Genomic DNA, 115,343 nt, shown 5'->3' with positions numbered 1-115,343 from the left:
CGTTATCTATTAGGCTTTGAAAATCTTGACGACCGCCAAACTCAATATACCAAGGACTTTTGCCTTGTTTTCTTAAAATACTAGACGTATCGAGAGGAGCGTCTTTCGTCGTCTCACCATGATTATGACCAGCATGGGCATCAATTGTAGATAATGACTGACCTGCAAATTTATCAGCATTCTGTATTTTTGCGCCAAAATAATCTGGCGTGAGTCGTTCAATGAAAAACAAACCGACCTGTGTACGATCGGTTTGCGGCAAATAGCCTTCTAGCCCAACAGCAGAAAACCGGCTGTTTGTGTAATCTAGACCGACCACACCTTTCATAAAACCTAGATTACCTGTTTTATACGTGCTATGTGTGGCTTGAGCTTGAGCACTAATGGCTTTGTTTTCAAAAGTTGTGCCCACCGCACCTTCATCTATTTCATCGTGACGATAATCGGTATAGCTGAGTTTCGTATTGATGCTATCGACGCCTATCATGGGTAATTTTCGCTCTGCATGGAGCTGATAGACGTTTGACGTCATATCGACATAGGGCGCTTCACCATGATCGTGGTCATGTTCATGATCCGCCTCACAGCTCAGTTGGTTAGTCAGTACGCTATCAGGTGAGCATTCATTATGCACATGAAAGGGCAAGCCATATTCTGAGGATAGGCGCTGATATGATGCACCGATATAGCCCATATCAGTCACATAAGACAAGCCAATGCTACCATTGTCTTGCGTGTACCAACTGTTGGCAATCTCATCGGTATCCAAATGTGGTACTTGGATATTGCCTTTATCCGTCTTTTGGTAATACCCACTCCATAGCCAATTTTCACCGATACTACCATTGAGTTCTGCATAACCTAAATAACCGTCTGTGGCTTGTTGACCAATCAATGCCAATTTTCCGTTGATGTTGTTTTTAGGCTTTTCTTTAGGAATAGTGTCATTAACAATATTGACCACACCACCGATAGCACCGCCACCATACATCAACGCTGACGTGCCTTTGATTACTTCAACTTGTTTGGCACCTAGTACAGGTACCGCCACTTGATGGTCTGGTGAGATTTGTGACGCATCTTGTACGCTCAAACCATTTTGCATGACTTGGACACGCGGTGCGCTTTGCCCTCGAATAATGGGTCGGCTCGCACCTTGCCCAAAACTATCAGTAGACACGCCCACTTCATTTGCTAGTGCATCACCAAGCGTACTGCTTGTCTGAGTAGTGAGCGCATCGCCAGTAACAATACTGGTTGCGGTTGCCATTTCATTCGCTTGTGGCAATAAAGGGTTAGACGTTACCACTATGGTGTCTAGAGTTACCGAAGGGTGGGTCATATCAGGAGAGTTTAGGTTAAAAGATGAGGGTGTCATAGGTTTGATGTCTACTATCGTATCCTGTGCATTGACCGACAAACTTGCCATACCTAAAGCTGTCGTTACTGAGAATACAGTCGTTACCCGGCGAATACTAAAATTAACTGAAGATACAGAAGTATAATCAGGTTCTCTTAATCTGTTGATATGAAAAATTGGAGACATGAGATTACCAAAATAAGAAGTTATATAGGGATAAATAACGATAAGAGTAAATATTTTAGTTATGTTATAATATAACATAAAGATATACAAACTTTATATTTCAGTAAGGTGTGCATATTAGCTACGCTTACACAAGGTAACTTCAATATTTGACTTTCTTTGTGAGTGATAAATGTCACAGTCGTTCAATGAATGTGTTGGTACTGAGATAATGATGAGTATGTCGAAAGTTAGAAAAATGAATGTGTTAAGGACTATGGTTCATGAGAATATCAATCATAAAAAGCCTTATAGATCTCTGGTCAATGAATTGACACGTCTGAAATATAGAGCACTTTGTAAGCCAGTCTCTGAAGAAATAAGAACGGTAGGTAATAAATCAATAATAGATCGTCTGGACTAATGACAGTGTGCAGGAATTCAGCACCAGAGGTTAGGATTTCACATGGTTGAAGATGTTATATTTTGGAAGTTTAAAACCAACTTTGAGTGATAACTTGAATAAAAAATAGCTAGTTTAGCTTTAACGGCAGTTGCGAAGAACAAACATCGTATGAAGGGGCAGGCTTTAGAGTAGGTTTGTCTTTATTTACGAATGCTATTCTATACGTTTGGCGCAATTGAATAGCTGGCTGTAGGCTATTAATATCAGTAATCTAGATTTTTTGGATAATCGCAGTGTATTTGTTAAGCAGTTCAATATTATTTGAGTGACCTAATCACCTAATAGAATCAGCTCTATTGCTTATTAATGCAAGGTGTTACCTTTAATAGCGCCAGTGCTGCTAGATTCATTAGACGTCGAAACCTCGGACACTCCAAGTGGCTAGGCGCTGTGTAAGTTGCCGCATGTTTCATCCCATCACGGATAGCGACTAATTTTTGAATCATTTCATCCAGTTCAGAGGCTTTGTTCAGCAACAAATATCGATCAACATCTAGAGTTTTTTCAGACCCTAATATCCCAGCAATCTCATCCAATGAAAATCCTGCAACACGTCCTAAGGCAATCAAGGACATAAGCTCTAATATATCTTTGCTGAAAACTCGGCGGATACCTTGCCGACCAACAGAGCGAATTAGGCATTTTTTCTCATAAAATCGTAACGTTGAAGTAGGAAGACCAGACTGTTTAGTAACCTGCGAAATATCTATAATGCCCTCTGGACTTAAAATTGTATGCAATCATCACATTGATATTGAAACCAGTAAGAGAGTCATCATGGATAACGTCGTTTTTATAATATTAATCGGTATTGGCGCTACCGCTGTAATGGACTTATGATCATTACTCAGGAAGTATTTATTTAATATTCCACCGAGCAACTGGGGAATAGTGGGGCGTTGGATTGCTTACATGGGTCAAGGGCGGTTCCGTCATGACGCTACTGCAAAATATAATACTATTCATGGTGATCTTTTTATTGGGTGGAAAGCCCATATTTTACGGACAAAAAAAGCCCCAATCGTGAGATTGGGGCTTTCTAAATATTTGGTAGGCATAAGCAGACTCGAACTGCTGACCTCTACCATGTCAAGGTAGCGCTCTAACCAACTGAGCTATACGCCTATTTAGGTTGAGTATTCTATCAAGTTTTTGAGACTTTGCAAGCTTTATTTCTAATAAATTTTTTTATTAGCATAATAATGATTATCACACTTTATATTAAGTGACTTTTAATATTTTTTTATGTAGTTATATTAAATAGTGATTGAAATTGGTTTATTTTTTATTGTCAGTAGAACTACAAATCCTAATAGCTAGGCAGTATATAACTGGTATCATTCTCAAAATAAAGTGAGGATAGTGATAATGACTTCACAGTATGCATATTTCACAAAAGTTATATCAAAATAGAATGTTGAGGAGAGTGTTATGGGTCTATTGGTTGATGGTCAATGGCAAGACAAATGGTATGACACAGAGGCGAGCGGTGGACGTTTTGAGCGAGAAGATGCCGGTTTTAGAAATTGGGTCACGGTCGATGGCAGCGCAGGCTCATCAGGTGTTGGCGGTTTTAAAGCCGAAGCTGATCGCTATCATTTATATATCTCGCTTGCATGTCCTTGGGCACATCGTACCATTATTTACCGTCAGCTAAAGCGTTTGCAAGACCTGATTTCGCTGTCAGTGGTGCATCCATTTATGGGCGATAAGGGCTGGACGTTTGCAGAGGGCGAGGGCGTGATTGCTGATCCTATTGTAAATGCTAATTACTTATATGAGATTTATACGGCGGCAAAGCCTGACTATACAGGACGGGTGACGGTGCCCGTATTATGGGACAAAAAAACCAATACCATCGTCAGTAATGAGTCCTCTGAGATCATTCGTATGTTTAACTCAGCTTTTGATGAGGTTGGGGCACTAGCAGGTAATTTTTTACCAACCGAGTTATTAGCAGAAATTAATGCAGTTAATGAGCTCGTTTATTCTACGGTCAATAATGGCGTTTATAAAGCAGGATTTTCGACCACACAAGAGGCTTATGAAGAAGCGGTGACGGAGCTATTCGATGTATTAGAGACGCTAGAGGCACGTTTGACAGACCAGCGTTATTTGCTAGGTAATACGATTACTGAGGCGGATTGGCGCTTGTTTACTACGCTGGTGCGTTTTGATGCGGTATATGTCGGACACTTTAAATGTAATATTCGCCGTATTGTTGATTATCCCAATCTTTGGGGTTATTTGCGTGATTTATATCAAGTGCGAGGTATTGCAGAGACGGTAAGCATCGAGCATATTAAGCAGCATTATTATACTAGCCATGCCAATATCAATCCCACGCGTATCATTCCTATTGGTCCAGTGCTTGATTTTAATGAGCCACACGAGCGTACACGTTTATAAGTTCTATTGAGGTATTAAAATAAGACCAATAAAAAATCGCGCCAGCTGATTGATCACAGTTGGCGCGATGAATTGACGGTATAAATAAAAAGCTGCTTAATTTATATTACGCATTATTCAATTGACGAGCGGCTTCTAGCGCAAAATACGTCAAAATTCCATCAGCACCTGCACGGCGGAAACCAATCAACGATTCTAAAATAACCGCATCGGTTAGCCAGCCGTTCTGAATCGCAGCCATATGCATCGCATATTCGCCAGACACTTGATAAGCAAAGGTCGGTACGCCAAAGGTGTTTTTAACTTCACGAATCAGATCTAAATACGGCTGACCCGGCTTAATCATCACCATGTCTGCACCCTCGGCTATGTCCATCGCCACTTCGTGCAACGCTTCAGCACGATTACCGAAATCCATCTGGTACTGTTTCTTGTGTCCACCTTTTAGGTTGCCAGCACTGCCGACTGCATCACGGAACGGGCCATAGTATGCAGAAGCATATTTGGCAGAGTAAGCCATAATAGCGGTATTCACAAAGCCTTCGGCTTCAAAGGCGTCACGCATGGCCTTGATACGGCCATCCATCATATCACTAGGCGAGATGATATCAGCACCAGCGCGAGCGTGTACCAATGCTTGCTTGACCAATACTTCGACCGTTTCATCATTAATCACATAGCCTGAATCATCCAGCAGTCCATCTTGACCGTGCGAAGTATAAGGATCTAACGCCACATCGGTCATTACTACCATTTCAGGCACAGCATCTTTGATCGCTTTTACGGTACGAGCAGTAAGGGCATTTTCATCATAAGCTGATTTACCGTCGGGTGTTTTTAAGGAATTATCAATAACAGGGAAGATGTCGATGGTAGTGACGCCCTCGCTTAATAATTCTTTGGCATAGTTGATCAGTAGGTCAATCGATAAGCGCTCGACGCCTGGCATACTAGCGATTGCTTCGCGCTTATTTTTGCCTTCTAAGACGAAGACAGGGGCGATAAAGTGCTTAGGATGCAGCTCAACTTCACGAATCATCGCGCGTACGTTATCGTTGTAGCGTAGTCGACGTAGACGAGTTTCAGGGAATTGACGGTTAAAGGTATAAGTCATGATTTGTCCTCATTAGATTTTAGTCATTGTTATTTATCAGCTTGATTAAATAAGCTGTTTTGAAGCATATGTTTTTTTATATCACGGACATTAATAAGTGGATAAAAGTATGTGTAAGCTAATTTCCCTACTATAACTAAAAGCGCCTTAAAAAAGCAAAAAGCCCTACCAAGTCGGTAGGGCTTTTTGTACTTATCGACTATCAATGTGAAGGAAATCACCTCACACTATTTATCAGTATTTAAGGCTCAACGATCTGCGTGACCGGTACTTGCTCAACACTGGTTTCGTTATACGTCGTCTGTTTGGTAACGACTCCTACGGCAGCATCTTTTTTGCCATCATTATTGACGTCAACGACAGCGGTCGGCTCAAAGGTAGCCGTTTCCGATGGTTGCGCTTGTTTAATGGCGTTTGCTTCTTGTGCAGAAGCAACCCGCGCTGAGCTAGCCGCATCGATAGCATTCGCCGCTTTTGCTTTATTACTATTGGCCGGTAGATTCACTAGTTGCACTAAGTTTTTATGCGGTACAGGAATCTCCGTTGGTACATCCAAATTAGCACCGCCACCCAGCACTTGGTATAGCTCGACTTGGCTCACAATTTTTTGTAGCTCTAAATCCAAAATACCTTGCTGCGTTGAGAACAATGAACGCTGTGCATCTAACACATCTAGATAGTTGGCAATACCTGCTTTAAAGCGTGCATCTGCTATCTGGAATGTTTGTTCAAAGTTATCTTGTAGACGGTATTGTGCTTCGAGCTGCTCACCCAGCGTGGCTCGTGTCGCGAGTACGTCTGACACTTCACGGAATGCGGTTTGGATCGATTTCTCGTAGCCTGTGAGCGTTTGTTCACGCTCAATTTTAGCCACATCGTAATTGGCGTCTAAGCGACCAGCGTCAAAGATAGGCACGCTAATGCTTGGGCCAAACGACCAACCGACAGCGCCGCTTTTGAATAAGTCATCTAAACTGCCGCTACTAACCCCAATGCTACTTGCTAAGCTGATAGACGGGAAATAAGACGCTCGTGCCACTTCGATATTGGCTCCAGCGGCTTTTAGGTTGTATTCTGCTTGCAGTACATCTGGGCGATAACGTAGCAACTCACTTGGTAAGCCTGCACTAAATATCTGCTGGCTAGTGATGTTGCTGACTGCTGGTGTTGGAATTAGATTGGTTGGAATCGGTCCACCCACCAAGAACTGTAAGGCGTTACGTGATTTTAAAATGCTGCTTTGTGCCCGTAGGACAGCAAGTTTGGCATTTTCTAATGACGCACTGGCTTGCAAAGATGGCAGCTTCGGATCAATGCCTGCTTCAAAGCGTTTATCAGCGATAAACAGGGACTTTTCACGACTCTCAACCGTCGCTTCTGCCAGCTTTAACTGCGCTAAGCTATAGCTCAAGTTGGCATAGCTCTGAGCGATATTACTAATCAAGCTGATTTGGGTCGAATCTTTGGCCGCTGTAGTGGCTAAGAAATTCTGTAGCGCTTGATCTTTTAAGCTAGCAATTTTGCCCCAAAAGTCCAACTCGTAATTAGCCAACCCTAGGTTGACGTTATAACTACTATTGGGGTTTTTGTCGGTTCTATTTTGTGCTTGACGCGTGTATCCACCATTACCATTAATCGCTGGTAGATCATTAAGATCGGTAATTTGATACTGTGCGCGTGCTTTCTCGATTGCTAAACGAGCACTTTCAAAATCTTTGTTGTTCTCTAACCCTAAAGCAATCAAGCCCTTTAAACGCTCATCGCTATAAAAATTCTGCCAGCGTTGACCCGCAATACTTGCTTGATCAGCGCTACTAACCGTTTCTTTATCGAATGCCCCATAGGTTTGTTCGATAGGGATATTTGGCTCAGCAAGCACAGGGCGCATATCTGCTTTTGGAATCGTGTTACAAGCAGCCATGCTCATCGCTAAAACGGTCAAGCCGATTAGGCGACCAGCATTTCTGCGCATATGTGAGCCCGCTGGTTGCGCAGTGATAGCAATGTTTGCTACCGCTGCTGAGTTGGTGTTATATGTTTTCTGAACACTCATTGTGTATTGTCTCCAAAGCTTGCAGGCTGATAATTCTCAGAAGGCGTTGGGTTTTTCGGGTCAGGCGTACTATTATCATCATCTTTATCGTTTGGTTTATTATTCTCGTATTTGTACGGGAACATACTACGTACCCAAATATAAAACATGGGAATAAAGAAGATACCTAACAATGTCGCGGTCACGACGCCACCTAGTACACTGGTACCGATGGCATTTTGACTGCCTGAACCAGGACCTGTGGCGATAAATAATGGCACAACACCCAGTCCAAAGGCAAGCGAGGTCATGATAATCGGGCGCAAACGTTGACGCGCGGCTGTCATGACGGCTTCTCTCAGACTATAGCCTTCCTCTTGGTGCTCTTTTGCAAACTCAATGATCAAGATAGCATTTTTAGCGGATAGACCAACGACTGTGAGTAGACCTACCTGCAAATAAATATCGTTATTAAAGCCACGTAGCCAAGTAAAGATGACTGCACCTAATACCCCAAGTGGAATGACCAATAGCACAGAGAAGGGGATAGACCAGCTTTCATACAAGGCTGCTAGACATAAGAATACCACCAAGATTGAAAGCGCGTATAGCATCGGCGCTTGAGCACCTGACTTTTGCTCTTCAAGTGACATACCCGTCCACTCATAGCCCACACCTTCGGGCAGATTCTCCATCATTGCTTCCATTGAACTCATCGCTTCACCCGTACTTAGACCGGGTGCAGCACTACCTTGAATATTCATCGATGGTAAGCTGTTATAACGGGTCAGACGCGGTGAGCCAGATTGCCATTCGCTGCTAGAAAACGCATCAAATGAAATCATTTCACCTACATCGTTGCGTACATACCATTTAGCAATATCTTCAGGGTTAGTGCGGCTGCTTGGTTCACCTTGAACAAAGACGCGTTTAATACGCCCGCGATCGACGAAGTCATTAATATAACTTGAGCCCCAAGCGGTAGAAATAACGCTATTAATACTAGCAAGTGATAAGCCATAAGCAGCGGCCTGCTCTTGATTAATATTCACTTTTAACTGCGGTGCATCTTCTTGACCATTTGGACGAACGCCTGCGACTTTGTCGTTTTGCGCAGCCATGCCAAGCAGCATATTACGTGCTTCGAGTAGACCCTCATGTCCAAGGTTACCGGTGTCTTGAATCATTAAGTCAAAACCACTGGCGTTACCAAGTTCGGTAATGGCTGGCGGTACAATCGCAAATACTTGTGCTTCATTTAGTTGGGTAAAGAAGTAACCTATGGCGCGATCAGCGACAGCCTGTGCAGTGTTTTCTTCACCGGGACGATCAGCCCAATCCGATAAACGTACAAAGGCCAGTCCCATATTCTGCCCTTGTCCTGCAAAACTGAAACCTGCGATCGTAAAGACTGAAGCGATATTATCGCCTTCTTGGGTACTGTAATAATCACTGACTTTATCGAGCACTTCTTGCGTTTCATCAAGCGTCGCACCAGCAGGTAACTGAACCAAGGTAAACATAATACCTTGATCTTCTTCTGGTAAGAACGAGCCGGGAATACGTAAGAATACCACTGCCATAATACCGATAATGGCAGCATAAAGAATTAAGTATAGCCACTTCAAGCGGAAACTTTTGCCAACTAAATTCTCGTAACTACGACTGACTTTATAAAACGAGCGGTTAAACCAACCAAAGAAGCCTTTTTGCTCTTCTGTATTGCCTTTATCATGGCTCTTGCTACGCTTGAGTAAGGTCACACAAAGGGCAGGGGTAAAGATAAGCGCTACTAAGGCTGATAGCACCATACTGGTAATCAAGGTGATAGAGAACTGACGATAAATCACACCTGTTGAGCCACCGAAGAATGCCATCGGTACGAATACGGCAGATAGAATCAGCGCAATACCAATAACGATTTTACTAATCTCGCCCATCGATTGTACGGTAGCATCCTTAATAGAGATATCAGGATCTTCTTCCAAGATACGCTCGACGTTTTCGACGACGACGATCGCATCATCGACCAACAGACCGATGGATAGTACCATGGCAAACATGGTCAAGACGTTAATACTAAAACCAGCGATGTAAAGTACAGCGAAGGTGCCAAGTAGTACGACAGGTACGGCAAGAGTAGGAATGATGGTCGCACGCCAGTTCTGTAAGAAAACGAACATGACGATAAATACGAGAACAATTGCCTCAAGCAGTGTCATAACCACTTGTTCGATAGACAAGCGCACAAATGGTGTGGTGTCATAAGGGATAACGGATGTTAGACCTGCTGGGAAGTTTGCTTCCAGCTCAGCCATACGAGCCCCAACAGCTTCACGAGTTTCCAGTGCGTTTGCACCACCCGCCAATGAAATACCAAGACCAGCTGCTTCTTTACCATTGTATAGCGACACTACGCCGTAGTCTGCACTACCAATCTCAACCTCTGCCACATCACCTAAACGCACTTTTGCGCCAGCAGTATCGGTTTTTAATAGAATGTTTTTAAATTCATCAGGCGTTTGTAGGTAGCTTTGAACCGTGACAGTCGCATTGATAACCTGTTGACTGGTATCAGCAGGTGCTTGACCTAGCTGACCGGCAGATACTTGGGCATTTTGTGCACGTACTGCCTCAACCACATCAGCTGGCACCATGTTATAGCTACGTAAGCGCGCCGGATCTAACCAAATGCGCATGGCATAAGCAGAACCAAAAACTTGTACTTCACCAACACCTTCCACACGGCTTAACTGGTCAACAACGTTTGAGTTGACATAATCGGCGATATCCGCACGATCCATACTGCCATCTTCAGAAATAAAACCTTGCACCATCAAAAAGCTGCTAGAGGATTTATTAACGTTGACGCCTTGACGCTGTACCGACTCAGGTAGTGAGCTCATGGCGGCTTGGAGTTTGTTCTGTACCTGTACCTGTGCAGTATCAGAATCTGTACCATTTTCGAAAGTGAGCGTAATGGATGCAGCACCATTCGAGGAGCTCGATGACGACATATACATCAGACCATCAAGACCCTTCATGCGTTGCTCAATAATCTGAACGACTGAATCTTCAACCGTCTGAGCATTAGCACCAGGATAGCTTGCGCTGACTGAAATCGTCGGTGGTGCAATACGTGGATACTGCTCAATCGGTAAGTTAATGACCGATATCACCCCGATGAGCATGACTAAAATAGCCATAACCCATGCAAAAATAGGGCGATTAATAAAAAAACGTGACATAGTATATTCCTAGTCTTCCTATCTTTGAATGGAATTAGTTAGCGGTAGACTCTGCTGGTTTCTGAGCAGTGGCATCTTTGCTAGCTGGCTTATCCATCGCTTTAGCAGCTTGCGGCGGCGTCTGGGCATTAGGGGCACCTTCTTTAGCTGGTGCTGGGTTTGGATTCTCTAATGGCTTAACGACTACCTCTTGTTCAGGCTTAACTTTTGAGCCGCCGATAACAACTATCTTGTCCCCTGCTTGTAAGCCGTCAGTGACAACCCACTGGCCTTTATAAGTGCCATTAATAGTGACAGGACGTACTTGGATTTTATTATTTTCATCAACGATGTAAACTTGCGTCTCACTTTTTGGTGTACGCATTACGGCGCTTTGCGGTACCAATGCAGCATTGGTAATCACGCTCTGTGTCAAACGCGCCGTCACATACATACCAGGCAGCAAGATATTATTGCTGTTGGGGAAAATAGCACGCAAGGTCACAGCGCCTGTTGATTCATCAACCTTTGCTTCAGATAAAGCAAGCTTGCCGCGTGCTGGGTAGACTGAGCCATCTTCTAATACCAACTCAACCGAGTTCATTCCTGCTTGTGCTTTGCCTTCAGCGATTTGCTGACGCAGTTTTAATAGCTCAGAGGATGATTGACTGATATCAACATAGATAGGATCTAAGCGTGAGATAGTCACCAGCGGATCAGCTTGACCTGCGCTGACCAAAGTACCAGCGGTGACACTAGAGCGGTCAGTACGACCTGACAGCGGGGCACGTACGATGGTACGGTTAAGATCTAGGTTACTAGCATCTAAACCCGCTTGAGCAGTCTGAATGCCTGCTTTTGCACTTTCGATGCCTGCTTGTGTCTGTCCAACAGCGGCGGCCGCACTTTGTACCGCTGCTTGTGCAGTACGTACTTGTGTTTGTGCTTGCTCATACTGCTGCTTTGAGATGGCGTCGATGCTGACCAAGCCTTGTAAGCGCTGTAAATCATTTTGCGCTTGTGCCAATGATGCCTGACGGCTGGCTAGCTCGGCTTTTGCATTGGCATTATTTGCTTGTGCTGTCTGGTAATTTGCTTGTGCTTGTTGCACAGCTGCCTGACCACTGGTGACAGAAGAAGCGTAGTTATCAGTATTGATACGATAAAGTGGCTGGCCTTTTTTGACGTTGCCGCCTTCACGGAACAATACTTCGTCAATAACGCCATTAACTTGTGGGCGGACGTCGGCAGTCTGATAAGCCGTGGTACGTCCAGAAAAAGTCTGTACTTGGGGTACAGTATCGAGCGTGACAGTCTGGACGTTAACAACCGCAGGCGGCATCTGCTGCTGTGCGGCATCTGCGCCAGCGGCGTCCTCGTTTTTGTCACAGCCAATCAGTACAGCTCCAGATAGTACAGATGCTATTACAAGCGCAAGAGTAGAGTGCTTCATCAATGTCCTCGGCAATAGGTATAAAATAAGTAATGACAGTATAAAAAGTTTATCAATAAATCTAAGCGTATTGAATATAAAAATGAGTGTTGATTCTAATGATCTTTACTTTCTCGGCTAAATTTGTTCTTAATAATATGAATTTAGCCAAACATCACTATTAGAACCTCTAATAGCGATATAAGTATCAAGTATCGGTGTAAGAATCTTAAGCATCAAAGCTGTAGCCAAACCACAACCTTGATTAGTAAAGTTAACGAGTAATTATAAACTATCGGGATAACCCCACAGTCAAGTAGTTGAGCGCAGGATTTATGGTTAGAAATCGTAATATCAGCTTTTGTGAATGCATTAAATGCTGTCATGGCAAGCGCCATCTTCATTAACAGCTAATATACAGTCATACAATGGTCAGTGAGAAATAATTGTAAACTTTTGTGAAAATAGCATAACCATATAGATTGTAAGGTCTTTAATGAGTGATAAATAAGGTTTGCCAACAAAACAAAAACTTTAGCAACTATTAACTGTGACCATTAACACAATTACTCATTAATGGTCTTTACCAACAGCTAATGGCTGCTAGCCGCAAGTATTGACAGCTGTTATGACGATACTGACTACAGCAAGCGTGCGCTAGCCAATTCAGTCAATTGATATAAGCCTGTGCGATAACGATTGTCAGGTAGCGTACTCAATGCTTGTTGCGCCAGCTTGGTTTCTTCCCAAGCTCGCTGCTTACAGTAATCTAATGATCCTGAGCGGCGCACTAACTCAATAAGCTGCTCAGCGTTCGGTGTCTTTCCAGTTTGTACAGCGACACGCAACTGCTCATAGCCTTCGATGTCGCTGTCTTTGAGCAGCTCAAGCGCTTTGATGGTTGGCAGGGTTGGCTTGCCTTCAGCGAGGTCGTCTCCTAGGTTTTTGCCCATTACCTCACTATCACCACTATAGTCGAGTACATCATCGATAATTTGAAAAGCATTGCCAAAGTGCTGACCAAAATCGCCTAAAGCCTGCATATGCTCTATTCTGTCTTGTAGAATTGCAGCGCCTTGAGTCGCCATCATAAACAGACGCGAGGTTTTACCATCAATAATGCGCAAGTAATCCTCTTCTGTCGCAGCAGGGTTATGCTGATGCTGGAGCTGTAATACTTCGCCTTCAGCGATATCGCAGGTGCCATCTGAGAATACTTGCAACAGTGGTAAGCTTTGGAAGCCAACTAATAAATTAAAGGCGCGAGCTATCAGATAGTCACCGACCAGTACCGCGGTGGCATTATCCCATGTGGCATTAGCAGTCGGCTTACCACGGCGCTGTCCTGACTCATCAATCACATCATCATGAACCAAGGTCGCTGTATGCAACATTTCAGTAATAGCGGCTAGATGCATGGCTTTTTCTGAGGGCTTGTCCTCAAACATGCGTGCACATAACAAGGTAATCAGCGGGCGCATACGTTTGCCACCAGCATTGATTACATGCTGCGAGACGCTCATTACCAGCTGAACTTTGGAATTAAGACTACCAAATACTTGCTTGTCCATAATCTCAAAATCATCCGCCACGATACTTTGAATATCCGCATAATTAGGCGTTGATTGAGTCATTGAATCTGTTTTATGTGAAGGGATGCTGGTCATAATAAATAGTCATATTAATAAGAATAAAGAGAATTTTTTATAGCCTTAGTTTTATAGATAGGTAAGGCATTATTTTCTATAATAGCATAGCTATGCCTTTAGATTGTGGGTTAAAAAGTGCCTAAAACATCGTGCCTATCTTTTAAATAAGATTTACTATATATAGAAATTGACATGAAAGCTGTAAAAATTGGCTGAAATTTCACTAGAATTAATGGTCATTTATCGGCGATATTTAAGGTCATCTAAGAGATGTATAAAAGGCTGTAAGTCGCTGATTATATAAGTTATAATAGCCGCTATTATTATATAGTGTTTTTTTGTTGGGGTAGCATCTTAGATGCGCTCCTAATCAGCAGTAGATATAATAAAAAGTGAGGTGGTTATTCGTGTAACTGCCTTACAAAAACCAGTCAAACAAGTGAGATAGACGGCTTGCTTTTATGAGCAAAAAGCCGTAAAATCTTGCCTTTAATTTTTCCCTGTCGTGTTCGTCGTAAAAGCGTTGGTATAACATCAGCCACGGCACACGGGTTAAACGGAGTCATACAATGTACGCAGTAATCAAAACTGGTGGTAAACAGCACCGTGTAGTTGTCGATGAGTTGCTTAAAGTTGAACTACTAAAAGCAGAAACTGGCGCAACAATTAAATTCGAAGATGTATTGATGATTGTTGACGGCGAAACTGTCAAAATCGGTCAGCCTATCGTTGAAGGTGCTAGCGTTGAAGTTGAAGTGGTTGAACATGGTCGCGGCGAAAAAATCCGTATCGTTAAGCACAACCGTCGTAAGCATTATCACAAAGAGCAAGGTCACCGCCAATGGTATACCTTGTTAAAAATCAAAGCTATTAATGCCTAATTATCCACTTAGCAATTACTGCTAAATAGTGCACTAAATGCTTAAGAGTTATCGCATCAGCGATAAGTCAAATTAACAAGGAGATTTTCCCATGGCACATAAGAAAGCTGCCGGTTCAAGCCGTAATGGTCGTGATTCAAACCCAAAAATGCTAGGCGTTAAAATCTTTGGTGGCCAAGCTATCACAGCTGGTAACATCATCGTTCGTCAACGTGGTACAGAATTCCACGCAGGCGAAGGCGTTGGCATGGGTCGTGATCATACTTTATTTGCACTGAATGACGGTGTGGTAAAGTTTGCGACCAAAGGTAAGTTCAACCGTCGTTATGTAATGGTTGAAAGCGCATAATTGCCCATCTAGGTTGTTTTAGTCAAAGACTAAAATAATCCGATGACTAAAAAGCCTCTATTACCGTTTGGTAGTAGGGGCTTTTTTTTAGCCATTTTTAGCCCGTTTAGATATGATCAATTGAATTGAGGACATGCCCTAGTAAATAACGTTAGGAAATAATGAATAGTCAAAAAACTCACCATCCATGCGGTTTATTATTGTGTAGCCACTTATGATCACAAAAGTGCTCAAGAGAGTAGTTACAAGCGTGTATGGCAGCGGTAGTAAAGATTGCAAATCATGACTAGGCGTGTAATAAAAAAACTGGCACACTGTTGTCATTGTTTATGAGCCGCCGTTTTATGGTGGCTAGATAAACATTTATGGAAAACAAAAATTTTAATAAGATGTCTTATTTTAAAGCGACAATTTTTAAGCGATTATGCATTTTTAGAGAGGATTTATGATGACTTTATTAACCAACAAAACAACTTTAAAACAAAAAATGATGAACGGTGCTTTAGCTGGTGTATTAATGACATCGCTTGGTGTTGCAGCCCCGATGATGGTATTGACACAATCAGCTACTGCTGCACCAGCTGATAATTTGACCGCTGCCAAACGTTTAAACAAGCTGCTGACAAATACCAAAAGCATGACGGCTAACTTTAGCCAAACGACCAAAGGTGCCAACAGTGGTACTTTTACGGGTACGATGAGTGTACAACGCCCCAATAATTTCCGCTGGGAAACCAAGTCGCCATCACAGCAACTGATCGTCGCTAATGGTAACTCCATGTGGGTTTATGACAAGGATTTAGAGCAAGCGACCAAGCAAAACGTTGACAGCCAAGTTGGTAATACGCCAGCACTGCTGTTATCAGGCGACCCAAGCCAAATTGACAAGAATTTCAAAATTACCCAGCCATATGACAATAAAAATTACTACGTGCTTTATCCAAAATCAGACAGTGCTAGCTTTAAGAGCTTGTCAATGAGTTTTAGCGGTGGTAAGCCAGTAATGATGGTGCTAAATGATAGCCTTGGTCAAACCACTTCCATCAAATTTAGTGGTATCAAACTGAACCCAAGCATTAGTAGCAGTCAGTTTAAGTTTACGCCACCAAAAGGCGTTGATGTTATTAATCAATAACAGGCCGTTATCAAGAGCCAATTATTAATGGCTAATCAAAGACTTTATTGATTAAATAAAAAAGACAGATCCTATGCGGTCTGTCTTTTTTTTGAATGAAGATTCTCTGGAAAATACTGCTAAATCTCTTCTATACTATGTTTTAAATGCTTAACGCTCTAAAGGCTTAAGACATCGCTTTGATGGCGCTCATATCTGGCATCGGTGGTAACTTGCTCAACTCACTCAGTCCAAAGGCATCTAAAAATTGTGGCGTGGTATGTAGCAATGCTGGGCGACCCAAGGTTTCTTTGTAACCTTTCTCTTCAATCCAGCCTTTATCAAAAAGCTGGCGCAATATATTGCTGGATAGCGTCACACCGCGCACGTGCTCTATGTCGCTACGAGTCACTGGCTGCTTGTAAGCAATCACACTAAGCGTCTCAAGTAAGGCTTGGCTCAGGCGTTCTTGGCGCTGCGGGAAGACGCGTTGAATTAAAGCACTATAGTTATTCGCGATTTGCAGTCGATAACCGCTAGCAGTTTCGTGCAAGCTTAGCACGCCCATATCTAAGCGTTGTCTTAGTAGCGCCAAAGCCTGTGTTAGCTCTTTAGCCGTTAAGGACAGGTGTTTTCTTAAGACAGTGGCGGTGAGGGGCGCTTCTGACGCATGTAATAGCACTTCGATATGCTTGCTTAAGTCTTCTAGATGCTGTCGCTGCTCTTCGGTCAATGACAGTAAAGCGGTCGATAATGAGGATGGTTTGTCATGATCTTGCTTGGTATTGTCAGTATCTGTCATTAGAAAGCGACTCTTTTTAAATGATAATGTGTATCGATATTTATAGGAATAGATAGGTGAATAATAACTATGCCAACCACTGTAACGTTAAGGGTTTAATATGACGGTCTTCAGCATCATTATTGTCAGTAGTAGGATGACTTTCTAAATCAGTATTTATAATACCAACCAACTGTCGTTTTATCAGCTCTAGTATGGCGACGAAGCTGACAACCACACCTATTTTACCTTGTGTTTTATCTAGTAGCTCATAAAAAGAGCGCTCGCCATCCGTACTGAGCTGTCGGCTAATACTGGCAATACGATCAGCAAGGGGAACAGCATCGACTTTGATGGTATGCATTTGATAATCGGGCTGCAGTTGCATTTTAAATAGGCTGTCAATCAAAAGGTTTGGCGAATAGCTAGGTAGTTCCGCATTCATGGCGTCTTGACCGGGCATACTGACCATGGCTAAAAACACATCACGCTCAAGACGTACCAGATTATCTAAGCGTTGACTGGCTACTTTGATTTGCGCATATTCTTCAAGGCGCTCAATCAGTTCTGCTTTTGGATCACGCTCATCGCTCGGAGTTTCAGGCTTGGGCAGCAATAGCTCGGTTTTAATGGCAATCAACGTGGACGCCATCAACAGATAATCGCCTGCCAATTCAAAATGCTCGGTATCTAATTCGCTGATGTAAGCCAAATACTGCTCCGTTATGGGTAGTATAGGCATTTGGGTCAGATCAACGTTATTTTTTTTGACCAGATATAGCAAGAAATCTAATGGTCCGGCAAACTGCTCAAGCCAAATGGCAAAGGCTTGCGGCGGCACATAGAGATCTTCTGGTAGATGTTGTACGGATGTCTGGTAAATGCGTAAAGACATATCATTAATAACTGAGCCGTCGTGTGCGCGCTTAGTATCTAAAGAATCAGAGGCTTGAGGCACAGTTAGAAGAAGAGCGGCTTTTGGTAAAGCCGCTTGTTCATTTTTTAGCTCAGTCTGCACGCTTAGCATCCATCTTGGTTAACATAATCAAATGATTATTTAAGTTTGGCAAGTGGACGGATACCAATGGCACGACGAGTCTTGTCTAGTTGCTTACGGCTATGACGACGGGCTTTTTCTGCCCCCATTTGTAAGATTTCTTCTAGCTCTTTTGGGTTAGCCATAAGATGCTCATAACGCGCGCGGAAGGGTGCTATTTCCGTATTTATTTTCTCAAACAGGGCTTGCTTGGCATCGCCCCAGCCAATACCAGCAGCAAACTGCGCGCGCATATCAGCAATTTCTGTAGGAGTAGCAAAGGCTTTGTAAATCTCAAAAATAGCCGAATCGTCAGGATCTTTTGGCTCAGCAGGTAATTGTGAGTTGGTCACAATTTTCATGATGGCTTTATGCATCTGCTTTTCGGCGCTAACTTGTGGATTAGAATCACCAAATAGCGGAATGGTATTGCCATAGCTCTTACTCATCTTGCGACCATCCAAACCCGTTAGTAATGGGGTATCGTCATCTACAACGGCAGATGGTAAGGTAAAGAGCGTTTTATAGCGATGATTAAAGGTACCAGCAATATCACGTGCCATTTCAACATGCTGAATTTGGTCGCGACCGACAGGTACATGTGTGGCATTAAACATCAAGATATCTGCTGCCATGAGTACAGGGTAGCCAAACAATCCCATATTAATACCTTGATCAGGATCGACGTCTTCTTTTTTCATATTAATATCAACAGCTGCTTTATAAGCATGAGCACGATTCATTAAACCTTTGGCACATGAGCAGTTCAAAATCCAAGCAAGCTCTGGTATTTCCGGCACATCTGATTGACGGTAAAAAGTGACGCGCTCAGGATCAAGTCCACAGGCAAGCCAAGTCGCTGCAATGGCTTTGGTCGATTCGTGAATAATAGCAGGATCATAACAACCGATAATGCCATGGTAATCTGCTAAAAAAAAGAATGCTTCGTCATCACTGTTTTGGATAGACTGAATGGCTGGACGAATCGCGCCAACGTAATTTCCTAAATGCAAGGTACCCGTCGGTTTGATGCCCGTCAAAATGCGCTTGGCTTGCGTTGAGTGATCAGGAGCTTGGTTGTCAGAACTTTGGTTATCAGAAGTATGAGTGTTATTCATGGTAAATCCATTATTTGGTTCATCAAGGTTTTATTTATAAAAGTTTTGTTTTTCAATTTATTATAAATTCATTGTTATTTATATGTAGGTAATATAAGAAATATAAGCTGCAAAGTATAGCAAATTTTCTGACGATTTTTCGTAGCAATACACGCTTACTTATAGATATCAGTACGACCATCAGGACCGTTTTTGAAGCGACGATGGAACCACATCCACTGAGTGGGATCAATACGAATCAATCCCTCTAGCAACTCATTGACTCGCGTCGCATCAGCCAATTCATCGTTACTTGGATAGTTTTGAATTTCTGGGGTAATCGTTAGATGATAGTGCGGGCGTTTGCCTCTGGGTAAACTGTCTGGTGTCTGCCGGTAAGTATGCAGCGCCATTAATGCGGGTGGATGTGCCTTGTCGCCTAACTTTGCCATGCGCCGTGATGCTGTAATAGTCGCTGCTTGCACACCAAAGAATGGTGCCATAACGCCTTGTTTTAGTCCATAATCTTGGTCAGGTGAGTACCAAATCACATGACCAGCTTTAATTGACTCAACAAAACTGCGCATGTCACGACTGGCTATTTGCTTGCTCAGAATACTGGCACGACCATTGTAAACAAACCAATCAAGTAGCGCGTTATTCTGCGGTCGATACATCCCATCCATCGGAAAAAATTGCGTACAGAGCATGCCGCCCAGATCAAGCATCGTATAATGAGCGCCCAGTAAAATGACAGGACGACCCTCATTCTGTGCATTGACAACGTGCTGTAATCCCGAAATTGAAACGGTACGAGTAAAAACATTTGGACGATACCAAGCACATAAAGTTTCAAACACACCAATGCCCTGATTGACAAAAACTTGTTTTGCCATCAATTCGCGCTCGACGTCTGGTTTTTCTGGAAAAGCCAGTTTCAAGTTGATAAGCGTATCACGCCGACGTGAGCCTGCTATTTTATAGATAAATATGCCCAGCTGACGTCCCAGCCAAAACTGCCAACGTAGCGGCAAATATATGATGGGTAAGATTATTGCTGCCAATAGCCAAATGCCCCAATATTTAGGCAACAAAAACTGCCATTGAAAAGGCTTTTTTTCTATGGGTGCTGTGCGCTTATGATTTTGGGTAATCGTTGGCATGCCGGCAGGTATCGTTGGGGACTTAGCAGGCTGCTGCGTACTTGACGGTAGTAGGCTGCTTTTGGTAGGTGGTTTGCTGGGGTCGTATTGTTCAGGCGCTTTCATAAAATTGTTACTAATAATGAAAAGTTATCATCATGATGGGGTAGTCAGCATTGCTTTGCAAGGTGAGTGACGCACAAAATCACGAGCAAATGCAAAAGTCATCAGCCATAAAAAAACCTTATAAGCTGCGGACAGCTTATAAGGTTTTGCAAATCTACTCTTTTCTTTAATATTGTGACTGTCGCTCTGAGATAAAGACAACAGCCGCAAAAAGATAAGAGATAGCTTTGATTAACGTTTCGAGAATTGTGGACGTTTACGTGCTTTACGTAGACCCAATTTCTTACGTTCAACTTGACGTGAGTCACGAGTAACAAAGCCAGCTGCTTTTAGTGCAGGTTTGTTGGCTTCGTTTAGCTCAATCAATGCACGCGTGATGCCGTGACGGATTGCGCCAGCTTGACCACTAATACCGCCACCTTTTACAGTAATGTAAAGGTCATAAGCAGTAGGTGAGTCAAGTAATTCTAGAGGCTGACGAACAACCATACGTGAAGTTTCACGGCTAAAATACTCATCAAGTGGCTTACCGTTAACAACGATGCTACCAGTACCTTTAGCTAAAAAGACACGAGCAGTAGACGTCTTGCGGCGACCAGTTCCGTAATTGCGTTCCATAAGTATATCCTTAGATGTCTAGTTCTTTAGGTTGCTGTGCAGTATGTGGATGTTCAGTACCCGCATATAGCTTCAGCTTCTTGATCATCGCATAGCCAAGAGGGCCCTTTGGAAGCATACCCTTAACTGCTTTGTGTAGAACATCTTCAGGCTTATGTGCAAGCAACTTACTGAAGTTGGTTTCCTTGATACCACCTGGGTAGCCACTGTGACGATAGTATTTTTTATCTTGCGCTTTTTTACCCGTTACCGTGATTTTATCAGCATTGATGACAACAATGAAGTCACCAGTGTCAACGTGCGGCGTAAAAGAAGGCTTATGCTTGCCACGTAAGCGACTAGCGATTTGAGTGGCTAAGCGACCAAGGGTTTTGCCGTCAGCATCTACGACATACCAGTCATGGGTCACTTCAGCTGGTTTTGCACTAAGTGTTTTCATGATAAAACCTTAAAATTAGAATTCGTTGAGAGTTTAGCTGGGAACGGGGCTCTCAAAAAACAGACTGCACATTATAAGCAGTAGTGCCTACGCTTGCAAGCTGCATTGGGGTTTATTTTCGCCTTATATACATTAAACTGCAGCGTTGGCCAGTTTTTAGCGGTTCTAAACATTGGTAAAATTTGTTAACGGCTTTCATTAACCCGACAATTATGACGATGATAAACGATAAAGTCCAGCAACAACTTGTCCAACCTTGGTCTGTTTCACACATTCAAAGCGGATTATTTGCTGAATAGTACCTGATTGGATATCTGGATTTTTATTAAGCGTCTCTTCCAGTTGCTTCAGTTGGCTCTCTAAATCTTTATCCGCTTCTAGATAAATCAGGGTTTCACTATCAATTAACGACTGGGTAATCAGTGCTATTAAAATAGGTTGCCACAGATCTTGAGCATACGGTGGATCGATGAATACAATATTGAAAGGGCGCGGAACAATCTGTTCTTGCATCAATACTCTTTCTGCGGTGCCTTGGATAATTTGATGGGTATCAGCGCTCAGATGCAACTGTTCAGCACTTTGACGCAGCATATTATTTTGCGCAGGATTTATTTCGATAAAGGTGGCGTGCGCGGCACCACGAGACAGTGCTTCAAAACCTAAGACACCGCTACCAGCACAGCTATCAAGCACATAAGCGCCATGAATATCAGGAAGTAGCCAGCTAAACAGCGTCTCTCGCAAGCGATCTGGGGTAGGACGTAGACCCTCTGCGTCGATAAAACGTACAACACGGCGTTTAAACTGACCACCAATGATCCGCACGTCGCCCGCAGCTATATTTTTGCTCTTATGATTGTTCCTATGCTCGCGGCTTCTTATAGATTTTTTCATAATATTTATATTTACCGTATCTCGTTTAGCGTACTTTTACTCAGAGGTCGTGGTGGCTGTGGCTGCTTCCACCTCTGCCTTTTCTTCTAGCGCTTTTTCTTCTTTTTCACGCTGGGCATCACGCATCAATTTTTCAAAAGCTTTTTGGCGCTTGATGACTTTTAATTGGTCAGCCGTTGGTGGCAAGATAGGGTCGTTTTTGCGCTGTAATATCCAGTAGTCAAATAGTGCGCGACCGATAGGTGCTGCAACCACACTACCACCGCCACCGTTTTCAACCAGTACTGCAAGCGCAATCTCAGGATTTTCTACGGGTGCAAAACCATTGAACCACGCGTGATCCCAGTGACGTTTGTCTATGGCAGATTTATCATAGCGTTTGCCTTGCGCAATGGACTTGACTTGCGCAGTACCCGTTTTGCCCGCAATACGATAGCGAGGCGTATAAATCCCACGTCCGGTACCTGCCTTGACGGTTTCTTCCATCGCATCGTGCATACGTAGCCAGTCAGACGGTTTGCCGTTATATTCGATTTTACCATCGGGTTTGGTGATTACGTTAACTTGTGCTGCACCATCGCTACTTTTTAGTAGATGCGGAGTAATGTGATAGCCTTTGTTCGCTGTCATGGCGGTTGCATTGGCAATCTGTAATGGTGTGGCTAAGAAATAACCCTGCCCGATACTGACTGAGATGGTTTCACCCGGTAACCAGCCTTTATCATAGGTGTCTTTTTTCCATTTTGGTGACGGCATAATTCCTGATTTTTCATTGGGCAAATCAATACCTGTTGGTTCACCAAATCCAAAACGTGCCATCCAATCATGTAGGCGCTGAATACCCATCTCATAAGCCAATTTATAATAATAGGTATCCACTGACATCACGATAGATTTTTTGAGATCTACCGTACCGTGACCACCGCGCTTCCAATCACGGAATCGATGTGAGTCTCCTGGTAAGCTAAAGTAACCGGGATCATAGATAGTGGTTTCCCAATTGCGCAGCCCATAATGAATGCCGCCTAAGCCTTCAAAAGGTTTAATCGTAGAGCCGGGTGGGTATGTCCCTTGTAGCGCACGATTATAGAGCGGCTGATCCAGATCTTCACGCAGATTGCCATAATCCTTAAAGGAGATGCCTGAGATAAAAGGGTTGGGGTCATAGCTTGGATTACTGACAAACGCCAATACATCGCCATTTTTTGGATCGATTGCCACGATAGCGCCGCGACGACCGTCTAGCTGCTGCTGGGCGACTTGTTGTAAGCCATAATCTAAGCTCAGCGTAATGTCATTACCAGCTACGGGTGGTTTAGTGTCTAATTGACGCAAAATATTGCCAAGAGCATCGGTTTCTACCGACTGATAACCCGGTTGCCCTAGCAATATATCCTCGTAATAATCTTCGATACCGATTTTACCGATAAGGTCAGTGCCAGCGTAGCGATCTTTGTCAATGCGTTTGGTTTCTTTATCATTGATACGCCCAACATAGCCGATGACGTGTGCAAATAGCTCGTCATAAGGGTATGAACGTGTCAGCTTGCTTTGAATGGTCACACCGCGAAAAAAGGGTTTGCGCTCACTAAACTGCGCCAATTGGGCATCGGTTAAGTCAATTTTGATGGTCACAGGATCGTTTTTGCTTTTACTCAGTCGCGCTAAAATATCGGTAATATTCTCATCTGTTAGCTCAAAAATAGGCGCAAGCAAATTTAGCGTACGCTCTGGATTTTCGACTTCATCAGGGCTTAACATGGCCGTAAATACGGGCTGGTTGTCTGCCAGTATGATCCCATTGCGATCATAAATATAGCCGCGGCTGGGCGGTGCAGAGATCAGCTTAATACGGTTATTGTCTGCTTGCGTCGTATACTTATCGTGCGCATAGACTTGCAGGTAACCATAACGCACGATCAAGCCGCTCAATCCAATGAATATCAGAATTCCAAGGATAATAATACGACTGGTGAAAACACGATTGACCTGTTCAGTATTGGGAGTTAGCGGTTTATTCATAGAAAGTAAGAGCCCAAACGGTCAGTGAGTCAATAAAAGAGAGTAAAAGGGCAGGGTCGTTCACCAAAGTGCGGCGAGCATAAAGGATAATAATAAGAATTTCAATTACATGGACTGATATGAGTTGAAATAATAATCCCTCAATCTATATACAGCGATGTGCGGTCATACAATCACAAATTATAACAGAACAAATGAGCCGCCGCAGTACACCGCCATTTATTTTGTGGTCGTTATTATCTAAAGCGCCTGTAGATGATATTCATATTGTTACTATCGAAAGTAATAGTAAAACGTGTCATCCCTAGTCACAACTTACCTAGGCTCGACGTGTGCTAATGAATGGCAAGTATGCTAAAATCAGGCGATTTATTTGATAATAATTATCATGGGCAGAGCGGCTTTTTGTTAAGCGTTCTAATTTGCTAATCCTTTTTAATTAGCGACGACAATTAACCTGTCAGGGGCAAGATAAGTCATGGATGCAACTTCATTGTGGCAGACAATAGCTGAACACCCAGAGTTTTTTGCCATGCTGACTATTCCGCCTGTGACAGCATTTGTCACATGGATACACGTGTGGATGGCGCTTAAAATGCTGTTCTATCCGATTAAGTTTCGGGGTATTCGTATTCCAAACTTCCCGTTTTTTGGGTTGCCGGGTATTGGCTGGCAAGGTATCGTCCCACGAAAGGCTGGCAAGATATCAGGCGTTATCGTGGATCAAACGCTGTCAAAGCTGGGCTCGCTTGATGAGTTTTTTCAGGCGATGGAACCTGAGCAGATGGCGGTATTTATCACGGATACCGTGGACAAAAACCTTGAAGCATTGATTGATGAAATCATGTTGGATCATTCGCCAGCGCTGTGGGGTAATCTGCCTTATGCGTTGAAGCGCCGTGTCTACGCTCAAGCGCATCAAGAGCTGCCCAATATCATGCAGTCTTTGGTGACTGACTTGACCCATAACGTCGAAGACTTGGTTGATATGCGCAAAATGATTGTTAACACGATGGAAAGTGATCGTCGTTTAATGGTCAATATGTTTTTGAAGGTTGGTCAAAAAGAGATCGATTTTATTTGGCATATCAGTGCTTTGATTGGTTTGGTCTTCGGTATTATCCAAATGTTTATATTTTTGGTGGTGCCGCAGCATTGGACAGTGCCGTTTTTTGCCGCGATTTGGGGCTTTCTTACCAATTGGATTGCTATTTGGATGGTGTTTAATCCTGTAGAGCCGCGATTTATTCCTTATGTGAAATTTTTTGCCGTCCAGAGTCGCTTTCCCTTTATTAGACTGCAATTACCACATATCGCCCAGTATCGTTTGCAAGGCGGTTTTATGAAACGCCAAGAGGAAGTTTCTGAGGTTTTTGCTGAGATTGTCGTAAAAGATTTGGTGACGCTTGAGAACATCATGAATGAGATGATGTATGGCGACCGTGCTGCGCAAACGCGTGAGTTGATGAAGTCGCATTTATATAAAGTGCTAGAGTCGCCAGTGATTAGTACGACACTGCGTCTAGGCTTGGGTCGCCGCGAATATGGACAGCTAAAAAACACCATCATTGATAAGTCGATTGTTGCGACAATGGTGCCATTGCGAGATCCTGAGCTCAATGAAAGCCGTGCCAGTAAAATATTTGGGCTGTTTCGTGACCGTATTCGCGCGCTGACGCCAGATGAGTTTCAGAACTTATTACGTCCCGCTTTTCGTGAAGATGAGATGACGTTAATCGTGTTGGGTGGTTTGACAGGGTTTTTAGCAGGCTGGTTGCATCTGGTCTTAGTGTTTTTTCCTGCGATTCAGTAATGACGCATTTTTTATGTCTTTATACACATCGCATACAGAGTGGATACAGAAACGTGACAAGTTGACGCTAATGTACCTTGCTGTAAGCGCCCTCAGCTGCAATGGCTAATGGCGCTTTTATAATAAATAATACTAATAAAGACCAGCAGTATAAATACTCGTAGTAACGATTACTGGATACTTTCGAATATCCTAAAAAACCAATCCCTAAAATAAACAATGACCGTATTAAGGTAAACAAGGTTAGACCGTATGTTAATCACAGAATTGGGTTATTTTGCCTTGCTAGCCGCCTTTATATTGGCGATTTTGCAGGTGGTATTACCAACCGTCGGTATCATGCGTGACCACGTTGCGTGGCAGCGTTTGGCACCAAGTCTGGCGTGGGCACAATTTGCTGCCATGATCACATCATTTGCCGCGCTGATGGCAGGCTTTTATTACAATGACTTCAGCCTCGTCTATGTCACTCAGCATTCTAATACGCTGTTGCCTTGGTATTATAAGCTGTCGGCAACTTGGGGTGGTCACGAGGGTTCATTGCTGCTTTGGATGACCATCATGGCTACTTGGTGTGCACTGGTCTCTTACTTTAGCCGTGGCTTGCCACTGTCTATGCGTGCGCGAGTGTTGGTAATTTTGGCTGGCGTGCAGATGATGATGCTAGCGATGCTGATTTTTACCTCGTCGCCATTTGATCGTACATTGCCAAACTTGCCTGTTGATGGTGCGGATCTAAATCCTGTGCTACAAGATTTCGGTTTGATTATTCACCCACCGATGCTGTATATGGGCTATGTGGGTTTGGTCGTGCCGTTTGCCTTTTGTATGGCGGCATTGTGGGAAGGTCGTTTAGATGCAGTGTGGACACGCTGGTCGCGTCCGTGGGCATTGGCGGCTTGGGGTTTTTTGACCGTTGGTATCGCGCTTGGCTCATGGTGGGCCTATTATGAGCTTGGCTGGGGTGGTTGGTGGTTCTGGGATCCAGTAGAGAACGCTTCATTGATGCCATGGCTGGCTGGTACAGCGCTGCTACATTCGCTTGCCGTCACAGAAAAACGTGGTGTCTTTAAAGCATGGACGATTATGCTGGCGATTTTTGCTTTCGCACTCAGTCTATTGGGCACCTTTCTCGTGCGTTCTGGCGTTATTACCTCGGTGCATTCGTTTGCCGCTGACCCAACGCGTGGTCTGGTCATTCTAGTTATTCTCGGTGTGATCATCGGCGGTGGCTTGTTGATGTTTGCGGTACGTGGTTGGCGTTTAACGGTCGAAAGTCAATATCAACTGATCTCACGCGAGTCATTTTTAGTCATTAACAACGTTATTATTTTGATTTCGACTTTGGTCGTACTACTCGGCACGCTCTATCCTATTATTGCTGACTCCTTTAATTTAGGTCAGGTGTCTGTCGGCCCTCCTTACTTTAATGCGCTATTTGTACCGCTAACGTGGCTGATATTAGTGGCAATGGGTATGGGCTCGAACATTCGCTGGAAAAAAGACAGCCGTCCGCTATTGGGCGCTGGTATGGTCATTGCCGCCAGTAGTTTAGTGCTTGCGGCAGTTATCACGTATTTTGTGAGCCCGTCTGCGATGCTTAATATTGGCGTTACCTTGGCGGTCAGTTTTTGGGTACTGCTATGGATGGTGGTTGATTTCAAAGACAAAACCAAAAACGCACCCAATTTTGTTAAAGGGTTACGCCAGTTACGTCTGAGCTATTGGGGTCAACAGACCGCTCATATCGGCGTCATTATTGCCGTCATCGGCGTCGCATTTACCAGTACGTTAAGTATTGAACGTGATGTCGCGCTTGGACCAAACGATAGTGTTCATGTCCAAGGCTATGACTTTACCGTTAAAGGCTTTCGTGAAGTCAAAGGCAGTAATTTTGATGCCACCCAAGCTGAGGTTGAAATCAGCAAAGATGGCCGTGCTGTGACCACTCTGTATCCTGAAAAACGTAATTACATCATTAGTATGATGCCAGTCACAGAAGCCGCGATTGATGCTAGCCTCATGCGTGATGTTTATGTGGCACTGGGCGAACCTATCGCCGAAGATAGCAACGAATGGGCAGTACGTATTTATGTGAAACCGCTTATCCGCTGGATATGGCTAGGCGCTCTGATTATGGCTTTTGGTGCAGTACTGAGTATTCTTGATCATCGCTATCGTATTAAGAAAACCAAGACACCTGCACAAATTGCGGCGAATAAAGCAGGCTTTACCACCGTCGCCGATTTGGATGCGTCAGCATTAAAGACAGGGGATAATTAATATGAGCACATCAAACCAATCCCCTGAGAAAAATGCAAAGCAAGATAAGGTAGGTGGCACGAAAACCATGAATAAAAAGCAACTTAAGCTATGGTTTTTGATTCCACTGATCGTTTTCATTGGCTTAATCATCATGCTATATCTGCGTTTGGGTAAGCCGACGGATATCGTTACCAATACGGCACTTGAGCGCCCAGTGCCCGCTTTTGAGCTGCCGTTATTATCAGATACCAGTCGTATCATGACCAATGAGAATCTGCCTGATAAGCCCTTTTTGATGAACATTTGGGGCTCTTGGTGCCCAACTTGTATTATTGAGCATCCTTTTCTTATGCAACTAGAGGAGCGCGGTGTCAATCTGGTCGGGGTCAACTATAAAGATGATATTGGTGATGCTCTAGGCTACTTAAACCGAGGTGGCGATCCGTTCTCAATGTCCATTCAGGATTTATCTGGTCAGTTTGCTTTGGACTTAGGTTTGACGGGTGCGCCTGAGACTTTCGTAGTCGATGGTAATGGTATTATTCGTCAGCACATCATTGGTGAGATCAATGAAAGCAACTGGCAAAGTCGTATTACGCCTTGCTTGATGGTGCTCAATGAAGCCAATAATAATGACGTCAGTCCAGATCCGACTCAGGTTGCGGAGGCGTGTAAATGATAGCCAAAAAAATAACAGCCGTTACGTTAAAAGTCTCGAGCTTATTAATAGCTTGTCTAATAAGTATGGCAAGCTATGCTGCTATTGAGGTCTATGACTTTGATTCTGTGCAGCAAGAAGCCCAATATCGTGGTCTCATCGAAGAGCTGCGTTGCCCAAAATGTCAAAACCAAAATCTTGCAGGATCGGATGCGCCCATTGCTCAAGATCTAAAGCAAAAAACCTATGATTTGATAAAAGATGGTCGTAGTGATGGCGAGATTCGTGCTTATATGCAGGAACGTTATGGCGATTTCATCACTTATAAGCCGCCTGTCCGTCCATCAACGTGGATTTTGTGGTTTTTTCCGCCACTATTACTCATCAGTTTACTCATAGGCTGGTTCTGGCAAAGCAAACGACGTCAGCTTGTCGCTAGTGGTGAAAGCGGGGTAACGGTCAATAGTACGGCTGCTGCTCTATCTGCGGCCGAAAAAGCCGAGATTGATCGTCTGTTATCACGTGCTTCGAGCGATGAAAAAAACGACCATGATATTACAAGCCTCAAGGACAAAAAATGACCATATTCTCTACTGTGGGCTTATTTATTGCTCTAAGCTTACTCATCGCCCTAATACTCGCTGTTATTACTATCATGCCTTGGCTGCGAGCATCACGCTCGCCAGAAAAGCCTATGGACAATCAGCTTTTGGATATCAACGTTGCTGTGTTCCGTGAGCGTCTAGCAGAACTAAAAACAGATAAAGACAATGGCACTATCGATGACAGCCATTACCAGAACCAAAAACTGGAGCTTGAACGCCAGTTATTGGATGCTCAGCGTGAAGTCACACCGATGGTCGCGCCTGGCATCAAAAGCCGATTGATTATTACTGTCTGGGTGCCTGTCTTGGCAGCGATGGCGTATTTGATGGTCGGCGATCGTACGCCTGTGTTCGAGCTTTGGGCAGCTGAAGACAAAGTGGGTCAAGTGGCTGATGACTTATTAACGGGTAAGATTGATCAGCCGCCTGCTTGGGCGATTGAAGATGGTCAACAGCTGATTAGTGCCATGCAAACCAATGTCTATCGTCATGCTGATGATCCAGATCGCTGGATGCGTTTATCAGAATTATTCTTATCATTAGAAGCCACTGACTCCGCAATTGAAGCCTTGTCGCGTGCTTATCGTTTGTCACCAGACAATGAAGAGATTGCAACCACCTATGCACAGATTAGCTTCTTTGCCAATAAAGGCCAATTAGACGCTAATAGTCGCCGAGTGCTACAAGACGTGTTGGCTAAAAATCCAGAGCATGAGGGCGCGCAAATGCTCATGGCAATGGGTGAGGCACGGAGTAGTAATTTCGATCAAGCACAAGGCTGGATTAAGCGTCTACGTGAAAGTATTGCGGCTAAACCTGGTGATCATACCAAAGCATTGGCGAGTCTAGATGAGCTAAGTGCTAATGTCACCGCTCAGCAACAGCAAGCCTCTGAAGGTGTTGAAGTGACTGTTACGATTAATGCTAGCCTGCTGCCGTTAGTTAAAGCCGACGATGTGTTGTTTGTCGCCATACGTGATGTCAATGGTGGACCACCATTTGCTGCCAAACGTTTGCCTATCAGTGTTATCAAGCAAGGTGAAGCCAGCATTAGCCTAAGCGATTTGGATGCCATGATGCCTGAACGTACTTTGAAATCGGCGAGAGCGGATAAAGTTCAGTTGGCTGTCATCGCTCGTATCAGCCATAGTGGTACTGCCAGTGCAGAGTCAGGGGATTTGTCAGGTAATCCTGTGGTGATTGGTGCGGAACAAAATCAGGTCAATGTTGAAATCAATCAACAAATTCCATAGTATTTATATCTGTTGTTGTCAGCACCTCTGACGTAAGCGCTGTTGTCCGATACAGCAGCGCGCAACAGCATTATATGAACAGATAAGTCATGACAACTTATCACTGCAAATAATGAAAATACTTGAGCTTTGCCAAGCCACAAGGTAAGGTAGCTTGGCAAACAACCAATCCCTGAGTTTTATTAGTCCCAAAATCCTATCTATTAAGGAGAATCGTGTAATGATGCGTATTATTTTGCTAGGTCCACCAGGCGCCGGTAAAGGTACCCAAGCCCAGTTTATTTCTAAAGAATATGATATCCCGCAGATCTCAACTGGCGATATGCTGCGTGCAGCAATCAAAGAAGGCAGCGAGCTTGGCAAAAAAGCCAAAGACATCATGAATGCTGGTGGTTTGGTTTCTGATGACCTCATTATTAACCTAGTGAAAGAACGTATCGCTAAGCCTGATTGTGCCAATGGTTGTATTTTGGATGGTTTTCCGCGTACGATTCCACAGGCTCAAGCACTTGCAGATGCTGACGTTGCTATCGATCATGTAATCGAAATCAGCGTGCCGGATGACGAGATTGTCAAGCGCTTATCTGGTCGTCGCCAACATCCTGGTTCAGGTCGCGTTTATCACGTTGATCACAATCCACCCAAGGTTGAGGGTATCGACGATGTGACAGGTGAAGCGCTAATCCAGCGTGAAGATGATAAAGAATCTACCATTCGTGATCGTCTAGCGACTTATCATGAGCAAACATCAGCGCTTGTTGGTTTTTATCAAGATAAGGCCAAAGAAGGTGCCGATGCCCCTAATTATGATAAGTTTGATGGCACGCAAGGCATCGATGATGTTAAACAACAAATCTTGTCAGCGTTAAAAGGCTAATCATCGATTTTAAATAATTGATGACGTGATTGAAGACCCTGTTTATTAGCAGGGTTTTTTTATGTCTGACGGTTTTAACTATCTGTCTTACAATATTACTAAGCAGAACTCTCATTGCTCAACGATTTTTTTGAGTAAGCGCTTAAATAGCATTCACAAAAAAACCGTTCACTCGTAATGAGTAAGCGGCTTTTTTATCAAACTATACTGCGAATAAAGCTAGCACATTTTTGCTTAAAACTTATGCATTACCTTCAGCATCAACTTGTGCTTGTTGCTGGCTTTGTGCGTAAGCTTGATCAAAGTTCACAGGGGCTAGCAATAACTGCGGGAAGCTACCACGCGTTACGATGTCGCTGATGACTTCACGAGCATACGGGAACAAAACGTTCGGGCAGTATGCACCTAAGATTTGACCGATTTGGTCTTCTGGGATGTCTTTCAATAAGAAAATACCTGCTTGATGCACTTCAGCGATAAATGCCGCTTCTTCCGCATTTTTTGCTGTAACGCTCACCGTTAAGATGACTTGATAATGATCGTCATCCAGTTTTTCAGCGTTGCTAGACAAATTGATATCAAGCTCTGGGTTCCACTCTTTGGTGAACACACTAGCGCCTGGGACTTCAAGTGACATGTCTTTTACGTAGATACGCTCTAGTGCTAATTGTGGTTGTGCTTGTTCTTCAGCCATGATAAATCCTCTAAAAGTTAATCAAATAGTTGGACAAACTGTCATTTTAATAAAAGTTCATTGTAATATAAATCGAGACAAAATCTGGATGTTTTTATTACTCTCTTTTATCTTTGCCGCTGTCTATCATTGCACAGGCAAAGACAGACAGCAACGAAAAGTAGCAGATTAACCTGCTAATAGCTCGTCAAGTTTGCCTTGTTGGTTCATTTGATTGAGCTCATCAAAACCACCGACAAAGGTCTCGCCGACGAAAATTTGTGGCACAGTGCGATAGTTATTGGTTTTTTTCATTAATTCTTGACGCTCTTCGCGGCTCATATCGTGCATGCCAATTTCTTCGTAGTCAACGCCTTTAGTTTTTAAGAGTTGTTTGGCGTTTGAGCAATATGGGCAGATAGGCGTCGTATAAACTTTAACAGCGACAGTCATGGTAAATCCTTATTTATAAGTTTAGAAGGTAATCGTTTTATTATAAAAAGTATTATAAATAATTATTTGATAAAAATTCTTATAATCCGTTACCAGCAAGTAAATTGAAGATAGATTCAGTAATGCTCGTTATTAAAGTGGGGATGAGCAGAGCAAATTCAAGATGTTTGAGTATAAAAGCGCTGACAGTAGCACAAATGCCACAAACAAAAAAACACCTATCGATAAGGTGTCTTTTTTATTTGTGAATATTCAACGCCCCTCAATCATATGTCAATTGATACGGGCTAAATATTTTTAAACAGCAGTATAGCGGACTACTTATGTAGACTTGGTTTGGCTTTGCCTTTATTTTTAGGCTTTGCATCTTTTAACCCAACCAATGGCATGCCCGCTGCTTGCCAGCCGCCGATACCACCTTCTAAGCGATAGACACTGTCCTTGCCGATCATCTGAATCGCCGCGCCTGCTTGCACACCCATATCACAAATGATAATCACTGGCTGCTCAATTGCACGGATTTCTTCTAAGCGGTCTTTAAGCTCGGTGAACGGTATGTTACGGCTGCCTTGGATGTAACCAGTCTCAAACTTCTTTTTGGCACGAATATCGATTAGCTGCGCGTTTTGCGAGTTAACCATCATACCTAAGGTATTGGGCGATATTTTTCTGCCACTACGTTTGTTTTCAATCGTAAAAAATAGCACGGCAAGTACGGCTAATATACCAAATAAAAACGGGTGGTTGCCCACAAATTCCAGCGCACGATCCAAACCATACCTCCAAAAAAATAAGTGTTCGGTTAAGCTGAGAAGACAGCCTAACGATACTGAACAAGGCGCTATTATACCGATTAGACCATCCATAGTAAACGGGCGATGGTCAACCAAGCGATTAACGACCCATAAGGCAGCGATTACGATTAATAAGGCGGATACTAATACTGCCAATATTAATACTGCCCGTATTAATAGGGCTTAGTATCTGCCTCTTCTCTTAGGGTAACGAGGTTTTCCACACGGCGCTGCAATACCACGCCGTCAGCAACCGCTTGCCATAGTGCGCAGCCTTTGCTGTTGTGAGTATGACGACAATCACGGAACTGACAGTTGCCAGATAACGGTGCAAGCTCTACAAATCCTGAAATGATATCATCGGGTGTGAGATGCCAAATGCCGTACTCGCGGATACCTGGGGTATCGACGATACCGCCTTGGGTCAAGTCAGCTGGATTAAATGGTAATAAGCGACTGGTGGTGGTGGTGTGTTGACCAAGTTTTGAGTTATCAGAGATGATATTGACGCTTTGTGCCGATTCAGGTAGTAGTGCATTGATTAAACTGCTTTTACCGACACCAGATTGCCCCGCAAAAATAACCAGTTTTTTATCGATATAACGTTTTAATTCATTCAGCCCTTCTTGCTCATCGCTATCCGCGACGTTTTCAGGGCAGTCGACTGAGGTGAGAACGCTCTCATAACCGAGAGAAGCATATTGTGCCAGTAATTCTTTGGTATCGACGCCGTTTTCTTCTGCCAATAAATCGGCTTTATTAAGCACCAACAGCGGCTTTACGCCAGCATGATGACAGACGACCAAATAACGATCGATGAGGGTTGGCGCGGCAGCAGGTAGCGGCGCGAAGACAATGGCTAAAATATCGACATTGGCGGCGACAGGTTTAAGTTTATGATAACGATCAGGACGCGAGACCAGAGAGGTACGCGGCTTGACCGATTCAATACGTCCAAAGCCAGTATTAGGGTCAGCACTCCAGCGTACTTGGTCACCAGCGGCTAGCATCGGTAAATTGGTACGCACATGACAACGCCAAATATCGCCTAATGCCAGCTCTTGCCAAAACGGTTCAGGATCATCGGGTGCAATCTCCGGCTGCACAGGTATCACCGCAGGCAAGCTGGTCACTTGTACTTCCAACTGCTTGCCATAATGCGCCATGACCACGCCATCCATCAAACTGTCATCGATGCTGTCTTGACTTGCCAGCTGTTGTTTGTCGATGCGACGAATCTGTTGCTTAGTCAGTTTGCGTTGCCGAATTAATGCCATGGGTTTTGAACCTATTAAAAAAATATTGCTAAGTGTAGCGTGAAAGTTTGATAACATACAGCCTAAAGCGCCTGCTGCAGACAGAGATTTTGTAACGTTTTAAGGGTTATAAATCAGTAGATGCAACGTTTTGCTACTTAGCGATGAACATTGACAGGCGATTTATTTAATTAATATTGCTCCAAAGTTGTTCTAAACTTTATTGACCATAGGATATTTTATGAGTACCGGTGACCACCCCAACAAGATTAAAATCAGAAACCAAGGCAAAAAAGGGCTGGTATGGATTGACCTAGAAATGACCGGACTGGATACCTTGAATGACGAGATTATCGAGATTGCTACCGTTGTCACTGATGAAGATTTGAATGTCCTTGCCGAAGGGCCAGTGTTCGCTATAAAAGTATCGGATCAAACGTTGAATAAAATGGATGATTGGAATACCAAGCAGCATGGTCAGTCAGGATTGGTCGACCGTGTCCGCCGTAGTACCGTGACATTGGCAGAGGCCGAAGCTGAGACGATTAAGTTTCTCAATAAATGGGTCGATAGTGGTAAGTCGCCAATGTGCGGCAATTCCATCTGTCAAGATCGCCGCTTTATGGCGCGTCAAATGCCGGAATTAGAAAAATTCTTCCATTATCGCAATCTGGATGTCTCGTCAATTAAAGAGCTTTGCTTCCGCTGGCGTCCTGATATTCTCAGAAACTTTGAAAAAGGTGGCAGTCACCTAGCGTTAGATGACATCCGTGATTCTATTCGTGAATTAAAGCATTATCGTCAGCATTTCTTTAAATTAATACCGTAAAGTAAGAGTTGAGCGATCAATAGTTTGACACTTAGATGCGCGTCAATCATGCAGTGTCATTTATATAAAAAAGGTCTGTTGATAATTCAACAGACCTTTTTTATTGTTCAGAGGCGCTCAAAAAAAATGACATTAAATGAGCGATTTAAATTCAATCAATCTAAATTCAGCAGCATTACTATTAAAACTGTCATTTGAGTGCTCGTCGCCTGTGACTGCGCCAATCACCGCACTTACTTTTGGCTGGCGAATATCTTTATCTAATAATCTCCAGTCGCCGAGCACGTAGCGTTTTTTATCATGAGTCGCGTGATGAATAGCTGGACGATGGGTATGACCATGTAGTATAGCATCACTACCAGCCACTGCTTGTATCACAGCATCTTCATTGACATCCATGATATACGCCGCTTTATTGGCATTATTCTGCTGGCTTTTTTGGCGCATTTTATCGGCAATGGTTAAGCGTTTTTCTAACGATTGATTGAGCAAATACCACTGAGTCAAACGATTACGCATGATTTTGCGAAAAAACTGGTACTTTTTATCATCAGTACACAAGGCATCACCGTGCTCTAAGCGATAGCTTTGCTGACCGACAGTTAAAGTATACGGCTCATAAATAAGCTCGCCACCAAATAGATTGCAGAATGGCTGACCTAACAAAAAATCACGATTACCATGCATGACCAAAATCTCGCAACCAGCTACCCGTAGTTTTTTTAATTTAACGATAAGCGGAGTGAGCCAATGACTTTGTCGTTCTTCTTCGGATAAAGACAAATAAAAATCATCACCGAGCCAAACTTCAAACCAATCACCTAAAATAAACAAGCGTTTGAGCGCAGGCAGAGCCAGGCAATCATCAAGCAGCGCCAAAAAAGCCTGCACTAAGGCAGGCTCTTCAGGCGATAAATGCAAATCGCTAATCAATACTTGCCGCACTTCATGAGGGCTGGTGGTAATTAGGTGGTCAAAACTTTGCATTTATCCTTATCCTCGTAATTTTAAACAGTAACGATTCGTAAGCTTTTACTGACTCATCGCTACTGAGTAATAACTATTGAAGAATGATTACTGAGAGACAGTTATTTAGTAATAATAGTCGCTGATTTGATAACTACTGGCTCTTTTGGCACATCAGCATGCATGCCGAAACGACCAGTAGGTACGCCGCGCATTTTTTCAATCACGTCCATACCGCTTGTTACTTTACCAAATACGGTGTAGCCCCAACCTTGCATGTTTCTGCCAGAATGGTTTAGGAAATCGTTGTCTTTTACGTTAACGAAAAACTGGCTGGTTGCTGAATGCGGATCTTGCGTACGTGCCATTGCAATCGTACCAGCGTCGTTTTTTAGACCGTTGTCTGCTTCGTTTTCAACTGGAGCATTGGTCGCTTTTTCATTCATTTCAGCGTCCATTCCACCGCCTTGAATCATAAAGCCGTCAATGATGCGATGGAAAATCGTACCGTCATAATGACCAGATTTTACATAGTTTAAAAAGTTTTCAACGGTTTTTGGTGCTTTTTCTTCATTGAGTTCGATAACGATCGCACCCATATTGGTGTCTAGTTCTACTACTGGTGGCATGTCTACCATGTGATATTCCTCTTTGATTGCAGCGCCTAAAATGACGCTGTTAAGTGGTGGCTAAAAAGTTGGTGGTTAAAAAGTTAGGGCTAGTCTAACGGCTTTTTTATCTCGTGTCATGTATCAGGCTGTTAATGCGTTCGCAAAAGCTGATAGAATAACGCAACTTTAGCTTTTTATTATCATTTTTAATAACTTGTTTTTAATGATTTGGTTTGAATTTTCCATGCTGCGTGATGGCACGTAGCATGAACTGACAATTTGCGTTAGGAGCAATGCCCGATGAGTGAGCACTCAAGCAACAATGCACAAAAAGACGAACAAAAAAACGATTTTATTCGCAATATCATTCGTGACGATGTCAAGGCGCAAAAATACCCACAAATCGTGACGCGTTTTCCGCCAGAGCCAAACGGCTACTTGCACTTGGGGCACGTAAAATCTATCTGCCTAAACTTTGGCGTGGCCGAAGAGTTTGGTGGTGTTTGTAACCTACGTTTTGATGACACCAATCCAACCGCAGAAAAGCAAGACTTCATCGACAACATCGAGAACGATGTGAAATGGCTTGGATTTGAGTGGGCAGGAGAGGCGCATCATGCGTCAGGTTACTTTGACCAGTTGTATGCATGGGCTGTGCAGTTGATTGAGCAGGGCGATGCCTATGTAGACTTACAGTCGCCTGAACAAATTAAAGAAAACCGTGGCTCATTCAATGAGGCAGGCACAGCATCACCACATCGTTCTGCCAGTGTTGAAGAAAACTTGACCCTCTTTAATGACATGAAAGAAGGCAAGTTTGCGGAAGGAAAAGCGGTGTTGCGCGCCAAGATTGATATGGCAAGCCCAAACATGAATATGCGTGACCCTGTCATTTACCGCGTCATGCATCAAGCGCATCATCAAACAGGCGATAAATGGTGCATCTATCCGATGTACGATTTTGCCCATCCGCTCTCTGATGCACTCGAAGGCATTACCCATTCATTGTGTACGCTGGAGTTTGAAGATCATCGTCCATTTTATGATTGGGTCATTGACAAAATTGGCTTTGATGTACCACCGCACCAGTATGAATTTAGCCGCTTAAATGTCGATCATACCTTGACCAGCAAGCGTAAGCTTAAACAGTTGGTTGACGAAAATATCGTTAGTGGTTGGGATGATCCGCGTATGCCGACGATCGCTGGCATGCGTCGCCGTGGTTATACACCAGAGGGATTACGTGATTTTTGTGAGCGTGTTGGTGTAACCAAAGTAGACAGCGTCGTTGACTTTCGCTTATTAGAATTTAGCATTCGTCAATCATTAGAGACGACCACAGGTCGTGGTATGGCGGTACTTAAGCCATTAAAAGTGACCATTACCAACTTTGCTGAAGCGGTCAGCAGTTGGGAGTCGCAAAAGGCTGATAGCGTTAATGCGCGTTGGGACGATGATGCACAGACTTTATGGCTCACGCAGCCAAATCATCCTAATGTCGATATGGGCGAGCGTGAAATTCCTTTCACTGAGACCATCTATATCGATCAAGGCGATTACGAGATTGAGCCGCCAGCAGGGTATAAGCGTCTATCGCCAGAAAAGCCAGAAATCCGCTTGCGTAATACCTATGTATTGGCAGTGACTGAGCACATTACGGATGAAGCGGGCAATGTGGTCGAACTAAAAGCGACGATTGATCCGGCGACTTTGGGTCAAAATCCTGAAGGTCGTAAGGTTAAAGGCGTGATTCATTGGGTATCAGCTAGCCAAGGCATCCCAGCAACGGTGCGCATGTATGAGCAGTTATTTAGTGTCGAAGACCCAAGTGGCGTCGCTGACGTCCATCAAGCATTAAATCCTAACTCGTTGACTGAACTCAATGCCGTGGTTGAACCGTCATTGGTGAATGCGGACGCTGGCACACGCTTCCAGTTCGAGCGTGAAGGTTACTTTATCTCTGATAGCGAAGACCATAGCACTGACAAACCAGTCTTTAACCAAATCGTCAGCTTGCGTGACAGCTATAAGCCAGCTTAATTTATCACTATTAACGGCATTAGTGCTTATTTGAAAAACTACTGAACAATAGTGGTTTGCAAGCTTGCCCATTTCTAGTACGCTAGGGATGGGCTTTTTTGTGCATGATTATAAAGTGATTGATCGTAAGATTTGAGGAAATAATAATGGCAAAATTTTTAAACAGCAGTGGCACGACTTACCATTTAGAAGAATTGATTAAAAATGCGTCTGATAGGTTGATTATCATCAGTCCCTATTTAAAGCTGAATGAGCGTATTAAAGAGTTGCTAGAAGATCGTAATCGTCTCAAAATTGATATTAGAATCGTTTATGGCAAGAATGATTTGCACCCAGAAGAAATAAACTGGCTCAAAAATCTGACTTTTATTCGTACCAGTTTTTGTAAAAATTTGCATGCTAAGTGTTATCTGAATGAAAACGAATGCATTATTACCAGTTTGAACCTTTATGAATTTAGCCAAGTCAATAATAATGAAATGGGCGTGCTGATTTATCGTAATGAAGATGCCAAACTATATGCCGATACTTATGAGGAGGCACAGCGCATTATTCGTATCAGCGATGAAGTGCGCATGTCGCTTGAAAAAGTGACTGAATCTGATGGTAGGACTGATAATACTGCTACTGCCAGTCATACAATGCCCAGCAATAATGCTAATACAACGGTCGCACCTACTACTACAGAAGCGGCAACGCCTAATTACTCTAAATTAACGACTGCGAAGCTTGCCAAAGAGCTGGGTTTTAAGACCCAAGAGTTAAATGATAAGTTGCTTGCAGCGGGATATTTACAAGAGCAAGAAGGACAGCTTACATTAACAGATGCTGGGCGTGCAGCAGGTGGTACCAGTAAAAAAGGTAAATTCGGTGATTTTTGTTTGTGGGATTCTGGAATGGTGGTTTGATTCATTCGCTAAGTGTATGCTAAGTTACCTAGTAATAAACAGAATAACCGTATTACAATCCTTCACAAGACAGTCATAACCAGTTTGCTAAGATAAAATAGGATTTTTACTGACGTGCTTTGAGTTATTGTGTAATATCTGACAGGGCACGTTGATAATAAAAAGTACGTTGATAATAATAGAGCACGCGAATATCTTTGGATATTAGTGCTCATCACTAACATAGCTAAGGAATTAAGCATGGCACATTTACGTTTAGGCGATACCGCACCGAATTTTGACGCTGCAACCACAGAGGGTAATATCAATTTCCACGAGTGGGCAGGCGATAATTGGGTCGTTTTTTTCTCTCATCCAGCTGATTTCACGCCAGTATGTACTACTGAGCTTGGTCGTGCTGCGGCACTGAATGGTGAATTTCAAAAGCGTGGTGTTAAGCCAATCTGCATCTCTGTTGATGGTATCGATGACCATCATGCGTGGGCAAAAGACATTGGTGAGACTCAAGGTACTGAGCTAAATTTTCCAATCATTGCTGATCCGAATAAAGAAGTCGCTGAGCTATATGACATGATGCATCCAAATGCAGATAGCACGCATACGGTACGCAGTGTCTTCATTATTGATCCAAATAAAAAAATCCGCTTAACGCTGACTTATCCTGCGAGCTGTGGTCGTAATTTTGATGAGATTATCCGTGTCATTGATGCTCTGCAACTGTCTGATGAATATAATATTGCGACGCCAGTTGACTGGAAAGACGGTGATGACGTCATCATTCCACCAAGTGTCAAAAACGAAGATATCGCGGCTAAATACCCTAAAGGTTATACAGAAATTAAGCCTTATTTACGTACCACGCCTGCACCCAATAAATAAGTAGTATGATTGGATGAATGAAATGAAGCCTCATGACGTAACGTTGTGGGGCTTTTTGTTGTTTAGTCTCTGATCAAAAAAGCAAGCCTAATAAGGCTTTGCTATGATGAGCAGAGTAGGATATAACTGTTGTATAAAGGATGGCCAGTCTTTATCATCTATCATCAACAGCGTAATAACCATAATAAAACCAGATAGCGTTGAGTCGCTTTTGTCTAATCTTACAAGGAATTTGCCATGAAAAAACTATACGTCACCCGTACTGCGCCCAATCCACGTAAAGCTCTTATTTTGTTAGCATCAAAAGGCATCGATGTCGATGATATGGATGATGTAGACGTGATTGACATTGATTTTGCGGCCAATGAGCAAATGTCAGACGAGTTCACCAAAATAAATCCAATGCAGACCGTGCCAGTTCTAACACTAGGTGATGGCACAGTGCTCAATGATTCGCAGGCTGTATGTGAGTATCTCGACCGTGTCTATGGTGAGCGTTCGGTGATGGGTAATGATGTGATACAACGTGCGCAAGTATGCGCTATGCGCCGCATTGCTGAGTTTGAGGTATTATATAACTTTATGCTGGCTTTTCAGCACAGTCATCCGTCCAAAGCCCAACGCGTTGAGCAAGTCCCAGAGTTTGTCGCGCCATCTGTTGCACGAGCTGTTAAAGCCCTTGCTTATTTCGAAAATATTTTAGAAGGTCGTGAGTATTTGGTCAGTGAACAATTAAGCTTTGCTGATATCGTCCTATATCTCGGTTTAGATTTTGGTAAAGTCCTTAACGTAAATCCGAACGAGCAGGGCGAAAATCTTGCGCGTTTTTATCAAATGATGAATGAGCGTTTCAGTATTAAAAATATGGCAAAAGCCAAAATTGCTCATACAAACGAGTAATCCTAGCGCGAAAAATTAAAAATGCGACATCATCGATGGTCTTGAATAATTGATGAAATTTTCAATTGTCTGAGACCATTGATTTTTTATGGTACTTGTAAATATTAAAATAGCAGTTACCATGAATCCATAAAAATAAACACTTTGTTACAACCATGGTAATCAACGGCGCTATAGTGGTGAATTGTGACGCTTTAATAAAGTGGATATCATCAGCCCCTTATTGTTAAATATTTAACCTGATTTTTTAAATACTTTGACTTAAAAAAGGGATAACCACAAGGTATGATTGCTATGACCTCATCTGTTAAAAAATGGCCAATTCGATTCACTTTAATACCAAGTTTGTTGGCACTAAGCTTGGCATTAAGTGCTTGCCAAGATGCTTCTTTACCCAATGAAAGTGACGTACAAGTAGGCAATCAGACAAGCGCTGATGCAATAAATGATGATGGCATAGATATGAATGCTGATGCAGTAACGGATGATATTCAGATGGATAAGATGAGCGCTGAAGACAAAATGATTGCCAATCTTTCACGTTATCGTTGGACATTGCTGTCTGTAATAGACAAAGGCGCACAGCCATTAAATATGCTGACGGATATTAAAGACCAAGTGCGTTTGTCTTTTAATCAATACCAAGGTGAGAATACGTTAAGTTATAGCGTTGGTTGTAATACCATGAGCGCCGGCTACCAATTGCAAGGTCATACTTTGACTGTTGAAGAGGGTATGAGTACGAAAATGTCTTGTGGTGAGCTTGATAAGGCTGAAAATAGTTTGAGTCAGCTGATGCAAGGTGAAAGCCAGTTAACATTAATGAAAGCTAACAGTGCCAAAGATGGCGACGCTAAAGACAACAACTCTCAGGATGATAGTCTCAAGAGTGATAAGCCAATATTAACCCAAGTGACCAGTGTCGGAGCAACGTTGATTTGGGAAGGCAGGCTTACCTCACAAGCCAAGTATAATAGTAAAGGTGAGACCGTATTCTGGGCAGTAAGCTCGAAAATGATACCTTGCGCTGATAATGGCTCAGAGATGTGTCTACAAGTGAAACCCATTACCTATGATGACCAAGGTATTAAAACGAGCGAAGGCAAGTGGGCAGTCTTTACGGGTGAAATCGATGGTTATCAGCATGATGGCATGCATGATGAAGTATTACGTCTGCAGCGTTACCCATTAGACAGTGACGATAGCAATAGTACAGAAGGTGAAGAATATGCTTATGTGTTGGATGCAGTGATTGAAAGTGCCGTCGCAGAGTAGTCGATTTAAGTCGTTGCATTTTTATAGTAAAGCGATTTTACAGTAAAACTATAGTATAAATAACTTAGACGGTTTGAAAAACACGCGGCATTCGAACGCGTGTTTTTTTATGCTTGTTTTATAAGTGTTCTTAACGCAAGTTCCCTAGATCTTCTTCTGTCAAACGCCAGCGACCTTTTTTCTTAGACGCACCGCGCCCACGCATGGCGCTGTTTAATATTAATTTATTCATGGAATGGCTTGAATGCGCATGACAGATGGCGCAGGCAAGACCATCGGCGGCATCTTGCTGTGGCACGACATCCAAAGATAGTATGCGGCAGACCATCTCTTGCACTTGCTCTTTTGCCGCTGCACCATAACCGCAAACGGCTTGCTTAATCTGGCGTGCGGTATATTCCGATACTTCTAAATCTAGAGCAACCATGGCGGCAATAGCAGCACCTCGCGCTTGCCCAAGTTTCAACGCTGAGTCTGGATTTTCAGCCATAAACACTTGCTCAATAGCCGTATAGATAGGCTCATCAGCATATTTCAAATGATGCTGGGTAATACGGGTCAAGCCATTAAAAATTCGCTTTAGACGTTCAGGCATCTCTTTGGTGTCTGTACGTATGGTACCTGCATCGATATAGGTGAGTTTGTCGCCTGTTTGCTGCACGATGCCATAACCAGTCATGCGCGAACCAGGATCAATTCCAATAATAATTGCCATAATATTCCATCTTGCTTATATTTTATTTTATATTCAATCCTATATAAATCGGATACAGTATCAGGCTCGTTCAGCCTCCTACTCGTAGAATTTCTACTTACCTGACTTGTATTCAAATCATATTGAACTGACTATATGGCTTAAAAATCAGCCTTAAGTTTGATAGTATAGCAATCAATCCCCATATACATCATATGTTAGCCATCTTAATTTGCATGGCGCTCAATTTATTGGTTTTTATTTTATAGGACGACACTTTATGGGTCAGATAGTTGGTATTGCCATTGTTTGGTTTATTATCGAAATGCTACTTTGGTATTTGCTTGGTCAGTTTATGAGTGGTTGGTGGGTATTTATGTGGTTTATTATCGCTGCAGTCATCGGTATCTCCCTCTTGCGTAAAGGGATGGCTGCCCTCAATCCAATGGCACAGCAGATGAAAGCAGGTGGCATGACGAACCCATCGATGCGTCCGCAAGAATCAACCATGATGAAAAGTGTGGCCATGGCAGCGGCTGGTATTTTGCTACTCATTCCAGGTGTGCTGAGCGATTTGCTCGCATTATTGGTGATATTGCCACCCGTGCAAAAGAAGCTCAAAGACTTTGCTAATAATTATGTCATGAATAATCAGCAAAAAATGATGGAAATGATGGCCAAGCAAATGGGTGGACAGATGGGCGGCGGACAAAATCCGTTTGGTGGCATGGGCGGTCAAAACCCATTCGGCGGCGCAGGTGGTATGAATAATCAGAACCCATTTGGTCAACAACAAAACCCGTTTGGTGATGGGTTTAAACAGCATACAACGATTGATGGGACAGCAAAAACCATTCCCAAGGATGTGAAAAAAATCACCAAATCTGCTAATGATGAATAGTTAAATTAATAGGCAAGCATAAGAAAAGCCCCTTTCATCAATGATAAAAGGGGCTTTTTAATGGTTATTACTAAGTCTTTATGAGTTGATAAGTAAACCTACCGAATATAAATAAAATAATAATTAACCGAATAGAACAACCGAAGTGCCGCTGTAAGATGGTGACCCATGAACCGTGAAGTTCAGGGCGGATGCGTCACTGCCTCTGCAGGTTTCCTGATACACCGCAAGCGGTGCAGGCATACACAATGAAGCAATAGGTACCACATCCTGGTAAAGCATTATCGGCTCAGGGAATAAACATCTACTAGCCAACACTTCAGAATATAATTATCTTAACGAATGGTTTGAATGATTGCAAGTATGATTTACAGATTGATACGTAGATTTAGAGATTGGTATTATTGCTATTAAGTTTTAACTGCCTTTTCTACTGTATAAATGTGCTTTAAATAAGTATGCTTTAACGCTTAAGAGTGGGCGTAAAATGACGATTTTTCAGCTATTTTAAGATGTGTGTTAATATAGAGGGCTTTAAACATCCTAATATAGCATTATAGGCGTTCATTCACTTGAGGAGCGGTAATCCATGACCAATACCCAGCAACAATCAGCATTTATCGATGATAATCAGGCTCAGCTCAATAGTAAGCAGGATGGCGATCAAAATAAGAAAGTGCCGCATGTCTTAATGATATTAGATGGTTTTGGGCATCGTGAAGACGATAAGGATAATGCGATTGCTGCCGCCAATATGCCAAATTTGGATAGGATTTATCAGCAATATCCGCATGGATTGATATCTGCTTCTGGAGAAGATGTTGGTTTGCCAGATGGGCAGTTTGGCAATTCAGAAGTTGGGCACATGAACTTAGGTGCGGGTCGCGTTCTGTATCAAGATTCGACTCGTATCTCAAGTGAAGTAGCCAATCGTGAGTTTTATAAAAACGAAGCCTTAGTCAAGGCGGTTAAAGCCGCGAACGAGTTGGGTGGTAACGTCCATATCATGGGTTTGCTGTCAGATGGTGGTGTACATTCGCATCAAGATCACATCGAAGCAATGTGCCACTCGGCGTTAGTGCACGGCGCCAAAAATGTCTTTGTTCATTGTTTTTTAGACGGACGCGACACCCCACCTAAATCGGCGGATAAGTATATTAATCGTCTGCGGGATCATATCAATAAGCTTAATGCTCATTATGAAGGCGGCCGCGTACAGATTGCCAGTATCATTGGGCGCTATTATGCGATGGATCGTGACAATCGCTGGGATCGTGTGCAAAAAGCCTATGAGCTTATCACTGAAGGTAAAGCCGATCGTCTGTCTACGCGTGCAGATGGCGCAGTACAAGCTGCTTATAAGGCACGCGAGACCGATGAGTTTATTAACCCGACCGTAGTCATTGGCCGTGATGAGGTGCCATATACCGTTGATGACAATGACGCGCTTATCTTTATGAACTTCCGTGCTGACCGTGCCCGTGAGCTGGCGCAAGCTTTTGTCTTGCCAGATCATGAGTTTTCAGGGTTTGCCCGTAATAAGCAGCCAAAACTTGCGGCATTTGTGATGTTGACCAAATATTCTGATGTTTTAGCAGACAATCCAAAAACTAGCGTTGCTTATTATCCTACGTCGTTGACCAATACGCTTGGCGAGTATTTGCAAGACAATGGTAAAACTCAGCTGCGTATCGCTGAAACTGAAAAATACGCACATGTGACGTTTTTCTTTAGCGGTGGTCGTGAAGAAGAGTATGAGGGTGAAACACGTATTCTCGTACCCTCTCCAGATGTGGCGACTTATGATCTGAAACCAGAGATGAGTGCGCCTGAAGTGACTGATAAATTAGTGGCTGCCATCGAATCAGGCAAATATGACGTGTTAATTGTCAATTATGCCAATGGTGATATGGTCGGGCATACAGGGATTTTTGATGCGGCTGTAAAAGCAGTAGAGGCGCTAGATGTCTGTGTTGGCCGTATTGAGTCAGCGGTACGCGCTGCTGGCGGTGATATGCTTATCACAGCAGATCATGGCAACTGTGAGCAGATGCAAGATTACGAAAGCGGTCAAGTACATACTCAACATACCACTGAACATGTGCCACTCATTTATGTGGGTGAGAAAAAGCTACAAGTACGTAGTCGTGGTAAGTTGAGCGATGTCGCACCGACTATTTTGGCGCTGATGGATATTGAGCAGCCTGCTGAAATGACGGGCGAAAGCTTACTGGTTCCAGCGTTGTAAGTCAGGCATTTAATACTATTATATTGACAACTTACTAGCGTTGTTAGAAGTAATAGAAAGAGGAGAGATATTTATTGTCTCTCCTTTTTTTGATCTGTTTTTTAAGAGATATTTGGCTGACTTTATTATCTTTAAATGTTTGGATAGTGAGAAAAATAAGGGTAAGCATGATATTTCGCCTGCTAAACAAACTTGACACCGCTACTCATCATTTGATGAAATCATATCAGTTATCGTGAATGTTACTTGCAATACTCTCCTAGTCTTAGACTGGCTCTTGATGCTATCTTATGAGATAAATATTCATCTATATATCTATAAAAATAATTCTATTATTAAACGAGTTCTCTTATGCGTTCTATTTATTTTATGCGCTTACCAGTGACGAAGCGATTGGGCAAACAAGCAATGAAGGTATTCACTGCGCCGACTATTTTTAAACCTGCATTGATGATAGGTCTGCTTGGGCTCAGCACTGCTAGTATGTACGCACAAGCAGCGAGGTCACCAGCTAATGCGACCATCAATAATCCCACCGCCAGTCTACAACTGATTAGCTTAAATAACGATGAGATAGCCACAGAAGATGACGCTAATAATTTATCAGATGTCGCTGATATGCTTGAGTCGGCCGACCAAGTTGACGACTCGATAGACAGTGTCGCAGATGAGAGTGCCTTGACCGATGATGCGAACGAGATTGATGTCAGTATTCCACCTGAGGTTGCGCAAGTATCATTGAATGCCATTTCTCCAGAAACGCTCAAGACGTTTGTTGCGGTAGTGGATTTGGTACGCCGTGAATATGTAGATGCGGTCAATGATGAAGAGCTGTTCAATAATGCGTTGAGTGGTATGTTGACTAAGCTAGATAGTCATGCTGAATTTTTAGATGCTGAGGCTTATGAAAATCTGCGTGCCTTTACCGAAGGTGATGTGGGTGATGTGGGTATCAAAGTCAATTATCAGCCTACAGATGGCTATTGGGTGATTACAGAGGTTATTGATGCATCGCCTGCAGATAAAAAGGGCATTGCGGTTGGCGATTATTTACATCAAGTCGGTGATTTCAAGCTTGATGAAGATAAAGAAAGTAACGATATTGAGCAGCTTTTGACAGGGATTGCGGGGACGCAAGTAGATGTTGTCACCTCAAAAGCTGGTCGCCGCAAACATACCACGACCTTGCAGCGTAATAACAGTCACCCTCAAACGGTCGAGGCAAGTCTCATTGACGGTGTTGCTGTTATTAAGTTACCTGCCTTTCAAAATAATAGCCGTGAAAAACTATTGGAAGGCTTGATAGATCTAGACGCACCTATCACAGGTATCTTGCTAGATATGCGTGATAATCCAGGCGGGGTGCTAACGTCGGCGGTGAGCGTAGCCAGTTTGTTTATGAGCGACACTGATGTGGTACAAGTAAAGGGTCGTCAAAGTGATACGCGTACGCTATCCACTCAAGGTCTAGCGATACTTGAATCATTGCCAGTGGTGGTGTTGCAAAATCGCTATTCTGCGTCAGCGGCAGAGGTGCTGGCCAGTAGCTTACAAGCACAAAAACGTGCCACAATCGTTGGTGAAGTTAGCTATGGTAAAGGGTCTGTACAGTCGGTCATCCCACTGAATGATGAGCAGGCTGTCAAACTAACCGTCGCCAACTACATGACAGCGTCAGGCAATAAGATCGATGGAATCGGTGTAGAGCCTGATATGACCTTGTCAGGAAGTGAAAGTACATGGGAGCAGCAAGCGCTCGCTTTACTAAAAACAAAAGCACTTGATTCGGGTATTCGTTTTGTCCGAAAACCCGCCAAAGTCGATCAAGCGGTGGCAGGCGATAGGGTTCAGTAAGGCTCGCTTAAAGACAGGCTATCGCGATGTATTAACGTTAAAATATCATCATTTATCGTTATTCAAAAATGGCGAATGCTATGGCTCGAATTGATCCTCAGCTATCTCTAGTTTTTTCATGCGATAGCGTAACGAACGAAAAGTGGTGCCTAATAGTTCAGCTGCTTGCGTTTTATTCCAAGCCGTTTGTTTTAGCGCGGTAATAATCAACTGTTTTTCTTGTTCTTGTAGGTAGTGTTCTAAACCTTGAGAGGGTAACTGACCATCCTTTAATTTGCTTAGAATTGCTTTTTCATCACTTTCTTGCAGAATAGATCGATTAGTGATAGATTCTTCGTGATTGTGACGGGCTGTATGGTTGGGGTTTTCTGCATGATGGCTTTCTGAACGCTGTATCATAGAAGGGTAGTGCTGAGCGTTAGTACGATAAGGGTGCAAGTTGGTCGTCACTTGCTTGACCTGTGGTGCTATAGTCTCATCCATAGATTGAATGACTTTTTCTCTATTTTCTATCGATTGAGCGACCATTTGGTTGCTTGTTTGACGCTCAGAATGTTGAGTATTATTGACAACCGCTGGCTCACTCTTCTGATCTTGAGAGACTGCGCGGTGATGGGTTATATCAATATCAGGCAAACCCAAGTGGCTGATGTCAATGTGCTGTGTCTCTGCTAGGGTTACTGCACGTTCAAGGACGTTACGCAGTTCACGAACGTTGCCCGCAAAGTTATGATCTTGCAAACGCTCGCATGCCTCAACAGTGAGTATCGGTGGGTTCTCTAACTGCCATTCATCAGCAATTAATGTTAAAAAGTGCTTGGCTAATACAGGGATATCGTCACGACGTGCATTGAGCGTCGGCAGTTTTAACTCAATCACATTGATACGGTAGTACAAATCTTGTCGAAACGCACCGTCTTGTACCAATTGGTTTAGGTTTTTGTGGGTGGCGGACAAGATACGAATATCTACGGGAACCTCTTTGGTATCACCAATGGCTCTCACCGTTTTTTCTTGAATGGCGCGCAGTAGTTTTACCTGCATGGCTAAAGGCAAATCAGCCACTTCGTCTAAAAATAACGTGCCGCCATTGGCTTGCTGAAACAGCCCTTGCTTGTCAGCGACAGCTCCTGTAAAGCTGCCTTTTTTATGACCAAAAAACTCTGATTCCATCAGCTCTGATGGTATCGCCCCACAGTTTACTGGTACAAAGCTACCATCACGGCGTGGGCTTAAATCATGAATCAATCGGGCAACCACTTCTTTACCAGTACCCGAAGCGCCTGACAAAAATACAGGTGCTTGTGAGCGTGCCAATTTTAAAATAGTATTTTTCAGTGGGTGCATCACCGCAGAATCACCAATGAGTCTACTGTCCAACAGTTTTTGTTCAGGTGAGCATTCGGCTGTGGCTTTTGCTTCATTGTCTTGATGAATAACTTTTAAAGCATTTTCCACCAGTTGACGTAGGCGCGGTAACTCAAGAGGTTTATTCACAAAGTCGAAAGCACCAAGTTTCAAGGCTTCAATGGCAAGATCCATACTGCCGTGAGCAGTAATCACGGCAATGGGCGTACTAGAGCTATTACTGATTTCTTTTACTAACTCTAGTCCTGACCCATCAGGCAGCTTTAAATCGGTCAGGCAAAAATCGTAATCATTGTCTTGCCAGTATGATCTTGCTTGTGACAGAGTATATGCTACATCACTTTTAATGCCCATTTTGGTCAAAGTAATTTGCATCAATCGGCACAGATCCACTTCGTCATCAACGACTAGCGCGGTTGTTGTCATACATCATCTCATCGTATTCAATAGCTATAAAATGGTAAAAACCAAGAGGCCTTAATGGCAAAGTATTCTATGTAATGTTAATACTTGGTAACGTTAATATTTATAAAATAGTGGTATTAACATTATGTTCAGTTTTATTTACATGAGTATCAGCACCAATAGCAGGTGCTATCAAGCGAAAACAGGTTTTCTCATGTTCAGGAATATAAAGCAAGCGAGTTTGGTTGGCCTCACAAAAAGCTTGTGATAAATACAGCCCCAAGCCTGTCCCTGCTTGGTCTGTCGTAAAAAAAGGATTAAATAAATGTTCTAAGTCTTTGGTGCTAACCCCACGACCAGCATCCAAGATATCAATTATAACATCGTTATCCGCACAATAAATCTCGATTTCCACATAGGCATGAGGGTGGGCGTAGCTACTGTAGCGCAAGCCATTGTTAATTAAATTGATTAAGACTTGTTCTAGTTGATGTGTGTCGAATGATATGGTCGGTTGTGTTTTTACGTGTAGAAAAACATCGTGTCCTTGAAAGTAATTCTCTAAAAATGTTGGCATCCAGTCTGCCAATATAATCGCTTGCTGGTTTGCAGTTTGCTGGCGAGACAATTTTAGTACATCTTCGATAATGCGATTCACGCGTTTTGTTTGTGAAAATATTATTTGATAAAGCTCATGATTCGCTGCCATATCATCATTTGAGATGGTCGCCGTTATCGTATTATCTGCCGTATCGACTTCTAGATTGGCTTCTATAACATCTTCCATTAATAATTGGCTGGCTTGTGATATCGCTGCCAAAGGATTCCTTATTTCATGGGCGATGCTCGCCGTCAATTGCCCTAAAGAAGCCAGTTTCAATTGTTGGGCACTGGCTTGTTCGCGGCGTAAATCCTCTAACATTATCAGTTTACTGTCATCTTTTAATGGAATAATTTGTACGCGCAGTTTACCGAATATGGAAGCGTTTGCGACTGCTGGCAAATCATAAATAAAGGTGCGTGATTGGCCTACCGCTACTGACAAACAGGCTTTAAATAGCTGCGTATGTTGTTGACCAAGCTGCTGCTGAAAGTTAGATAAGAGTGCACTGCGAGTATTGTTTCGAGTATCTTTTGTATCAATATAGGTGTTATGCAATGATGCGGAAGGGGTGGGCGAAAGGCTGAGTAATTGGTAAGCGGCAAGGTTTGCTAAAACGATATGCTGTTTATCGATGACGATGACACCATTAACCATTTGCGTGATGACTTCTTGGTTAATGACATTTAATCGTTCAACTTCTTTAGCGTGACTCGCTGCTACTTTTTCAAGTTGTACCAAACGCTGTGAGATGGACCAGCTCAAACCACCAACCGCCAAAAAGCTGGCTGACATGAGCAATGCGTCCCCTAAATTTGCTAAGCTCATGCTATTGGCAATGGCATAAAAGAATTGCTGATAAATGACAAAAATAATAGCGAGTAAGGTAATAATTAAGGCTTGCGAGCCGTGTAGCAACATAAAACTCGCTGCTACCACCACCATATATAGCATGGTCAACTGTAAATCAGGCGCACCCGCTGTATATAGTAATAAGCTTAATATAATGACGTCTAATACTAAACCAAAGGCTAGCTGTCGCCGCATTTGCTGATTAACGACATAAAACAAGCCAAGTAAAATAAGGCTAAGCAGGAAATAAAAGCTAAGCGTTGTTTGTTGTAAAAAGCTTGGTAGAGAGAGGCTGTTGTCAGAGTGAGCGGTGATATACACCATCAGTAGAGAAAACAGACTAACAGCAAAGCGGTAACTGCTATAAATAAGCCCCAACCTGCGCAATTGAGGTGGAGATAGCGTGTCATCACGATGCAAATAGTGAGTAACAGCAGAGACGATATTAGTAGCAGGCTTCATAGATTGACCGCAATAAGGGAACAGTTGCTAGGGCGTGTCCTCATTTTAAAAATAGGGATAAAATGAGATAAATTACAATCAAACAAGGAAGATATCGCCATTAATATCGGGATATTTGACGATACTTGATAAAATTTAGCCATTTTCAGCCCATGTAAATGTCCATCAATTGAACTGAGGACACGCCCTAATGAGTTATGGCTGAATTAGACCATGACGAATGGCCAAATGTGTTAACTTCACATCGCTATCAACCCCAACTTTCTCATAAATACGATAGCGGTAAGTGTTGATGGTTTTGACACTCACAAATAGTTGGTCAGCGATTTGCTGCGGGCTTTGACAGTTAACGACCATCATTGCCACCTGTTTTTCGCGATCACTCAGTAAGTCAAAGGGTGAGTTGGCATTATCTGACAGCAAAACATCAGCCAGTTGCTCAGCGACATCTTGGCTAAAATAACGACCACCCTGATAGATTTTTTTGACAGCGCGAATCATCTCATCGAGCGGCGTGCCCTTCGTAATATAGCCATTGACCCCCGCTTTGATAAGCATAGAAGGGTAAGGCTGCGCTGACATACTGCTGACGGCCAATATTTTGATACCCATATCCAGCTGAATTAAGCGTTTGGTTGCTTCAAGGCCACCAATATTAGGCATATTGACATCAAGCAAAACCACATCAGGGCGCAATTGTTTGGCCAATTTGATGGCCATGTCACCGCTGTCCGCTTCGCCGATTACTTCGATATCGATACTATCTGACAACATGCGGCTAATACCCATTCTCACCAAATCATGATCATCTACTACCAGTACTTTAATCATAACGATACTCTTTGTTGTTTGTCAGAATGAAGGCTTTTATTGACGCTAAATGACAAAAAATAAAATCATTAGAGTCGTTTTTTTAGTTTTTGAAAAAATAAAATATTGCTAATCTTTTAGATAAATACCATTGTTTAATATAACAAAAAACGAATAATCACAGTGTTCAAAGTTAAGATATATTGCTGCAATGTGAGTCAATGTTTCTGTAATATAAAGTGGTTGTAGTAAAATTTGAATTACACCAAAATAAATTATTAAATCAGCTTGATACATTAAACTTAAATGCAAACCATGATACACTAAAAATACAAAAACTCTATACGAGTACTTATAAACCCATTCATAAACGCTACGTACGTTGTTGGTATAGGTTAGTATGTAACTGATTCTCTAATTAACAGCATCGTGACAGCAGGAGGCATAATGAAGCAACTACCATTAACCAAACAGCAATTAATCGCTGCTATGATTTCATTGAGTTTGGGCAGTGTTGCACAAGCGGCACTTACTATTAATGGTAGCGCCGACACTAGCTCTAGTGCTCGCATGAGTTGGGGCGGTGCCGATAGTTTGTCTGAAGCACGCAATATTATGTACAAATCCAAAGGCTCAGCTATCAAGAAAGTTGATAGTGGCAATGGTACGACCAGTATCACCAACGCCAATAGTTTCGGTAGTAGTAATAACAGTTACAATAGCAGTAACAGCTACAATACAACGTATCGTGGCTCATTTGGCAGCAGTAACATGATACCGATCAGCACTGATTCGCGTAGTGTTGCGGTCATCGACGCTGAAACGGGCGAATCTATTTATGAAAAAGATGCTGACATTGCGCGTCCAATGGCCAGTATCTCTAAAGTGATGACGGCCATGGTTGTATTGGATGCTGGTCTCGATATGCGTGAAGAGCTCACACTCGATCCAGAAGATTTCGTCGGTCCTAAGCGTGCCAGCTCTAACCTCAAATCAGGCGATCGTTTGAATCGTGCTGAGATGTTGCTTATGGCATTGATGAAATCAGAAAACCCAGCAGCAAAGAGTTTAGCGCGTAATTATCCAGGTGGCTATACTGCCTTTATACGTGCCATGAATCGTAAGGCTCAAGATCTGGGTATGACCACGGCTTTCTTTGGTGATCCAACGGGTCTTGATAAGCGTAACGTCGCTTCATCAAACGATTTGGTTAAAATGGTTCGTGCGGCGGGTAACTATGACGTAATTCGTCGTTTCTCGACCACCAAGAGCTATGACTTTTATGTGTCTAACTACTCAAGTGGTAACCGTACTTATAAAGCCAATAACACCAGTAGCTTGGTTCGTGCCGGTGATTATCCAATTGGTATCTCAAAAACAGGTTTCATCAATGAAGCTGGTCGTTGTGTGGTCATGGAAACGCGTGTGAATAACCGCCCAGCAATTATCGTTATCTTAGGAGCGAACAGCTCAGCCACACGTTGGGGTGATGCCAAAAATATTCTAAACAGTCTAGCGACACGCCGCACGGTATAACTTTACTGTTTTAGCATTTATAAAAAGGCTGTTATTCGATATAACAGCCTTTTTATTGTGTTGAATTTAAGGTGTGTCTTTAATTTAATCAATGGACTTCTACAAGGGCTAAAAATTTATCTCATTTTTATCTCCATTTTTAAAATGAGGACACATTCTAGGAAAAATAATATGACTCAAACATCGATTGTTATATCAGCACCAAAGCTATATTTACTGACCAATGACGATGAGTTTGCGCTGCTGTATCGCAAATTAGAAGCAGCATTAGCAACAGGATTCATTGCGCTGTTACAAATTCGTCGCAAGCAGATATTGGCGCTACCTGATGGTGAGTCTCGTCTATACGAAGAGGCTAGGCAAATAGTTGAGTTGGCGAAAGCGTACAGCGTACCAGTCGTCATCAATGACAATATTAAACTGGCTGCCAAGCTCGGCGTTGGTGTGCATTTGGGTCAACAAGATGGCGAAGTCACTGATGCTAAGGACGAAATCCAACCAAACCAAGTGATCGGACGCACTTGTCATGGCAAGATAGAACTGGTTGAAGAAGCAAAAAACGAGGGCGTAAGCTATGCCGCTATGGGTGCGATTTTTACCTCAAATACAAAACCTAACGCCAATATTATCTCGCGCCAGCAACTTATAGATGGCTGTCAGCAAAATATAGCGATATGTGTCATAGGTGGCTTGACGGCAGAAAATGTCACCGAACTGGCAGGTTTGCCCATTACTTACGTGGCGGTCGTTGGGGATATTATGGATTTGCCCGTGGATCAAATCGCGATGCGCTGTAAACAATGGCAGCAGGCATTCTCTCAATGGAAAATGCCTGCTTGATCACTAGAACTTTGATTTGGAATGGCTGTCTTAGAGTAAAATGAATCGTTATTCAGCGTGTTCCATGCATAGGGTAGCGTAAGGCAGTGCTTGTAAGCGCTGTTCTTCAATTTGCTCACCGCAGACTTCACATTTACCATAAGTCCCGTTTTCAATACGACTTAGCGCATTTTCGACATAGATCAAACTTTGACGGGCTTCAACCATCAAATTTGTACGCATGTCGTTTTGACGATAAGAGATGGCTTGGTCTTCCCAATGCTCATTGAGGTCGTCTTGCGGGTTTTGGATATGATCTTCGATTTTATCGATACGAGTCTCATATTCTTCTTTAAGTGTTAGTAGGTTTTGTTTGGCAGCTTGAAGGTCGATACTCATTGGGTTCTCCTAATGGGTTATTTTTATTGTAGGTATTATTTATTATCAGTGCTAATAGCATCTTAAACAGCCTTATTACTAAGTGCCACCACGAAATGTTACTGATTTTTATTAAAATTTAGCCATTTGTCTTATTTTTATCCCCATTTTCAAAATAAGGACACGCCCGAGTAAAATTTAATAGGGTGTTCTTTATGAGCACTTGCTAGAAAACTGCTAGAATACACCGCCTCAAATTCTTGCTTGGTTACTTTTATAAAGCCACAGACAAGAGCAGCCGATTTGATAAATATTTTCAGCAATAACTAAAAAGCCAACCGATAGATTAACAAGAGATGATGCATAGGAGCAGGTAATGAATTTTTTGCGTATGAGTGAGCTGAGCTTAACGGATAAAGTGGTGTTGATTCGTGAAGATCTCAATGTGCCTATTAAAAACGGTAAAGTCGCCAGTGATGCACGCCTGCAAGCCAGTTTGCCTACGATTAAGATGGCGTTAGAAAAAGGCGCGGCCGTTATAGTTTGTTCTCACTTAGGTCGTCCAACTGAAGGCAGTCCTGAGTCGATATATTCGCTAGCACCAGTTGCTGAGTATTTAAGCGATAAATTAGCCACAGAGTTATCAAAGCCCGTTAGCTTAAACAATGACTACCTTACAGAGGGCGTGGCAATTCAAGCAGGCGAGGTCGTGCTATTAGAAAACGTACGCTTTAATCAGGGCGAAAAGAAAAACGATGCGGATTTAGCACAGAAATACGCTGATTTATGCGATGTATTCGTGATGGATGCATTTGGCACCGCACATCGTGCGCAGGCCTCAACAGAAGGCGTTACCCAAGCTATGCATCGAGCAGGAAAAACAGCTTGTGCAGGACCTTTATTGGCGGCTGAGCTTGATGCGTTAAGCTTGGCACTTGAGACCCCAGCGCAGCCAATGTTGGCAATCGTTGGTGGTTCCAAGGTATCGACAAAGCTAGAAGTGTTGCACAGTTTGTCTGAATTGTGCTCGCAGATTATCGTTGGTGGCGGTATTGCGAATACCTTCCTAGCCGCGCAAGGTCATAGCGTTGGTGCGTCACTTTATGAAGCGGACTTGGTTGAGACAGCTCGTGACATTATGACTAAGACTGAGATTTTATTACCTGAATATGTTGTCGTTGCTGATAAAAATGAGATTGATTTTGCTGACTTCACAGGCTCATTACAACAAGCCACTGCGACCATCAAATCTGTCGATACGATTGGCGAAAATGAAATGATATTGGACATCGCTCCAGAAAGTGCCAAGCAATTAGCGGATGCTATTATCAACGCAAAAACCATTTTATGGAATGGTCCAGTCGGTGTTTTTGAAGTCGATGCTTTTGGTCAGGGCACACAAATCATAGCAAATGCCGTTAAAAACAGCGAAGGATTTTCGATTGCTGGTGGTGGTGATACGCTTGCTGCAATTGATAAATATCAAGTGGCAGATGGCGTTAGCTACATGTCAACAGGTGGTGGCGCATTTTTAGAGTTTGTAGAAGGCAAAGTATTACCTGCGGTTGCTGCTCTACAGATTGATGTGTAATGCTTTAACGATATTTAGCAGATGAGTAACATTAGCCGTACAATTTAGGCTCATCATCTCATGTACGCTGTACCAATAATATTTTGGCTACTAATCTTATGTTATTGTTTTAAGAGAAATAAGAGTCAGTGGCCACTCATTATTATTAAGTAGTAATTATTTGTTTCTATACTGAAAATTATGATTGCATGTCTAATTTGCACTCTATAAAATAGCGCAAATCATGTATTTGACATGCTTTATTTATGAGGGATTTATTATGTTAAAACGCCATTTATTACTTGCTAGCGTACTTGCTGGTACTTTTGCAATCACTGCATGTAGCCAACAAACAGAAGAGAACGCCGAAGCTGCTGTTGAGTCTGCTGGTGATGATGTTGCTGCTAACGCTGATACTGCCGCTGCTGAAACAGAAGCCGCTGCCGCTGAAGCTGAAGTTGCTGCAAAAGATGCTGGTACTGAAGTTGCCGAAGGCGCTGAAACTGCCGGTGTTGCTGCTACAGATGCACTAAAAAACACTGGTGAAGCAGTTGTGGTAGGCGCAAATGAAGCCGTTGCCAAAACTGCTGAAGTGGTTGCCGATGGCGCATCTGCTGTTGAGAATAAAGCCAGTGAAAACGCAGTAGAAGCAGAACAACAGTACTAATTATCAATACATAAGCAACTGGACCTAAGCCATTGATCTACTAATTTATCGATTGATGAATAGCTTATTAAGCTGTTGGTTGCAGATATTGATAGCTGTATAAGCCCTCAAAATATTTAAAAAGCTTTGGTGATAGCCAAGGCTTTTTTGTATTTAAAATCATAATCTAGAGGTTAGGGCGTGTCCTCATCTTTAGCCCATTTAAATATCCATTGATTGAATTGAGGGCAGGCCTTAGTCAGTCAAAAATATGGTGCACAAGGTTTATCCGTTTTTTCAATTAGCTGCGTATCATATGGAACTTATCAAATTGTTTTATGAAACTCGCTATCATTCTGTTTTATGAATCAAGCAAAGAAAGAAATAGTCGGTTAACCGCTACGAAGCGCTGGCAATTTTTGCTATAATCACGGCGTAATAATTACGATCAAAAAACACTGGTTTTTTGCTGGTCTGGCTATTATCAGGCTAGGGTTTTAGGGCAATTGTTGCAACATCGTATTTTTAAGAATGATTTCTTAATATCATATTCAAAATTTAATCAGAGAGCGTCTTATGGCTTTAATATCGTTACGTCAACTTCTAGATCATGCCGCCGAAAATAACTACGGTGTCCCTGCTTACAATGTCAATAATTTAGAGCAGATGCGTGCAATCATGATGGCAGCCGACGCCTGTGATTCTCCTGTTATCGTACAGGCTAGTGCTGGCGCACGCAGTTATGCAGGCTCTGCATTTTTGCGTCATCTGATTATTGCTGCTATCGAAGAGTGGCCACATATTCCAGTCGTTATGCATCAAGATCATGGTATGTCACCAGCGATTTGCCAACGCTCAATTCAGCTTGGCTTTTCATCAGTGATGATGGACGGCTCGCTCGGTGAAGACGGTAAAACGCCAATGGATTATGATTACAATGCCAGCGTGACTCGCGAAGTTGTCAAGATGGCACACGCGTGCGGTGTTTCAGTAGAAGGTGAAATTGGTTGCTTAGGTAGTCTTGAGACTGGTATGGCTGGTGAAGAAGACGGCTCTGGGGCAGAAGGCGTATTAGATCACGAGCAGCTATTGACCAGTGCTGATGAAGCAGAACAGTTCGTTAAAGACACTAACGTCGATGCGTTAGCCATTGCTATCGGTACCAGTCATGGTGCATATAAATTCACCCGTCCACCGACAGGCGACATCCTATCGATTGAGCGTGTAAAAGAGATTCATGCCCGTATTCCTAACACCCATCTTGTTATGCATGGCTCGTCATCAGTGCCGCAAGAGTGGTTAAAAGTTATCAATGAAAATGGTGGCAACATCGGTGAGACTTATGGTGTACCGGTTGAGCAAATCGTTGAAGCGATTAAGCATGGCGTACGTAAGGTAAATATCGATACCGATTTGCGTTTGGCATCAACGGGCGCTATTCGTAAATTCCTTGCTGAAAACCCGAGTGAATTTGATCCACGTAAATACTTCAAAGCCTCTATGGTTGCAATGTCAGATATCTGTACCAATCGTTTCGAAGCCTTTGGTTCTGCGGGTCAGGCACATAAAATTCGCCCAATCAGCCTTGAAGGTATGGTCGATTTTTATAAGTAAGCGTGTCGGTGAGATATGCTTATTTAATAGCATTTATCATTAAATAGCAGCTCAGTTCATTTTTTATATCAGCTCTAATAGAGGTAGTGGATTATGATTGGATTGATTAGTGGTCAAGTGCAGTATTTGATGGCACCAACTGCCTGTGTCATGACTACCTCTGGTGTCGGCTACGATATAGAGCTGCCGCTACCGTCATTTTGCCAGTTGCGTCTCAATGAGCAGGCGAGCATTTGGACGCACTTTCATGTGCGCGAAGATGCGCAGCTGCTTTATGGCTTTATCGATCGCAAAGAGCGTGACGTCTTTCGGCAATTGATTAAAATCAATGGTGTTGGCGCAAAAATGGCGTTAGCAATGCTATCTGCGATGTCAGCTGCTGAGTTAAAGATGCATGTCGAGCAAGAGTCAGAGACGGCATTAACCCGTATTCCGGGTATCGGTAAAAAAACAGCGCAGCGCTTATTGATTGAGCTAAAAGATAAGCTGAAAAATATCGAAGTCGATAGCAGTAATTTAGAGTTTGCCATGCAACCTGCTGAGGTGTCTCACGAGGGCAGCATTATCGCTGAGGTAGAAGGCGCGTTGATTAGCTTGGGCTATAAAGAAAGAGAGGCACAGCAAGCGATTAAAGCCGCTAAGAGTAATGGTAATACCTTTGCCGATACGCAAGGTTTACTAAAAGCCACATTGCAACAGTTGTCAGGATTTTGATTCATTCAGCTCACTACCATCAATAAGTATCAATAACTCTTAAACAGATAAGCGACATTCATTGTCGCTTATTTTCGTTTTAGGCTGTGCTTTATTTAGTCGCTGCTTTATGATGTTTTGCATGACTTATACGTAGCGTTTGGTTATGCTATTTATACCTATTCTTTAAAAATAATGATTTAATATAATGATAAAACCTATGATGCAAGATCGTTTGATTAATCCATTTGAAGGGGCAGGCGATGCGCCTGATTCTAATATTCGACCGGCATTACTGGCTGAATATATTGGTCAGCCAGTGGTACGTGAGCAGATGGAAGTATTTATTGGCGCAGCGCGTGGTCGAGGTGAGGCATTAGATCATACTTTGATTTTTGGTCCGCCTGGTCTTGGAAAAACGACGCTTGCCAATATTATTGCTCGTGAAATGGGTGGTAATTTGCGTTCAACCTCAGGGCCTGTGCTTGAGCGCCCCGGTGATTTGGCAGCTATGTTGACCAATCTAGAAGAGGGTGATGTGCTATTTATCGATGAAATTCATCGATTGAGTTCCGTTATTGAAGAGATACTGTACCCCGCCATGGAAGATTTTCAGCTGGATATTATGATTGGTGAAGGACCTGCGGCACGCTCTATCAAGCTGGATTTACCGCCGTTTACCTTAGTCGCGGCAACCACGCGAGCAGGATTATTGACCTCACCACTGCGTGATCGTTTCGGCATTGTGCAGCGGCTCGAATTTTATAATATTGCTGACCTGACCACGATTGTGAGTCGTGCCGCACGTTTGATGCGTGTACCGATGAGTGAAGATGGCGCGGTGGAGATTGCTCGCCGTGCGCGTGGTACGCCAAGGATTGCCAATCGTTTATTACGCCGTGTACGTGATTATGCTGAAGTGAGAGGCGACGGTAGTATCAATGGCGCGATTGCTGGCAGTGCGCTCGATATGCTGGCAGTTGATAGACGTGGTCTTGATCATTTGGACAGACGTTATATTGAGATATTGCACGAACGCTTTGATGGCGGTCCAGCTGGCGTTGAAGCGGTAGCAGCAGCAATGGCTGAAGATCGCGGTACGCTTGAGGATGTGATTGAGCCATATCTTATTCAGCAAGGCTATGTATTGCGTACCGCACGTGGACGCGTACTGACCCAGATGGCGATTGACCAGATGTTATGAAATTAGCCTAAAAAATGCGCCTACGTTTAATACTCTAGTTAAACGTAGGCGCATTTTTAGGCTTTGATTTCTTATCAGCAATATTCAACAGTTAAACAGTGGGTAAAGCCACAGGCCATATTTTACCAGGGTTAAGTATGTTTTTAGGGTCAAGAGCTGACTTGATCGCTTGCATCAGCACTAAGGCGTTACCGTGCTCTTGCTGCATATATTTTTGTTTGCCTTGCCCGATGCCATGCTCACCTGTACAAGTGCCATCCATTTCAATAGCGCGGGTAGCTAAGCGGCTGATAATGCCGTCAGCAGTAGCGATTTCTTCAGGGTTTTCGGTATCGACTAATAACAAAACATGAAAATTACCATCGCCAACATGACCGACGATAGGCCCAATCATGCCCGACGCTTCGATATCTTTTACTGTTGCACTGACGCATTCTGCTAATCGTGAAATGGGCACACAAGCATCCGTCGATAAGGCGCTGGCGTCAGGACGTAAAGCAGAGCTGGCATGATAAGCGTTATGCCTTGCTTGCCACAGACGCTTGCGCTCGGCTTCATTGGTATCCCAAGCGAAGTCACGACCGCCGAATTCTTCGATAATATCCGTAAACAGTTGAGCTTGTTCAGCGACGCTGGCATCTGTGCCATGAAACTCTACAAATAGGGTAGGCGTCTCATCCAGATCAAGATTGGCATATTGATTACAGGCTTTAATTTGCATGGCATCAAGTAGCTCAATGCGTGCAATCGGCAAGCACATTTGAATGGTCAGCATTACTGCCTGACAGGCATCCTCAATCGTTGGGAAATGGCAAATACCGCTACCAATACATTCGCTGATGCCGAATAGTTTAAGTGTGACTTCGGTGACGATACCGAGCGTACCCTCTGAGCCGATCATTAATCTCGTCAAGTCATAACCCGCCGCAGATTTTTTGGCACGGGTACCAGTGCGGACAATCTCTCCACTAGCGGTGACTATCTCAAGCGCGAGTACCACATCTTTCATGGTGCCATAGCGGACAGCATTGGTGCCTGAGGCGCGAGTCGCGACCATGCCGCCGATACTGGCATTGGCGCCAGGGTCTATGGGAAAGAACAGCCCGGTATCACGTAAGTAGTGATTGAGCTGCTCACGTGTGACGCCTGGTTGTACGGTAACGGTCAGATCTTCATTATGTACCTGCAATATTGCATCCATCGCGTGCATATCGATGCATAATCCACCATATGGGGCATTTAATTGACCTTCTAAGGATGAGCCAATACCAAATGCAATCACTGGCATTTGATACTGATTGCAAATCTCCACCGCAGCTGCTACCTCGTGCTTATCTTGTACTGTCAAGACGGCATCGGGTGGCTGATTGGCAAGCCACGTCATCGTATGCCCATGCTGCTCACGTACCGTTATATTGGTAGTAAGTTGTTTACCGAAACGAGTTTGTAAGGCAGCAATAGCCTCGCTGTGGTCTTTCTTAGCAATTGATATTTTAGCGGTAGACATGGGTGATTCCTATACAGGGCGTCTTTTTTACCGAGCCAATGAGAAATGAGGCAATGTAAAAACTAAGCTCTCACTCACTTTAAATGTCACTAAAAAGCAATGAAAGTGAGTGAGAGCTTATTGAACAAATACTAGGGCGTGTCATCAATTAGCACATTAATGTATTTAGTGGCCTTAAAATGGCTAAATTTTGCTAAACATCGTCAGTAATTTTGTCAATATGTTCATATTGACGGCAATTTCTTCCTTGTTTATCTACAATTTTTCTCATTTTAAGCCTCACAATCTAATTGATGACACGCCCTAGATAGTACTGGCTATTAACCAATACTTATTTTTATTAAAAATAACAGAGCGTTAGGCTAAAATACGCCAAACGACAACCAAAATAGCCAATATATAAAAGATAGGCGAGAGCCAGCCAACAACCTGTGTTGCAATGGCAATGAAAATGGCAAAACCTGACAGTGCTAGCCAATCTCGGCGTCGATCATTAAGCATATCCGCACGAATTTGTTGTATTTCTCGCAGTTGACTGTCTTGGCGTGATCCTTGTGAGGCAAGGCTTTGTAAGCCTTGATCCAATAGCTTTGGAATATCAGTCGTCGATAATAAAATCTCTGGTAACTGCTGACGCAGCTGTTGCAAATTACGCATCGGATCGAGCTGCTCTTTAATCCAACTGCTTAAGATCGGCTTGGCAAGTGACCAGATATCAAGGTCAGGATACAAGTCGCGACCGAGTCCTTCGACATGAACCAAGGTCTTCAATAGCAGCATGAGTTGCGGCGGGATACTCATATGGTGACGACGGGCGATATCTAAAATTTGCATTAAGACACCGGCAAAGTCGATATCATTGATAGATTTTTGCAGCATTGGACCAACCGTGCGTTTCATATCGCGCATCAGGGCATGCTTGTCTGTATTTGGTGGAATCCAGCCAGCTCTACTGACGATATCAACCATCGCCGTAAAGTTGTTATTCATCACCGCCAACAGCATGCGCGCCACAATGAGCTGATCGTCTTTTGATAGCGTACCCATGATGGCGCAATCAAGCCCTATATAGCGCGGCTCGTGTCCTAAGTCAACCGCTGCCATATCTGCGGTGAGTGTTTTAACCGGCGGCGTCTCTACAAACACATTACCCGGATGCATATCGGCATGAAAAAAGTTATCGCGGAATACTTGGGTAAAAAATATCGTTAAGCCTTTTTCTGCTAGTGCTGCTCGGTCATAACCAAGTTGATCAAACACTGCAACTTGCGAGATAGGAACGCCTTGGATACGCTCCATGACCATCACATTTTTGGCAGAATCATAGACTTCTGGTACATACATCAATGCGGAACCCAAGAAGTTGTTGCGCATCTGAGTGGTATTGTCTGCCTCTAAGGTCAAATCCAGCTCGTTTAACATCACTTGGCGATAGTCTTCTACAATATCGACGATATGGATGGCACGTGCCGCTTCAATACGCGCTGATGCCCAATCGGCCAGCTCGCGTAGTAGCTCAAAATCAGCAATGATGGTGGTGCGGATATCAGGACGCACCACTTTTACCACTACTTCACGCCCATCATGCAATGCAGCAGTATGTACTTGGGCAATAGAAGCCGCCGCTAGAGGTTTGACATCAAAGCGTGCGAACAATGTGCCAATCGATTGACCAAGACCGTGTTTAGGGTCTTGGATTTGGGTAATGGCCACATCAGAATTGAAAGGTTTGACTTTGTCTTGTAGCTGAACCAATTGCTCGATAATCTCAGGCGGCACTAAATCGCGACGCGTTGACAGCAGTTGGCCAAGCTTTAAAAACAGCGTGCCCATGTCTTCAAGCGCATATTTAATCGCATTGGGTTGGTGTTTTTTACCCCACGCCGCTGGATGTAGGCGAATCAAACGCGCCAAAGGTTGCAGCTGTGGCGCGTCTTCGATAGAAAGATGAGTATCGATGCGATAAATTGCGGCGATACGCCAAAGCTCAAGTAAACGGGCGCGATGAGATAATAGCATGAGGTATGGGTACTCTAAAGAAAGTCGAAAATAGGGTGGGCACTGCACTTATTTATAAACTGTGCTTGTCTATAAATTGCACTTATCTATAAACAGTGCTGTCGATAATAGGATTTAGCGATCATCGACGACAACAGTTATTGATGAAACGAGTTATTGAGAAAACGTGCCTGTTCATCTTTGATAGCAGCAAGTTTGGCCTCTTCACGTTCGACATCAGCCCGCAGCTTTAACAGTTGCTGCTTAAGATCGTTTACTTCTGCTGCCTCGAGAGGATCAGGAGCACTATTACCTGCTACCTCATTAGCCCAGTCGCTGACGTCATCAAAAGCGCGTTTGGCACTATGACGCCAGCTACCTTTTAGCTGTGATATAAGTAGATGTAACTGACTGGCCATCGGCTTACCAATAAATGGCTCAAGCTGTCCTGCAACATCTGGGTCGAAACCTGCGACCAGTTGTTTGAGCTGCATGAGTACCTTATAATCACCCGCGATAGGTAAATTGCCTTCGGCACCACGCATCAGATTCAGCAGTTGCGCTGGGTTATCTACAGTAATGGTACAGTCTGGGCGACTATGACCAATCCGTGCGCGCTCCATAGTGGCTTGTTGGTGCTCGTTCATCGCGCCACTTTGCTCAAACACACTCTCGGTTGTCACCGGCTCAAAACGCAAACGCTCATGAGTGAATAAAATATCCAAACGAATCTCAGGCATTGCCATATTGAGTCGCAATACTTTGCCAGCAAGCGGTGCCAATCCTGATTTGGTAATCTCATCACTCGCAATAGCAAGGTTAATCAGCTTTTCGGCACCCGCCAAAAGTAGAACAGTCAGCATAAGGCTCTCGCATAGTCAGTTGAGCGCCTTAAAAGAGCGCATCATTTGTAAAGGTCAGTTGCCACCATTTTACGTGATGGCATGTCTATTACTATGTAATGTAATTTAAAACTTAATCTTACGCTTTAAAGCCGCGATGGACAGCGACAATACCAGCCGTCAAGTTATGATAATCACAATTTTCAAAGCCCGCTTGCTGCATCATTTGTTTCAGCGTCTGTTGATCAGGATGCATACGAATCGATTCGGCCAAGTATTGATAACTCTCAGAATCATTGGCAATCAGCTTGCCCATAATAGGTAAGGCGGTAAATGAGTATAAATCATAGGCCTTAGACAATGGCTCAAATACAGGTTTTGAGAATTCTAAAATTAATAAACGTCCACCTGGCTTAAGTACACGGTACATAGATTTGAGCGCTGCGTCTTTGTCCGTGACATTACGTAGACCAAAGCTGATAGTGACCAAATCAAAGCTATTGTCATCAAATGGTGCGAGTGTTTCTGCATTGGCCAATACAAAATCGACGTTGTTGCAGCCAGCATTGATTAAGCGTTCACGACCGACTTCGAGCATGGCGGCATTGATATCTGATAACACCACATGACCATTTCTGCCGACTTCACGGCTAAAGACTTTGGCTAAATCACCCGTACCGCCAGCGATATCAAGCACATGTTGACCCGCACGCACGCCTGATAAGCTGATGGCATAACGCTTCCATAGGCGATGAATACCAAATGACATTAAGTCGTTCATGATGTCGTATTTTTTGGCAACTGAGGTAAAAACATCGGCGACCCGTGCTTGCTTTTCAGCCTTATTGACGGTCTTGTAGCCAAAATGCGTTTCTTCATTACCGTCAGTATCAGGCGTATGTGGATTATTGATGTCATCACGCTGATTAAAAAGTGTTTGTTTGGCGGTTTGTATTTGTGCAGATGTATTGTCTACAGTGTCGCTATTGGCGTTGTTGCTGGTAGTATGGTTTGGCATAGTGGTTTGTTGGCCTTGTGGCGTTCCCGTTGGTAGGTCTTGGACTTGTGTAAAGTCATTTCTCTTGCTGTTTTCGATGCCAGCATCAATACCCGTATTAAGCGTGGTATTATTTTCATAGCTTTGACGTGCTTGCACCTGTGCCGTAATATTTTGATTGTGGGTGATGCTATCTCTGACCAATTTATCTTGTAAATGACCATTGATGGTAGGTTTTTGATTGAGATGCGCGTTGTTATTATGGGTGTTATCGGTCATAGCATTATCCTGTGATTCACTTTTATGATTATTGGTTTGCAAGGTATAAAATAGCAGCTAACCAAGCAAATGATGCGTCTATCATACACCAAACGTCATTGGCTTACCGCCATTATCCGTCTCATGAACACGGTCAATAATCTCAAGCTCACGCTCACAAAACGGTTCAATAAAGCCGCTGACACTTTTTAGTGGTTTCATCGCTTTAAAGCCTGAATCGATAAATTCATACAAAGGCTGATAGTTGTAACGGTAGGCGGTGCCTTTAGCCAAGGCAAAGGCTTTTTGCAACATAAAAGAGTTTATATATTTATCGGTACGATAGCACACCTCTTTTAAATGACCGATTTGGATACGTCTGGTGTCGGCTTCATTGACTACGCGATAGGCGTTCAGCATGTTGTCTTCGTTAACGGCTAAATCTTGAGCCAATAGCCATTCTGCTAAATGTAAATCTAGCTCTATCGCTAAGATAGCTGCTTGTATTGCCATGCTGCCAGTCTCTAAAGCCGCTGCTGGCGCAAAACGTTCAACTTTTTGCGCTTTAGGCACAATACGTTCTAACTGTCTGGCCAGCAATTTAAACTCATCGCCGCCATACAATTGTGTCAAAAAATAATCTGCCATCAGCTGATTTTGAGGTTGCTCGAACAAGTCTTTGTGAGTGTTCTGAATACGATCTCGTTGCCAAGCTTGCACCTCACTAAGTTTATCGTTTAATGCCAAATCTTCATGATAAGGCAGTGCCCAAAAACGGTTCAAATGTTGTTGTAAATCGGCTAAAGAGGCCATGGTCAGTAAACCTGCATAAAAGTAAAGAGGATTAAAAGGTTGCGAATAAAAAGCTCAGGATAAACCGTGTTTTATACTTTTGGTTTTTGTATTTATAGAGCGTGATTACAGCATGTGTCTGAGATTGTGTTCACCTTAAAAGAAAATAAAGCAGAATACAAATGTCAAACTGTTACATAGCAGCGTTATTTACCGAATTGCTGCAATGCTATGATGGCGCTAACACGCTTTCAATCATAGGATGATGACAGTTATGAGCAAAAATAATAAGACGACTGAACCCACCGCACCACAAGCGCTAACTGCACAATTTAGTGAGCAGATTATCGATGAGCGCTTAACTCCCAATCCCCTGAGCCAGTTTTCTATGGACAAAGATGCACTGAGATTGGCACTGGTCACGGCCCAATATGCTCTACGAGCAACGCGGCAACAGACGCCGCCAATCCTCAATAAACCAACAGGGCTATTGGTATTGGTCAATGGTATGGAGCAGGCAGGCAAGGGCACAGCTGTTAAGCAATTGCGCCAATGGGTAGATCCTCGACTACTTAAAGTTGAGGCAACCGTTGGTGATTGTCCCTTAGCGTATCAGCCGATTTGGCAGGCACATATCAAGGCATTACCCCGTCATGGCGATGTGATGGTTTATTTTGGCAACTGGTATGCTGACTTGCTTTATAACGTCATGCGTATGACAACGTCAGACAACGACAAAGCGTTACCGACTGCGCAATGGCAAGCCTATTTACAGCAGCAGCTTATTAAGCTACAAGCATTCGAACAAGACCTAGCTACCAATCAAACCCGACTGCTTAAATGCTGGTTTCATGTCGATATCGAAACATTGCAAGCGCGATTGAATGACGATGAAGCCGATCCGCAGTTTTTATACCAAATTGACTGGAATAGTAAAAAAGTTATCGAAACCTTTAATCAAGTGGCTACCGTTCTGCTACGCCAGCAAGATGATTGGATCATCATTGATGGTGATGACAAGTCAGATGCGGCTGACCACTTTTGCCATGAAGTGCTACAAGCGATGCAAACCGCGCTAATGAATAGTAAAAAAAATACAGTAAAAATCTCTGATAAATCAAAGGCTAAGAAGCAAGCTCAGCAAGCACTCAAATCAGCAAAGTTTGAACCTGTAAAAATTCCTAAATTTTTAAAAGATATCGATGATGCAGAGATTGATAAGTCGGACTATCGTGATGCGTTGGTAGAAAAACAAGTTCGCCTTGCCCAGTTGCTGCGTGCGCGCAAAGGGCGTCATATCGTTTTTGCCTTTGAAGGAATGGACGCTTCTGGCAAAGGTGGCGCGATCAAAAGATTGGTGGCGCCGCTCGACCCACGCGAGTATCAAATTTATAATATCAGTGCGCCAATGCTATATGAGCTGCAACATCCTTATCTATGGCGTTTTTGGACCAAACTTCCGAACGAGCAAACCGACCGTATCAGCCGTATTGCCATTTTTGATCGGACTTGGTATGGGCGCGTTTTGGTTGAGCGCATTGAGGGTTTTGCCACGGATGAGGAATGGCAGCGTGCTTACGATGAAATCAATCGTTTTGAGGCGGATTTAGCCGCGGCGGGGACAATCGTTATCAAATACTGGTTGGCTATCGATAAAAAAGAACAGCTTAAACGTTTTGAGGCACGTCAGGAGACACCGCACAAGCAGTTTAAGCTGACGGACGATGACTGGCGTAACCGTGATAAATGGTCGGATTATGTGCAGTCTGCGGCGGATATGCTGGCACGTACCGATACAGAGTACGCACCGTGGTGCGTCATCGCGACCAATGAGAAGCGTCAAGCACGTTTGGATGTTTTAGATCATGCGATTAAGCAACTATCAGCGGTGTGTGGCAGCTGATATGCGATTGGTCATTATTATATATTTAACGTTAAATAAATTCAGGGAAAGAGAGTATAATGCGGCGTTACAGCAGGATGTTTTCTAACACATATGCTGGCAGTTACAAATCTTGCAATATCATCATGCATTATGCGCTTATATTTAATATAATAGGCGCGTAATAGCTCCTGCTGTGCACTAAACTCACTGAGTGAGTAGCGTGTTTTATCCTTTGACACAGACATTTTAATCACTCTGGTTAATAAGTTTGGTAAAGGTTCTTACAATAGCAGTTATTAGCACCAAAATTATTACTACGACATCTCTAAGCCGCAAGCTGCTGTAATCAGACGATTTGGCAACATTCCTTGCGGCTTTGTGACATATTGAGTGATGTGTTTTACCTTATTTATTGCCTTTACGTAAAATAAAATACGAGTAAATAAAAGATAAGCGTTAGGGTAGAGCACCAAGATAGCAGTAAGAAAAACCGTTTTTTAGCAAGCATATTGCGCGTTTCATATACGTTATATTAATGTTAGAAGTCATCACGAGCATTATTAATAGCCGCGCAATGTCATCAACCGCCTATAATTTCAATCAGCTTACGCAGGACGTATCAACGTATGGGTATTAGCAACAGTTCTACAGAGCCAGCCAAATCAGTCGGTTCTATGAGAATAAATCTATTTTTTGCCATTTTACTGATTGCGATGACCTCCTACTTTTTGTGGTGGGGTCTAGATTACACGATGCGTCAACAGACGACGCTATTTATTGTGGCCACCGCTTTTGGTGTCTTTATGGCATTCAATATTGGTGGTAACGATGTCGCCAACTCCTTTGGTACCTCAGTGGGTGCAGGGACGTTGACTATCCCGCAAGCGCTGGGTATCGCAGCGATATTTGAAGTGTCCGGAGCCGTACTGGCAGGTGGTGAAGTCACCGATACCATTCGAAGCGGCATTGTCGATTTAGATGGTCTTTCAGTAACGCCCAACCAATTCATTTATGTCATGCTGTCAGCGCTCATCGCTGCCGCATTTTGGCTGTTATTTGCCACCAAAAAGGGTCTGCCCGTTTCGACCACGCACGCTATTATTGGCGGCGTTGTTGGTAGCTCTGTTGTATTAGGTATCACGTTAGGTGGTACTGAAATGGCATTATCAACGGTGAATTGGAGTACGATTGGCACCATCGCGATTTCTTGGGTATTATCACCGCTATTGGGCGGCGTTTTGTCCTATGTATTATATGGACAGATTAAGAAAAATATCATCGAATATAATGATAGAACAGAGGCGCACATTGCGACTTTGAAAGGCGACAAAAAAACCTTAAAACAAAACCACAAAGAATTTTTGGACGGTTTAACAGAATCAGAACAACTTGCCTATACGTCAGCGATGTTGCGTGATCAAGAAATCTACAAAGATGATGATTGCGATGTTGAAGATTTAGAGACTGATTATTATAAACAGCTTTATGAGATTGAAAATGAACGCAGCAACCTTGATACGCTAAAAGCGTTGAAGCAATGGGTTCCTATCATTGCGGCTGCAGGCGGCGCGGTCATGGCCTCTTTGGTCATCTTTAAAGGTCTAAAGAATGTCAATAATGGCATGACGACGCTGCAAGGCTTTTTAATCATGGGTATGATCGCGGCGCTGGTGTGGCTTGCGACCTTTATCTATACCAAGAGTATCCGCGGTAAACATAAAGAGGATTTGACTAAAGCGACGTTTATTATGTTTAGCTGGATGCAAGTCTTTACCGCCTCTGCTTTTGCCTTTAGCCATGGCTCAAACGATATTGCTAATGCAGTCGGTCCTTTTGCCGCGATTATGGATGTTATCCGTACCAATAGCATTGCAACTGAAGCCGCTGTACCGCCTGCGGTTATGCTGACCTTTGGTGTTGCGCTTATCGTTGGTCTTTGGTTCATTGGTAAAGAAGTCATTCAAACGGTTGGTACCAACTTGGCAAAAATGCATCCCGCTTCTGGTTTTTCAGCTGAATTGGCTGCGGCAGCAGTGGTTATGGGCGCATCAACCATGGGTCTGCCCGTATCGAGCACGCATACGCTAGTAGGCGCGGTACTTGGTATCGGTATTGTCAATAGAGACACTAATTGGGCGTTGATGAAACCTATCGGTTTGGCATGGATCATTACGCTTCCTGCAGCAGCGGCAATGTCTGCCATCAGTTATATTATTTTGGTTAATGTTTTTTAACACGTACGCTTATTAAGGCTTTCGTTTAAGTCTTATTTAAGGTTATTTATAAGCACGTTTCAAATAAAAAACGCTTATCAGCATCATGCCGATAAGCGTTTTTTTATGTCAAATTAAGGTCTATTCGGTACCAAATTGTTTGCGCTTTTTGGCAAAGAAGCGATCCAAGCGATCCATGGCATCTTCTAAATCATGTAGGTTTGGCAAAAATACCAAGCGGAAATGATCGGGCTTATCCCAGTTAAAGCCTGTTCCTTGCACCATTAAGACATTTTCTTCAACAAGCAAATCCATCATAAATGCCATATCATCTTCGATAGGGTAAACATCAGGATCCATCTTTGGAAAGCAATAAAACGCGCCTTGTGGCATGGTACAAGAGATACCTTTGATCGCATTAAGTCGTGACACGGCCATTTCACGCTGCTTATATAAGCGCCCACGCTCTGACGTGAGCTCTTTCATGCTTTGATAGCCACCCATCGCCGTTTGAATGGCATACTGACCTTGGACGTTGGAACACAAGCGCATAGACGCTAACATGTCCAAGCCTTCGATAAAGTCAGTGGCATGGTGTTTTTTGCCAGACACCATCATCCAACCTGCCCGGAATCCCGCGATACGATGCGATTTTGATAATCCATTGTATGAGAGCACCAGCACATCATCAGTCAAGGTGCTCATTGGGGTGTGTACCATATCATCATAAAGAATACGATCATAAATTTCATCGGCCATGATGATTAAATCATGCGCTTTAGCGACCTCAATAATTTGTTTCAGCAATTCATCACTATAAAGTGAACCCGTTGGATTATTAGGGTTAATCACCACGATACCTTTGGTTTTAGAGGTGATTTTAGATTTAATGTCTTCGATATCAGGATGCCAATTGTCGTCTTCATTACAGCGATAATGTACCGCTGTGCCGCCAGCTAGGTTCGCCGCTGCCGTCCAAAGCGGGTAGTCTGGCATTGGGATAAGCACTTCGTCACCATCATTCATCAAGGCCTGCATGGTCATTACAATCAGCTCAGAAACTCCGTTGCCCAAATAGACATCACGGACATCAACTGCCGATAGCAACCCTTTTGATTGGTAGTACTGTAGGACGGCTTTACGCGCTGAAAAAATCCCTTGCGAGTCGGAATAGCCGGTCGCGTCTGGTAGGTTCATCGCCACATCGCGCAAAATCTCATGCGGGGCTTCTAAACCAAAGGGGGCTGGGTTACCGACGTTCAGCTTTAATATACGTTTGCCTTCTGCTTCCATCTTATTGGCTGTTTGTAGTAGCGGGCCGCGAATGTCGTAGCAAACATTTTGTAATTTATCCGATTTTTTTATTGTGTTCATAGTGTGACCACTCATAGGGTTATTTTGTGAGTTTGTATCTATAGTAGGAGTTGTAGCTGTTTGATTGGTTTGGGAGTCACGCATCTTGTCAGCTTGAGCGGATGACGTATTTTGACTATTCTTATTATGAGAATGAGCGCTCTTACTCACCTCTTTATTATTATCACTGTCGTTTTTTAGTTCGCCGCGTAACAGATAGCCTTCGCTGCAGCCTAAAATGTGTGCTAGCGTTGGTAGTTTAGATGACACAATGCCATTGGTGCCACGCTCCCAATTCGAGATAGCACCGCGACTGACTTTTGCGCCTGCTGCGGTCATGGCTTGCGCTAATTGCTCAGCAGTCAGCCCTTTATCACGACGTAGCTGTACCAGTCTTTCGGCTTGTGTGCTTTTATTTTTGTCATCAGCCATAATCATTCAAGCCTTTATTCATTAGTTGGTAATGGAGAGAAGGAAAGCAGGCATTTGTTTTAATTAAGCCTTAATGCAAGATATTATTGCATTATCAGTATCAATGCAAGCTGTTTTTAAGGAGGATATATTTATTAATGCAAGAATAACTTGCATTAATAGTATTATAGTTGCCTCATTGCTGCTCTACTAGGGCGTGTCCTTATTTTAAAAATGATAATAAAAATGAGATAAATTGTCGTCAAACAAGGAAAGTAGTGCAAATAATATCGAGATATTGCTAAGCTATTTGACGATGTTTGGCAAAATTTAGCCATTTTCAGCTCATTTAGAAGATAATCGATTGAATTGAGGACACGCCCTATATATCAAACTTCTTTCAGAGAGTTATTATCATGGCTACATCTGTATTCATTGATATGTTAAGAAAATTTGCTGTATTTTATTTATCATAGCTTTTTCGATACCTTACGCTATCACTTGTTTATGATGGTTTTCTTGTAATGTATGCCTTGAATATTGAGTGAATAAACAATAGATAAGGCCCATCGTTTTTATAAAAATATGGCGATAAAGTGTTAGTTAATAGCAGATAAAAGCTAATGCTAATGGATGAGATAATACATACCCAAATTAAGGATACATTATGCAAGACAATCAACTTAGCCAAGAAGAAATCAGCCAATTAACAGAAGCTGATTGGAAAGAGCGTTTGAGTGCTGATGAATATCACGTGATGCGTGAAAAGGGTACAGAACGCCCATTTACGGGCGTCTATAACGATGCGACTGATGATGGTATTTATCGCTGCAAAGGCTGCGGTGCGAGCTTATTTGACTCAAGCAATAAATTTGATGCCAGCTGTGGTTGGCCAAGTTTTGACCAAGGAGTTGATAACAGCGCTATCGAGGAGCATGTGGATAATTCGCTTGGCATGACGCGGACAGAAGTAACCTGTAGTAACTGCGGCGCACATTTAGGTCATGTCTTCCCTGACGGCCCAAGCGAGACGACGGGGATGCGCTATTGCATCAATTCTGTGTCTATTGATTTAGATAAATCTGAAAAGTAATTGTTAAAAAAATTGCTTAGAGTATTTTAGAGTCATGGCAGGGAAGCGCGAGATGCTGCCTTGCCAGTTATTAGTATTATTAACGTTTTCAATGTTATTGAAAAATGAGCACAGTTTAAAAAAACCAAAATAATAAATTAATCAATTTAAGGACAAATGATGAGTACTATTTATGATTTTACCGCTGAACGTATGGACGGTACTGCAAAAGCCTTTGCTGATTATCAAGGTAAGGTGTTATTAATCGTCAATACCGCGAGCAAATGTGGATTTACGCCGCAATTTGAAGGCCTAGAGGCAGTATATCAGCAACATAAAGATCAAGGATTGGTCGTTATTGGTTTCCCCTGTAATCAATTTGGCGGGCAAGATCCAGGCAGTAATGAGGAGATTGGCGCATTTTGTCAAAAGAACCATGGTGTCAGTTTCCCAATGATGGCGAAGGTTGATGTCAATGGCAAAGACGCTCATCCTATTTTTGATTGGCTTAAAGAGCAAAAGGGTGGCGTATTAACAGACGGTATCAAATGGAATTTTACTAAGTTTTTAATTGGTAAAGATGGACAGGTCATTGACCGCTATGCGCCAACCACCAAACCAGAAGCCATAAAAATGGATATCGAACAAGCATTAGCCAGTAAATAGGGTCATGCTTGAAAATTTATTGGTTTTTTATAAAAATATAAATCCAATGAAAACATAGGCTTGTCAGATTAATAAATAAAAACCTATAAAATAGGTTAAAAAACTGAAAATACTGTTTGACAGCCATGTGTAAATCTATATAATACACACCCACAGCAAGGGGACTTAATTAAGTTCAATGTTGTTAGAATTTTTACTGACTTAAAGCGTGACAACTTTAAAGATTAAACTTTCTATAAAATTCCTTTTAAGGAATTTTAACTTGCGAAGTTAAAATTGCAGTGCAATTTTTTAAAGCTTCTTAGGGTGATTAGCTCAGTTGGTAGAGCGTCTGCCTTACACGCAGAATGTCGGCGGTTCGAATCCGTCATCACCCACCACTCTTTTTAGCGAGTGTCTCTGTAATAAGAGAAGATGCTAAGACGACCTAAGCAGCGGTAGTTCAGTTGGTTAGAATACCGGCCTGTCACGCCGGGGGTCGCGGGTTCGAGTCCCGTCCGCTGCGCCATATTTAGTAAAAAGCTAAAACAAATTTTAAACTCTCGAGTTTAAGCAAGTTTCGCCTCAAACATAATTTTGTTTGGGGTTTTTTTGTGTCTAAAATTCTTCTTACAGCCTTTATCTATAAAGGTTGGCTTTTTTTCCTTATCAACTCTTAGGGACTAGTCTATCTTCGATAAAGTATTCTCTATAAGTTTGTTTGCATACATTCTAACTTTTGAAAATCGCTGATCACCTCCTTGCTGACCACCTGCTCGGTGACCAAAAGGTGACCATTTCTCGATTAAACACGCCCTATGATTCTTTTAATAACTGTACGTTAACTTGAAAGTAATACTCATCCTTAATGGTAATACTGACTTTGCCGTTATGGGCATTGACGATCGCTTGTACGATGGCCAATCCCAGCCCTGTGCCCGAATGCTGATTATTGGATTTGTGATGACGATAAAAGCGTTCAAACAGTCTATCTGCTTCCGCTTGAGTTAGAGGCGTCTGCAAGCGATTAGTGATGGTGATGTTTAGCGATGGCTGCTGAGCCGTTTCTCTAAGGGCGTGAGCGTTATGTTTTATGAGGCTAGCAGTCTTAGAAACGGCGGTAATAGTAATGATACTGTCGCTGGCGGCGTAGTAAATCGCATTAGATATCAAGTTGGCAAACAGCCTTTGTAACAAGCTCTCATCCCCTAATACCACATCAAATGCCCCTTTTTTCTCAAAAGAGATACCGCGCTCTTCGGCTATCAGCTCAAAATAATCGATGAGCTTAATTATCAGTGAGTCGGTATCGACAAGATGACGTTGTGAGTCGTATAGGCCTTTTTGAGTTTTTGCCAGCAATAGCATATTGTTAATTAGCAGGGATAGTTGCTTGAGCGTGTCGTGTTGATGATGTAACTGCTCGACATATTCTTGATGGTCTCTAGGTTTACTGAGCATCACTTGAGTTTGGGTGCTTAACGTTGCCAGTGGTGTGCGCAGTTCGTGAGCAATGTCATCTGAAAACTGTGATAATGAGGCAAAGTTGTGTTCGAGTTTATCCATCATGGCATTATAAGCGTCAGCCAAGGGTCGCAACTCGCTTGGCATTTCAGAGACGATGATTCTATCGTCTAACTGCTCGGCGTTGATACGTGCCATTTTTTGACTGATGGTCGCTAAGGGGGCGAATCCTAAATAGACGCTAAAAGCCGCCACTGATACCAAGATAAAAGTGATCGCAATAAGTATCAGAATAAGATGGCGATTAAACTGGGCAAGGTATTGATGATGCACATCAATCGGTAGCGCGATGAATGCCAAGCGATTAGAGTGCTCAATGACCAGCGCGCGATAATGACGATGATTAAGCTGCAAGTCAAAGGGTTGATCGCGGTGCTGCTGCCATAGTTTTTCGACCAATTGGGAGTCATTGAGTTTATCAATAAAATCCTTTGGCTGACTATTGATGACACGCCCATTATGGTCAGTGATAATTGTTTTGACTTCATAATCTGGTCGAAAGATATCTACCACAGATGATGCTGTATTGGCGAGATGAGCAGGGTCGGCAAGGTTGTTAGGGCGCTGATCATCCGATGTCACCTCTGTCATGTACTGTCGTAAATTAAACGCAGCGTGAGTCAGGATCTCTGAGTCCATTTGTTCAAAATGATCATTGACCGAACGCTGTATCCATATGTACAAAAAAGCTTGAGATATCAGCACGCATACCGTTAATACTAGAGTAGTGCGCCACAGTAATGATAGGCGTCGATGCTCCGATTTATATGCCATGCTATTTCACTTCAACGTGATTGAGTTTAGAAACCGTATTAGCCTCACTACTCACATTAATGTTGGTGTCATTATTGACTGTAACGGCGTTATTGTCCGCTTCTAGTTTATAGCCCATACCGCGTACGGTATGAATGAGCTTATTTTCAAAGCCATCGTCGATTTTACTTCGTAAGCGTCTTATCGCCACATCAATCACATTGGTATCGCTATCAAAATTCATATCCCATACTTGTGAAGCGATGACAGAGCGGGGCAATACTTCGCCTTGATGCTCAAGTAAAAACTGCAATAGCGCAAATTCTTTGGCCGTCAATTTGATAGAACCTTTATCTCGATGCACACTACGTTTGGCGATATCCAGTTTTAAATCAGCCATTTGAAGCACTGTGCTGGCGTAATCTGCTTGATTGGCACGGCGTAGTAAGCTTTTGATTCTGACCAGCAGCTCAGCGAAGGCAAAAGGCTTGGTAAGATAATCGTCACCGCCAATCTCAAAGCCTTTTATGCGGTCACTAAGGTCATCTTTTGCGGTCAAAAATAATACAGGGGTGGTGTTACCAGCAGCGCGATAGTTACTGACCAGCTCAAAACCACTGACATCAGGCAGCATCACATCCATCACCACGACAGTGAAGTCCTCAGTCATCAATGCATGATACCCATCTAAACCGGTGGTTTTATGCTCAACGATAAAACCTGCCTCGCTTAAACCTTTTTTAATGTAGTCGCCAAGCGATAACTCATCTTCGACTAACAATACTTTCATAGCATACTCGCGCCAATTATTTAGGATGAGATCAATATAAAATGTCTCTATTATTATCAATCATAGAGGAATACTGGTAATAAACCTATGCTAAGCCTAGAAGATGACAAAATTGTCATCTTGGCGTCATCTGACTGTCAGAGTGGTTATGCTAGTTTGGCTTCAATACATCCTAATTTTAATATTCAACACCATGAAATATTCAACACTATGAGAAGCCTCTATGATGCCTTTTACCATTAAGTTTGTTCGAGGGTCAGCGGTCTTATTAACCGCTGCCATATTATCAGCATGTGGGCAATCTGACAGCAATGCTTCTAATGCTAGCCCCTCTACTACCAATGCCGCTAACGCCAGCAGTGGTGAGGCAAACGCTATACAGAGTAAGCAAACAGTGACAGAGACACCAGCCAACAACCCAGACCTGCTCAAGAACGTGTCAGCCACTGTCTATAAAGATGCCAATTGTGGCTGTTGTAAAGAATGGATAGGGCACGCAGAAGATAATGGGTTAACGACAACTGCCCATGATGTTGCAGACTTGTCATTATTTAAAGAGCGTTACGGTGTGCCTGCTGAGATGCGTTCTTGCCATACCGCCGTTACCAGTGATGGTTATGTCATCGAAGGTCATGTTCCTGCCAAGTATGTGGCTGAGTTTTTGCAAAATCCACCAAAGCAAGCCATTGGTTTGGCGGTACCGGGTATGCCCGTCGGTAGTCCTGGTATGGAATATCAAGATAAGTTTATGCCGTACCAAATTATGCAAATCAATAAAGATGGCACAAACCAAGTATACGCTGAGATTGAGTCCGCAGAGCAGCAGCTATAAGCCAATACTTTATTTAGATAGATTGTTTAAATTTCAGCTACTCATTGTAGTACTGATAGCAGCATTGATGGAGACTGACTGATGAATCATGCAGAGCAAAAACAGATGAACCCTTATGTAAAGTTTACCCTCATGATTCTGACGTCTACCGTGGTGATGTATATCATGATGTACTTCAATACTTATGAGTGGGATCATATTTATTTTAGTGAGACCAGAGCCTATATGGCGCTATATATGGGCGCAGGCATGGCAGTGATTATGCTCGCCTTTATGAGCAATATGTACAAGAAAACTAAGGTCAACTTAATGACTTATGGTCTGAGCGTATTGCTATTTACCGTGGGTATCTGGGGCGTCAGATCTCAAGCAACCGTCGATCAAGTGGATTGGATGCAGGCTATGATACCGCATCATTCAATTGCGATCTTAACCAGCTCAAGAGCCGATATAGAAGATCCTAGAGTACAGCAACTTGCTGACGACATCATCGAAGCACAAAAGCGTGAAATTAAAGAGATGCAGGCACTGATCGAAGCATTAGAATAAATAGCCTTAAAACACACTGCTCTTAGTACATAAATTAAATGATTTTTCCAACTGGTGGATCTTAGCTGATTTGCCAGTTTTTATATGAACCATAACTACCAAATGATCGTAATTAAGGATCTACCATGAAAATGATAAGAAATTCACGTCTTGCCATGCTTGCAGTTAGTGTCAGTGCCGTGATGATGCTTAGCGCTTGTCAGCCGACGAATGACGTAACAGAGGCTACTGTCAAAGACGAGGCGGCTCCCGTTAATAATGCTACAACAGACACTAGCGCGATGGATGCGCATGCAGGTCATGATATGTCAGGCGATGCGATGACGGGCATGCATGGAGAGTATAATGACTCTATGACTAAAATGCATGATGAAATGATGGCAGGCATGGCATACAACGATCCCGATGCTGCCTTTGCCCAAGGAATGCTTGGTCATCATATAGGTGCTGTTGATATGGCAGAGATTCAGCTAAAGTATGGTACGGATGCAGAAATGCGTCAGTTGGCACAAGAGATTATTGACGCTCAGAAAGCTGAAATCGAGCAAATGCAGAACTGGCTTGCCAACCATCCTGATGCTGCTGAGCCAACGTCTGATACTGAAGCCATGCAGACAGCTTATGCTAAAGGTATGGATACGATGCATAGTGAAATGATAGCAGGTATCGCTGACCCTAACCCAGATATGGCATTTGCTCGTGGTATGTTGCCGCATCATATTGGCGCAGTAGATATGGCAAAGATACAGCTAAAGTATGGCAAAAATGAAGAAATGCGTCAATTGGCACAACAAGTAATTGACGCGCAGCAGGCTGAAATTGAGCAAATGCAAAACTGGATAGCCAAGCATAATAGTTAAATAATGAGTGCTTAAGAATGGATGTATTTTAGATAAAAAGCAGTGTCTTATATTTCTTAAGGTACTGCTTCTTCTACTTTACATTTCTTAATCTTCTCTAAAATTTCGCTAGTGCCTGTATCAATATGCGCGTCGCCACCTTTGTCTACCATAAGCCTTAAAAGGTTGAGTCTCCTAGGTACGCCATTGATATGAGTAAGACTTGCTAGGATAGTGTATCTGTGTTTAAACCACCCGAAGGTGGCTTAGTCGTAATTAATCACTCTAAACTATCTAAATCAGGCAAGTTTGATGAATCTTCAACACCAAAAGCCATTTGTCCTAAGCGTTTGAAGTCGATATGTTGAATTTCAATCAAGTCGGGTAAAAGATTGAGATGTACAAAGATATTCATCTTATCTATATTTTTGATAGAAGCATTGTCACTAATCGCAAGGGCAGGGACAAAGCCAAACATTTCATCGTATTCAAGAGCGCCAATTTTTTTAATGCAACGGTCAAATAGTGGTTTACCGTTATTGTCTTCCATCTCAATATATTTAATTTGTTGAAAAGCAAAAAATAATTCTAACTTTCTATCCTCAAGCCCAGTGGCTATATCTTTTGCGTCACCTTGTTTTAGCCTTACCCACCCGAGAGTAGGGGTGATCTCAAAAGCAAACCCTGTCTTCTCTCCCCAAACGTATAATTCACCGAAACCACTACGAGCAATGACATAGTAGCTATCTTGCTTTGAAATATCTTCACCTAGCCAAAGCGCTAGCTCATCTTCATAATCAGCTGGATTGACTATCCAAAACAGACCTTGTTTAAAACGACAAAAACCAAACTGTTGCCAATAGAATAGAAGTCTATTAGGTAATTTACCCTGATAGTAATTTAAGGTAGCTTGATCAACAGGTTGTTGCCAGTCAGGTTGGCCGAATTTTTCTAAAAAATAATCAAATCCTTCATCTATAATAAAGTGACTCATTTTTCTATCCTTTAGATGTTTATTTGTACATATTAATCAGTGTCAATGATATTTGTTGGTAGGTGTTGGCTTGCTATTTATTATTACTGTTTAATAATGCCTTATTAATTGCCCTGTGGTCGTTTAATTCTCTATCAAGCCCTAGTTGCATCAAAGTAGCAGGATGATACTGGTAGTTGTCCAGTTTGTTATTGGAGCTCGAGCTTGAGTTGAGAGTCATAAATATAAAAAACCACACAAAGGTGGTTTAAGTAAAATAATAACAAACTAACCTTTCTTACCCTCAAACTGCCAAATCACTTCACCCCAGTTGTTGTTTGGATAGTCTGGCATGGTTTCGCCTTGTCTAAAGTAACTACGGCTGTCTGCTTTGGCTAAAGTAAACCAGTAGCCTGATTTTGAGCAAGGTTGTCCTGCTGGGCAACGTCCTTGGACTTGACTGGTTATTTCAGGCTTAGCCTTTGGCTGATTTTCATAATAAGGAGTCATGTCTTCACCAGCTTTTTTACGTTCGATAAATTCTTCGTAAGTGATTTTGTAGGGGTCTATTGAGATGAATTTGCTGGTATCGATGCCAGTTCTTTCTAAAACGATAGGTAAGGTGTAGTCAGGTTGATTTTGCTGGATGTCTAAACCTATTTCTAAAGCTTGGGTTTCAGCGTATAACCTAGACGTAGGTAAGTCTGGATAAGCCTTTGTAAAGAGTGATTCCATAGTGTCGTTTGGATTGTCATAACTGATATAACTATTAATATAATTTTCTTCAGACCTAAAATCTAAGCTGACCATATAGACGTAACTACCAATTTCTTCTTCAAAGTTGTATTGCATGTCAACCGTTAAAAAAACATCAGTACCATGTCGCAAGCTCCATGTTTGTAAGCTCGGTAGTTTTTTGAATTGATTAAAAGTTAAAGGGTATTGATAATTTACAAAATCATCTGCAACGTTTTCGCTAGTACCGTAAGTATAGCTATCTTGAATAGATATACGAGGGTCGTCAATGCGGTGATCATCTAACCAATCTTGCTCTTCTAGCTGTTTAAACAACTTTTGCATGGCGACATAGGCATCTTTTTTCGTAACACCATAACTACCTTGCGCATTTTCGATAAAGAAACGAACTGCAGAAGACTCTATGCCTCGTTCTGGTCTATCGTGACTGTAGAATCCTGAAGTACTACTAACATTTTGGATAGTAAATGACGGAACATTAGGGTAAGTAAACGTAACAGTGGCATAATTATCGCTAGGAAAACGTAATTTATAAAAAGTAACGCCTAAGCTACCAATATTGAGAGGATTATCATCAAAACTCCAATACTGTTTAATGTCCTCATTATTTTTTTTAAAGGTTTCAGGGCTTTCTTCTACTGAAACATAAGCATGAGGGGGGATAACAACCTCTTTTTCTGCTTGGCAGGCAGTAGCTAAAAAAAGGAAGCTAAAGCAAATCAGAGTAATGAAAATTTGTTTAAACATAATACCAAACATGCCTTAGTTGCTTGAATAATGGGATTTTATATCCTTACCCTTGTTGACCTTCAAACTGCCACATGACTGGCGTAGTTAGTTTGATATGATTTGCCTTATTCTAAGGGTTAGATTTAGAGTTATATAAAGACAAATCTGTTCTGTTATCAAACTCACATGATGTCAAATCCACCATCGCATATTTTGATTGTTTTTGTTGAACAGTACATCCTTTGTATTTGGTGATCTTAGGGCTGCTGATGAGCTCTTGGAAAAATAATTCAGGGTTATCTGCCCCGCTGATTTCTAATATTTTATAGATGATATCTTCATCGAGTCTATTAAACGGGTCATGTGGTTGATATTTTCCAGCTAAGGTAAACCTCTTCACAAAATATTTATTATTCACTTTATCCAGTGAGTAATCTAAGATAGTGCCATCATCATATTGAATGACAACAAAAAAGCCATATGCTGTTTCTTCAAATTGTTTACTATTTATTTGGTTTAAATTATAGTCTTTGTGGAATAAGTTTTTAGTTTCTTTTACATTTTCGTTAGGTAAAAAAAATGGTTCTCGGGCTTGTTTTGCTGGTGTTCTCGTAATAAGCGGAGCCCAGTCTATTGTAGTGACTTCCTGTTGTATTCGAGGTTCAGTATTCGAGGGTGATACGTGCTCAGCGCTATTATATTCATCCAGTTTTATAGCAGATTCGATCACTTGATCGGACTCGGTAATAAGTGAGTCAGAATAAGTGGTGTCACAAGCGGGAAATAATGCAGTAACCATTATAGTAAGTGTTAGTTTGGTTGTTTTCATATAGACCTCTTATAGTTTATATATACTGGGATCTTTTTGCATCAGGTACCATTGATACCTTGCAAATGAAATACGTGAATTTGGGTTATTAGGTGCAATACCTATTTGCCAAGTATAATCCATCACTTTATCACTAAACCCTTGATAGAATTTATATTGGTTAGAAAAACCAGGCTCAAATATGTGATGTACTCCCAGACTATGGGCTATTTCATGGACTAAAGTTTCGTAGTTGTCTAAACCTGATTTTAAAACGATGGCAACATTACCCCATGCAAATTGTCCAGTGGAGTAATCTGCAGGTGCATTACCGTCCAAGCCTGTTACATCGAAATCTAATAGAAAAATATAAGTCTTTTTGTGCCCTATTTGATTAATAGATAAGGCATTACCTTTTTTATCTTTATGCTTTCCCAGTCCATATTTATCATACGCACTAATAATTCCGTCACTTGCTGATTCTTGAGTATGGCTATTTTTCTTTACTCGCTTTATATAAGAATTTATATGTGTGTGGGTATCAAATTTATTCAAATCGAAGTGCTCTTCAGTTTTAATTTCTGCTCTTATAAGTGCTTGGTTGAATGATTTGTATTTTAAATACCACTCTATAGATTCTAAGGATTTTTTATTTATACCGGTAGATGTTTTAGTAGGCACCAATACTAAATCAGCTTTGTATGTCTGATTGTTTTTATGTACCATCAACTCTCCTACTAAGTCTTTAGAGTTAGCAGAAATAGCGTAAACAGCGATACTTTCATGTTTGCTAAGTAGTTGGTTCTTTACCCCCTTAACCAATACTGCTCTTTTAAGAATATAATCCTTCCGAGTTTTCTTATTAGCATTATCAACCATGGTGGTTTTATGTCCTCGATTGATAAAGTTTTTAATTGAAATGCTTGAAGGCGAAACAATGAGTTTACTTGGATTCGAAGATACAAACTCTAGCTTCGTATATTTACTGGCTGATAGTTTAGAGGTGTCCCCAATTAGTTGCTGAAGCTCAATATCTAATTTTATTCCATCTTTGTGAATAGATGAGCCACCTCTATAAATACTGTTTGTTGTATACGGGAAGATAGCCAACCATGCAGGTAAATAATTGTATTTATGCAATAGTGGTGAATACATAGCATCTTTAAGATAAATATCTTTAAAATTAGAAATATTACCTCTAAATAATGCTTTATGAGTACGCTTACCTGTTGTAGGTTCTGTTACCTCTTCCATAGGATATCTATCAGCATCTCTAGGATAATCAAAACCATAACGTCCAGCCATATCCTTTGGCTGTCTAAAATGAACCGTAAACTCACGACGGCTGATCCTAAGCACTTTAAAAGGATCAGAAGGACCAGTAGTACCATTAGAGTTTTTACTCATTATTCTTCACCTTTTAGTTCATCATTCTGCCAATCAAGCTCCAGATGAATTTCAATCTCATCCTCGCTATCAGAATGGAAACGTTCGGACCAGCCATCTTCATCAGTTACCCCATTGAATCCTTCGCCTGTAAGCTTATTCACCGCTGTATAAGGCGTATTAGCATAAGGCTCATCATCGTCATCCAAAAACTGGTAGGCCAAACTATAAACCCCATCCATCATCGTCTTTTTATGAGGAACTAAGCTGGGCAACCCCGCCAAACCCATCCCATCCCTTCCACCCCCAGCCTTACTATGCTTACCACCTTTCTCCGTAAACTGCTTTGCGGCTATCGTAATATTTGCGCCATCCAAAGTGATACTTGCACCACCAGCGGTCAGCGTAATTTTATTCGTCGCTACTATCTCAACCTCTTTGGTCGAAGAGGCGATATTGACATCTTGCTTAGCCGTGGCTTCAAGCTTACCCGTATGGGCGGAGAGGGTGATATTCTCTTTGGCATTGGTCATGCTAAATTGACCATCGGCTATGATATTTAGAGACTCGCTACTGACTTGGTTATGACTCTCCCCACTACTGATCATCATATCTTGCTGCGTAGTACTAATCATCTCACCCATACTTCTGTGAATCAGCGTATCGTCACTGACATAAGCACTGTCTGCTGCGCTATCGATTAGTGTGTAGGGCATCGTTTGATGGGTTTTGGTTTGCTGTTCCTCTGCGATAGTCTCAAGCTGCGTCTTAATCGCTTTGTGGTCATTGACATGACGTCCAAGCCCTGTCGCCAATTGTGTTAAACGTTCGGCTAAGTGCTGACCACCAAGACCAGTTTGGGTGAGAGTCGGGGTGTGCTGCTGGTAGTTATGCTGTCCAGATTGCGTATGAGTTTGCGGTTGAGTGGAAAGGACGAGGGCTTCGCCTGATTTGATATTGATTTGGGCATTGGTAGCTGCATTGATGCCTTCGCGTTTGGCGGTGTCTGATGGATTGATGACCCCCATCTTTAGACTGGCAGATATCCTAGCACTGTCTACTTTTAGCTGAGAGTAAGCTTTTTCTGTACGATGATCAGTAATCCATTCTGATAAACCATTGTCCGTGTTGCGATAACCGCTTTCAATGGCTTGTTCATTGTCCGTGGCAAATAGGCTAGGGCGAGTCGATGACAATAAACTGCCAGTGTTAATTAGATGCTCGCTATCGCCGATAGACTGCATCAGGGTTTGGTCGTCCGCTCTATGGGTGAAGTGTGTGCCGTAGTTCGCGCCAGCTTGCGCCTCCAATCGGTTGATAGGCTGAGCTGGGCTATCCAGTAAATAGCTGCGCGTGGGCGTCATATGGTTACGGCTATCCATCTCATTTTGCATTTCAGTGATCCCAGTCATCGGCGGTAGGGCATGTCTGCCATATAGATGACCGACCCATGGGGTATCAGCGGTAATGAGGCGCAGCTGAGTTAAATGAATGCCAGCTTCTAAAGAGGAGGCATGACGCTGTTGGTGGCGTGAGCTTTGGGTCAGCCCTGTGACATGCGCTAGACTATTGCGTGCCAAATGAATGATATGGGTAGCACGGTAGTGCTGATTGAGCGCACTGTGATCGACAAGCATAAAAGTATCAGCAACACTCAAATCCGTAGCATGGGCTAGGGCATGATAGATGCTATATCGATTTTGATGACTGTTTGCCACGATGGTTGCTTCGTCTATGGTTTCAGTCTCTGTTACTGGCGCAAAAGCAGCTGGCGTGTCTAATGTGAGTGTGTGGTTATTTGAATGGCTTACGTCATCAGGGTTACGGCTCATCGCAACGTCAGCGGACTGCGTTGGGTGTGCAACACTGCTGCTATTAAAACGCTGCATCTTTACTGAGTTTGGTTGGGTGATGACCTGCTCACTCAATGCCAATACTGGTGCATGGACACGGTCATGTAACACTTGCTGGTAACGCAGCGCGCCAATATTTAAGCTGATGCCATCGCTATTACTTGGACTATGCGATGTAATAATGAGCTTTGGTGGACTGTGCTCATCCGTTTGCTCATGGCGCAGATAGGCTGTCAGTCCTTGACGTGAGAGGCGCTCACAAATATGTGTCCAGTCGCTGATTTGCCACTGGGTCATGCGTGCGGGTGTCCAGTTAGCCTCTTCACCATTGCTGCTATCATCGATGATTTCTATATCTAGCGTAGCCGTGCGCTCTGCTACCATGGCCTGTACCGATAAGTCAGTGTCGATATGACTATGTAAGTGCTGATGCAAGCGATAAGTGATGGGCTGGGCGAGCAGACGATAGTAACCGTAGCTGCCCTCATGATCTAATTGATGTACCGCTGTTATATATAAATGACGAAAGCTTAGACCACTTGGGGTATCAAAGCTTAACGTGATGGAGCTACCGATGAGAGGAGTTAATGGTGTAAAGGGTGGGTGATGGCGCTCATGGATATAGACATGCAGCACATAGGTGTCGATACCGTGCTGCTGCTGTTGGCAATTCCCATTGGGGTTTAGTAAGGCGATGATATCGGCTTCGTTCGCGCTATGCATGAGCTTATCTTGCCACGTACGATGAGCGTTGATATCTTGATGAGCGCTCGGATAGGGCGCTTGAGTGCTGCCTTCGCTAGCATAGAGCCGATCAGGATGCATGGGCAACACAGTATTGGTCAAGCGTAACATAGTTATGTCCCTATTTTTTTAGCAGTGGCTCTCTTTTGGCATTGGCATTTTTTGTAGCATCGATATCTCTAGTAGCAATGACAGTATGTTTTTCAGCATTATCAAACCAGCTATCAGCACTTAACCGTCATTGCTTAGTTGTCGTTATCGTCATACGTTCTACATAGCGATGTTATTCATTAAGGGTAAATTCGATACGGCGATTGCGAGTGCGACCTTCTTCGTTGTCGTTACTAGCGATAGGATCTGAGTCCCCTTTGCCAGTAGTACTGAGACGAGTTGCATTTATATTTCGACCGATCAGGTATTGTTTGACGGCTTCTGCACGCTTATTTGATAGGGCAAGATTGGCAGTAGAATTGCCGACATTGTCGGTATGACCTGTGATAAGAACAGGCTTATCACCGACCCGCTGTAACACCCCTGCCATATCGTCTAAGATACCAAGACCCATAGGCGTTAGATTGGTGCTACCAGACTCGAACTCGACGATACGGTTGCCCAAAGTCTCGTCTATGAGGCGTTGTTCACCTTCTACCACGACCAGCTGATTTTCTAATTGATAGAGATCAGTTAGGCGCGAGTGAATACGGTTTTGAATAGCTTGCTTTTGTTCAAGGCTGCTTACCTTGCCATGTAAGCTAATGGTCGTCCCATGAATGTCGATACGCCCTTGACGAATGTTAGAGATATCGCTATCAATGATAGTCGTGGCTATCTGTTGCCAGTTGGTTGGTATACTGATGTTCGAACGTACTTCGATTTCATCTCTGACAGGTTTATCAGGATACTGTGCTTTTAGCTTGTCGAGCAATTGCTGTTTGTCTGAGCTGGTAGCGACCACACCTTTGATGACCACTGGCACATTTTGTGAATTATTTGTCACATGAGTGTCGTTATGTTCTGCAAATACAACGGCGCTCGTAGGCAGGGTGATAGCAGCGGCTAATAGCAGGTTTTTCGTGTGATTTGTTAAGTTGGGTTTTGTTATTCTAGAGAGGACTTTCATTCAAGTACCTTTTTAATCTGTCTATTATTGAGCAGTGACTAATTGCAGGGGTATGATGCATGACGGCTACTACTAGCTGTTACGAATCAGCAGTTATCGTGAGCTATTATTTATTGTGCTAAAAAAGTTTTTTTAAACAATTGCCTAGTATCATACAGATATAAATTGTCTTGTAACAATACTTTATTAAACCGTGTCAATCCAATGTCTTCATCGATATAGCCTTGAGTCCAGTCGCTATGAGCGATGACCACCCAATCTTCAGGATAGGTTTGTTCACTTTCTGATATTTGCTTGAGTATACGTCCATCTGGTTTAGTAAAACTCATGAGCAGGCGATAGCAATTAGCGACACGATATAAGTAGGTATTCAAGTAGAGCTGGTGTGGCTGATAAAAACCATTGATGAGATCGTGCCAAAAAGTGGCCATGTGTATCGAGTTTTCTCTATCAGAGGTAAGTGACCAGCAGATGGCTTTATTCAAGCTATGGAAACCCTTAGTAAAGGTCGGTAAAAATAACAGGCCAGTGGCAATGATTTGCTGTATCAGTTGCGCTTTATCGATGTTCATTAAGATCGCTATATCATGCAACGTAGTGGTATTGATAAAATCATAGTAGTAAGTACTGGCATTGTTATCGATGCTGAGTTGGCTATGGTTGAGGTGCTCCATAAGATCGCTATTGTCAGTTTTGGATTTGGCCATGCTTAAAACTTCATAAGTGTCATTCCAAAGCGCTGATGACTTGACGGGCAGATAGTTCATCCAGTTTTTCGGTTTATCGAGATGAAGCACGCCAAAACCTATCAATGGGTAATTTCTATAGCTACTATCGTGACTAGGGATCAAAACACCGGTGATAATCTCATTAGCTCTAGTATCGATATGACTGAAATTTAAAAAGGCAAAGTTATGATTATTGACATTGTCTATCGGAATTCCGCTAAATACACTTTCCGACACGGCTAGCGCTTCGCTGACCCATTCATCAATGGCATTGGTCTCAGAGATATGAGCGCGCGCCCGTACAAAGTCCCCGCGAGCAGGCAATTTTCCAAAATATACTAAAGGCAAGGAGTCTGGAGTCATGGCGTTTGCTCCTGCTGTTCAGTCACGGCTGAACGATCATCAGTAGCCGTCGTGGTATCAGTAGGCGGTTGCACTGGTGGACTATTTTCACTATTGGTATTAGGGACTACAGTAGATACGCGGGCTGGCGGCGTGACATTGCTTATATTTTGCTCGCCAGTCGGTACTGGCTGATTGGTGCCAGAACCCGCATTAGGAGTATCGCCATCAACAGCATTATCATCAGAAATTGGCCTTGCTGTACGTGTGACACCAAGGGCAATAATCTCCTCTGGTAGTTTCATGCCGGTAAAGGGATTGGTAGAGCGACCTTGACCGGTAGTGGTACTACCACTGCCGCTGATGATTCTAAAGCGTACAGAGATAGTGATGCCGTCACCAGACCATGCCATCTCAAAGATATCATTGCCCAGTTCAGTACGGCGTGCACTATTAATCAGCTTTTCTACCCCAAAGCTACCTGCCTCTTCAAAGACAGTAAAGTCTCTGCCATCATAGTCTTTGGCTCGAATACTGGCACCCGGTTGGCTACTTGGGTTCGGCCATACAAACGTTGTCCATGCTTGAGTACCCATGCGATAACGCAACTGCTGACCATCGACCACAATGGTATATTCAGTCAAACCGCTGACGGGTAATGGCATGATTTGAAAAGTGGTTTGATTGGCAGCGCTACCAGTATTATTCGCACCAGCAGCACCTGGGCTATTACTACCCGTATAATTGGTAAAGTAACGGCCAAAATCAGCGACAAACTGCGGGTTAAGACCTAGACCTGCACCATTCCAGATTTTACTGGAGATTTGATCGCCGCGGCGAATGATAAAGGGCGATAACGTTTCGTTGACGAATCGCGCCACATAGCCATCTTCGCCGAAGAATTGACCGATCTCTGCAGGCATCGCTTCTAAGTTTGCATTGGCGGTAAAGGGATACTTACTGCCTAAATTATCGAGGAAAGGCTTATAGACCTGCGCTTTCCAAACTTTATTAATCTCAGCCTTAGTGGGCGTCAGCAGCATATTAAATGAACGAGTTAGTGGCTCACTCAACAACGGACGAACCAGCTGTTTTATTTCAGAGTTGGCTTGACTTAGGATCTGCTCATCTAATATCTGTAGAGATTTGGTTAACTCTGAGCCTTCGGGGCTGAGGGTTTGTGAGGCAAACAACAAAGCATCAGGGCCGATGTCGTCACTACGAGCGATATTATTAAAGCGGGTTCTGATATCGCCTAAACTGACTAAATAGCTGTCTAATAATGACAGATCCTGATTTTCTTCTCTTGGCGTTACTAGCGCATGTATAGAGGAGAATTCTTGAGCAATCACACCTGAGCTTGCTTGTGCTACAGGCGCAGCGTTACTAGAGCTGCCACCATTATTCATCGCAGCTTCTGCTTGCCGCAGCTCAGCAGGGCTTTGACGCAGGATGGTTTGCTTAAACCAATTGACAAATGAGCGACGAGATTCGCCACCATTGCCAGCTGCTTGATTAGCCGCTTTATTGTCCCATTGAGTTTGGCGATCTACTGTCTCAAACAGGGTTTTTAACGGTGACTCTGTGGCATTGGACAGCTGGTTTAATAAGACCGCATGATCATCGAAGCCTGTGCTATCCCGAACATACACTTGAGATAAAAAACGTTTCCATTCACTGACATATTCTTGCTTATAGCGATTGACCAGATATTGTCGTATCTGTTCAGGACTACCCGTCAAGGTAAGGTCATCTTGGCTGCTGGTGGCCAACACCCAATCATCGGCGACCACTCTCGTAGTGGCAGCTTTATCAATCTCATCACTGACGAAAGCATCCCATGCCTCTTTAGTAAAAGTGCCTGAAATGACATAACTACCAAGCAGTGTTTCATTAGCATTGTTTTGCGTAATCTGTGCAACCGTGACCGATGGGAAGCGGGCAGATGCACGCATTTTAATCTCAGAGTAAACCCGCTCACGAGCAGGTTGACCTTTGCTAACCTTGGATAAATTGCTACGGGTTTTGTCTATCAGCCCTAAGTCATTTTGGATCAATGGAAAGGCGGGGTCGTCGACATGAGCCAAGGTGAAACTCAAGATACGCTCAGCTTGGCGAATCATCTTGTCACGCGGCATGTCAGCGCGATTGGCTTCGAGCCAGTTGCGCCAAAAACGGGTCATCTGATCACTCAAATGACTGGCCTCTAAATTGTCATGATTGCCAAGCATGAGATAAGCTTTGAGCGCGTTATAAGCATCTTCAACGTCTGTGGGGTCCGACTGGATATAAGCATCATTAACGGCAGCATCAGAGGTGTCATCAGTGTTTGAGTCTCCTGTACGGACTTCTAATTGATCGGCATTGGTATTTACTTCGGTCAAAAACGTTTCGATATTTTGTTTGGTTGGCGCTAAGACGATGATGCTGATGCCGTTATAATATTCTGCTAGCAATTTTTGCTTAAGCTTATCGCCTTGATAGAGGCCAAAACTTAAAGACAGCGGCTTGTCGTCTTCATAGCCTTCAAGCTGCTCGATTCGACTTTGTAGAATATTGAGCGACTCGAGCTGGGATTGTAAATCACCGTTAGAATTTTTTTGTAGCGCTGCGACTTGCTGTAAGTCAGCCACGACACGCTCAGTGAGCTGTTTATTATTGGCATAAGACCATGTCCACAGACCGACAGCCGCACACAAAGTCACGACAGCAGCTAGCGTCGCAAGCGCACGATGACTGCGCTTGTGTCGGTTTTTATGCTGCTTGACCAAATGCTTGTCTTTTAAAATGACTTTAGAAAATAGATCTTGTAAAAAATAAGGCTTGTCTGCGGCTTCTTGCTGCGCATTGAGCGGTATCGCAGGTGGGTGCAAATCGTAATTTTGTACCATTTGCAACGTCATTTGGCTGCTAACTTGCCCGTCCTGCAAGGCACTGGTAAAGTAAAAGCCACGCAATATGGGCTTAAATTGGAAAGGGTTGTCCTCAAACAGAGCATGCATCAGCGTCCGTATCATGGGACGTAACGACTGAAATTCCATTGGGAAAGTCATTAGACTGGGAGATACCGTGCGCTGATGACGTAAGGATAGCTTAGTGGTGCTCAAATCTTTTAGACCATTGACCAATACGCCAAAATGCTCTTCGAATACGTCAGTGATATTGATATTTTCTGGGTCTTCAGGGTAGGGGATGGTCGCGCCCCATACTTGGCTGCGCTCTTCTTGCTCATAGTCATTAAAGAAGTCACGGAAGCCTGAAATCAAATCCATTTTAGTAAAGACCACATAGACAGGCGCATAAACTTCTAACTGTTCAGTTAAGTCTTGCACACGGCTGCGCAGATTCTTGGCCAAATCCAAAGCATAGTTTGGGTCATTTTTGGTGAGTTCGGCGATACTAACCGCGATGATGATGCCATTGATCGGTGCTTTAGGTCGATTCTTTTTGAGTAGGCTTAAAAATGACAACCATTCTGAGCGATCTTCTTCATAGACGGAGTAACGTCCTGCGGTGTCGAGCAAGATACCTTCAGTCGAAAAAAACCAATCGCAGTTACGTGTACCGCCGACGCCTTTAACGGATAGCTTGTTACCTTGTTCCATAAAGGGAAATTTTAAGCCAGAGTGTAGCACTGCAGAGCTTTTGCCTGCCGCGGGATTACCAATGACCATATACCACGGCAGCTCATATAACGCCGCTTTGCCTGTTTGATCGCCTATCTTTGATTTGCGAATGGTTTTAATGGCATCTTGCATTTGCTGACGTAGCGCCTGCACTTCTTGAGCGTTTTCATCTTTGGCCACATGAGGGCTATTGTCACCTTGGCTCTCGTTGCCATTATCCTCCACTAAGTTTGCCAGCTCATCGGAGGCAAGCTTACGTTTTTTCCACAGGTAATAGCCAAGCGCCCCCAGCACCGTACATGTGATTAGGACACCAATGATGATGACAAAGGTTTTAATAGTCACATAATCATAAAGTAAGACTAGGGCGACTATGAGCCCCAGCGCCAATAATACTCTTGGGTTATAGATAAGATGAAAAAACCTTGAAAACATGCGTGCTACCTAGTGTGAACTTAAGATAATAAAACGAGTATTTACCACGACAAAGCACCATTAAAACTACGACTCAGATGCTTGAGAAGAGTCTAGCAACCAAAGCATATTGCAGTGCTTATGTTGAGTAATTAGAAATGATCTGTCTGACTCTTGTTGGTCTTCTTTGGCTAAGTCAATGAATAACGATAAGCTGATAAATGGCTTCAACCAATTATTCAATGGCATATAATGCCCTAAATGATGTTCATTTACCAGAGCGCCTTGTGCTATAAATGCTTCAAGAAAGCTCATATACGTTGATAAGTCATAAGGCTGCTTTAATGGATTAATGTCAGATATGGCGGTAATGGCCATGTCTGTTATAGCAACATTAGTCTTGTTTTTTTCTTTGCTATTGATATCAGACGATTTTTTTTCGGACTTTACTGTCTGTTTATCAGGGGTTTTTAGCGTGGTCGTATCGGTCGGTGACAGTGAAAGCATATTGTCTATTAATAGGTTTTTGATAGTCGTTAAATGATTCAAATAGCGACGATTATCACTCAAAAGCTCAGTGCGATGAGCTGTAGCTATCTCCGTTAATAAAATACAGGTATTAGCGTCAATATTGAGTAGCTCTTGAGCCGCTTGATTCGAGAATAGCAACAGCGCACCCGCCTCAGTTGGAATGACATTGGTCATTTGCTCAGCATACAAATGATTATCTAACCATTCTTCACTTATCTGTGAATCTGCAATGAGAATTAAGCAAAGATCAGGCGCAGTTAATTTAGATAAAGGCAGCAGATGTCTATGGATGAATTCTGTAGGTGTGGCAATGGTGCTATTGTTAGCGCTATTATTTGCTACGGTGTTTGCGACGTCAGTGCCGTCAGTTATGATGGTCGTAATAGCAATCCGTGTATCAGGAATCCCGTAAGTTGCTAACTGTTCTTTTATGGTCGCGATTAAAAATGCTGAATCGGCGCTGGAAGGTAAGCATAAATAGATAGGAAGATTGGTTAAATGACCAGTAGAGGCTGCTGTCATTTTGTCATCACCGTTCTCTTTACGGCTGTTATTTTCACTACTTACTTCGTTGGCACTCACCAAATAATGTTGCTGCCATTCGGGATGAATATGAATGGCTGCGTTGGACTGAGTCGTATCTTGTGGGTGATGTTGATAAAAGTGTTCGGCAAGGCTAGACAGCATCTCCTCGCTCAAGACTAGCTGCTCATAAATTAATGCCTGTAAACGTAAGGTAGTATCATTTAACGCTACTTTACGTTCAGTAAATCTCTCATCATCGAGATGGCTGTCTAAACTACTGTCTAAATCATTGTCTAAATTACTGCTCGAATCTAAATAATGGTCTGAATAGCTATCGTCAAACTCTGAGTCTGCTGAATAGGCATCAGACAGACTAGGATATGGTAGGGCGGATACATCAGGGAGTCTTGCAATCGGTTTGACCAACATTGGCATACCATCAATATCTGTCAAATCCTCGCTCAATACGGTTAGGTCTGCATCATTATCCACCACCTCAGACCAACAGTCTCCTTCTGGTAGGCAGACACGGCTATAGATGAATAACTGATAAGTATTGGGCGGCTTAATAGCGTCTGTTTTATCTGTTGTTCCATCAAGTATCTCTGGTGAATCGGTTGTTTGTTTATCCAGTTTTTTTTGCCACCATAAGAGCGCCATGATAGAGCCAAGAAACAATAAAGGGATGGTAACAAACCATAGTAATAAGCCAGATGAGGTCAGCTGTCGCGCATTGTCTTTAAAGTACATCCAGACCAAAATGAGATACAACACCAAAATCATGACTAAAACAGATCGGCCGTATGACAGTATTTTTTTTGCGCCCACTTATTTAAACTCCCTATTTGTTGGGTTGTTATTATGATTATTACCATGTAGACAAGCTTTGCGATCCAAATTTTATGATATCTATAAGCTTGTTTTTACTATGCTAGTTAACTTTATTTGTCTTATTTATAATTCGGTTGTAATGATAGGAATCACTTTGAAAATGTTGTTAAACTATAAATTCGATAACCAGTGAGGGTTTTAGGAATTATTAAGTAAATTTTTATAATGAAATGGTATTTTTAAGTTGTCTCTAGATAAGCGAATGGATAGAAATAAATAAAAATTAGTGTAATTAAGTTAGCTTTATTTTAAAAGGAGATGATTTGTCTATATAATACTGACGAAATCATAATTATCAACGCCTGTTTATTATTATTTTGTTTTTATCGTCTCAACTGTCGCTGACTCTTGCCTATGATTTACTTGACTGTATCGGTCTTTACATTGCTCTCTATCCTCATGATGGTCATGCTTTTTGATCGGCAGCTATGTGGACGACTATTAGATAAGGTAATGGTGTTTTTTCATCGATTGCCTAGCCTAAAATTCAAGCGTCCATCAATAAAGATACCAAAAAAGGCATTTCATTATCGTATCAAGCAGTTTATTCGTTTTATTTCGGATATAGATGTTTCTCGTATTCCAGTGATACCGGCATTGTCTTTTTTGATTGTCATGGCAACGGTTGGATTGTGTTATGCCCTGATTACCAATCATTCTCTGGAGGTTTATCATGCCAACGATACCGTGGCTAGCACGACAAATTTGCAAATCAGTCAACTACTCATAGGAGAGCGTCTGCGTCCACCGTCGCCTCCGCCAGAGGAACTGTTTGCTGAACTAGAAGCCGAGGTTGCAAGCTACCAAGCTGACAAGACAGAGGAAGGGTATTGGCCGGATAATCAGACAAATATACCTCAGATTGATAGACCGCTCATGCTCCCTGAGCCTGATTTGTCTGACTTAAACACGCAAGATCATAGCACTGGCTATTCAGGTGACATGTTGGCTACACATCTAAACAACGGTCATATCAATATTAAGAATGCTGACCGTAATTGGCAAAAAATGAACTCAGATTTTGTTCAACGGCTGTTGACTGTGTATAAAGTAATGAGTGACCAATATGGCTATGACATGGTGTTGTTAGAAGGCTATCGTAGCCCTGCAAGGCAAGCAAGATTATTGAAAAAAGGCACTCATGTAACGAAGGCAGGATCATACAAGAGCTATCATCAGTTTGGTTTGGCGGGCGATAGCGCCTTTATCAGAAATGGTAAAATTGTCATAAGCGAAAAGGATCCTTGGGCAATGCGGGGCTATAAATTATATGGTAAAGTAGCCAAATCTGCCGGACTTGTGTGGGGTGGTGATTGGCGTATGATGGATCTTGGGCATGTCGAGCTGCGCAAAAAAGGCGTGCTCGGTCGCCCAGAAATGGCTGAGATTTTGACCAGTCAATAATGATAATAACAAGCTAAGGTAAACTGAAAGTATGAATAAATGTATGACATTGCCAGTATCATTAATCGCCGCCACTTGCTTGCTAAGTGGTGCGATCGCCGGATGCAGCACTGATAAATTGAGCAAGTCAAATGACAAGGTATCGGCATTGGCAGGAGAGCCTCCTACTATAGATGCCATGAGCCATATCGTTGATAATGGCAAAAATAGTGCTGATTTGCAAAGTTTAAAAGCACAGTTAGAGCTGCAGCAACAGCAGCTGGCGACCATGAGTGCTGAGCAGCAAGCATTGCAAGAAAAAATGAAGCGTCAGCAGATTACCCTAAATATCAAACCCACCACTAATGCCAATGCAGGGCGTACCAAAGTAGGCACAGCAAGTACGGCCTATATCGCATTTTTGGAGGAGGAGAGTCAGTTTACGGATATTGAAGCACTGGCGGCCAAAGAGATCAGTATTATTCCAAATCGTGAGAGCAGTCTGACCGTGAACATTCCACAAGACGCGCGCTTTATCGCTATTAAAGTGGGGCTGAGATATACCAAAAAGCGCTCACAGTTTCTTATCCCACTTGCCAGTCTCAATTTTGATACGCCACTGGCGATCAATATTGGTGGATGCGATGTCAGCATTACTGAAGGTGTTGACCCAGCACTGACACCTACATTTACCACCAAACTTAAATATTATCAGCAGCCACTAGTCAGCTGTTCTTAGGAGATTGTCTTGAGTAAACACAGGGTATTATGGGGAGAAGGGTTGTTTTTGCGACCCCAACATTTTCAGATTCAAGACACTTATCATGACTCGCAACGAGCTTTGAGTATGATGCTGGTGCATCCTTATGCTTATGGAGTATCTGATGTTCAGATTGATAAGCAACTTTTGGAAAGCAATTTACTAAGCTTTCAAAGTATTTATGCGGTATTGCCAGATGGTACGATATATCATGCACCTCGTACCGACACTTTACCGAAAGCCATTACCTTAGATACCCAAGACAATGGCGATGAAGTTTTCGTATTTTTGAGTTTAGAGATTGTCCATAGTGGCGGCAGCAATATACAGACGGATCGTAGTGACAACCCAACACGCTATGTCAGGGGTGCTATTGAGACACAAGACCTATATAGCCAAGCGGCTGAAGCAGTCATTGACGTGATTAAACTGTCGCCAAGTTTGCAGTTAAGTCATTCTGCGCAAGCGCCTAGCCAAGATACCGTGTCCTTATTGGTAGCCAAGCTCGTGCGTACCACTCAAGGCGTCTATCAAGTCGATGATGATTATATCGTCCCAAGTGTGCATATTACGAGTAACCCTGCGCTTATTGGTCACGTATATCGTTTGATGACGATGATTAATACCAAGTCTATGTCACTGTATGACCATCATCGTCAGTCTAACAATGACTTACTGGAGTTTCGCTCCTCAGATATTGCCTCTTTTTGGCTATTGCATACGCTAAATACCGCATACTCTCAGCTCAGTCATTTATATAATAATGCAAAACTACATCCAGAACGCCTTTATGAAGCATTATTAAATGTCGCCAGCCAATTGGCTACTTTTAGCTCATTATATAAGGTGGGCGACTTACCTTCTTATCATCACGATAATGCCAATGACTCATTTGTCAGTATCATTTTAATCATTCGTGAGCTACTCAATACTGTCATTGCCAGTAACTTTATCTCGATTCCATTGCGTCAGAATAAGCCATCTTATTATACAGGCGAGCTAAGTAGTGACAAGATCACGCGTGGCTCACAGCTGTATCTGTCTGTTAGCTCATCATTACCGATGCACGAGCTCATCGACATCGTACCACGCCGATTTAAAATTGCGACGCCTGACTCAGTAGAGAAACGTGTGTTGTCAGCGCTGCCAGGCTCTTCTATTTCACATGTCAGCCAAGTACCCAGTGCGATACCAGTGAGACCAGGCTTTAGCTACTTCACCATCGAACCGGTAGGCGAGCTATATGACGAAATGCTCAAATCTGAATCTATCTGTATTTATGTGCCAAATGGCTTTGATGATTTAAAAATAGAGCTGATGGCTATCGTACAGTAGTTCTTTTTGTCTCTAGAGGTGCTGAGGTTGCAAGATGAGTATGCACTAGGGTGCGCTCTCATTTTGAGGACACGCCCTCAATAGTATTTGAAATAATAAGTATTAGGAATAATCATGTCAGGGAATAATTCAATGGGTTCTGCACCTTCGTTGTTAGATTCAGGCGAGGTGGCTTCAAAGGTCTCAGCAACTGGTCTAGATAAGCGTATCAGTAGTCAGTCGCTGGTAGACATCATGTATGACGGCTTTTACTTGGTGTTTTTATTGCGCAATCATTATTTCAGTACAGAGCCGCGACAATTTCGTCAAAAAATATATGATTTCTTAGATAAATTCGAGATGAATGCGCGCAAAAAAGGATTTCTGTCAGAAGATATCCATGAAGCTAAGTATGCGTATTGTGCGTTGATTGATGAGACCATCATGACCTCGCAAGAGCCAGAGTTTCAAACCCTCAAAGATGCTTGGGAGCTAAATCCTTTGCAATTGGATTTATTTGGCTCACAAATTGCTGGTAATGAGTTCTTTGAGCGTTTAGATGGGCTACGCGAGCAAGGAGAGAGGCGTCTGCCTGCTCTGGAGGTCTATCACTATGCGATGCTACTTGGCTTTCAAGGAAAGTATCGTTTAGAGGCGCCAGAGAAAATTCGTTATCTTATCTCACGCTTAGGGGATGAAATTGAGCATCTACGGGGTAATAAGAACGAGTTTTCGCCTTTTTGGGCGATACCGGACCAAATCAAGCACACGCTCACGAGCGAAACGCCACTATGGGTCATACTCACGGTCATGGCAGTGTTGTTGACCGCGATATTTGCTACCATATGGCAGTTTACCAATAGTTTCTCGAATGAGCAGCTGTCAGCATACGACAATGTGATTCAAGAAAACAAAGAGCAAGCTCATATCTCAATTTTTCTACCTTAATTATTTTCCTTACTTTAAATGCTAACTTTTTTAACAGTTTTTATTTCAGCTGCATACGTTGTGCTGAAATAGAAACTGTTAGGACAGCCCCGATTGTTATATCGTTGGCTACTTATTTTTCTACTGAGTTTTATATAAGTTTCTTTATGCCAATGAAAAGAACAGCAATAAAAAAACCCTCATCAAAGAGATGAGGGTTTTGGCAAATGCCATAATTGAATTAAAGATAATTCAAGAAATTTACAACTAAAATGTGGCTCTCCAACCTGGGCTCGAACCAGGGACACACGGATTAACAGTCCGTTGCTCTACCAACTGAGCTATTGGAGAATAAGCTGCAAGTGTTTAAAACCTTACAACGAGCCTTAGAAGCCTCTAACGAGTTCTTGCTAAGTGGGGCGTATTCTAGCAAAAATAAAAAATACGTCAAGCCTTTTTTGCATAATTATCAAAGATAATTATTTTAATAGGGGGATAAGGCGTTTTTCGAGGTTTTTTGCCAAAAAAACTCCCAATTGTGAGATGAATAAAAAAGACGCCACATAAAGGATAGAGGATAGGTGGCGTCTTCGTTTATAAGCACATTTCTAAGCACATACTTAAGCGTAGTAATTTTAAGACAGTGGCTGTTTAGTCTTTATTCAGCAACGTCTAGATCAGCCACCGCTTTTTCGATACGTGATAAGGCATCTTTTAGCGTCGCTTCATCAGTTGCGTAAGAGATGCGCATATAGCCACCAAGACCAAAGGCGTCACCAGGCACCACTGCAACGCCAACTTTCTCTAACAACCATGCTGAAAATTCAGTACATGATGACAGACCAGCGGCTTTGATGAGTGGTTTGATATCAGGATATACGTAGAAAGCGCCATCAGGACGCAGGCAGGTAATACCTTTAATCGCGTTCAAACCATCAACGACTAGATCACAACGCTTCTCAAATGCTTCTACCATCGGCGTGAGCACGCTTTGATCGCCACTGATAGCGGCTTCGGCAGCCACTTGGCTGATCGATGTTGGGCATGAGGTTGACTGTGATTGTACTTTTTTCATCGCCCCAATCAGCTTGGCAGGGCCACCAGCGTAACCAATACGCCAGCCAGTCATCGCATATGCTTTTGACACGCCATTTAAAGTAATTGCCCGCTCTTTTAGCTCAGGTGCGGCATTCAAAATATTGTAGAACTTATCGCCCGTCCAGCGGATGTGCTCATACATGTCATCTGACACAACATAAACTTGTGGGTGCTTTTTCAGTACTTCAGCGATGGCTTTTAGCTCATCCAACGTGTAAATCATACCAGTTGGGTTAGAGGGGCTGTTCAATACCAGCATTTTAGTTTTGTCAGTGATGGCGTCTTCTAATTGCTCAGCGGTGATTTTGAAATCTTGCTCAGCAGGGCATTTGACGATGACTGGCACACCTTCTGCAATGATGATCATGTCAGGATAGCTGACCCAGTAAGGTGCTGGAATGATGACTTCATCACCTGGATTGATAAAGGCTTGCGCAAGATTAAAAAATGATTGTTTACCACCGACCGATACTAGGATTTCATTGGGCTCATAGCTGATGTTGTTATCACGTTTGAACTTCTCAATGATGGCTTTTTTGAGCTCTGGCGTACCATCGACAGCGGTGTATTTGGTAAAACCGTCATTAATGGCATCGATTGCTGCTTTTTTGATGTGCTCTGGCGTATCAAAATCAGGTTCACCCGCACCCAGACCGATTATGTCTTTACCAGCTGCTTTTAACTCTTTGGCTTTATTGGTAATCGCTAGCGTAGGCGATGGCTTGATGTTGTTGACGCGGTCAGAGAGTTGCAATTCGCTCATGAGAGATCCTTTTTATAGTGGAGTGGGATTGGTGAAGCACTATCATTAATTGTATAACGTTTGAGATGTTATTAGGACACGATATCAGGCAGTTTCAAAAACTGTCGCAAGGGAAGTTGATTTTTGAAAATAAATAACCGTTAATAAAGACAAGCGCTTTTAACAAGTTGGATATTTTCATGATAAATACGCTGACTAATCAGCCCTTTAATGTAAAGCTATTTTTGATTTTTAGTATTGTAGCATGCCGTAATTAGGCTGTCTTATAAGGCTAGTAACATAAAACGACAGACCTAAGAGCAATTTTTCCAGTGCGCGAGAGTAGACAGGTTCAGTCAATTAAGAGACGCATTGATTGCGAAACCACAACAATAAATCGATAGCCGTGCGCTATGATTGTTTAGATTTAATAAATAAAATGGATGATACCTTAATAAGAAAAGGTTAATGCCATCAGCTGACTAAAGATGATAAGCAAGTATTTGATACCTGAATGCATGGGAAGTTTTGTACTATCAGCACAAATAAAAGGACGTTTACGATGACTGACTCTACTAAGAAATTACATATACTTATTACTGGCGCGACGTCTGGTATTGGCAATCAATTGACAAAAGACTATCTACTAGAAGGTCATCATGTCTATGCCGTTGGTCGAGACGATAGCGCATTGGCTGAGCTTGAGTCATTAGGCGCAGAAACGGTTGACTTAGATCTCATGGATCGGGATAAAGTTATCGACGCTTTTGAAAAAATTGAAGAGGTTGATTTGGCGATTTGTGGCGCTGGCATGTGCGAATATCTGGACATGCCAAACTTCGATAGCGCCTCGTTTATGAAAGTGATGTCGGTAAATATGGGTACGTTGTCACATGCTATCGAAGGGATATTGCCAAAGCTAATCGCTTCAAAAGGTCGCTTGGTGGGCATTGGTTCAGCATCTGCTTATGTGCCATTTGCTCGTGCCGAAGCTTATGGCAGCTCAAAGGCTGCCATCCATTACCTAATGAAAACTTTGCAAATTAGCCTTGCACCGCATGATGTGTCGGTAAGCTTGGTCGTGCCTGGTTTTGTCGAGACGCCAATGACTAAGCAAAATGATTTTCCCATGCCTTTTATCCAAACAACAGCGCAGGCAAGCCAAGCTATTCGTGATGGTATCGCGAGTGGTCACGATGTGATTGAATTTCCCAAAAAGCTCACTTTACCGTTAAAGGTATTGGGTACGTTGCCAGATTTGGTGTGGCAGCAAGTCAGTGAAAAAATTAATAAAAAATAGCTTATATTGAAAAATTGCAAAAAACAAATTACTAAAAATATGGAAAGGAACGCATCAATGCTGTTTAACCGCCGTAAACGTAAGAATATAGAGACAGTCTCTCATGAAGCCAGCAGCCTCTCAAAACAGACGACTAACGCTCAAGCTCAAAAACGTATTGCTATCATTGGCTCAGGTGTATCAGGATTGACTTGCGCTCATTATCTGGTGGCGCAACATGAAGTGACAGTGTTTGAGGATAATGATTATATTGGCGGGCATGTAAATACCATCGATGTGGCGCTACAAGATGGCAAAAAAGCAAAAAGCAGCAATGTGGAAAACAGTGCCATAGATACTGGCTTTATCGTCTTTAATGAGCGTACTTATCCCAATTTCTTTCGGCTACTGCATGAGCTGCAAGTGCCGTTTCAATCGACTGACATGAGCTTTTCGGTAAAGAATACGGCGCGCCATTTTGAATACAATGGTCACACGCTCAATACTTTATTATCGCAGCGTAAGAATGTTTTCAATCCAAAGTTTTGGCAATTTATCAAAGATATTTTACAGTTCAATAAGCATATCAAGCAGCTACGCCAAGACTACGAAATGGCACGTACTAAAGAGCAAGATGTTAGCATTTTTACTGAGCAAACACTGGGCAGCTATCTCACAGAAAAAAGCTATGGCAAGCTTTTTATAGACAACTATCTGCTGCCAATGGTTTCTGCCATTTGGTCAACCAGTTTGCGTGAAGTACAAGACTTCCCACTGGTGTTTTTTGCACAGTTCTTTGACAATCACGGCTTGCTCGATGTGGTTAATCGTCCGCAGTGGTTTACGATCAAAGGTGGCTCAAAACAGTACGTCAATAAGTTGATTCCACGCTTCATCAAAGCGGGCGGTAAGGTGAGAGTAAACAGTCCAGTCCAGTCTGTGGTTCGCGATGGTGAGCAAGTATTATTGACGGTTCAAAATAAAAGCATTACTGACAACAATATCGAAAGCTTGAACGAAAAATTGGTATTTGACGAAGTTATCTTTGCTTGTCATGCAGACACCGCACTCAAAATTTTAACAGACGCCAGTAAGGATGAACATGAGGTGCTGAGTCATTTTCGCTTTACCAAAAATACTGCCGTACTGCATACCGATGTCAGTGTCCTACCGAACAAGCCATTGGCGTGGGCCAGCTGGAATTACCTGATTGATGAGAATCTCGCAAATAAAACAGCGCGACAATCAGGACAATCAGCTACTGAAAACCATACTAAAAAAGCGCAAACATCAGCAAAACCCGTGCTGACTTATCATATGAATATTCTGCAACGCCTGACCAAAAAACACAATTATTTGGTTACGCTGAATCCAGAAACCGTTCATGAAAATATTGACGATAAGCACGTCATCAAGCGCATCGATTATAGCCATCCTGTGTTTGACAAAGCGATGATTAAGGCGCAAAGCAAATGGTCGAGTATCTCTGGTAACGGCATGCACACACATTTTTGCGGTGCCTATTGGTTTAATGGTTTTCATGAAGATGGTGTACGTAGCGGTCTACGTGTCTGCCAGGCGCTCGGCTATGATATTGCCATAAAAGACGAGGTTGATCCGACTCATCTGCCTGATGCCGAGAGCGCACATACGCCGTTTCGTTATAAGGACCTACCGGTAAAGGCAGATAGCAAATTGCGCACACTTAATAAGCGTGAGGTGGTCACGGCGCTCACCAATCAGGAGTTGATTGAGTACATTGAACGTTTACAACCGACTGTTAAAAGTGATGAACCAAAGCGAAAGCGTCGCTTATTTGGTCGTCATAACGTGCAGTGATTTTGGCAGTGAAATCAACGAACACTATTGAAGAGAATGCTATGTCTATTGAAACCGACACGCCTAATAAGCTGTTACCCCATCAGTTGTTCCATGGGACGACTTGGCACAGTCGGTTACTGCCAAGTGTGCATAAATTTGCGTATCCATACCGTTATTGGGGCATCAATATCAGCGCATTGGCTAAAGGGCTGGATCTTCCTGAAGTAAGTATAGGTATGAGTAGTAAAAATAAGCTTTTAAAAAAGTTGCTTTCAAAAGGGCGTCTGGTCAAAGGATTGCCATTATTTTCAGCAAAGAAAAAAGCCTTGCAGCAGTTTTGTCCTGATGATTACTTACAAGGTCTACCTTTACAAGAGTTAAATAGCCTAAGTAATTACTTAATAAATGATAAGCAGGATAATTGTCGTTCAAATTCTGTTCAAGCAATTAATCATCGCTTAAACCAAGCGTTTACTGAGCAAACGGGTAGTGCGCCAACAGGCGATATTATTGGGATGCTCGTTTGCCGCAATGCAGGCATATGTTTTAGTCCAGTCAATTTTTATTTAGGTTTCGATGAGCAGCAGATACCATCCCATTTATTGGCTGAAGTCTCTAATACACCGTGGGATAAGCGCCATTATTATGGGTTTACACTCAATGGCGCGAATACTGAATTTTGTCATAATAAAGATTTTCATGTCTCACCTTTTAACCCGATCGATCAGCTATATCGTTGGCAAGTTAAGGTAAAACAACAGCCGGATAATTGCTTGCAAGTTCGTATTGCTATCGATATCAGCGATGAGCGCGGTGAGGTATTAAAAGCGGGTATAAAAATGGCTGGCGTTCCAATGACCGCCACAACGATTCGCAACAGTTTGCGAAAAAACCCGCTAATGAACATGACCTCTGTAACCCGTATTTATTGGCATGCTTTCAAGCTTTATGCGATTAAAAAAGTGCCTTATATTCATTATGATGAAAAACTGGCCGATAGCCAACAGAACAAAGCACCGACTCCAAAAGATATTCTTTGATAGTTGAAGGGCTAACGATCAGCCAAAGAAATTTATCAGCGTAACGCTTAAGCATAGAGCATTTAAACAAGGATGAATATACGATGTCAGCACGACCAACCGACCGAGCACCCGTTTCAACATTAGGAAAATTGACCGCACAGATGAGTAAAGTCGTCAATGAGAGCGTCATTTTTCAGCCCGTCAGTACGGGAATGAATCAATTGGCAAGAAAACTCATCTTTCGTGCATTAGCGCATATCCAGTTTGGTAGCTTGACTATAGTCGAAGCATTCGATGAGCAAGCACCTAATACCGTTAGCTTTGGTAAAGTATCCGATAGTGTCGCGAGCAGTTCGGCAGTGGGTCGCCATTCACTACACGTCACCTTGATGATTCATGATCCTGCTGTCTATCGGCAGCTGTTGCTTGGCGGCTCTATTGCGCTAGCAGACAGCTATATTAATGGTGAGTGGGATACGGACGATTTGACAGGGCTGATTCGGTTGGCAGCGCGTAACTTGGCGGTGTTGAATAAATTAGAAAATCGCTTTGCAGGTGTGAGTAAGGCGTTTGAAAAAGCGAAGCATCGGCTACGCAGTAATGATCAGTCTGGTGCCAAGTCTAATATTTTAGCGCATTATGATTTGGGCAATGATATGTATCAGCGTTTTTTGGACGATACGATGATGTATTCAGCAGCAGTCTATCGTACGCCTGATGTATCACTGAGCGCAGCGCAGCAGCATAAACTGGCGCTCATTTGCCAGCGATTACAATTGGCGCCTGATGATCATGTGATAGAAATTGGCACAGGGTGGGGTGGTTTTGCTATTTATGCCGCCACACATTATGGCTGTCACATAACGACGACGACCATCTCTGACGCCCAGTATGATGAGGCGCAGCGCCGAGTCGATGCGGCAGGGCTGTCTGATAAAATTACCCTGCTGAAGCAAGACTATCGTGAGCTGACAGGGCAGTATGACAAGCTGGTCAGTATCGAGATGATTGAAGCCGTTGGGCACGAGTACTTACCGACGTTTTTTGCCAAATGTAATAGCTTGCTCAAACCCACAGGGCTGATGGTGCTGCAAGCGATCACGTTTAATGATCAAAACTACCAAGATTATGTTAATTCAGTCGATTTTATCCAAACGCACATTTTCCCTGGTGGTTGTTTGCTCTCTAATCAAGAGCTAAATACACAGTTTACGGAACAAACCGACATGGTCATCAAGCAGCTACATGATTACGGTTTTGACTATGCTCATACCTTGCGCGATTGGCGTGCGGCGTTTATGGCACAGCGTGAAGAAATTAAGGGGCTTGGTTATGATGATGCCTTTATTCGCTTGTGGGATTTTTATTTTTGTTACTGTGAAGGTGGGTTTTTAGAGCGCACCATCGGCGTGGTACAGTTGACCGCAGTGAAGCCAGACAATATTGATGTGATGCATTTCTCTGATTTGTCTTCTCATGACACTCTCACCGATGCGCAAAGCAGCCGCCTGATTCACGATATTATGAATTCTCATGAAAGCGGTAATGCCAACAACGGTGATGGCCAAGACGCCTCCAAACGAAACATAGCGTCTTAACAAGTTGCGTTTCAACAGGTAGTGTCTTAACAAGCACTGACTTAACAAGCGCTGATGGAAACAAGCTGGGATTAAAAAACGCTAATTAAAAGGATGTGGTTATGGGTTATGTATTTATATATCTGGCTGCTGTGCTTATATTTTTGGGTATTGACGCAGTTTGGCTCAAGACTATGACTGGCTTATTTTATGAAAAGCGTATCGGGCATCTGCTTGCTGATGAGCCAAACATGATTGCTGCTGGTGTGTTCTATATGTTTTATCTACTGGCTCTCTGTGTCTTAATTTTATATCCACAAATCAAAGCAGGCGCTTCGATTGGTCATATATTCTTGCTTGGCGGCTTGATAGGGCTGATGGCCTACGGTACTTATGACTTTACCAGTTTAGCATTGTACAAAGGTTTTACACTGGATACAGCGTTGGTTGATTTTGCTTGGGGCGGTATCTTGACAGGTTCAGTGAGCGCCATTGTTGCTTGGCTTGCTTATCGTTTTCATTGGTTGAGCTAAAGTTAAATAGTTCAAAATTTACATAACCTAGACCATTCAATGACAGAGTGCCGTTTGTGCTCTCTTGTGCGCTGCTGTATAAATGATACTTACTATCAACACGCCCTAAATCATTCAAGGATTTTTATGCCGCAATACAATACCAGCTCGACTGCCAAGAAAGCCCCATTAAATCATGAGCTATATATGTCGATACTCATGACGCCTGATATGGCGAATTTTATTGGCAATGTGCATGGTGGTGATTTGCTTAAGATGCTTGATCAAGTCGCTTACGCTTGCGCCAGTCGCTATAGCGGCAATTATGTGGTGACGCTGTCTGTCGACCAAGTGATGTTTCGTGAGCCTATATATGTTGGCGAATTGGTTACCTTTGCGGCAAGTGTCAACTATGTGGGGAATACTTCGATGGAGGTCGGCATTCGCGTCGAAGCAGAAGATGTTCGAGCCCGTACCGTACGCCATACCAACAGCTGCTATTTTACGATGGTCGCTATCGATGATAATGGCAAGCCCACACCTGCGCCGCCACTTGATATCAAAAATCCCATGCAGCAATGCCGCGCTGATGCCGCACTAGAGCGTAAAAACCTGCGTCTGGAAAGTTCGCATCGACCCAGTTGTGATATCGGGGATATGGTTGGTGAGCTGGCTAATTCTCATGATCGTTAAGAGGAATAGACCCTGTATAGTCAGTTAAAATGCTTTCAATATACGGTCTATTGATCTGGTTAAATATATACATATCTGCGTTCAAAAAGCCTATATCGAGATTATTATGAGCTTAAAACCATCGGAAGCCGAGTCACACGCTCCTATTTCTCATCAGCCAGCGCCGCGTAATAGCCGTGCTAGGGGTGCTGGCACGCTTATTACAGACGCCACTTCTGATGGTAATTCTCACTCTGTATTAGACGGTTCTGCTAAGTCGACCACCAATAAAGACAAGCAACATTCCGCTTCATTGGTAACGGTATTAATTGCCGTTGGAGCCAACCTCATCATCGCGATTGCCAAAACGGTAGCAGCATTTATGACGGGTTCTGCTTCTATGATCGCAGAGTCAGCGCATTCGTGGGCAGATGCAGGTAACGGTACTTTATTAATTGTCGCTGAGAAAAAGGCGATCAAACCTGCTGATGAAAGCCATCCCCTTGGCTATGGCAAAGAAGCTTATGTCTGGTCGATGATAGCCGCTTTTGGTGTCTTTATGGCAGGTTCGATTGTCTCCATTTATACCGGTATCACCGAGTGGAATGCTGCGGAAAGCGAAACCAACTATACCATCGGCTTTATTGTATTGGCGATTGCGTTTGTGCTCGAAGGGTTTTCATTAGGGCAAGCTTACTTACAAAGCAAGAAGCATGGTGAAGCGATAAATGTCAGCGCTATTGGCTATGTGGTCGATACGTCAAATCCAACTTTACGTGGTGTATTCTTTGAAGACTTGGCAGCTGTCATCGGCTTGGTTGTCGCTGCTGCTGCCATGGGTATGCATGCTTACACGGGACAGCCGTTTTGGGATGCGCTCGGCTCTATCATTGTTGGAATATTATTGGGTGCGGTAGCCATCTTTTTAATTAGCCGTAACCGTGACTTTTTGGTCGGTTATAAAGTATCAGAGAGGATACATGGCTATGCATTGACCGAGTTACTCAATCATCCAGATATCGATAGTGTGTCGTACTTACATTTGGAGTGGGTGGGACCCAAAAAGATATTTATGGTGGCGGCAGTCGATATTGCTGGCAATCAAAAAGAAAAAGAGATTGCCCAAAAATTCGAAATTATTGAAAGTCAGTTCCGTGCGAATCCTTTATTTCAGGAAGCTATCCTGACATTATCTGTACCCAATGCTGAAACTTTGAGCTTACCCAATAATTATAATCAAGATGCCTGATAAAGAGAAACTAATATGAAACTAAGTCTTCAGTCTGCTATCGAGAGCCCTGTTGGGCGTTCAATCATGGTTCGCTCATTAAGTATGGCCGTTATCACTATTAGCGCAGTAGCCAGTCTGACTCAAGCACAGGCTGAGCTGGTAATTCATAGTGAGCCTGCTCAACCGCAAAGCGTAAATATCAATAGAATAAGTGCGAATAGCGCTTCTATTAACAATGCCGCTTTTATGAATAATAATATCTCCCCAACAGATACGTCTATCGTTAAGCTGATGGAAGTGATGCACATTGATGAGCAAATAGAATCTATCGTTAACGGGCAACAAGCGGCTATCGATGCTATCAATGTACAAACGCAAAATCGTACTGAGTCAGTAAGTGATGGCAACTTAAATAAACGTCAACAGGCGCTACAAGAGCAGATTCAAAAAGTGCTAGGTCAATATGCCAAGATAATGACCAATACTATCGGCGATACCACTGACAGGCAGACGTTGACGCAAGCATATATTAACGCAGCAAAAACTTACTATACGCAAGCGGAAGTTGATGCTCAAATTGATTTTTATGATACGTTGATGGGTCAAAGTATCTTGTCGAAACAGCCACAGATTACAGCGGCATTTCTAAAGCAATCTTTGCCTGAGGATACCAGTGAGACAGAGGCGCAACTGGATGAGCTTTTACCGCAGATGCAACAAATAATCCAAGGTGTTTTTTAACTGACAGCTAATAACTGATAATTTAGCTATTTTAAAGCCCGTTTCTGAACGCGAATCTTAAAGTTATTACACATAAATTAGTACACACAAAAAAGGTCACTATAAAAGTGACCTTTTTTGCTGATATGGACTGTTTTATTGACATAACTGGTTTGAGTACAAAGATATTATTTCTTTGGTGCATTAGCACCTATGAACCATGCATCTTTATCGACAGTACGGCTTATTTCCGTTAATAGGTCAGCGGTATCTTCGTCACCCGCATCACCAGCAGTATCGATCCCTTCACGTAATGATGCCGCAATGGTCTTATAACGATTGGTAAGCTCACGAACATGCTGATCAACTTCAGTGATATCAGTAGGGTAAGTCTCTAGGATAGAGTCCTCAACGACACGTTTAGAGATACCATTGGCTTTACCGCCAAGGATAACAATACGCTCAGCGACCGTATCATAAGCTTCAGTTAAGCGACCATAAGTATCATCTAATAACTGATGAACACCGATAAAGCCAGTACCTTGCAAATTCCAATGACATTGCTTACTGTCCATACTCAAATCAATGAGATTCGCTAGATTAGCGTTCAATAAGTCGATCATTTTCTTTGCGGTTGCGTCATCTATTCCACTTGCGTAACGTTCTCTCATGTTCTACTCCGTTATGTGTATTATTTTAATGAAAATCTCATTTGTTGTTATTGGTATCTTACTAATGAACTACTTGTTGATTCGTTATAAATAATAGCAGCTTAAATGAAGATTGAAAGCCTCAAGCGTTAGGCTTTATTAGGTGGTCGTGTAATGAGTTTGTTAATCATGAAAAGCTTTGTAAATTTAGTAGTTGCTGTGTGCGTTTTTTATAACGAAGGTACTATTTATTCGTTATAAATAGGGCGCGTGACGTCATATATAGATGCTAATATTGTAAGAGAAGATGACAAGATAAAACCCTTAATTACCTTTAAAAACCCTAGCTTAGACCCCACATTGTTATAAACCTTCAGAAGAAGAAAGCCATTATGCGAATGCCTGAACCGCGCTCGTCGCGTCAGTTAAACCAATTGGCCACTCAGCTACAGGGCGAAGCTGAAATTAGTGGTGTCAATGCGTCTGGGACGCAAATATCAAGTCGTGCTTTTGAGATGGTCACAGAATTTGAGCCAGCAGGCGATCAACCGCAAGCAATTGAAAAGCTCGTCAACGGTATTAATTCTGGTATGGACGAGCAGTTACTACTGGGTGTAACGGGCTCGGGTAAGACCTATACCATGGCAAAGGTCATCTCTGAGACGCAGCGTCCAACTATTATTATGGCGCATAACAAAACGCTTGCCGCGCAGTTATATGGTGAGTTTAAGTCATTTTTTCCAAACAATGCCGTTGAGTATTTCGTCAGTTATTATGACTATTATCAGCCGGAAGCCTATGTCGCGGCGAGTGATACCTTTATCGAAAAAGACAGCGCTATTAATGATCATATCGATCAGATGCGTCTGTCAGCGACGCGAGCACTCCTAGAGCGCCGTGATGCAATTATCGTCGCCTCGGTATCGTGTATCTATGGTTTGGGTGATCCAGAAAGTTATTTAAAAATGCTGCTGCACGTCGTCGTTGGGGACAAAATCGATCGCACTGCTACCATTAAACGTCTCGTTGAAATGCAATATACGCGCAATGAGCTAGACTTTGGACGCGGTACGTATCGGTTGCGTGGCGAGCTGTTAGATATTTATCCTGCTGAGTCTGAGCAATTAGCCGTTCGCGTGCATTTATTTGATAATGAAGTGGAGAAAATCACGTGGTTCGATCCTCTAACGGGTAAGACGGTACGTAGTGTGCCACGTATTACTATCTATCCAAAATCACACTATGTGACGCCGCGAAATAAGCTAGAAGCGGCCAGCCATACTATTCGCGCGGAGCTTGAGCCACGTTTAGAGTATTTCCGCGAAAACAATAAACTGATTGAAGCACAGCGTCTTAAAGAGCGCACTCAGTATGACCTTGAGATGATTCAACAGCTTGGTTACTGTAACGGTATCGAAAACTACTCGCAGCATCTGTCTGGTCGTCCATCAGGGGAAGCGCCGCCGACGTTGTTTGACTATATTCCAGAAGATGCGCTGTTATTCCTTGATGAGTCGCACGTCACCGTTTCGCAAATCGGTGCAATGTATAAAGGCGATAGATCGCGTAAAGAGAACTTGGTCAATTATGGTTTTAGATTGCCAAGTGCGATGAATAACCGCCCGATGAAGTTTGAAGAGTGGGAGCGTATCAAGCCTAAGACTATTTATGTGAGTGCCACGCCTGCGTTGTATGAGCTAGAGCACAGCGAGCAAGTCGTTGAGCAAGTCGTGCGTCCAACGGGTTTGATTGACCCTGAGATTGAGATTCGTCCTGTATTGACGCAGGTCGATGATGTGTTATCAGAGATTACTAAGCGCCGAGAAAAAGATGAGCGCGTGCTGATTACCACGTTGACCAAGCGCATGTCAGAGGATTTGACCAGTTATCTGAAAGAGTACGATGTCAAAGTGGCCTATTTGCATTCGGATATTGATACCGTTGAGCGTATGCAAATCATTCATGAGTTGCGGACTGGCGTGCATGATGTACTGGTCGGCATTAACCTGTTGCGCGAGGGTTTGGATATGCCAGAAGTCTCATTGGTCGCGATATTTGATGCCGATAAAGAAGGCTTTTTGCGTTCTGAGCGTGCCTTGATTCAGACCATTGGACGAGCCGCGCGTCACATCAATGGTAAGGCTATCCTTTATGCTGATCGTATTACCAACAGTATGCAAAAGGCGATAGACGAGACCGATCGTCGCCGTGAAAAACAAGTCGCTTTTAACCTTGAGCACAACATCACGCCAAAAGGCGCGCGTCGTAGTATCACTGATAAAATCGATACGGGTGACGATCAGAATACCAATGACAATCAAGTGATTCCTATCAAGAGCAATCTACCTGATGTCGATATTAGTATCTTACGCAGTCCTGATTTACTGGCGAAAGAAATCAATCGTCTTGAAAAGCTTATGAAGCAGATGTCACGTGATTTGAAGTTTGAAGATGCAGCGAAAACGAGAGATAAAGTGCTAGAGTTAAAGGCGCATTTGATCTAATAGGTTATTTGAACTGCCGTTAATATCAGTTTGTATTTAATAAAAGGGTGAGTTGCTAACGGTGCAGCTTACCTTTTTTATGGTCTTCTTATCAGCAAAACAACCTTGCCTTTGTTCGATATTATTAATAACTAATAATTGGTTATATCAAAACTTGTGTTTATACCAAATGCCCCTTAATATGATATCAATGAGCAATATGAACTTATAACAACGGACGTTGAGGCACATAATCCATCATGCAAAATAATAAATTCTTAGAATTAAATGCGAATGAAAACTCACTAGGTATGGCAGATTCTGCTAAACAAGCCATTATAGAGTCTTTAGGCGAGGGCTTTCGTTATCCAGATAATCCACGCGCAGCGCTCATTAGCAA

At 42.9% G+C, this 115,343-nt stretch carries 92 protein-coding genes, 4 tRNA genes, 1 other RNA gene and 1 pseudogene (2 of these 98 cut by a window edge); 50 read left to right on the top strand and 48 right to left on the bottom strand.

Annotated features, from left to right (window positions below):
* Together JMX95_RS05000 and JMX95_RS04995 are read right to left on the bottom strand one after the other, a co-directional pair.
* A protein-coding gene (locus JMX95_RS05000; protein WP_226950322.1) for a TonB-dependent receptor crosses the window boundary here: on the bottom strand, positions 1-1,546 show its 5' portion. The gene continues 794 nt to the left of window position 1, outside the view; 1,546 of the gene's 2,340 nt are visible here — the first part of the coding sequence; the start codon lies at positions 1,544-1,546; its stop codon lies off the left edge, out of view.
* Between the two features lie 738 nt (positions 1,547-2,284).
* Positions 2,285-2,731 (bottom strand): helix-turn-helix domain-containing protein, encoded by a 447-nt coding sequence (locus JMX95_RS04995; RefSeq protein WP_226950323.1) that lies wholly within the window; start codon positions 2,729-2,731, stop codon positions 2,285-2,287.
* 115 nt (positions 2,732-2,846) lie between these two features.
* Between JMX95_RS04995 and JMX95_RS13825 the strand changes: the two are divergent.
* A pseudogene (locus JMX95_RS13825) lies at positions 2,847-3,089 on the top strand (DUF2938 family protein); the annotation flags it as partial.
* On the opposite strand, the gene JMX95_RS04985 reads toward JMX95_RS13825, so the two are convergent.
* A tRNA-Val gene (locus JMX95_RS04985) sits at positions 3,040-3,116 on the bottom strand. The pseudogene JMX95_RS13825 and the gene JMX95_RS04985 overlap by 50 nt on opposite strands.
* 306 nt (positions 3,117-3,422) lie before the next feature.
* Between JMX95_RS04985 and JMX95_RS04980 the strand changes: the two genes are divergently transcribed.
* Positions 3,423-4,400 carry a glutathione S-transferase family protein gene (locus JMX95_RS04980; protein WP_193008336.1) on the top strand — a complete coding sequence of 326 codons (978 nt, stop codon included), beginning with the start codon at positions 3,423-3,425 and terminating at the stop codon, positions 4,398-4,400.
* 106 nt (positions 4,401-4,506) lie between these two features.
* On the opposite strand, the gene hemB is transcribed toward JMX95_RS04980, so the two are convergent.
* From hemB to JMX95_RS04955, 5 genes are all read right to left on the bottom strand, one after another.
* Positions 4,507-5,514: a porphobilinogen synthase gene (gene hemB / locus JMX95_RS04975; RefSeq protein WP_109589282.1), complete on the bottom strand. Its 1,008-nt coding sequence runs from the start codon at positions 5,512-5,514 to the stop codon at positions 4,507-4,509.
* Between the two features lie 241 nt (positions 5,515-5,755).
* Positions 5,756-7,567, bottom strand: a complete 1,812-nt coding sequence (locus tag JMX95_RS04970) for an efflux transporter outer membrane subunit (protein ID WP_193008335.1) — start codon at positions 7,565-7,567, stop codon at positions 5,756-5,758.
* Positions 7,564-10,794 (bottom strand): efflux RND transporter permease subunit, encoded by a 3,231-nt coding sequence (locus JMX95_RS04965; RefSeq protein WP_201560163.1) that lies wholly within the window; start codon positions 10,792-10,794, stop codon positions 7,564-7,566. The genes JMX95_RS04970 and JMX95_RS04965 overlap by 4 nt, the downstream gene beginning before the upstream one ends.
* A gap of 34 nt (positions 10,795-10,828) precedes the next feature.
* Positions 10,829-12,226, bottom strand: a complete 1,398-nt coding sequence (locus JMX95_RS04960; RefSeq protein WP_045447023.1) for an efflux RND transporter periplasmic adaptor subunit — start codon at positions 12,224-12,226, stop codon at positions 10,829-10,831.
* Positions 12,227-12,846: 620 nt separating this feature from the next.
* The gene (locus JMX95_RS04955) at positions 12,847-13,872 is read right to left on the bottom strand and encodes a polyprenyl synthetase family protein (protein ID WP_227675969.1); all 1,026 of its coding nucleotides are present in this window, start codon (positions 13,870-13,872) and stop codon (positions 12,847-12,849) included.
* A gap of 551 nt (positions 13,873-14,423) precedes the next feature.
* Between JMX95_RS04955 and rplU the strand changes: the two genes are divergently transcribed.
* From rplU to lolA, 3 genes are all read left to right on the top strand, one after another.
* The gene (gene rplU / locus JMX95_RS04950) at positions 14,424-14,735 is read left to right on the top strand and encodes a 50S ribosomal protein L21 (protein ID WP_010199185.1); all 312 of its coding nucleotides are present in this window, start codon (positions 14,424-14,426) and stop codon (positions 14,733-14,735) included.
* 91 nt (positions 14,736-14,826) lie between these two features.
* Positions 14,827-15,084, top strand: a complete 258-nt coding sequence (gene rpmA / locus JMX95_RS04945) for a 50S ribosomal protein L27 (RefSeq protein ID WP_055123782.1) — start codon at positions 14,827-14,829, stop codon at positions 15,082-15,084.
* Between the two features lie 448 nt (positions 15,085-15,532).
* Positions 15,533-16,219 carry an outer membrane lipoprotein chaperone LolA gene (lolA, locus tag JMX95_RS04940; RefSeq protein WP_201560178.1) on the top strand — a complete coding sequence of 229 codons (687 nt, stop codon included), beginning with the start codon at positions 15,533-15,535 and terminating at the stop codon, positions 16,217-16,219.
* A 166-nt stretch (positions 16,220-16,385) separates the two neighbouring features.
* On the opposite strand, the gene scpB is transcribed toward lolA, so the two are convergent.
* From scpB to mrdA, 8 genes are all read right to left on the bottom strand, one after another.
* Positions 16,386-16,931, bottom strand: a complete 546-nt coding sequence (gene scpB / locus JMX95_RS04935; RefSeq protein WP_413786818.1) for an SMC-Scp complex subunit ScpB — start codon at positions 16,929-16,931, stop codon at positions 16,386-16,388.
* Positions 16,932-17,067: 136 nt separating this feature from the next.
* Complete coding sequence (locus JMX95_RS04930; RefSeq protein ID WP_201560177.1) at positions 17,068-17,874, bottom strand: segregation and condensation protein A; 807 nt, start codon at positions 17,872-17,874, stop codon at positions 17,068-17,070.
* A 158-nt stretch (positions 17,875-18,032) separates the two neighbouring features.
* Positions 18,033-19,133 carry a tryptophan--tRNA ligase gene (locus tag JMX95_RS04925; RefSeq protein WP_201560161.1) on the bottom strand — a complete coding sequence of 367 codons (1,101 nt, stop codon included), beginning with the start codon at positions 19,131-19,133 and terminating at the stop codon, positions 18,033-18,035.
* 155 nt (positions 19,134-19,288) lie between these two features.
* Positions 19,289-20,380 (bottom strand): lipid A biosynthesis acyltransferase, encoded by a 1,092-nt coding sequence (locus tag JMX95_RS04920; RefSeq protein WP_201560160.1) that lies wholly within the window; start codon positions 20,378-20,380, stop codon positions 19,289-19,291.
* Between the two features lie 231 nt (positions 20,381-20,611).
* Entirely contained in the window at positions 20,612-20,998 is a 387-nt protein-coding gene (gene rpsI / locus JMX95_RS04915; protein WP_045451158.1) for a 30S ribosomal protein S9, read from the bottom strand.
* A gap of 10 nt (positions 20,999-21,008) precedes the next feature.
* The gene (gene rplM / locus JMX95_RS04910) at positions 21,009-21,437 is read right to left on the bottom strand and encodes a 50S ribosomal protein L13 (RefSeq protein ID WP_045447009.1); all 429 of its coding nucleotides are present in this window, start codon (positions 21,435-21,437) and stop codon (positions 21,009-21,011) included.
* A gap of 210 nt (positions 21,438-21,647) precedes the next feature.
* Positions 21,648-22,334 (bottom strand): 16S rRNA (guanine(966)-N(2))-methyltransferase RsmD, encoded by a 687-nt coding sequence (rsmD, locus tag JMX95_RS04905; protein WP_201560159.1) that lies wholly within the window; start codon positions 22,332-22,334, stop codon positions 21,648-21,650.
* Between the two features lie 36 nt (positions 22,335-22,370).
* A complete protein-coding gene (mrdA, locus tag JMX95_RS04900; protein ID WP_087815528.1) occupies positions 22,371-24,356 on the bottom strand; it encodes a penicillin-binding protein 2 in 1,986 nt (661 codons plus the stop codon).
* Between the two features lie 478 nt (positions 24,357-24,834).
* On the opposite strand from mrdA, the gene JMX95_RS04895 reads away from it, so the two are divergent.
* The 6 genes from JMX95_RS04895 (at position 24,835) to adk (ending at position 31,827) form a co-directional block, all read left to right on the top strand.
* Positions 24,835-26,169 carry a hypothetical protein gene (locus tag JMX95_RS04895; protein ID WP_201560158.1) on the top strand — a complete coding sequence of 445 codons (1,335 nt, stop codon included), beginning with the start codon at positions 24,835-24,837 and terminating at the stop codon, positions 26,167-26,169.
* A 252-nt stretch (positions 26,170-26,421) separates the two neighbouring features.
* Positions 26,422-28,452 carry a heme lyase CcmF/NrfE family subunit gene (locus JMX95_RS04890; RefSeq protein ID WP_055123789.1) on the top strand — a complete coding sequence of 677 codons (2,031 nt, stop codon included), beginning with the start codon at positions 26,422-26,424 and terminating at the stop codon, positions 28,450-28,452.
* Position 28,453: 1 nt separating this feature from the next.
* Positions 28,454-29,113 carry a DsbE family thiol:disulfide interchange protein gene (locus JMX95_RS04885; RefSeq protein WP_201560157.1) on the top strand — a complete coding sequence of 220 codons (660 nt, stop codon included), beginning with the start codon at positions 28,454-28,456 and terminating at the stop codon, positions 29,111-29,113.
* A 65-nt stretch (positions 29,114-29,178) separates the two neighbouring features.
* Complete coding sequence (locus tag JMX95_RS04880) at positions 29,179-29,673, top strand: cytochrome c-type biogenesis protein (protein WP_413786817.1); 495 nt, start codon at positions 29,179-29,181, stop codon at positions 29,671-29,673.
* Positions 29,670-30,950, top strand: coding sequence for a c-type cytochrome biogenesis protein CcmI (gene ccmI / locus JMX95_RS04875; RefSeq protein WP_201560155.1), 1,281 nt, complete (start codon positions 29,670-29,672; stop codon positions 30,948-30,950). The genes JMX95_RS04880 and ccmI overlap by 4 nt, the downstream gene beginning before the upstream one ends.
* A gap of 220 nt (positions 30,951-31,170) precedes the next feature.
* Positions 31,171-31,827, top strand: coding sequence for an adenylate kinase (adk, locus tag JMX95_RS04870; protein WP_055123793.1), 657 nt, complete (start codon positions 31,171-31,173; stop codon positions 31,825-31,827).
* Between the two features lie 241 nt (positions 31,828-32,068).
* Here adk and secB read toward each other — a convergent pair whose 3' ends face one another.
* The 4 genes from secB to rsgA form a co-directional block, all read right to left on the bottom strand.
* Positions 32,069-32,521, bottom strand: coding sequence for a protein-export chaperone SecB (secB, locus tag JMX95_RS04865; RefSeq protein WP_045446997.1), 453 nt, complete (start codon positions 32,519-32,521; stop codon positions 32,069-32,071).
* A 168-nt stretch (positions 32,522-32,689) separates the two neighbouring features.
* Positions 32,690-32,953 (bottom strand): glutaredoxin 3, encoded by a 264-nt coding sequence (gene grxC / locus JMX95_RS04860; protein WP_045446994.1) that lies wholly within the window; start codon positions 32,951-32,953, stop codon positions 32,690-32,692.
* Between the two features lie 317 nt (positions 32,954-33,270).
* Positions 33,271-33,726 carry a rhodanese-like domain-containing protein gene (locus tag JMX95_RS04855; RefSeq protein ID WP_045446990.1) on the bottom strand — a complete coding sequence of 152 codons (456 nt, stop codon included), beginning with the start codon at positions 33,724-33,726 and terminating at the stop codon, positions 33,271-33,273.
* Positions 33,727-33,920: 194 nt separating this feature from the next.
* Positions 33,921-35,024, bottom strand: coding sequence for a ribosome small subunit-dependent GTPase A (gene rsgA / locus JMX95_RS04850; protein ID WP_201560154.1), 1,104 nt, complete (start codon positions 35,022-35,024; stop codon positions 33,921-33,923).
* A gap of 220 nt (positions 35,025-35,244) precedes the next feature.
* On the opposite strand from rsgA, the gene orn reads away from it, so the two are divergent.
* Entirely contained in the window at positions 35,245-35,832 is a 588-nt protein-coding gene (gene orn, locus JMX95_RS04845; RefSeq protein ID WP_045446983.1) for an oligoribonuclease, read from the top strand.
* Between the two features lie 132 nt (positions 35,833-35,964).
* On the opposite strand, the gene JMX95_RS04840 is transcribed toward orn, so the two are convergent.
* Together JMX95_RS04840 and JMX95_RS04835 are read right to left on the bottom strand one after the other, a co-directional pair.
* Positions 35,965-36,819: a UDP-2,3-diacylglucosamine diphosphatase gene (locus tag JMX95_RS04840; protein ID WP_201560153.1), complete on the bottom strand. Its 855-nt coding sequence runs from the start codon at positions 36,817-36,819 to the stop codon at positions 35,965-35,967.
* Between the two features lie 101 nt (positions 36,820-36,920).
* On the bottom strand, positions 36,921-37,436 hold the full coding sequence (locus JMX95_RS04835) for a peptidylprolyl isomerase (protein WP_201560152.1): 516 nt from the start codon (positions 37,434-37,436) through the stop codon (positions 36,921-36,923).
* Positions 37,437-37,709: 273 nt separating this feature from the next.
* On the opposite strand from JMX95_RS04835, the gene JMX95_RS04830 reads away from it, so the two are divergent.
* The 5 genes from JMX95_RS04830 (at position 37,710) to JMX95_RS04810 (ending at position 43,411) form a co-directional block, all read left to right on the top strand.
* The gene (locus tag JMX95_RS04830) at positions 37,710-39,449 is read left to right on the top strand and encodes a glutamine--tRNA ligase/YqeY domain fusion protein (protein WP_201560151.1); all 1,740 of its coding nucleotides are present in this window, start codon (positions 37,710-37,712) and stop codon (positions 39,447-39,449) included.
* A gap of 146 nt (positions 39,450-39,595) precedes the next feature.
* On the top strand, positions 39,596-40,357 hold the full coding sequence (locus JMX95_RS04825) for a phospholipase D family protein (RefSeq protein WP_201560150.1): 762 nt from the start codon (positions 39,596-39,598) through the stop codon (positions 40,355-40,357).
* Positions 40,358-40,597: 240 nt separating this feature from the next.
* Positions 40,598-41,236: a peroxiredoxin gene (locus tag JMX95_RS04820; RefSeq protein WP_045446971.1), complete on the top strand. Its 639-nt coding sequence runs from the start codon at positions 40,598-40,600 to the stop codon at positions 41,234-41,236.
* Positions 41,237-41,473: 237 nt separating this feature from the next.
* A complete protein-coding gene (locus tag JMX95_RS04815) occupies positions 41,474-42,136 on the top strand; it encodes a glutathione S-transferase family protein (RefSeq protein WP_201560149.1) in 663 nt (220 codons plus the stop codon).
* A gap of 294 nt (positions 42,137-42,430) precedes the next feature.
* Positions 42,431-43,411, top strand: a complete 981-nt coding sequence (locus tag JMX95_RS04810; protein WP_201560148.1) for an META domain-containing protein — start codon at positions 42,431-42,433, stop codon at positions 43,409-43,411.
* 130 nt (positions 43,412-43,541) lie between these two features.
* On the opposite strand, the gene ruvC is transcribed toward JMX95_RS04810, so the two are convergent.
* Complete coding sequence (gene ruvC, locus JMX95_RS04805; protein WP_045446965.1) at positions 43,542-44,126, bottom strand: crossover junction endodeoxyribonuclease RuvC; 585 nt, start codon at positions 44,124-44,126, stop codon at positions 43,542-43,544.
* A gap of 259 nt (positions 44,127-44,385) precedes the next feature.
* On the opposite strand from ruvC, the gene JMX95_RS04800 reads away from it, so the two are divergent.
* Complete coding sequence (locus tag JMX95_RS04800; protein ID WP_201560147.1) at positions 44,386-45,006, top strand: FxsA family protein; 621 nt, start codon at positions 44,386-44,388, stop codon at positions 45,004-45,006.
* Between the two features lie 133 nt (positions 45,007-45,139).
* Here the strand turns inward: JMX95_RS04800 and ssrS are convergent.
* Positions 45,140-45,335, bottom strand: a non-coding RNA gene (gene ssrS, locus JMX95_RS04795) — 6S RNA.
* A gap of 260 nt (positions 45,336-45,595) precedes the next feature.
* Here ssrS and gpmI point away from each other — a divergent pair.
* A complete protein-coding gene (gpmI, locus tag JMX95_RS04790) occupies positions 45,596-47,254 on the top strand; it encodes a 2,3-bisphosphoglycerate-independent phosphoglycerate mutase (protein ID WP_201554382.1) in 1,659 nt (552 codons plus the stop codon).
* 351 nt (positions 47,255-47,605) lie between these two features.
* On the top strand, positions 47,606-49,108 hold the full coding sequence (locus JMX95_RS04785; protein WP_201560146.1) for a S41 family peptidase: 1,503 nt from the start codon (positions 47,606-47,608) through the stop codon (positions 49,106-49,108).
* A 78-nt stretch (positions 49,109-49,186) separates the two neighbouring features.
* Here JMX95_RS04785 and JMX95_RS04780 read toward each other — a convergent pair whose 3' ends face one another.
* The 3 genes from JMX95_RS04780 to JMX95_RS04770 all read right to left on the bottom strand — a co-directional run bounded on the left by JMX95_RS04780 (position 49,187) and on the right by JMX95_RS04770 (position 53,627).
* A complete protein-coding gene (locus JMX95_RS04780; protein WP_201560145.1) occupies positions 49,187-50,902 on the bottom strand; it encodes a sigma 54-interacting transcriptional regulator in 1,716 nt (571 codons plus the stop codon).
* Between the two features lie 100 nt (positions 50,903-51,002).
* Positions 51,003-52,796, bottom strand: a complete 1,794-nt coding sequence (locus tag JMX95_RS04775; RefSeq protein WP_201560144.1) for a sensor histidine kinase — start codon at positions 52,794-52,796, stop codon at positions 51,003-51,005.
* 195 nt (positions 52,797-52,991) lie between these two features.
* On the bottom strand, positions 52,992-53,627 hold the full coding sequence (locus tag JMX95_RS04770; protein ID WP_055123802.1) for a response regulator: 636 nt from the start codon (positions 53,625-53,627) through the stop codon (positions 52,992-52,994).
* 426 nt (positions 53,628-54,053) lie between these two features.
* Between JMX95_RS04770 and JMX95_RS04765 the strand changes: the two genes are divergently transcribed.
* Entirely contained in the window at positions 54,054-55,142 is a 1,089-nt protein-coding gene (locus tag JMX95_RS04765) for a serine hydrolase (RefSeq protein ID WP_045451193.1), read from the top strand.
* A gap of 171 nt (positions 55,143-55,313) precedes the next feature.
* Positions 55,314-55,982, top strand: a complete 669-nt coding sequence (locus JMX95_RS04760; protein ID WP_201560143.1) for a thiamine phosphate synthase — start codon at positions 55,314-55,316, stop codon at positions 55,980-55,982.
* A gap of 48 nt (positions 55,983-56,030) precedes the next feature.
* On the opposite strand, the gene JMX95_RS04755 is transcribed toward JMX95_RS04760, so the two are convergent.
* Positions 56,031-56,360: a TraR/DksA family transcriptional regulator gene (locus tag JMX95_RS04755; RefSeq protein WP_045446956.1), complete on the bottom strand. Its 330-nt coding sequence runs from the start codon at positions 56,358-56,360 to the stop codon at positions 56,031-56,033.
* A gap of 355 nt (positions 56,361-56,715) precedes the next feature.
* Between JMX95_RS04755 and JMX95_RS04750 the strand changes: the two genes are divergently transcribed.
* The 5 genes from JMX95_RS04750 to ruvB all read left to right on the top strand — a co-directional run bounded on the left by JMX95_RS04750 (position 56,716) and on the right by ruvB (position 62,066).
* Positions 56,716-57,930, top strand: coding sequence for a phosphoglycerate kinase (locus JMX95_RS04750; RefSeq protein WP_201560142.1), 1,215 nt, complete (start codon positions 56,716-56,718; stop codon positions 57,928-57,930).
* Positions 57,931-58,189: 259 nt separating this feature from the next.
* Positions 58,190-58,576, top strand: coding sequence for a hypothetical protein (locus JMX95_RS04745; RefSeq protein ID WP_055123806.1), 387 nt, complete (start codon positions 58,190-58,192; stop codon positions 58,574-58,576).
* A 555-nt stretch (positions 58,577-59,131) separates the two neighbouring features.
* A complete protein-coding gene (fba, locus tag JMX95_RS04740; RefSeq protein ID WP_045446949.1) occupies positions 59,132-60,169 on the top strand; it encodes a class II fructose-bisphosphate aldolase in 1,038 nt (345 codons plus the stop codon).
* 93 nt (positions 60,170-60,262) lie between these two features.
* Positions 60,263-60,883 (top strand): Holliday junction branch migration protein RuvA, encoded by a 621-nt coding sequence (ruvA, locus tag JMX95_RS04735; protein ID WP_087815487.1) that lies wholly within the window; start codon positions 60,263-60,265, stop codon positions 60,881-60,883.
* A gap of 202 nt (positions 60,884-61,085) precedes the next feature.
* Positions 61,086-62,066, top strand: coding sequence for a Holliday junction branch migration DNA helicase RuvB (ruvB, locus tag JMX95_RS04730; protein WP_045447074.1), 981 nt, complete (start codon positions 61,086-61,088; stop codon positions 62,064-62,066).
* Between the two features lie 91 nt (positions 62,067-62,157).
* Here the strand turns inward: ruvB and JMX95_RS04725 are convergent, their stop codons facing one another.
* The 5 genes from JMX95_RS04725 to JMX95_RS04705 form a co-directional block, all read right to left on the bottom strand.
* Positions 62,158-63,573: an FAD-binding oxidoreductase gene (locus JMX95_RS04725; protein WP_201560141.1), complete on the bottom strand. Its 1,416-nt coding sequence runs from the start codon at positions 63,571-63,573 to the stop codon at positions 62,158-62,160.
* 357 nt (positions 63,574-63,930) lie between these two features.
* On the bottom strand, positions 63,931-65,592 hold the full coding sequence (locus tag JMX95_RS04720) for an ABC1 kinase family protein (protein WP_201560140.1): 1,662 nt from the start codon (positions 65,590-65,592) through the stop codon (positions 63,931-63,933).
* Positions 65,593-65,729: 137 nt separating this feature from the next.
* Positions 65,730-66,434: an SCP2 domain-containing protein gene (locus JMX95_RS04715; RefSeq protein ID WP_201560139.1), complete on the bottom strand. Its 705-nt coding sequence runs from the start codon at positions 66,432-66,434 to the stop codon at positions 65,730-65,732.
* A gap of 118 nt (positions 66,435-66,552) precedes the next feature.
* The gene (gene ubiE / locus JMX95_RS04710) at positions 66,553-67,689 is read right to left on the bottom strand and encodes a bifunctional demethylmenaquinone methyltransferase/2-methoxy-6-polyprenyl-1,4-benzoquinol methylase UbiE (protein ID WP_201560138.1); all 1,137 of its coding nucleotides are present in this window, start codon (positions 67,687-67,689) and stop codon (positions 66,553-66,555) included.
* Between the two features lie 81 nt (positions 67,690-67,770).
* A complete protein-coding gene (locus JMX95_RS04705) occupies positions 67,771-68,481 on the bottom strand; it encodes an FFLEELY motif protein (RefSeq protein ID WP_045451210.1) in 711 nt (236 codons plus the stop codon).
* A 253-nt stretch (positions 68,482-68,734) separates the two neighbouring features.
* Here JMX95_RS04705 and JMX95_RS04700 point away from each other — a divergent pair, with 253 nt between their 5' ends.
* Both JMX95_RS04700 and JMX95_RS04695 read left to right on the top strand, forming a co-directional pair.
* Positions 68,735-70,363, top strand: a complete 1,629-nt coding sequence (locus JMX95_RS04700; protein ID WP_201560137.1) for an ATPase — start codon at positions 68,735-68,737, stop codon at positions 70,361-70,363.
* 608 nt (positions 70,364-70,971) lie between these two features.
* Positions 70,972-72,579: an inorganic phosphate transporter gene (locus tag JMX95_RS04695; protein ID WP_201560136.1), complete on the top strand. Its 1,608-nt coding sequence runs from the start codon at positions 70,972-70,974 to the stop codon at positions 72,577-72,579.
* 120 nt (positions 72,580-72,699) lie between these two features.
* On the opposite strand, the gene JMX95_RS04690 is transcribed toward JMX95_RS04695, so the two are convergent.
* Entirely contained in the window at positions 72,700-74,343 is a 1,644-nt protein-coding gene (locus tag JMX95_RS04690; RefSeq protein ID WP_413786816.1) for an aminotransferase class I/II-fold pyridoxal phosphate-dependent enzyme, read from the bottom strand.
* A 646-nt stretch (positions 74,344-74,989) separates the two neighbouring features.
* Between JMX95_RS04690 and msrB the strand changes: the two genes are divergently transcribed.
* From msrB to JMX95_RS04670, 4 genes are all read left to right on the top strand, one after another.
* Entirely contained in the window at positions 74,990-75,415 is a 426-nt protein-coding gene (gene msrB / locus JMX95_RS04685; protein ID WP_045448234.1) for a peptide-methionine (R)-S-oxide reductase MsrB, read from the top strand.
* Between the two features lie 159 nt (positions 75,416-75,574).
* Positions 75,575-76,060: a glutathione peroxidase gene (locus JMX95_RS04680; protein WP_201560135.1), complete on the top strand. Its 486-nt coding sequence runs from the start codon at positions 75,575-75,577 to the stop codon at positions 76,058-76,060.
* 304 nt (positions 76,061-76,364) lie between these two features.
* Positions 76,365-76,440 (top strand) — tRNA-Val (locus JMX95_RS04675).
* A 51-nt stretch (positions 76,441-76,491) separates the two neighbouring features.
* Positions 76,492-76,568 (top strand) — tRNA-Asp (locus tag JMX95_RS04670).
* Between the two features lie 287 nt (positions 76,569-76,855).
* Here JMX95_RS04670 and JMX95_RS04665 read toward each other — a convergent pair.
* Together JMX95_RS04665 and JMX95_RS04660 are read right to left on the bottom strand one after the other, a co-directional pair.
* The gene (locus JMX95_RS04665; protein WP_201560134.1) at positions 76,856-78,337 is read right to left on the bottom strand and encodes an ATP-binding protein; all 1,482 of its coding nucleotides are present in this window, start codon (positions 78,335-78,337) and stop codon (positions 76,856-76,858) included.
* Position 78,338: 1 nt separating this feature from the next.
* Entirely contained in the window at positions 78,339-79,106 is a 768-nt protein-coding gene (locus JMX95_RS04660) for a heavy metal response regulator transcription factor (RefSeq protein ID WP_201560133.1), read from the bottom strand.
* A 223-nt stretch (positions 79,107-79,329) separates the two neighbouring features.
* On the opposite strand from JMX95_RS04660, the gene JMX95_RS04655 reads away from it, so the two are divergent.
* The 3 genes from JMX95_RS04655 to JMX95_RS04645 all read left to right on the top strand — a co-directional run bounded on the left by JMX95_RS04655 (position 79,330) and on the right by JMX95_RS04645 (position 81,347).
* Positions 79,330-79,938 (top strand): DUF411 domain-containing protein, encoded by a 609-nt coding sequence (locus JMX95_RS04655; protein WP_201560132.1) that lies wholly within the window; start codon positions 79,330-79,332, stop codon positions 79,936-79,938.
* An 81-nt stretch (positions 79,939-80,019) separates the two neighbouring features.
* Positions 80,020-80,487 carry a DUF305 domain-containing protein gene (locus JMX95_RS04650; protein ID WP_227675967.1) on the top strand — a complete coding sequence of 156 codons (468 nt, stop codon included), beginning with the start codon at positions 80,020-80,022 and terminating at the stop codon, positions 80,485-80,487.
* A gap of 125 nt (positions 80,488-80,612) precedes the next feature.
* On the top strand, positions 80,613-81,347 hold the full coding sequence (locus JMX95_RS04645; RefSeq protein WP_227675966.1) for a DUF305 domain-containing protein: 735 nt from the start codon (positions 80,613-80,615) through the stop codon (positions 81,345-81,347).
* 259 nt (positions 81,348-81,606) lie between these two features.
* On the opposite strand, the gene JMX95_RS04640 is transcribed toward JMX95_RS04645, so the two are convergent.
* The 9 genes from JMX95_RS04640 to JMX95_RS04600 all read right to left on the bottom strand — a co-directional run bounded on the left by JMX95_RS04640 (position 81,607) and on the right by JMX95_RS04600 (position 96,689).
* Positions 81,607-82,320, bottom strand: a complete 714-nt coding sequence (locus tag JMX95_RS04640) for a GAD-like domain-containing protein (protein WP_201560131.1) — start codon at positions 82,318-82,320, stop codon at positions 81,607-81,609.
* 267 nt (positions 82,321-82,587) lie between these two features.
* Positions 82,588-83,814 carry a hypothetical protein gene (locus JMX95_RS04635; protein WP_201560130.1) on the bottom strand — a complete coding sequence of 409 codons (1,227 nt, stop codon included), beginning with the start codon at positions 83,812-83,814 and terminating at the stop codon, positions 82,588-82,590.
* Between the two features lie 100 nt (positions 83,815-83,914).
* Complete coding sequence (locus tag JMX95_RS04630; RefSeq protein WP_201560129.1) at positions 83,915-84,613, bottom strand: hypothetical protein; 699 nt, start codon at positions 84,611-84,613, stop codon at positions 83,915-83,917.
* Positions 84,614-84,622: 9 nt separating this feature from the next.
* Positions 84,623-85,999: a hypothetical protein gene (locus tag JMX95_RS04625; protein WP_201560128.1), complete on the bottom strand. Its 1,377-nt coding sequence runs from the start codon at positions 85,997-85,999 to the stop codon at positions 84,623-84,625.
* Complete coding sequence (locus tag JMX95_RS04620) at positions 85,999-88,686, bottom strand: DUF2345 domain-containing protein (protein ID WP_201560127.1); 2,688 nt, start codon at positions 88,684-88,686, stop codon at positions 85,999-86,001. Before JMX95_RS04620 ends, JMX95_RS04625 begins: the two co-directional genes overlap by 1 nt.
* Before the next feature lie 172 nt (positions 88,687-88,858).
* Positions 88,859-89,695 carry an OmpA family protein gene (locus JMX95_RS04615; RefSeq protein ID WP_201560126.1) on the bottom strand — a complete coding sequence of 279 codons (837 nt, stop codon included), beginning with the start codon at positions 89,693-89,695 and terminating at the stop codon, positions 88,859-88,861.
* Positions 89,696-89,805: 110 nt separating this feature from the next.
* Positions 89,806-90,786 carry a type VI secretion system-associated protein TagF gene (gene tagF, locus JMX95_RS04610; RefSeq protein ID WP_201560125.1) on the bottom strand — a complete coding sequence of 327 codons (981 nt, stop codon included), beginning with the start codon at positions 90,784-90,786 and terminating at the stop codon, positions 89,806-89,808.
* A complete protein-coding gene (gene tssM, locus JMX95_RS04605; RefSeq protein ID WP_201560124.1) occupies positions 90,783-94,826 on the bottom strand; it encodes a type VI secretion system membrane subunit TssM in 4,044 nt (1,347 codons plus the stop codon). Before tssM ends, tagF begins: the two co-directional genes overlap by 4 nt.
* Positions 94,827-94,892: 66 nt before the next feature.
* On the bottom strand, positions 94,893-96,689 hold the full coding sequence (locus JMX95_RS04600; RefSeq protein ID WP_201560123.1) for a hypothetical protein: 1,797 nt from the start codon (positions 96,687-96,689) through the stop codon (positions 94,893-94,895).
* A 417-nt stretch (positions 96,690-97,106) separates the two neighbouring features.
* On the opposite strand from JMX95_RS04600, the gene JMX95_RS04595 reads away from it, so the two are divergent.
* The 4 genes from JMX95_RS04595 (at position 97,107) to icmH (ending at position 101,157) form a co-directional block, all read left to right on the top strand.
* Positions 97,107-98,156, top strand: coding sequence for a M15 family metallopeptidase (locus JMX95_RS04595; protein WP_227675965.1), 1,050 nt, complete (start codon positions 97,107-97,109; stop codon positions 98,154-98,156).
* 31 nt (positions 98,157-98,187) lie between these two features.
* On the top strand, positions 98,188-98,874 hold the full coding sequence (locus JMX95_RS04590) for a hypothetical protein (RefSeq protein WP_201560122.1): 687 nt from the start codon (positions 98,188-98,190) through the stop codon (positions 98,872-98,874).
* 9 nt (positions 98,875-98,883) lie between these two features.
* The gene (tssK, locus tag JMX95_RS04585) at positions 98,884-100,230 is read left to right on the top strand and encodes a type VI secretion system baseplate subunit TssK (RefSeq protein WP_201560121.1); all 1,347 of its coding nucleotides are present in this window, start codon (positions 98,884-98,886) and stop codon (positions 100,228-100,230) included.
* Positions 100,231-100,344: 114 nt separating this feature from the next.
* Positions 100,345-101,157, top strand: a complete 813-nt coding sequence (gene icmH / locus JMX95_RS04580; protein ID WP_201560120.1) for a type IVB secretion system protein IcmH/DotU — start codon at positions 100,345-100,347, stop codon at positions 101,155-101,157.
* Between the two features lie 254 nt (positions 101,158-101,411).
* Here the strand turns inward: icmH and JMX95_RS04575 are convergent.
* Both JMX95_RS04575 and JMX95_RS04570 read right to left on the bottom strand, forming a co-directional pair.
* Positions 101,412-101,487, bottom strand: a tRNA-Asn gene (locus JMX95_RS04575).
* A 307-nt stretch (positions 101,488-101,794) separates the two neighbouring features.
* A complete protein-coding gene (locus tag JMX95_RS04570; protein ID WP_201560119.1) occupies positions 101,795-102,997 on the bottom strand; it encodes a pyridoxal phosphate-dependent aminotransferase in 1,203 nt (400 codons plus the stop codon).
* Positions 102,998-103,538: 541 nt separating this feature from the next.
* On the opposite strand from JMX95_RS04570, the gene JMX95_RS04565 reads away from it, so the two are divergent.
* The 8 genes from JMX95_RS04565 to JMX95_RS04530 all read left to right on the top strand — a co-directional run bounded on the left by JMX95_RS04565 (position 103,539) and on the right by JMX95_RS04530 (position 111,831).
* The gene (locus tag JMX95_RS04565; RefSeq protein ID WP_201560118.1) at positions 103,539-104,276 is read left to right on the top strand and encodes an SDR family NAD(P)-dependent oxidoreductase; all 738 of its coding nucleotides are present in this window, start codon (positions 103,539-103,541) and stop codon (positions 104,274-104,276) included.
* 57 nt (positions 104,277-104,333) lie between these two features.
* Entirely contained in the window at positions 104,334-106,094 is a 1,761-nt protein-coding gene (locus JMX95_RS04560; protein WP_201560117.1) for an NAD(P)/FAD-dependent oxidoreductase, read from the top strand.
* Positions 106,095-106,135: 41 nt separating this feature from the next.
* Positions 106,136-107,116: a DUF1365 domain-containing protein gene (locus JMX95_RS04555; protein WP_201560116.1), complete on the top strand. Its 981-nt coding sequence runs from the start codon at positions 106,136-106,138 to the stop codon at positions 107,114-107,116.
* An 83-nt stretch (positions 107,117-107,199) separates the two neighbouring features.
* Positions 107,200-108,696 carry an SAM-dependent methyltransferase gene (locus JMX95_RS04550; protein ID WP_201560115.1) on the top strand — a complete coding sequence of 499 codons (1,497 nt, stop codon included), beginning with the start codon at positions 107,200-107,202 and terminating at the stop codon, positions 108,694-108,696.
* Between the two features lie 101 nt (positions 108,697-108,797).
* Positions 108,798-109,208: a DUF2177 family protein gene (locus JMX95_RS04545; protein WP_060491490.1), complete on the top strand. Its 411-nt coding sequence runs from the start codon at positions 108,798-108,800 to the stop codon at positions 109,206-109,208.
* Between the two features lie 126 nt (positions 109,209-109,334).
* Entirely contained in the window at positions 109,335-109,880 is a 546-nt protein-coding gene (locus tag JMX95_RS04540; RefSeq protein ID WP_055123836.1) for an acyl-CoA thioesterase, read from the top strand.
* Between the two features lie 106 nt (positions 109,881-109,986).
* Positions 109,987-111,108, top strand: coding sequence for a cation diffusion facilitator family transporter (locus JMX95_RS04535; protein ID WP_201560114.1), 1,122 nt, complete (start codon positions 109,987-109,989; stop codon positions 111,106-111,108).
* Between the two features lie 15 nt (positions 111,109-111,123).
* On the top strand, positions 111,124-111,831 hold the full coding sequence (locus JMX95_RS04530; protein WP_201560113.1) for a DUF2059 domain-containing protein: 708 nt from the start codon (positions 111,124-111,126) through the stop codon (positions 111,829-111,831).
* 167 nt (positions 111,832-111,998) lie between these two features.
* Here the strand turns inward: JMX95_RS04530 and dps are convergent, their stop codons facing one another.
* On the bottom strand, positions 111,999-112,481 hold the full coding sequence (gene dps / locus JMX95_RS04525) for a DNA starvation/stationary phase protection protein Dps (protein ID WP_201560112.1): 483 nt from the start codon (positions 112,479-112,481) through the stop codon (positions 111,999-112,001).
* 371 nt (positions 112,482-112,852) lie between these two features.
* Between dps and uvrB the strand changes: the two genes are divergently transcribed.
* Both uvrB and JMX95_RS04515 read left to right on the top strand, forming a co-directional pair.
* Positions 112,853-114,964, top strand: coding sequence for an excinuclease ABC subunit UvrB (gene uvrB, locus JMX95_RS04520; RefSeq protein WP_201560111.1), 2,112 nt, complete (start codon positions 112,853-112,855; stop codon positions 114,962-114,964).
* A gap of 239 nt (positions 114,965-115,203) precedes the next feature.
* On the top strand, positions 115,204-115,343 hold the 5' portion of the coding sequence (locus tag JMX95_RS04515) for a pyridoxal phosphate-dependent aminotransferase (protein WP_201560110.1). 913 nt of this gene lie beyond the right edge of the window; the window shows 140 of its 1,053 coding nt (coding positions 1-140); the start codon lies at positions 115,204-115,206; the stop codon falls past the right edge of the window.

Source organism: Psychrobacter sp. NC44 (assembly GCF_904846655.1).
GTDB lineage: Bacteria > Pseudomonadota > Gammaproteobacteria > Pseudomonadales > Moraxellaceae > Psychrobacter.
Note: the sequence above shows the minus strand (reverse complement) of the source record. Positions and strands in the feature narration are given on the sequence as shown.

Excerpts from the sequence above, each read along its gene's own strand:
- JMX95_RS04750 (WP_201560142.1), top strand. The coding sequence starts at position 56,716 with ATGAATTTTTTGCGTATGAGTGAGCTGAGCTTAACGGATAAAGTGGTG.
- icmH (WP_201560120.1), top strand. The coding sequence starts at position 100,345 with ATGTCAGGGAATAATTCAATGGGTTCTGCACCTTCGTTGTTAGATTCA.
- JMX95_RS04690 (WP_413786816.1), bottom strand. The coding sequence starts at position 74,343 with ATGGCTGATGACAAAAATAAAAGCACACAAGCCGAAAGACTGGTACAG.
- rsgA (WP_201560154.1), bottom strand. The coding sequence starts at position 35,024 with ATGGCATTAATTCGGCAACGCAAACTGACTAAGCAACAGATTCGTCGC.
- JMX95_RS04555 (WP_201560116.1), top strand. The coding sequence starts at position 106,136 with ATGTCTATTGAAACCGACACGCCTAATAAGCTGTTACCCCATCAGTTG.
- JMX95_RS04530 (WP_201560113.1), top strand. The coding sequence starts at position 111,124 with ATGAAACTAAGTCTTCAGTCTGCTATCGAGAGCCCTGTTGGGCGTTCA.
- JMX95_RS04785 (WP_201560146.1), top strand. The coding sequence starts at position 47,606 with ATGCGTTCTATTTATTTTATGCGCTTACCAGTGACGAAGCGATTGGGC.
- rpsI (WP_045451158.1), bottom strand. The coding sequence starts at position 20,998 with ATGGAACGCAATTACGGAACTGGTCGCCGCAAGACGTCTACTGCTCGT.
- rplU (WP_010199185.1), top strand. The coding sequence starts at position 14,424 with ATGTACGCAGTAATCAAAACTGGTGGTAAACAGCACCGTGTAGTTGTC.
- tagF (WP_201560125.1), bottom strand. The coding sequence starts at position 90,786 with ATGACTCCAGACTCCTTGCCTTTAGTATATTTTGGAAAATTGCCTGCT.
- secB (WP_045446997.1), bottom strand. The coding sequence starts at position 32,521 with ATGGCTGAAGAACAAGCACAACCACAATTAGCACTAGAGCGTATCTAC.
- JMX95_RS04745 (WP_055123806.1), top strand. The coding sequence starts at position 58,190 with ATGTTAAAACGCCATTTATTACTTGCTAGCGTACTTGCTGGTACTTTT.
- JMX95_RS04930 (WP_201560177.1), bottom strand. The coding sequence starts at position 17,874 with ATGTCTTTACGCATTTACCAGACATCCGTACAACATCTACCAGAAGAT.
- ruvB (WP_045447074.1), top strand. The coding sequence starts at position 61,086 with ATGCAAGATCGTTTGATTAATCCATTTGAAGGGGCAGGCGATGCGCCT.
- JMX95_RS04980 (WP_193008336.1), top strand. The coding sequence starts at position 3,423 with ATGGGTCTATTGGTTGATGGTCAATGGCAAGACAAATGGTATGACACA.
- ccmI (WP_201560155.1), top strand. The coding sequence starts at position 29,670 with ATGACCATATTCTCTACTGTGGGCTTATTTATTGCTCTAAGCTTACTC.
- ubiE (WP_201560138.1), bottom strand. The coding sequence starts at position 67,689 with ATGACCGATAACACCCATAATAACAACGCGCATCTCAATCAAAAACCT.
- JMX95_RS04830 (WP_201560151.1), top strand. The coding sequence starts at position 37,710 with ATGAGTGAGCACTCAAGCAACAATGCACAAAAAGACGAACAAAAAAAC.
- fba (WP_045446949.1), top strand. The coding sequence starts at position 59,132 with ATGGCTTTAATATCGTTACGTCAACTTCTAGATCATGCCGCCGAAAAT.
- JMX95_RS04780 (WP_201560145.1), bottom strand. The coding sequence starts at position 50,902 with ATGACAACAACCGCGCTAGTCGTTGATGACGAAGTGGATCTGTGCCGA.
- JMX95_RS04885 (WP_201560157.1), top strand. The coding sequence starts at position 28,454 with ATGAGCACATCAAACCAATCCCCTGAGAAAAATGCAAAGCAAGATAAG.
- ruvC (WP_045446965.1), bottom strand. The coding sequence starts at position 44,126 with ATGGCAATTATTATTGGAATTGATCCTGGTTCGCGCATGACTGGTTAT.
- JMX95_RS04640 (WP_201560131.1), bottom strand. The coding sequence starts at position 82,320 with ATGAGTCACTTTATTATAGATGAAGGATTTGATTATTTTTTAGAAAAA.
- JMX95_RS04760 (WP_201560143.1), top strand. The coding sequence starts at position 55,314 with ATGACTCAAACATCGATTGTTATATCAGCACCAAAGCTATATTTACTG.
- JMX95_RS04775 (WP_201560144.1), bottom strand. The coding sequence starts at position 52,796 with ATGAAGCCTGCTACTAATATCGTCTCTGCTGTTACTCACTATTTGCAT.
- ruvA (WP_087815487.1), top strand. The coding sequence starts at position 60,263 with ATGATTGGATTGATTAGTGGTCAAGTGCAGTATTTGATGGCACCAACT.
- JMX95_RS04560 (WP_201560117.1), top strand. The coding sequence starts at position 104,334 with ATGCTGTTTAACCGCCGTAAACGTAAGAATATAGAGACAGTCTCTCAT.
- JMX95_RS04570 (WP_201560119.1), bottom strand. The coding sequence starts at position 102,997 with ATGAGCGAATTGCAACTCTCTGACCGCGTCAACAACATCAAGCCATCG.
- hemB (WP_109589282.1), bottom strand. The coding sequence starts at position 5,514 with ATGACTTATACCTTTAACCGTCAATTCCCTGAAACTCGTCTACGTCGA.
- JMX95_RS04550 (WP_201560115.1), top strand. The coding sequence starts at position 107,200 with ATGTCAGCACGACCAACCGACCGAGCACCCGTTTCAACATTAGGAAAA.
- JMX95_RS04595 (WP_227675965.1), top strand. The coding sequence starts at position 97,107 with ATGATTTACTTGACTGTATCGGTCTTTACATTGCTCTCTATCCTCATG.
- JMX95_RS04590 (WP_201560122.1), top strand. The coding sequence starts at position 98,188 with ATGAATAAATGTATGACATTGCCAGTATCATTAATCGCCGCCACTTGC.
- JMX95_RS04720 (WP_201560140.1), bottom strand. The coding sequence starts at position 65,592 with ATGCTATTATCTCATCGCGCCCGTTTACTTGAGCTTTGGCGTATCGCC.
- JMX95_RS04955 (WP_227675969.1), bottom strand. The coding sequence starts at position 13,872 with ATGACCAGCATCCCTTCACATAAAACAGATTCAATGACTCAATCAACG.
- JMX95_RS04810 (WP_201560148.1), top strand. The coding sequence starts at position 42,431 with ATGACCTCATCTGTTAAAAAATGGCCAATTCGATTCACTTTAATACCA.
- JMX95_RS04665 (WP_201560134.1), bottom strand. The coding sequence starts at position 78,337 with ATGGCATATAAATCGGAGCATCGACGCCTATCATTACTGTGGCGCACT.
- JMX95_RS04650 (WP_227675967.1), top strand. The coding sequence starts at position 80,020 with ATGAATCATGCAGAGCAAAAACAGATGAACCCTTATGTAAAGTTTACC.
- JMX95_RS04620 (WP_201560127.1), bottom strand. The coding sequence starts at position 88,686 with ATGTTACGCTTGACCAATACTGTGTTGCCCATGCATCCTGATCGGCTC.
- JMX95_RS04655 (WP_201560132.1), top strand. The coding sequence starts at position 79,330 with ATGATGCCTTTTACCATTAAGTTTGTTCGAGGGTCAGCGGTCTTATTA.
- lolA (WP_201560178.1), top strand. The coding sequence starts at position 15,533 with ATGACTTTATTAACCAACAAAACAACTTTAAAACAAAAAATGATGAAC.
- JMX95_RS04545 (WP_060491490.1), top strand. The coding sequence starts at position 108,798 with ATGGGTTATGTATTTATATATCTGGCTGCTGTGCTTATATTTTTGGGT.
- dps (WP_201560112.1), bottom strand. The coding sequence starts at position 112,481 with ATGAGAGAACGTTACGCAAGTGGAATAGATGACGCAACCGCAAAGAAA.
- JMX95_RS04705 (WP_045451210.1), bottom strand. The coding sequence starts at position 68,481 with ATGGCCTCTTTAGCCGATTTACAACAACATTTGAACCGTTTTTGGGCA.
- JMX95_RS04835 (WP_201560152.1), bottom strand. The coding sequence starts at position 37,436 with ATGGTAGACATGCCACCAGTAGTAGAACTAGACACCAATATGGGTGCG.
- msrB (WP_045448234.1), top strand. The coding sequence starts at position 74,990 with ATGCAAGACAATCAACTTAGCCAAGAAGAAATCAGCCAATTAACAGAA.
- JMX95_RS04615 (WP_201560126.1), bottom strand. The coding sequence starts at position 89,695 with ATGAAAGTCCTCTCTAGAATAACAAAACCCAACTTAACAAATCACACG.
- JMX95_RS04770 (WP_055123802.1), bottom strand. The coding sequence starts at position 53,627 with ATGATTAAAGTACTGGTAGTAGATGATCATGATTTGGTGAGAATGGGT.
- JMX95_RS04540 (WP_055123836.1), top strand. The coding sequence starts at position 109,335 with ATGCCGCAATACAATACCAGCTCGACTGCCAAGAAAGCCCCATTAAAT.
- JMX95_RS04725 (WP_201560141.1), bottom strand. The coding sequence starts at position 63,573 with ATGTCTACCGCTAAAATATCAATTGCTAAGAAAGACCACAGCGAGGCT.
- rsmD (WP_201560159.1), bottom strand. The coding sequence starts at position 22,334 with ATGAAAAAATCTATAAGAAGCCGCGAGCATAGGAACAATCATAAGAGC.
- JMX95_RS04660 (WP_201560133.1), bottom strand. The coding sequence starts at position 79,106 with ATGAAAGTATTGTTAGTCGAAGATGAGTTATCGCTTGGCGACTACATT.
- JMX95_RS04960 (WP_045447023.1), bottom strand. The coding sequence starts at position 12,226 with ATGAAGCACTCTACTCTTGCGCTTGTAATAGCATCTGTACTATCTGGA.
- JMX95_RS04715 (WP_201560139.1), bottom strand. The coding sequence starts at position 66,434 with ATGCTGACTGTTCTACTTTTGGCGGGTGCCGAAAAGCTGATTAACCTT.
- uvrB (WP_201560111.1), top strand. The coding sequence starts at position 112,853 with ATGCGAATGCCTGAACCGCGCTCGTCGCGTCAGTTAAACCAATTGGCC.
- adk (WP_055123793.1), top strand. The coding sequence starts at position 31,171 with ATGATGCGTATTATTTTGCTAGGTCCACCAGGCGCCGGTAAAGGTACC.
- orn (WP_045446983.1), top strand. The coding sequence starts at position 35,245 with ATGAGTACCGGTGACCACCCCAACAAGATTAAAATCAGAAACCAAGGC.
- JMX95_RS04895 (WP_201560158.1), top strand. The coding sequence starts at position 24,835 with ATGGATGCAACTTCATTGTGGCAGACAATAGCTGAACACCCAGAGTTT.
- JMX95_RS04755 (WP_045446956.1), bottom strand. The coding sequence starts at position 56,360 with ATGAGTATCGACCTTCAAGCTGCCAAACAAAACCTACTAACACTTAAA.
- JMX95_RS04700 (WP_201560137.1), top strand. The coding sequence starts at position 68,735 with ATGAGCAAAAATAATAAGACGACTGAACCCACCGCACCACAAGCGCTA.
- JMX95_RS04880 (WP_413786817.1), top strand. The coding sequence starts at position 29,179 with ATGGCAAGCTATGCTGCTATTGAGGTCTATGACTTTGATTCTGTGCAG.
- JMX95_RS04695 (WP_201560136.1), top strand. The coding sequence starts at position 70,972 with ATGGGTATTAGCAACAGTTCTACAGAGCCAGCCAAATCAGTCGGTTCT.
- JMX95_RS04535 (WP_201560114.1), top strand. The coding sequence starts at position 109,987 with ATGAGCTTAAAACCATCGGAAGCCGAGTCACACGCTCCTATTTCTCAT.
- JMX95_RS04920 (WP_201560160.1), bottom strand. The coding sequence starts at position 20,380 with ATGAAAGCGCCTGAACAATACGACCCCAGCAAACCACCTACCAAAAGC.
- JMX95_RS04645 (WP_227675966.1), top strand. The coding sequence starts at position 80,613 with ATGAAAATGATAAGAAATTCACGTCTTGCCATGCTTGCAGTTAGTGTC.
- JMX95_RS04825 (WP_201560150.1), top strand. The coding sequence starts at position 39,596 with ATGGCAAAATTTTTAAACAGCAGTGGCACGACTTACCATTTAGAAGAA.
- JMX95_RS04765 (WP_045451193.1), top strand. The coding sequence starts at position 54,054 with ATGAAGCAACTACCATTAACCAAACAGCAATTAATCGCTGCTATGATT.
- JMX95_RS04925 (WP_201560161.1), bottom strand. The coding sequence starts at position 19,133 with ATGAATAACACTCATACTTCTGATAACCAAAGTTCTGACAACCAAGCT.
- JMX95_RS04635 (WP_201560130.1), bottom strand. The coding sequence starts at position 83,814 with ATGTTTGGTATTATGTTTAAACAAATTTTCATTACTCTGATTTGCTTT.
- JMX95_RS04630 (WP_201560129.1), bottom strand. The coding sequence starts at position 84,613 with ATGAAAACAACCAAACTAACACTTACTATAATGGTTACTGCATTATTT.
- JMX95_RS04815 (WP_201560149.1), top strand. The coding sequence starts at position 41,474 with ATGAAAAAACTATACGTCACCCGTACTGCGCCCAATCCACGTAAAGCT.
- rpmA (WP_055123782.1), top strand. The coding sequence starts at position 14,827 with ATGGCACATAAGAAAGCTGCCGGTTCAAGCCGTAATGGTCGTGATTCA.
- gpmI (WP_201554382.1), top strand. The coding sequence starts at position 45,596 with ATGACCAATACCCAGCAACAATCAGCATTTATCGATGATAATCAGGCT.
- JMX95_RS04970 (WP_193008335.1), bottom strand. The coding sequence starts at position 7,567 with ATGAGTGTTCAGAAAACATATAACACCAACTCAGCAGCGGTAGCAAAC.
- rplM (WP_045447009.1), bottom strand. The coding sequence starts at position 21,437 with ATGAAAACACTTAGTGCAAAACCAGCTGAAGTGACCCATGACTGGTAT.
- JMX95_RS04965 (WP_201560163.1), bottom strand. The coding sequence starts at position 10,794 with ATGTCACGTTTTTTTATTAATCGCCCTATTTTTGCATGGGTTATGGCT.
- JMX95_RS04680 (WP_201560135.1), top strand. The coding sequence starts at position 75,575 with ATGAGTACTATTTATGATTTTACCGCTGAACGTATGGACGGTACTGCA.
- JMX95_RS04890 (WP_055123789.1), top strand. The coding sequence starts at position 26,422 with ATGTTAATCACAGAATTGGGTTATTTTGCCTTGCTAGCCGCCTTTATA.
- JMX95_RS04840 (WP_201560153.1), bottom strand. The coding sequence starts at position 36,819 with ATGCAAAGTTTTGACCACCTAATTACCACCAGCCCTCATGAAGTGCGG.
- mrdA (WP_087815528.1), bottom strand. The coding sequence starts at position 24,356 with ATGAATAAACCGCTAACTCCCAATACTGAACAGGTCAATCGTGTTTTC.
- grxC (WP_045446994.1), bottom strand. The coding sequence starts at position 32,953 with ATGACTGTCGCTGTTAAAGTTTATACGACGCCTATCTGCCCATATTGC.
- JMX95_RS04800 (WP_201560147.1), top strand. The coding sequence starts at position 44,386 with ATGGGTCAGATAGTTGGTATTGCCATTGTTTGGTTTATTATCGAAATG.
- JMX95_RS04820 (WP_045446971.1), top strand. The coding sequence starts at position 40,598 with ATGGCACATTTACGTTTAGGCGATACCGCACCGAATTTTGACGCTGCA.
- tssM (WP_201560124.1), bottom strand. The coding sequence starts at position 94,826 with ATGTTTTCAAGGTTTTTTCATCTTATCTATAACCCAAGAGTATTATTG.
- JMX95_RS04565 (WP_201560118.1), top strand. The coding sequence starts at position 103,539 with ATGACTGACTCTACTAAGAAATTACATATACTTATTACTGGCGCGACG.
- JMX95_RS04625 (WP_201560128.1), bottom strand. The coding sequence starts at position 85,999 with ATGAGTAAAAACTCTAATGGTACTACTGGTCCTTCTGATCCTTTTAAA.